Raw genomic sequence first — 113,025 nt, forward strand, 5'->3', positions numbered from 1 at the left:
CGCCTTCCTGAGGATCTCGTTGGCCTGCCGGAGCTCGCGGTTCTCCCGCTCCAGCGCCTTGATCCGCTCGCGCTCATCCGTCGTCGGTCCGGCCCGCACGCCCCGGTCGCGCTCGGCCTGACGGACCCACTTGCGCAGCGTTTCGCCAGAGCAACCGATTTTGGCCGCGATCGACTGGATCGCGGCCCATTGCGAACCGTGCTCGCTCTCATGCTCCCGGGCCAGCCGGACTGCCCGCTCGCGAACCTCAGGGGAAAAGGGTGGGGTATGCTTCGTCATGGCTCCAGTCTCTCAAGAGTTGGAGCCTCCGAAAATCCCGGGGCGATTCAGACCCTCGCACACGGAAGCTTTGAGGGCTCCTACGACCACGGTCCCGAGTTGAACGACCGCGAGCGGCGCGAGGCTCGCCGAGAGGACGAGCGTCCAGCCGATCCAATCCAGTGGAACGAGACCGAGCACGGTGCCGACGGAAGGAAGGCAGGCCGGACCGACGAGCAGCGCCGTGCACAGGAGCAGGGCGGCCCAGACCCAGGGATTGCGCGTGACCTCGTTGCGGAGGGGCCGCGAGCCCGCGGCCCGCATGTTGAACATCTGCCAGAGCTGCGCGAAGGCGAGCGTCAGGAACGTGACGGTCACGACGGTTGCCCGGTCGCGCGCGAGCCAGAACTCGGCGACGGCCAGTGCCCCGAAGGTAGCGGCCGTCATGACGGCCGCGTGCAATGCGATCCGGACCCACTGCGGGCGCGCGAGGATCGGCTCCTTCGGATCGCGCGGCGGTCGTTCGAGGATGTCGTCCCGACCTTCCCCCATCGCCAGCGCGAAGGCCGGGAACACGTCGGTGACGACGTTCAGGTAGAGGATCTGCAACGGCAGGATCGGAAGCGGCAGCGCCGACAGGACCGCGAGCCCGACGACCATGACCTCGCTGAGGTTGCAGGCCAGGAGGTAGGCGACGAACCGTCGGATGTTGTCGAAGATGACGCGTCCCTCGCGGATCGCGCCGACAATGGTCGGGAAGGCGTCGTCGAGAAGGATCATGGCGGCGGCCTCCCGCGCCACGTCCGTCCCCCGCTTGCCCATCGCGACACCGATGTCCGCCTGCTTCAGGGCCGGCGCGTCGTTGACGCCATCGCCCGTCATGGCGACGACCGCGCCTCGCTGCTGGTACGCCCGGACCAGCGATAGCTTTTCGGCCGGACTCACCCGCGCGAACACGGCGACGTCCTCCAGCCCGTCCAGCGGGCCAGCGCCGGGAACGCCCTCGACGACGCGGTCGCCCGGACCGGCGAGCCCGACGGCGCGGGCGATGCTGCGGGCCGTGACGGCATGGTCGCCGGTGACCATGACCACGCGGATACCGGCCTGGCGACAGGCCGCCATCGCTTGCGGCACGTCCTCCCGGGCCGGGTCCTCCAGCCCGACCAGACCGAGGAACGTGAGTTCCTCAAAGGGAGGGGCGTCCGCCTCGTCCACCGTCCCCTCGGCGCAGGCGATGACCCGCAAGCCGCTGGCGCCCAGATCCTCGACGCGGCGTCGCCACAGGTCTCGGGTGACATCGTCGAGCGGCTGGTCGCGCTCGCCGCCGACAGTGCGCCGCGAAGCCGCGAGCACCGCCTCCGGGGCGCCCTTCACCGCGACCACGAAGCGCCCTCCGGAGGCGTGAAACGTGGCCATCATGCGGGTGGATGCATCGAAGGCGTGCTTGCGCACGGGCGGCAGGTCGCGCACGAGCGCCTCGCGGTCCAGCCCGGCGGACCGGCCCGCCTGCAGCAGCGCCCGTTCCATCGGGTCGCCGCTGCCCTCGCCACGCCCTTGCCCGAGCGAGGCGTCGTTGCAGAGCACTGCGACGCGAAGCAGCCGTTCGGCTTCCGGGGAACCGCCGCAGCCTTGCTCGATCAGTTCCAGTTCGCCCGCGGGCAAGGCCAGTCGCCGCACCGTCATCCGGTTCTCGGTGAGCGTGCCGGTCTTGTCGGTCAGGATGACGGTCGTGGCACCCAGGGTTTCGACGGCCGACAGGCGCTCGATCAGCGCGTTACTCCGCGCCATCCGCCACATCCCGCGCGCGAGCGTCAGCGTCGCGACGACCGGCAGGCCTTCCGGGATAGCCGCGACGGCCAGCGCGATGCTAGCCTCGGTCATCAAGCGGAGTTCCTTCCCGGTCGCCACGCCAAGGGCCGCGAGAAGCACCGCCAGGGTGAGGACCCCCCAAACCATCTGGCCGGATAGGCGTTCCAGGCTGCGTTCCAAAGGCGAAGCGTCGGGCTCGGCCTGCTCCACGAGCCGCGACACCCCGCCGAGCTCGGTTGCCGCGCCGGTCGCGACGACGACGCCGGCGGCGCTCCCGCGCGTGACCAGCGTGCCCCGGAACAGCATCGACGAGCGCTCCGCGAGGCCTGCGTCGGCGGCGGCCGCGTCCGCCGACTTGTCGACCGGCACGGACTCGCCCGTGAGGGTCGACTCGTCCGCCCCCAGGCTGGACGCCTCGACCAGACGGATGTCGGCAGGGACGGCATCGCCGCCCTCGACCAGCACGATGTCGCCCGGAACAAGATCCTCGGCGGCGAGAACCTGCCTGTGGCCGCCACGCCGAACGCGGGCCGAGCGCGTCCCGAGCGCGCGCAAGCCCTCTACGGATCGCGCCGCCCTCAACTCGGTGACGAAGCCGAGGCCGGTGTTGACGGCCAGGACGACGATGACGGCGGCCGCCTCTCGCCAATCGCCGAAGTAGAGCGAGAGCCCACCGGCCGCCGCGAGCAGGTAGACGACAGGGCTTGCAAGCTGGTGCAGGAGCAGGGTGAACGCGCCGGCACGCTCCTTCGCGGGGATCATGTTCGGCCCGAACCGCGCGCGCCGCCGCTGGGCCTCCGCATTGGTCAGACCCTCGTGCAGCGACGTCCCGAAACGCGTCAGGACTTCCGCGGCCGGCAGTGCGTGGGCAGGCTTCGTTCCTGTCGCTTGGCACTCGGCCATGGCCCGCGGTTCGGCCAACTCAGGATCCTTGGCGAGATCCGGCTCAAGCACGGCGCAAGCCGTCGATGCGGTCGGCGTTCGGGCAGAATTCCGGGTAGGCGTCGGCAGCCGTCCCGGCCCACAGCTCGCGCGTGCATCGGCTTCGCTCCGCGCAGCTCAGGCAGGCCGCCTCAATCGCCCGCATGGCCTCGGGCTCACGCCGCCGGATGTCCTCGGGGTCGAGGTCCAGGCTCCGCATCATCCTCGCCACGCTGCGGACCTTCGTGACGGCCTCCGGGGACAGGGTGGCGTGGGCCGAGACGTCGGCCTCCATCATCGTCCCCATCATCTCCGCGTCGATGTCCCTGAGTTCCCGGGCCGCCCGCAGCAGGCAGCACCACTCGTCCATCGAGGCGGAGAGGCCGAACGGGTCGAACGGATCGGGTTTGTCGGCTGGTGCAGACATTGCGGCCTCCTCAAAGACCCTGCGTGCCCCACCCCGTCCGCGACACCCTTGATCCAGCTCAAAGCCCGTAACGCGGCCACGGCGCACGTATCGGTCGGCGGCTCCGGTCTCCGGGCCTGGGCGGCACGCCGGCCGCCGTTGAGGTCCGAGCGCCCAGCCATGCCGATTTCGGCCTGTGCCGCTTCCAAGGTCGAGCCGCCCGAGGATCAACCTACATGCCGCCCCACGACCAGGATGGTGTCGTCGAGTTACTGACGCGCTCCTTGTCGTGCGCGGGTAAGGTGGACACCGCGACCACGCACATCTCCAGGCTCTTCCTGGCAGGGGACCGCGTGTTCAAGCTCAAGCGCGCGGTCCGCTTCCCCTATCTCGACTTCTCGACGCCCGGACAGCGCCTCGCCGCCTGCGAGGCCGAGCTGGCACTCAACCGGCGCACGGCGCCCACCCTCTATCTCGGCGCCCGGCGGATCACGCGCGAACCGGGCGGGACACTGGCCTTCGACGGGGCCGGAGATCTCGTCGACGCCGTCGTGGAGATGCGTCGCTTCCCGGAGGCGGACCTGTTCGACGCCATGGCGCGCGACGGCCGCCTCGGGCCCAGCCACGTCGCGGAGCTCGCGCAGGTCATCGCGACCTTCCATGCCGCCGCAGAGATCCACCGCGATGAAGGCGGGGCCGCCGCCATCGGGGCGATCGTCGAAATGAACGGGGCCGCGCTCCAAGCGACGGGGCTCGTTCCCGCCGAGGCGGCTGAGGCTGTCACGGAGCGGTTCCGCGCGGCACTGGCGCGGCATGCCCCACTGCTCGACGCCCGCCGCGCCGCAGGAAAGGTCCGCCGCTGTCACGGCGACCTAACCTTGCGCAATATCTGCCTGTTCGAGGGAAGACCGACGCCGTTCGACTGCATCGAGTTCAGCGACACCATTGCGACGACCGACGTCCTGTACGACCTCGCATTCATCCTCATGGATCTCTGGCATCGCGAGCGCTTCGACCTCGCCAACCTCCTCCTCAACCGCTACCTCGACGTGGCGGACGAGACCGACGGTATCGGCATGTTGCCGTTCCTGATGGCACTGCGCGCGGTGATCCGCGCCCACGTCACGGCGGCGCAGGCGGCGGACGAGACCGGTGATGTCGCCGCCGCGAAGACCGTCGAGGCGCGAGCCTATCTGGCGCTCGGCGAAAGCCTGCTGACCGGGAAGCCCGTCCTCCTCCTGGCGGTCGGCGGCTTCAGCGGTTCCGGCAAGTCGAGCGTCGCGGCCGCAGTTGCCCCTTGGATCGGGGCGGCCCCGGGTGCTCGCATCCTGTCGAGCGACCGCATCCGCAAGCGCATGCACGGGGTCGACGCCCTCAAGCGGCTGCCGGTGTCGGCCTACGCTCCCACCGTGTCGCATCGCGTCTACGCAGCCCTAAGGATTGAAGCCGCTCGGGTCCTGGCCGCAGGCCACTGCGCCATCGCCGATGCGGCCTTCGACCGACCTTCGGAACGGAAGGAGATCGAGGCGGTCGCCCGGGACGAGGGCGCCGATTTCCGCGGCGTATGGCTGGCGGCACCGGCAGCGATGCTCGCGAGACGCATCGAGGCGCGCGTCGATGACCCATCGGACGCGACGCCCGCCGTCCTGGCCGCTCAGGTCGCGCGAGGTTGCGGCGCGATCTCGTGGCATCGTCTCCCGGCCGACCGGTCCCTGGACGTCCTGCGCGCGAACGTCCTGTCCCTCACCGGGCAAGCCTCTGGGCCCTCCGACCACGAAGGTTTGGAAGGGCCGTGCACCGCGATGGCTTGATCCACCTCAACGCCCCTGCCTTCGACCGGTGATGTCGTGCATCGATACGCTGGCGAACGACGGGCCTGACCCATGGAGATGACGGCGGTTCCGACGCTCGCCTACGACACCGCCCCGCCGCCGGACGTGCCGGCGTCCGGGCCGACCGGGGCATTCTGGACGCGCGGACTTGAGACCCTTTGCGCGGAACTCGAATGCGGGCTCGACGGGCTCGGCTCGGTCGACGCCGCGCGACGGCTCGAACGCTACGGGTCGAACAGCGATGCCGGGGTGCGGGCCGGTGGGGCCCTGCGGGCAGTGCTACGCCGCCTGCTCGAACCGCTCGCCCTGATCCTGCTCGCGGCCGGGCTCGTCTCGGTCGCGACCGGAGAGGTGGTCGGCGGCGCCATCATCGTCGCCATCCTCGGCCTGTCCGTCGGTCTCGACACCGTACAGGAGGGCCACGCCACGCGGGCGGCCGAGGCCTTGCGCCACGCGGTCGCGCTGAAGGCGGAGGTCCGGCGCGACGGCCGCTTCGTCACCGTCCCGGTGGAGCAGGTCGTTCCGGGCGACATCCTGCGGGTGCGCGCCGGCGACATCGTCCCGGCCGACGCCCTCGTCATTGAGAGTGTCGCCTTTACCGCCGCCGAGGCCGCACTCACCGGCGAACCCTATCCGGTCGAGAAGCGAGCGGGTCCGGTGACCTCCGCCGAGCCGGCCGGGGCCTCGAACACCCTGTTCCGCGGCGCCGTCGCGCGGACGGGAGAGGCGACCGCCCTGGTCGTCGCGACAGGTCCCGCCACGATGTTCGGCGCGGCGGCCTCGGCGCTCGCCGAGGCTCAGGCCCCCTCGCCGTTCCAGCGCGACCTGCATGCGTTCGGCCTGGTCGTCGCGCGGCTCACCCTCGGCTTGGTGGTCGCCGTCCTAGCGGTCCGCGTGGTCCTCGGCCGGCCGGTGCTCGACTCGCTCCTGTTCGCCGTCGCGCTCGCGGTCGGGCTGACGCCGGAGCTGCTGCCGATGGTCACGACGGTGACGCTCTCGCGCGGCGCGATGCGGATGGCGGCGCGCAAGGTCATCGTGAAGCGGCTCGCCGCCATCCACGACCTCGGCGCGATGACCGTGCTGTGCACCGACAAGACCGGTACGCTGACCTCGGCCGAGATCGCGCTGGCACGCAGCCTCGACCCGACAGGTTGCGAGGATGCGCGGCCGGCGAACCTCGCGGCGGTCGCGGCGGACCTCGGCGGGGACCGCAGCTCGCTCGACGCCGCGCTGTCCCACGCCAATCCGGACGCCGGGCGGGACTGGGAGCTTGCCGGCCAGCGGGCGTTCGACTACGGCCGCCGCACCGGTTCGGTCCTCGCGCGGGGACCGGAGGGAACGCTGCTGATCCTGAAGGGCGCGCCCGAGGCAGTCCTGGCCCTCTGCACCGCGCGACGCGTCGGAGGGCGGATCGAACCGATGGGCCCGGAGGGGCGCGACAAGGCCCTCGGGCAGGTCCGGACTTTTGCCGAGGAGGGCCTACGCAGCATCGCGGTGGCCTCTTGCCCATGGGCCGGTCCCCCGCGCATGCCCGGGGAAGCGGACGAGGCCGACCTCGACTTCGAGGGCTTCTGCGCCTTCGAAGACCCGCCCAAGACCACGGCCGCCTCCGCCATCGCCCGGCTCGCCCGGGCCGGCGTGCGCCTTAAGATCCTCTCCGGCGACGACCCGGTGGTGGTACGTCGGCTCGCGGGCCTCGTCGGGCTGCGCGCCAGCACGGTCCTGTCCGGTCCCGAAGTCGCGGCTTTGGGCGACGCGGCCCTCGCTGTCCGTGTCAGGAAGGTCGACGCGTTCGGACGGCTGACGCCCGACCAGAAGGCGCGCGTCGTCCGGGCGCTGCAGGCCAGGGGCGCGGTCGTGGGCTTCCTCGGGGACGGCATCAACGACGCGCCCGGCCTCGCCCAGGCCGACGTCGGCCTCTCGGTCGAGGGAGCGACCGGGGTGGCTCAGGCGGCCGCCGACATGATCCTGCTCGCATCGGACCTAGAAGTCGTCGCCGACGGCGTCGACGAAGGGCGGCGGACGTTCGCAAACATCCTGAAGTACGTCCGCATGGGCGCGAGCTCGAACTTCGGCAACATGCTCTCCATGGCTGTCGCCTCGGTGGCGCTGCCTTTCCTGCCGATGCTGCCGACGCAGATCCTGCTCAATAACCTGCTGTACGACCTGTCGGAGGTCGGCATCCCCTTCGACCGGGTCGCCCCGTCCGCGACCGCCCAGCCACAGGTCTGGAACATGACGGCGGTCCTTCGGTTCGCGGGCGTGATGGGCCCGCTCTCCTCACTGTTCGACCTCCTCACCTTCGGCGCGCTGCTCCTCGTCTTCGGCGCCTCGGCCGAGGAGTTCCGCACGGCTTGGTTCCTCGAATCCATGGCGACGCAGATCCTGGTGATCTTCGTCATCCGGACGAGCGGGCGCTCGTGGCAGGACCACCCGAGCGCGGCACTGACCGGCTCCTCGCTCGTCGCACTCGCGGTCGCGCTGGCCCTTCCTTTCTCGCCGGCGGGAGCTTGGTTCGGCTTCAAGGCGCCTTCGCCGTCAGCCCTGCTCGGCATCGGGCTGATCACCGTAGCCTACCTTGCGGCGGTCGAGACCGTGAAGTCTTGGGTCATGCGCCCGCGGCATCAATCCCCACGACGTCCGAGAGCTTGATCTGCCTCAAGGACGGCAGCCGCGGTCGGTCGAAGGTTGGCCGGATCCGCGGACGGCAGGGTCCGGTGCCGCACCAAGACGGAGGCTTCCATGACCACGACGTTCGACGAGCGCGAGCGGGCCGCAGAGCGCCGCTTCGTCCAGGAGGAGGAGGCGCGCTTCCACAGCCGCAATCGGCGAAACCGCCTCCTGGCCACCTGGGCCTGCGAGCGGATGAGGCTGACCGGACTGGCGGCGGAGGGCTACGTCACCTCCTTCACCGAGTGCGCCGTCGTGACCGACGACGAGACGCTGATTGCGAGGCTTCATTCGGACCTGAAGACGGCCGGCGTCGAGGCGACGGTCGCTCGCCTGCGCACGGAGATGAGCCGGTGCGCCGCGCGGGAACACGCAGAGCGGCGCGTCGGCGTTGCGCTGGATCAAGGCTCCTCCGTCTAGGCCGCGCAAGATCATCCAGCCAGTCACTCCAGCCGGGACGGGGGGATGAGCCATGAGGAGGAACGCCATGACCGACAAGGACCTGCGCCGCGACGTGCTCGACGAGCTCGACTTCGACCCCAGCCTCGACGCGGGCGACATCGGCGTCGCCGTCTCGGAAGGCGTGGTGACCCTCACCGGCCACGTCGGCAGCTACGCCGAGAAGGTCGAGGCCGAACGCGCGGTGCGCCGCGTCCGGGGCGTGCACGCCATCGCGCAGGAGATCGAGGTCCGCTACGCTGACGAGAAGAAGATCGCCGACGACCAGATCGCCGCGCGGGCGCTCGCGATCATCGACTGGTCCGTGCACCTCCCGAAGCAGGCCATCCAGGTCAAGGTCGCCGGTGGCTGGGTCACGCTGACCGGCACCGTGGACTGGCAGTACCAGATGGCTGGCGCCGAGGCGGCGGTGCGTAAGCTGTCCGGCGTGCATGGGGTGACCAATCTCGTCGAGGTCAAGCCGCGGGTGCCGCCGACGGCGGTCAAGGACAAGATCCTGGAGGCGTTCAGGCGCAGCGTCATGTTCGAGGCGGACGGGATCAAGGTCACCGTCTCAGGCGACAAGGTCACGCTGGAGGGTGCCGTATCGGCGTGGGCGGAGCGCGACGCCGCCGAGCGCGCGGCCTGGTCGGTGCCGGGCGTCCGCGCCGTCGAGGATCGCATCGTCGCCCTGAGCTGAGGAGAGCCGCCATGCCCGTCGAGACGCACACGACCGACGCCGTCTCCCCGTCGCTTGCGCCGCGCCCGGAGGCGCCGGGCGCGCAGGCCGGGATGTTCCGCGTGACCCTGACGCTGGCGCGCTGCCCGGAGCATCCGGACGGCAGCGGTGGGCGCGGATACGAGATCGTGGCGCCGCTTGGGCCGGACGGCCGCCTCGACGCGGCGCTTTGGCGCGAAACCCGGGACCATTGCCGCGTGCGACGCTTCTGGATCGGCGAGCTCGACCGCCATGGCCGTCTCGTGCACCGCGCCGGCGGCGAGGGCGGGGCGACCTGGCTGATCGACTATGCGGACTGGACGAACGAGGACGACGAGCCCGGCTATCACCTCGGCACGCATGCCTTCGTCGAGGGCGAGTACATCTCGATCCGCGATGCCGGCGACAAGACCTACCGCACCTTCCGGGTCGCTCACGTCTGCGGGGCGAGCGTGGAAGATCATGCATGACCTCGACGTCTTTCGCATAAGCGGTCCGAGCGAGGAGCGAATGGCTCAGGACCGAGAACGCTTCACGGCTGCGAAGCGATTGGCACACGCCGGCGAGATCTCGGCCGTGGATCGTCCAACACGCTGCCTTCGGATGACGACCTCGAAGACCTGACGGCCATGATCCGAACAACGTTCCCGATACTCGCCGCGGTGATCGGCCTGTCCACGGCTCACGCGCAGGGGCCGGCACGTTCGCCGGACGCTGCCCCGACCTTCGTCGAGCCCACGAACGCCGCTCATCGGCACTGTTCGGGTTCATGCCTGAAGAACGGCGCGCTGCAGTGGTTCTGCCGACCCGACCAGACCTGCTCGCTCGAATGCGGGACCGCACCGCCGAAGAGGCGCTGCCACGACCCGCAGCGGTAGTCAGACGGCCTTGCCGACGAGGCTTCCGATTCCGGCCGTGACGGCCATGGCCAGCACACCCCAGAAGGTCACGCGCGCCGTGGCGCGGGCAATCGGTGCGCCGCCGGCCGAGGCGCCGAGTGCCCCGAGCATCGCCAGGAACACCAGCGACGCACCCGACACGGTGTAGACCGCGAGGTTGCCGGGCGAGAGCGCCGCCGTCACCAGTGGCAACGCCGCACCGGCCGAGAAGGTCGCCGCCGAGGTCAGTGCCGCCTGCACCGGGCGGGCCGTCGTGACTTCCGAGATGCCGAGCTCGTCCCGGGCGTGGGCGCCCAGCGCATCCTTGGCCATCAGTTGCTCGGCGACCTGCAGGGCGAGCGCATGGTCGAGGCCTCGGCCGACATAGATACGCGCCAGTTCCTCCCGCTCGGCGGTCGGGTCGTCGGCGAGCTCGCGCCGCTCGCGGGCGAGGTCGGCCTGCTCGGTGTCGCCCTGGGAGCTCACCGAGACGTACTCGCCGGCCGCCATCGACATCGCGCCCGCGACAAGGCCCGCGCTGCCGGCAACCAGGATCTCGCCGGTATTGGCTGCGGACGCAGCCACGCCCACGATCAGGCTGGCGGTGGAGACGAGGCCGTCGTTTGCGCCGAGAACGGCGGCGCGCAGCCAGCCGATGCGGTCGATCAGGTGCCGTTCCTGGTGGACGGGTCGCATGGTCGTCAGGATCTCCGGGGTAGCATGCGCAACAGGACCGCGTCGTGCCAGAGGTAGTGGTGCACGAGCGCGGCAACCGCGTGGAACAGCGCGACGGCCATCAGCATGTTGGCGGCGAGACCATGCCAGTGCGTCAGCGACCGCCGCCATTCCGGGTCGCCGACCTGCGGCAGACTGATCGGGCCGAGCGAGACGCCGCGCACGAAGGCGTTGGCGACGCCAAGGCCGACGATGACCAGCAGCAGGACGTACAGCGCGGCGTGGGTGGCTTTCGCCAGGCGGTGGAGCGGACCCGGGTCTTCCACCGGCAGGTTGCGGCCTCCGGCTCGCCGCCAGATGAGGAAGGCGACGACGAGGCCGGTGAGGACGAAGCCCAGGTCGAAATGGGCCGACCAGATGCCGGAGCGCAGCGTGCCCTTGGGGACGAGATCTTCGAGGAAGGTCCCGACCAGCCACAAGCCGAGGGCGAGCGTCGCGTTCAGCCAATGGAGTGAGATGGTACCGCCATCGTACCTAACGGCCTGGCGCATCGTGTCGTCAGGTCCCGACATGTCTGAACTCCCACCTATGGCGGCGATGCAGCCGGAGGATGCCGGGCATCGGCGGCGTGACCCGCCTGGGCGAGTGCTCGCCTGCCCTTGGCGCTGATGAACCAGAGCCCTTCGGGGTCCCGGCTCGACACCCTCGGGCGGATCAGCCCGCGCTCCCGCAGCGAACGGACCGTGCGCATTTCCCAAGGCTTGGGGCAGAGAAGCGGCCCCCGCGCGGTCGAGCCGGACCAGCATGGCCCGCTGTCCAGGCGTGAGGGGAGGCGCAGCGGTCGTCCGGTCTCGCGTGTGCATCGCCTGTTTGGAACTAATATAAACTAGCGGGAGGTCAAGGGAGGCGTCCTGTTGGAAGGTGCGGGGGCGGATCCCGTCCGGCCGGGCGGGATGCAGGCTGGGGGACTACCGGCCTTGCAGGGCGACCGGCCTATCGCCGTCTAGGTCCCACCCTGGCCGAAACGGCCGCCTGAAGACCCGTCGTGCAACGCGCTCATCGCCGGCTCTAGAAGGGCTCAAGAAGTTCGGTCGTCGACGACGCGATCTCACGCTCCTCATCCGCGGGGACGATGCGAACCATAACCGACGCACCGGCGGCTTCGATGCTCGATGCGCCGCAAGCGTTGGCGGTGGCATCGATGGCAACGCCGGCGAAGGCCAAGCCTCGACAAACCGCGGCCCGCACCTGCGCGGCGTGCTCCCCGATGCCGCCCGTGAAGACGAGGGTGTCGAGGCCTCCGAGCGCCGCGATGAGCGAGCCCGCTTCGCGCATGATGCGGTAAGTGAAAAGATCGATAGCCTCGCGCGCCTCCCATTCCCCGCTGGCTTCCAGGGTCCTAAGGTCGTCGCTGATGCCGGAGACGCCGAGAAGGCCTGACCGCTCGTTCAGGAGATCGGCTACCGCGTCGGGCGACAGGCCACGTTCCCGGATCAGGTACAGCACGAGGCCTGGGTCGACGGCGCCGCTGCGGGTGCCCATCATCAGCCCGTCGAGTGTCGTGAAGCCCATCGTCGTGGCGACACTGCGCCCGTCCTGGATCGAGCACAGGCTCGAACCGTGCCCGAGATGAGCGGCCAGGATCCGCCCTTTCGGGTAAGCCCGGGCGAGATGCGCGTAGGACAGCCCGTGGAAGCCGAAGCGTACGAGGCCCTCGTCAATGAGGGCGCGCGGCAGCGGGTAGAGTTGGGCCAGCCGATCCTGCGTCCTGTGGAAGGCCGTGTCGAAGCAGGCGACCTGCGGCAGGTCCGGCCAGGTCTCTCCGACCGCCCTGATGCAGGCGAGCGCCTGCGGCTGGTGCGCCGGTGCCAGCGGCACGAGACCCTCCAGCGCCAGCATGACGTCCGCATCGAGGCGGACCGGCGTCGCGTGGCGCGTGCCGCCATGGACAACGCGGTGCCCGGCCGCGGTCGGCGCCGCGGGAAGTCGCGCGAACAGCCAGCGGGCGACGGTCGCGTGGTCGCCCGCCGGCGGTCGTCCGCCGGCTGACGGCTTGCCATCGACCGATAGCTTCGGGTCCGTCCCAATCTCGGCGACGTGGGCACGCCAGACCGGTTCGCTCGTACCCGGCCGGAACAGGGCGCAGCGCAGGCTGGACGAGCCGGCATTGAGGACGAGGATCATCGCCCCGCCTCAGGTGACGACCGTCGAACCGTCCACGGTCCCGGCCCGACGGGGCTCGTCCGCCTCGGTCGGGCCGCACTGCATGATGTCGCCCTCGATCCGGCGGTCGTGGTCCTCGGTGGCGAACCGTTCCGGCCAAGTCCAATCCCGCACCTCCGGCAGGTCGTCGCCGGTCCGGCGGACGTGCTCGCGATGGGCGGCGAGCGCGTCCCGGAGCGCCTCCTCGGCGTGCCCGGCCCGGGAGCCCAGTCGCGGGACAGCCCGGATCGCGGCCTGGGCGAGATGATAGCGGTCAAGGCGGTTCAACACGCACATGTCGAAGGGCGTCGTCGTCGTGCCCTCCTCGATGAAGCCGTGGACGTGGAAGTTGACGTGGTTCGTCCGCTTGTAGGTCAGGCGGTGGATGAGCCACGGATAGCCGTGGTAGGCGAACACCACCGGTCGGTCGCGCGTGAACAGGCTGTCGAAGGTCGGGTCGTCGAGCCCGTGCGGGTGGGTTTCAGGCGCCGGCAGCGTCATCAGGTCGACCACGTTCACGACCCGGATCTTGAGTTCCGGGACGTTCCGGCGCAGCCAGTCCACCGCGGCGAGCGTTTCCATCGTCGGCACGTCGCCAGCGCAGGCCATCACCACGTCGGGTTCGGCCTCGCCCTCGTTCGAGGCCCAGTCCCAGATGTCGATGCCGGCCGTGCAGTGGCGCACAGCCGCGTCCAGACCGAGCCACTGCAGGGCCGGCTGCTTGCCGGCCACGACGACGTTGATGCGGTCATAGGTTCGGAGGCAGTGATCCACGACACACAGAAGGGTGTTGGCGTCCGGCGGTAGGTAGATTCGCGCCGTGTCGCCGCGCTTGTTCGCCACGAAGTCGATGAAGCCGGGGTCCTGGTGGCTGAAGCCGTTATGGTCCTGCCGCCAGACGTGGGACGACAGCAGAATATTGAGCGAGGGCACCGGGCGTCGCCAGGGCAGGTCGCGCGAGGACTTCAGCCACTTGGCGTGCTGGTTCACCATGGAATCGACGACGTGGGCGAAGGCCTCGTAGGTCGCGAACAGTCCGTGGCGTCCGGTGAGCACGTACCCTTCGAGCCAGCCCTCGCAGAGGTGTTCGCTCAGCACCTCCATGACCCGCCCATCTCGGGCGAGGTGGTCGTCGCCCGGCAGGGTCTCCTCCTGCCAGGCCCGGCCGGTCACCTCGAAGACCGCGTCGAGGCGGTTCGAGGCAGTCTCGTCCGGCCCCATGATGCGGAAGTTTCGCGCCTCCGCGTTCAGGGTCAGCACCTCCCGGAGGCACCTCCCGAGCGCGCGGGTGGCTTCCGCCGTCGTGCGGCCGGGCTCAGGCACCGGGACGGCGAAGTCCCGTAGGTCCGGCAGCCGCAAGGGCGCGCTCTTGTGCGCGTTGGCGTGCGGGTTGGCCGAGAGGCGCCGCGGTCCCTTGGGAGCCAGCGCGGCGAGCTCGGGGACGAGCGAGCCGCCCTCCGCGAACAGCTCCTCCGGTCGGTAGGAGCGCATCCAGGCTTCCAGGATCCCGCGGTGCTCCGAGTTTTCCCGCGTGGCCGCGACAGGAACCTGATGCGAGCGCCAGGTTCCCTCGACCGGCTTGCCGTCAACGGCCTTCGGTCCCGTCCAGCCCTTGGGGCTGCGCAGCACGATCATGGGCCAGCGCCGTCGGCGGACCTCGCCGCAGCTCGCGGAGTGCCGGATGGCTGCGATCTCGTCGAGGACCGCGTCAAGGGCCGTCGCCATGGCCTGATGCATGGCGGCCGGTTCGTCGCCCTCGACAAAGGTCGGCTCGTAGCCGCACCCGACGAGGAGGCTGCGAAGCTCGTCGGCGGGCAACCGGGCGAGGAGCGTCGGGTTGGCGATCTTATAGCCGTTGAGGTGCAGGATCGGCAGGACTGCGCCGTCGGTCGTCGGGTTCAGGAATTTGTTGGAGTGCCACGAGGCGGCGAGTGGCCCTGTCTCCGCCTCGCCGTCCCCGACCACGCAGGCGACGATCAGGCCGGGGTTGTCCAGGGCCGCGCCGAAAGCGTGCGCCAGGGAATAGCCGAGCTCGCCGCCCTCGTGGATGGAGCCGGGCAGCTCCGGCGAGGCGTGGCTCGGGATGCCCCCGGGAAACGAGAACTGCCTGAACAGGCGCTCCATCCCCTCCGCGTCTCGCGCAACGTCGGGGTAGACCTCGCTGTAGGTGCCCTCCAGGTAGGCGTTGGCGACGAGCCCGGGCGCGCCGTGACCTGGCCCCCAGACCGCGATCATGTCGAGTTTGCGCTGGCGGATGGCCCGGTTCAGGTGCGCGTAGATGAAGTTCAACCCTGGTGTGGTGCCCCAGTGGCCGAGGAGTCGCGGCTTGACGTGCTCCGGCCTGAGAGGCTCGCGCAGGAGCGGGTTGGCCATGAGGTAGATCTGGCCCACCGACAGATAATTGGCCGCTCGCCAGTAGGCATCGATCTGCCGAAGGTTCTCGGGCCCGAGCGGCCCGGGCACGAATGCCAGGTCGTGAGCCTCGTCCGCACGGCCGCCGTCGCGGCGTTCCTCGTGGGTCTTCGTCGGCTCGCGCCTCGCGTCCATGTCGGCCTCCCGGTTGCGGATCCCGGGCGACCGTGCAGGCAGCCGAGGCCGGCGGCGTTGAGGTGGATCAAGGCGGCTCCCCGGCAGGTCGGCAGGATGCCTTCCGTTAGCAGGACGGGAGCGAACGATGGCCCTGGTGCTTCGAACCACCTTCATCACGACGGTACGCCGCGCGCGGGTGCCGGTCATGCTGGCACCGACGAACGACGCCGAACCCCGGGTCGTCACGGACGCGGCGCGCTACCGGTCCATCGGCAGCCTGCAGGCGCTGGCGCTCGCCGTCGCGGCCTCGGTGGCGACGCCGGCGCTACTTTGGCTGGCTCTCTGACAAGCCACGGCGAAACGAGGAGACCCGCGATGAACGACATCACCGTGCGTCGGCACGTGCTCGACGAGCTGGAATACGCCCCCATGGTCGACGCGGCGCAGATCGGCGTCGCAGTCGACGACGGCGTCGTGACGCTTACCGGCCACGTTCGGAACTACGCCGAGAAGGGCATCGCCGAGCGCGTCACGCTCCGGGTCCGCGGCGTGCGCGGCGTGGTGGAGCGGATCGAGATCCGCTATCCGGAGACCCCGCTCATCGGCGACGAGGCCCTGGCCGAACGCTGCGCCCGGGTTCTGGAATGGGACGTACAGATCCCGGAGCGGTCGGTCTCGCTAAAGGTCGAGAAGGGCTGCGTCACGCTCGAAGGATGCGTGCCGCACTACCACCAGAAGGCGGCGGTAGATAAGGCGCTGCGGCGGCTCGCCGGGGTCACCGACATCGTCAACCTCATCGCGGTGAAGCCTCCGGTCCAACCCACCGAGGTCAAGGACAGGATCCTCGCCGCGCTGAGGCGCAACGCCCGGGACCCTGACACTATCCGCGTCCACGTGGACGGGGACAAGGTGATCCTGGACGGATGCGTCGACGTCTGGAGCGAGCGCAAGCTCGCCGAGCGGGCCGCATGGTCGGCGCCTGGCGTTCGCGCCGTCGAGGACCGCCTGACGCTCGCATAAGGGGAGTGGCCGATGCTGGCGATGGTCCTGCAGGAGATCGGCGGTCCCCTCGTGCCGGAGGAGAGGCCGGACCCGATCCCCGGCCCCGGCGAGGTCCGCATCCGGGTCGAGGCCTGCGCCGTCTGCCGGACCGACCTCCACGTCATTGACGGTGAGCTTCCGCAAGCCGTCTACCCAATCGTGCCCGGCCACGAGGTCGTCGGCGTCGTCGAGGCTGTTGGCGAAGGCGTGACCGATCCGGCGCCCGGCACGCGGGTCGGCGTGCCCTGGCTCGGGTACGCCTGCGGCCACTGCCGCTACTGTAAGACCGACCGGGAGAATTTGTGCGATGCACCCGGCTTCACCGGCTGCACCCGCGACGGCGGGTTCGCGACCCATCTCTCGGCCGAGGCCGCCTTCACCATCCCGCTCGAAACAAGCCTGGACCCGGTCGCGACAGCGCCGCTCCTCTGCGCCGGGCTGATCGGCTGGCGCACGCTGCGGATGGCGGGAGACGCCGACACCGTGGGCCTGTATGGCTTCGGGGCGGCCGCGCACATCATCGCCCAGGTCTGCCGATGGCAGGGCCGCCGCGTGTTCGCGTTCACCCGGCCCGGCGACCGGAGAGCACAGGACTTCGCCCGCTCCCTTGGAGCGGAATGGGCCGGCGGGTCGGACGAAGCGCCGCCCGAGCCGCTGGACGCAGCCTTGATCTTCGCACCCGACGGCCGGCTGGTGCCGACCGCGCTCGCTGAGTTGCGCAAAGGCGGATGCGTGGTCTGTGGCGGCATCCACATGAGCGACATTCCGCGCTTCCCCTACGAGTTGCTGTGGGAGGAGCGGTCGGTGCTCTCGGTGGCGAACCTCACCCGCGCGGATGCGCGCGGCTTCTTCGAGATCGTGCCTCGCGCCGGCATCGTCACGCGCACGCGCCCATACCCACTGGCTCAAGCCAACAAGGCGGTCGCGGCGCATCGGTCCGGCACCTTGCAGGGTGCGGCCATTCTCGTGCCCTGAACCCGGTCGTCCGTTGCATTTGGACTGCCCATCGAGTGCCCTTGCGATGGATCAAGGTCGTCCCCGCGAACCGGGGCCAGGGTACCTCCAGCCCGCCGGCAGCCCGGCCACGGGAGGTGAACATGAAGATCTCCAACATCATGGTCTCGGTCGACCTCGGGGCCGCGGCGGCGGACCGGATCCAACTGGCGGCCGGCCTCGCGGAGCGGTTCGGGTCCAAGCTGACCGGCGTCGCCGCACGCCCGGTCCTCGGACCCATGCCGGTCGGCGACATGCTGGAGGTCGAGCGTGTCTGGGCCCTTGAGGAACGCCTGACCGACGAGCAGCTCGCGGAGGCCAAAGCCCTTTTCGAGCGCGAGGCTTGGCAGGCACGCAAGACGGGCTGGCACTCGGCACCCACCGATCCGTTGGCTTACCTTGGTGCGCATGCGCGCACCGCCGACCTCGTGGTCGTCGGCCGGCGCGGGCCTGCGGACGGTGACCCTGGTCCGATGGCGGTGCCTACCGGAGGCCTGCTGATGGAGGTGGGACGTCCCGTGCTGGTCGTCCCGCCGAGCATCGAGCACCTCGCGATCAAGCGGGTCGTGGTGGCTTGGAAGGATACGCCCGAGGCCCGTCGGGCCCTTCATGACGCTTTACCGTTCTTGAAACAGCCCGAGCAGGTTTGCGTGGTGGCGGTGGGACCGGACGCGCAGCACGTGGGCGCCGAGGGCGCGGCCGAGTACCTGTCCGGGCACGGGATCAAAGCCACGACCCACCTGCTGCGCAAGCCGGAGATCGGCCCCGCGGACGAGATCCTTCGGTTCGCCCGACAGGAGGACGCGGACCTGATCGTGATGGGCGCCTACGGGCATAGCCGGCTGCGCGAGTGGGTCTTCGGCGGCGCCACCCGAGAGATCCTGCAGACGACCCCCGTCTGCTGCCTGATGAGCCACTGATGCGCGCGGCAACCACCGTTCACGCGGGCGCTCTGGCGCTGCTGTCCATCCTTATCGGCACCGGTTCCGCTCAGGCCTGGGACCGACAAGTCAAGCAGGGCGAGACCCTCGCCAGGACCAATTGTGCCCGCTGCCATGCCGTCGGGCGTGTCGGGACGAGCCCGCTTCGTGAGGCACCCCCCTTCCGCGAGTTGCACACACGCTACCCGGTCGAGGACCTCGGCGAAGCCCTGGCCGAGGGCATCCGCACGGGACATCCGAGCATGCCGGAGTTCCGTTTCGATCCTGACCAAGCCGAAGCCCTTATTGCCTACCTGAAATCGCTGGAACGCTGAGGGAGAGCCCCAATGTACCTCCGTTGCCTCCTCGTCCCCACCGCCCCCGGCATCGATGCCACCCGACAGCTGGACGCGGCCCTGCGCCTCGGGCGGCGCCTGCACGCGCACATCGGCGTCGCCTTCATGGCGCCGGACCCGGAGTATGTCATGGTCTCCATGGCCGGCATGGCCAGTCTGGCCAGCGTCATGCCGATGGACTGCGCGACCATCGAGGCCATCGAGCGGGGCGTGCGCGAGGCCGCGACCGAGGGCAAGGCGGCCCTGGAAGCCTGGTGCGGACGCGAGGGCGTGCCGCTGGTCGACAAGGCCGAGCGCCTGGACGCCACCTTCGCGACCTGGACGGAGCTGTCGGGCGAGGTCGAGCCGCTCCTGACGCTGGCCGGGCGAGTGAACGACCTGGTCATCGTCGACCGACCCGATCCGGCGCGGTCCTTCACCGGGCGGGCGCTCGACACGGCCCTGTTCTCGGTCGGACGACCGACGCTGATGGTTGGCGAGGTGGTCCCGTACGACCTTCTCGACCACGTCGTGATCGCCTGGAACGGCAGTCTCGAAGCGGCACGCCTGATCGGGCAATCCATCACGCTGCTGCACGAGGCCGCCCGCGTCACGATCGTGCATGCGAGGACGGAACGCTTCGAGGAGACGCGGGCCGCGGACCTGTGCGCCTACCTGCGCTGGCACGGCATCGTGGCCGAGGCCGTCACCCTGCCGGTCGGGGACGGGACCTCGGTCGGCGCGGCCATCCTGGACGAGGCCGGGCGCCGGAACGCCTCCATGCTGGCGATGGGTGCCTACACCCACAGCCGCGTGCGCGAGTTCCTGCTCGGTGGCGTCACCCGGCATGTGGTCGAGAACACGCGCATCCCGGTACTCATGGCCCACTGACGTATCGCGATTGCAGGACGGCCTTGCCGGGGTTGTCCCGTCCCGAGACCTTGGCGGCCCCGCTCTCAACGCCTCGGGTCGTGGCAGTGCATGCGAGGAGGCGCCATGCCGCAATCCAGGCTGCAAGTCTGGTGGGGCTTGCAGAACCACTGCAGGGCCCCGCTTCTCAGGCAGGACCCCGCGCAATGCCGATGGGGCGCGTTTGCAGGCTCGACGAACGTCCCTTTCGCATCAGGCGAGCCGGCCGTCGGTCGCGCCTGAGTTGGCAACGCGCTTACCACGACCGCGGCGAGAACCAGGAGGGCTGCGCATGCCGTGGTGCTCCGCATGATGCCGGGCATCAATGGCTCATCAGGCAGCAGAGAGGGGCATAGGACAGCAACTCCCGAGTGACGCCGCCGAACGCCCACTCGCGGAGGCGCCCGTGCCCGTAGGCGCCCGCGACGATCAGGTCGGCCCCGTGCTCGGCGGCCGCTTCAACGAGTGCCTGGGAGGCCGAGGCACCCAGGGCATCGTGTCTGACGCGGATGGCTGAGACGCCGTGCGCCTGGAGGAGACGAAGGGTGTCTTGACCCTCGGAGCCGGCGCCATCATCGACGGAGACGACGAGCACTTCGGACGCCCGCTTCAGGAACGGCAGCGCGTCCAGCACCGCGCGGCGCGCCTCGCGGGTGTTCTTCCAGCCGACCACGACGCGCTTTGCGTCGAGATGGTCGATGCCCGGCGGCACCACCAGCACCGGGCGCCCGAGATGCATGACCGCGTCGGCCGGATCGACCGCTAACAGCGCGGGCCCGGGGTCCGTCCCTCGGCCGACCACCACGAGGTCGGCGGCCGCCGCCTGGGCGACCAGGAACGCCAGCGGGAAGTCGAGGTTGGAGCGCCACTCGACGCGGCTGCGTCCGCCGGCGGCTTCCTCGAAGGCCTCGTGGGCCACCCGGAGGTCGTTCAGGACCACCCCCTGAATCGAGGGGATGCCGAACGATCCTCCCGGCGTCGGGCCGGCCGGAGCCCAGCTATAATCCGGCATCTCCGCCGCGACGCCGGTCAGGCGGGCGTGGAAGTCGTCGGCGAGGTGCGCGGCCAGGCGCACGCGGCTTCGTGCCCCGTCCGTCAGGTCCACGGCGACCATGATGCTCGCGTAGGTCATGGAACGTCTCCGGGTCGGCAGGCGATGGACTGGCTTCGGGCGGGCCTTGCGGCCTCGCCCACTCCGATGGTCTCAGCCAAGCGTGAGGTGGTCCTCGACGGCGCGCACGCCCGGGACCGACCACGCGGCGGTCTCGGCGAGGCGTCGCTCGTGCCAGGCGTTGACCGTGCCCTCCAGGACGACCCTGGCATCCTTGACTGTCACCTTGATCGCGTCGGCCTCAAGTTCGGCGTTGCGTTTGAGTGCCGCCAGGATCTTCGCGCGAACGTCAGGCGCGCTCGCCTTCGGCGCCACCTCGATGGTGTTGATGATGCCGGTCACGCCGGCGAGCCGCTTGATCGACCGGTAGGCCTCTTCCTTCTGGTACTGCTAGTCGACCTTGCCGGAGAGCGTCACCCAGCCGGTCTGGACCTTCACCTGCACGGCATCCTTGGGCACCGTCGCGGACCAATCGAGCATCTGCACCGCGCGTTGCGCCAGGTCCTCGTCGCGCGGCGGGGTCTCGCCGGCGAAGCGCACCGTGATCTCCTCGACGACGCCGCGGACGCCGCGCACCTTCTGCGCGGCCTTCTCTGCGGCCACACGTTCCGCATAGTTGGCGACGTGACCGGTGAGGGTGACGATGCCCTTCTCCACGGCGACGCCGATGTGGGCGGCGTCGATGCTCGGGTCGAAGTCGAGCTCGTCGATGACGTTCTGGCGGATCAGCTTGTCGCCCATCTCGGTCTCCATGGTTATGCCCAGGCCATGCCTGGCCGATGCCGACGCTAGGCCCGGCAGGCGGTCGGGCATTGATCCAGCGCAAGGGGCTCGCCCGCCGCGATCCGGCCGAACATCGGACAGGCCCGGGGGCAGTTCGGGACCGCGCAGGAGGAAGCCACGGCGGAGACCATGTCCCGGGCATCGAACAGCCGGTCGAACAGGGGTACGTCGGCGAAGGCCTTCGGAACCTCGGCGTTCCCCGCGATGAGGGCGAAGGGGATGCCCCGGCGGCGCAGCGTGCAAGCCAGCGGGAAGCACGGACCCTCATTCAGGTCGACGCTGACCACGGCGAAGTCCGGCGGCGACCCGTCGAGGCTTGCGGTGGCGTCGCCGCTGGTGCCGAAGGGGCCGCTGACGGCGCACCCAGCGCCCGCCAGGACGTCCTCCAGCCACATGCCCGGCAGCGCCTGAGGCTCGGCGATGAGCACGACGGGGTGCCCCTCCCTTTCACTCGCCTGCATCGCTGGATCCCTATTTCCGGTTGCGATTTGAGCAGGATGGGCAGGTGAGGCCGGCTGGCGTTGCGCTAGATCAAGGGAAGCGCGGCCGTCGCCAGCATGGCGAGGACCGCGAGCAGCATGCAAACCGTGGCGGTCCAGCCGAGCAGCCTGAGCGGCCCGCGCACCGCGAACGCGCTCATGATGTCGTGGCGTGCCGCCGCCAGCATCATCACGGCCATCACGGGCGCCGCGATGACCCCGTTGACGACCGCGCTCCAATAGAGCGCCCGGATCGGGTCGACCGCGCCCAGGCTGATGGCCATGCCGACCAGCGTGGCAATCGCCACCGTCCCGTAGAAGGCGCGCGCCTCCAGGATGCGCCGGCCGAAGCCCACCGGCCAGCGTCGGGCCTCCCCGACCGCGTAGGCCGCGGAGCCCGCGAGAACCGGTACCGCCAGCAGCCCAGTGCCGATGATGCCGAGTGCGAACACCGTCGCGGAGAATGGGCCGGCCAGCGGCCGCAAAGCCTCCGCAGCCTGGGCGGAAGTCTGGATGTCGGTGATGCCGTTCGGGTGCAGCACCGCGGCGGTGGTGACCATGATGGCGAGCGCCGCGAGGTTGGAGAAGGTCATGCCCACGAGCGTGTCGACCTCGATCCTGTGCAGGGCGCTCCGGCCCTGCTCCGGTGCGTGCAGGAGGTCGCGACGCTGGGGGAAGGCGTGCAGGTCCTCGGCCTCCTCGGCCGCCTGCCAGAAGAATAGGTACGGGCTGATCGTAGTCCCGAACAGCGCTACCAGCGTGGTCAGGCCGCCGCCGCTGAGGTCGATGCGCGGCACGGCGAGCGCCACGCCGAGGTCCCACCAGGAGACCCGGGCGAAGATCACCACCCCGAGATAGGCGAACAGGCTAAGCGTCAGCCACTTCAGCACCGCGAAATAGCGGGCGTATTGCAGCACGAGCTGCATGTAGACGCAGATGCCGGAGAACAGCGCGACGTAGAGCCAGCGCGGGCTCGGCAGCAGCAGGGCGAGGGCGTCCGCCATGGCGCCGAGATCGGCCCCGAGGTTCAGGACGTTGGTGGCCAAGAGGAGGAGGACGACGGCCTGGAGCAGGCCATTCGGATAGTGCTCGCGCAGCACGCCGGCGATGCCGTGGCCGGTGGTGCGCCCGATCCGGGCTGAGACCATCTGCACCGCCGCCATGAGCGGCAAGGTGTAGAGCATGGTCCAGCACAGGCCGTAGCCAAGCTGGGCCCCCGCCTGACTGTAGGTGGCGATGCCGCTGGGGTCGTTGTCGGAGGCGCCGGTGATCAAACCGGGCCCGAGCACCCCTAGTAGACGCGGCTTTGCCGGGCCTACTATGGGGCTCTGCACCTCCGGGTCGTCGACCTCTTCGGGCGTGGCGACGGACGGCGTGCTCATGCCGCCGACTTCGTTGGTCCGTTCGCCGTCTCTGCCTGGATCGAGCGCGCCACCTTCAGGGCTGCGGCCAAGTCATCCCGGTCCGTGCCGTAGCGCCGCCATAGGCCGTCCAGCCATTCCGGACGTCCGCCATTGACGTCCGGGATGTCCGCGTACGGAACGTGATACATGCCGTCGAGTGCCTCGATGCCGTAGCCGGTGACGGCCCATTGCCGGCCCTGCCAATGCACGGGTTCGGTGAGTTCGTGGTTCATCCCTTCCTCCTCAGGCGACCTAACCGTCGAGCTCGGCGACCTCGCAGGTGTCGGCCCGCATGCGCCAGTCGACGATCCCGGCCGCTTGACAGAACAGCGCCTGGGCCGCGCAGGCGGCGGCGCCCTCCGTGCGAGCGGAGACGACGGTCTGCCGCTGCAGGGCGCGGTGGTCGTGGCCGCTGTCGTCGGGCACGACCTTGTGGAAGGTGACGAGGTACTGGCGCATGGAGCGCCTCCGATAGGGATGTTGCCGATTGCGACCTTGCGTTGACCGTGGACGCCTCCGAGGCCGGCGGCCTTGATCCAGCGCAAGGATGTCGGCGCGATCAGCCGCCCGGTGCCGGCGGGAACAGGTGTTCGCGGCTCGGTCCCGAGACCAAGGCCGGCCTGGGCGGCCCGATGGGCATGCGCCTTCCCGTGCAGCGGCCAGTAGCGCTCCATGGCAAGGTAGGTGAACGAGGCCGACCAGCCGATCAGGAGCAGCCCGTTGAGAGCCTCGACCCCGGCGAGCAGCCGGGTGTGGGAGGTCGGGAAGTGGTCGCCGAAGCCGAGGGAAGTGTAGGCCACCACTGAGAAGTACAGGCAGTCCTCGAAGGACGTCACCGGCGCGCCCGCGAAGGCGCCGATGCCGAGCCGGAGCACGAGCAACCAGTAGGCGCCGGCGTAGATCCAGACCGCAACGGTGTGCCCGACGAAGGTCATCAGGACCACGGCCAGGATGCGCACGCGCGGCGGCACCGGCAGCTCGGCGAGGTGCTCGGAGGTCAGCCGCAGCGTCTCGTAGAGTACCAGGATCGTGGTCGTGACGAGGACGACGCTGGCCGTCATGGCGAGGAGCATGGCGCTTGCCCCGGGTGAGCGTGGCGGCCCGAGCCTGCCCGGCGGGGCGAGCGCGTCCTTGGCGTAGCGCTAGTCGGCAGGCGTCGGGGCGCCTTTGACCGAGATCAACGCGGTCCTCCACGGAACGGCATCTCCTCTCCGAAGCGCCACGAACCGGGCGCCGGGATGCGGGAGGTCACCATGGCCGACGTGCACGTTGCCGAGGAGCTTTGGTCCACGGGCATGCTGCCCGAGGGCATCCTGGAGCGGTGGTTCGTGGCGGACGGAGCGCGTGTGCGGGCCGGCGAGGCCGTGGCCGCCGTGCGCATCGGCGAGGCCCTGCACGACATCGCCTCGCCCGCCGAGGGCCTACTGATGGTTCTCGCACCCGTCAACGAGGTCGTCGACCCCGGCTGCATCATCGCCGAGGTCCACGCCTGACATCCCGGAGGCAGATCATGGCCCGCGACATCACGGCCAACCGCTCGCAGACGACTTGGCGAACGGACGAAATCCTGCTCGGCGGCCTGCAATACGCGGCAGGAGTTGCGCTGGTCATGATGGCGTGGGTGATGGTCTTCACCGATCATGCCCGCGCGGCCGGGTCCGCGCTCCTGCCGGGCTTGCTCATCGTCACGCTCTACGGCGCCAACCAGATCCGCTTCCGGGCGGTGCTCGAAAGGGCGGTGCTGATCGTCGGGGCCTGGACGCTCGTCGCGCCCTGGGCGCTCGGGTTCGCCGCGAACGACGGCGCGACCTGGGCACACGTCGCGCTCGGTGGCGTGGCCATCGCGACCGCGGTGGCATTGCTGCGGATCGCGAGGCGGCCATGACGTTCCCGCCGCCCGTCGTCCGCGCCGCCGTTCTAGCCGTCGTTCTGGCGACTTGCACAGGAGTTTCGGCCGCCGGTGCCGAGGAGGACCACCGTGTCCGGGGCTGGACCATCGCCGCGCAGCTCTGCAGCGAGTGCCACGTCATCGGCCGCGCCTCGCAGCCGGGCGTGTTCGCCGGCCCGGCCTTCCTCCGGGTCGCCCACATGCCTTCGACGACCGGACCGGCGCTCTCGGTCTTCCTTCAGAGCCACCACCGGAGGATGCCGAGCCTGCGGCTGGACCGGGACGAGATGGATGCGGTCATCGACTACATCCTCAGCCTCAGGGCCCAAAAGGCGGCGACGCCTCCGGGCATCACCTCGGAGGATTGAGTGTGACGCTGCCGCATCCCGTGCTCCTGGCCGACATCGGCGGCACCTACGCCCGCTTCTCCGTCCTTCCGGAGCCGGGAGGACCTCCAGGCCCGATCCGGAAGGTGCCGACGGCCGGCTTCCCCAGCCCGGTCGACGCAATCCGGGCCTTCCTCGACCGACAGGACGCGGTCCGCCCGCGCTCGGCCTTCCTCGCAGTCGCGGGTCGTATCGCCCACGGGATCACGCGCATGACCAACGCGCCGTGGCGGTTCGACCCTGGCGAAATCGGCGTCGCGTTCGGCCTGGAAGCCGTGCGGCTGGTCAACGACTACGTGCCGCTCGCCGCAGCCGTGATGGTGCTCGACGCGGAGGACCAGGCCGACCTGGCACGGCTCGGGCCTGCGGTCGAAGGGATCGGGCCGCGACTCGTTCTGGGGCCGGGCACCGGCCTGGGCGCGGCCGCTCTGATCCCCGCGGGCGACCGCCACGTGATCCAGACGACCGAGGCCGGTCACATCGGGTTCGGCCCCTGCGAGCCCGATGACGGGCTGCCGTGGTCGGCCCTGATGGCGGCCGAGGGCAGGCTCACGGCCGAGACCCTGCTGTCGGGTCCGGGGCTCGTCAGGCTCGTACGGGTCATCGCAGCGGCACGCGGGGCGGCCGCAGGCTGGAACTCGCCTCCCGATGTCCTCGACGGGGCGAAATCAGACCCCATCGCCCGGGAGGCGGTCCATCAGTTCGCACGCCTCCTCGGACGGTTCGCGGGCGACATGGCGCTCGTGTTCTCCGCCTCGGGCGGCGTCTTCCTGGCCGGCGGGCTCGCGCCGCGCATCGCCGAGGACTTGCGGGGCGAAGCGTTCGGTGCCGCCTTCGAGGACAAGCACCCGTTCCGCGAGGCCATGCGCGCCATCCCGCGCTTCCTAATCACGCGTCCGGAGCCGGCCATCGATGGCCTGGCCGCGATCCTCGCCCATGAGGACCGGTTCCTGTTTCCCGGCCAGGACTGGCGGCCTTGAGGCAGATCAACGCCGCTCCCTCGGGGAGCCCGCAACGTGGCTTCCGGGGATTGCGGTTCTTGGGAGGTCACCATGTCCTACGCCAGCATCATGGTCGCGGTCGATGACGGGCGCCACGCACCGGCACGGGTGCAACTCGCCGCGGAACTGGCGCACCGGCTCGGCGCGCGCCTCGTCGGCGCCGCCGCCTGCATGCCGGACTACCCTCGGGGCTACGGCGAGACCGCCGTGCCGATGGGCATGGTCATCGAGGAGATCCGACAGGCGGCGCTGGACCGGCTCGCGGGCGTCGAGCAGGTCTTCCGCCATGCCTCCTGCCTGAACGACCGGGTCGAGTGGCGCTCGGACCTCGCGTCCCCGGTGCCGTTCCTTGAGGGGCAGTCGCGCGCCGCCGACCTCGTCGTCGTCGGCCGCTACGCGGATGAAGAGGGCGTGACGGTCGGCATGGCCGTCGACGCCGGCGACGTTTTGATGGGACTGGGGAAGCCCGTCCTCGTGGTGCCGGCCGGCGTCGAGCACGTGACGGCCAGGCGCGTGCTCGTCGGCTGGAAGAACACCGCTCAGACACGCCGAGCGGTGTCGGACGCTCTGCCACTGCTCAGGCGGGCCGAGGCGGTGCAGGTGTTCCGCGTTTCGGACGGCGAAGACCGCACCGAGGTCGAGGACGTGGTCCGGTACCTGGCGCTGCACGACGTCGACGCGACGGCGCATCTGGCCAAGCCCTCGGGTTGGACCGTCGCCGACGACGTCCGGAGGGCGGCACGTGACTTCGATGCCGACCTCATCGTGACGGGCGCATACGGCTACAGTCGCCTGCGCGAGTGGTTCTTCGGCGGGGTTACGCGGGATCTGCTGGAGCAGGCGTCCGTCTGCTGCCTGCTGTCCCACTGATCCTCGTTATCAAGCTTCGGCGGCGAGACGGCTAGCGCTTGCCCAGGACCTTGTCGGCCTTCGCGTTGACCTTCTTCCTGTCCGCCGCGGAGAGGTTGCCTGCCTTCTCCTGCTGGGCGGCGCGTGCCTTGGCGTTCCGGGCATGCGTCTTGTCATCGACAGGGTACTTCCGGTCCTCGGGAAGTGCGAACTTGCTATTGGACAGATCCTCGCGGTCCTCAGTCTTTAGCTTCGACATCACGGCCTCCCGGGTTTTGGAAAGGGAAACGCGCGGCGGGGGGGGCGTGGTGCCCGAGGTTCGAGGGCCGGAGATCGCGTGGGTCCATAAAATCGCGCGGGAAGGCATCTTCGCTCAATGCATTGCTTGATGTGGACGGTCCCGGTGTTGCCCCATCAGTGCGTCCGGGCGATCACTCTCTCTAGCTCTGGAGATCCTTCATCGTGAAACGCATGGCCCTGCACCCGTCCGATTGATCCTGGAGTACCGCGTGGCGTGTCGAGCCTCAGGGTGACATTCCCGAGCTAAAAAGTCTTGAAAAGCGGGAGCAGAGGCTTGCGATTCTTAGTCTTTGGCACGCAGAGCCCGTTGGGGCGATCGAACGATGCGAAGCTACTGAAAAGACTGAAACCTTGATGTCCGCTTCGGAGACGATGTTTTCCATCCTTGGATGGCCGAGTCGGGCGCAGAGCAGACTGTCGGCTTTCCGGCGGCAGCTCAATGACAGACCACCCGCCCGCGGGCTCAGGCCTCCATCGGCGAGGCTCGCCAGAACGCCATTCGCGGCGACGCCCGGTCGCCCCTCACGGACGCAGCCACCGGCTTCGCTACTGCCAGCAGCCACGGCACGTCCGCGGCGAGCGCTTTCAGCAGAGCCCTTTTCTGAAGCGGGTGTAAGATCATCGGCGGCGCGATCGACGCCCTGATCAGGAGCGCCTTTATATCCTGCGGCGGCCTTTTGGGCCGCCTCTTCCCTTCTCCGAGTGCGGCTACACCGGGCCCGGCGGCTGCCTTCAGCCGGCCGGACCCGTGCATGCCGGCGAGATAGTGTTCAGCCAGACCGATGCGGCGCGCTGGGGCGGCCCGCACGTGGTTGATCAGATGCGGCGCGGCTATCCCAGCTACGCATGCGGCGGCTTCGTCGCAATGCCTAAGCTCGCAGCGCCAGTTCTGCCGGTGCCGATGGCCAACGTGAATGCGCCCTCGGATCAAAAGGCCGGCGACACCTGAAATCCCGATCTGCGCGGATCGTCTCTGACCGAAGGCCAGGTACGTGGCGCGATCATCCAGGCGATTCAGACCAACAGCGAGAACCGGGATAGGACGTTGGCTCCCCGGCAGGAGATGTGGCGGCGGAGGTACGGATGATCGGAATTACCTGCTGAAAGAACCGGCAGGTGACACTCGGTCCCTATCGCGACCATTTGGGAACTGTCAGCCTACGCTGCCACCGCCGGACGCGCGTGCTGTGCGAAGACCCCATTCCTAAAGCGGTCGGTGGAGACAATATCGGAGTTCATGAGGTCAAGTAGAGCCTTTTTCCGACGCTCTTTATGAAGTCGGTCCGAAGCTATGCCCATGATGTCAGCATGATTTCGACGTTTTTTCACCGAGGTATCATAGACGGCCGCTATCGGCTGACCATCCTTTTTTCGGATCTGACCAGCGGGAGCAGTGGCAACGGAATGCCAGAAACGTTCCTTTCCCTTGGCTAGAGAATTCCGTTTCAGGATAGAAAAAGTTATTTCAAATTCATCATCAGATGCTCGTTGCCGAAGAACGCTTATACCCTTCTTGTCAATCTGGCTTAAGACACCAGGAAGCAACTTTCCGCTTCGCGGATCAAATGCTTGATCCTGCGGCTCCGTTACAAGGTAGTGAAGGTTCTCTTCATCAGAGACGCGTCCCGGAGAAAGCAGGCTGGCTCTAAAGAGCTCGCAACCACCAGGCGTTCCGGCTGCAGAATTTACTTCGGCAACACGGGTATCAGCGTCGGAAGCAAAAGCACGCCGGCAAGCCCTACAAGCATCAGGCTCACGCAGGAGATAGCTGAAAAAGATCCCGCAGCGGCTCCGGAAGGCGACGCCCACTGAATGACGCACCTTCTCCGAAGTGCTCTTTGTCGTTGACGACGGCATACCACGTGATCTTGCCAGGTGAGTCGATGGTCAAATTGAGATAAAACCCATCGATCGATGTGCCATAGCTTGCATTGCCATCCTCATCGACCATCAATTGAGGTCGAACGGCTGGATCAATCTCGACCAAGAACGCGGCAAGCATCTCAGCAGTGCCGATCAGTTCTTGATGCTGGGCAGCATCTAGCTCGCTCGGCACTCGAGCGTCAGCTAGAATCCCCATGGTTCGCGAGAACCATGGATCGAAAAACGCGGAGCCATCATGGAGCGTTGAGAGCCCCGCAGCGATCATATCGCTCTGCTCAGACGCAGCATCGGTAGCAGCCTTGTTTGGGGCAAGGAACTGCTCTGGGGCGGACCTCCCCTGATTGCTTACAAAAGGGAATGGCCGGTCCGTAGCGGTCCGCACCTCAGCGGCCACCGGGTTCAGCATCCGCTCCCAAACTGCGTGTGCGTCATATGCCGTGCCGTCGAGGGCCTGCATCTCACCGAGCCTTAGGGTCCAAGGCGATTCGCTCCGCCATTTGCGGGACAATTACCTCAGCGAGGACGCCTTTCAAGACGTGATGCTGCTTATCAAGCTGCGAAATTGGATCTTTGAAAACCCCCTCCTGTCCGAACCTGGCACCGTTTTCACCACGAACCATCTGATCCTGCAGAAGGGTGAGTATTCCGACCGACGGCACTGCTCCATTCTCGCCGGGCCTGGCCGCACTGACAACATCGACGTTGATATTGATCAGCGATCGAACGCTATGCGAAACATAATCAAACCACCCTGAATGGGAATGCCATTCTCGTTTCGCACGCTTAGCAGTCTCCGCCCACATGCCCCTGTCATTTCTCAAAAGTTTCTGACTATCGAAGTTACTCCAATCTCCAGACCAGTAAAATCTGTCTAGATACTCAAGTTTTATACTCGCGATATCAACTGCATCGATAATGATATCTAAGACCGGCGGCAAAACTTGCTCAATCTGCCCAATGAACGGCTGCCAACGCACATATCTGACGTTGTTCCAAATAATAGCCCCAGGGGTGATGATGCAATTCAGGGTCTGCTCTGCGTTTGAATAGATGAACGAGCCAAGCCCCATCTGCTTGGGCGTGACGGCACCCGTCTGAGGATTAATCTCGATCCCATACTGGGGCTGGACCTGGGCAAACATCTGCAGATGGGCGAACAGAGGATTTGCCTTGGCCTTGACCTTCTGCATTAGCTTATCAGTGAGCGGCTCCCCAAATGCCAGCGTGGCTGAGCAGCGCTCAATCGCGTGGGCTGGGTAGATGGGATCGAAGCGCAGGGTCTCGGACATCTGAGCCGGTCCAAATAAAAAGCATCGTGCGCTCGCTCGGTTAAGCGACCGCCAATGAGATAGAGATTTGGGATCCCGCAGCGCAAGCGGGAATAGAACGCCCGTTACCCTGATCGTTACCCTGAAGGGCGGGCTTGGTGTCCATCCCGTCAACAAACTGCTGGGTTTGTTGGTGAGCGCGCTGGGACTCGAACCCAGGACCTACAGATTAAAAGTCCGTTGCTCTACCAGCTGAGCTACGCGCTCGCGTCCCGGGCCGCGCGGCGGCCCGTCGGGGACGGCGCGTCCGCAATAGGTGAGCGGGACCGGGGGGTCAACACGACGGAGGTGGACAACCCTCAGGCCGCGTCGCCGCGGGTGCGCTCCACGATGTCCCGGGCCTCGTCGAAGGCCGCGTCCGCGTCGAGCTCGGTGGTGTCGAGCCGGACCGCGTCGTCGGCCATGCGCAGGGGCGCGGCGCTGCGCGACGCGTCCCGGGCGTCGCGGGCCTCGATGTCGGCCAGGATCGCCGCGAAGGTCGCCGCCTCGCCGCGGCCGGCCAGCTCGCGGTGGCGGCGGCGGGCACGCTCCTCGGACGAGGCGGTGATGAACAGCTTCACCGCGGCCTCGGGGCACACGACCGTGCCGATGTCGCGCCCGTCGAGCACCGCCCCCTGCGGGTCGGCGGCGAAGCGGCGCTGCCACGCGAGCAGTCCGGCGCGGACCTCCGGCACCGACGAGACGCGGGAGGCCGCCTCGCCCATCGCCCGCTCGCGCAGGCGCGGATCGTCGAGCCGACCGGCGTCGAGGGCCTGGGCCGCCCGCGCCGCGGCGGCGGGATCGTCCAGCGACAGACCGGCGTCGATCAGGGCGAGCGCCACCGCCCGGTAGAGGAGCCCGGTGTCGAGATGCGGCAGGCCGTAATGGTCGGCCAGACGCTTGGCGAGGGTACCCTTGCCGGACGCGGCCGGTCCGTCGATCGCGATGACGAGCGGCATGGCGGTCACGCCCCGATCTGGCCGCCGAGGGCCTGCATGGTCGGAAGGAAGCTCGGGAAGCTCGTGGCGATCATCGCGCCGTCATCCACTGTGACCGGGTTCCGCGCCGCGAGGCCCATCACCAGGAACGCCATGGCGATGCGGTGGTCGAGGTGGGTCGCCACCGTCCCGCCGCCCGGCGCCGCGGTGCCGTCGCCCTCGACCACGAGATCGTCGCCCTCGACCGCGTGGCGGACGCCGTTCGCGGCGAGCCCGGCCGCCACGGCTGCGAGGCGGTCCGATTCCTTCACCCGCAGCTCGTGCAAGCCGTTCATCCGGGTCCGGCCCTCGGCGAAGCTCGCCGCCACCGCCAGCACCGGGTACTCGTCGATCATCGCGGGCGCCCGCTCGGCCGGGACGTCGACGCCGGTCAGGCGGCTCGCGCGCACGCGCAGGTCGGCTACGGTCTCGCCGCCCTCCTCCCGCTCGGCCACGCGCTCGATCTGCGCGCCCATCTCCAGGAGCGTCGTGATCAGCCCGATGCGCAGCGGGTTCATCATCACGCCCTCGATCACCACGTCGGAGCCGGGCACGATCAGCGCCGCCACCAGCGGGAACGCCGCCGAGGAGGGGTCGGCCGGCACCACCACGTCGGTGCCGCGCAGGGTCGGCTGGCCCGTCAGCGCGACCTTGCGGCCGTGGCCGCCCGGACCGTGCGGCTCGACGCTGACCGCGGCGCCGAACAGGCGCAGCATCCGCTCGGTGTGGTCGCGGGTCGCGGCCGCCTCGATCACGGTCGTGACGCCGGGGGCGTTGAGGCCGGCCAGTAGGACCGCCGACTTGATCTGCGCGGAGGCCGCCGGGGTCTCGTAGGTGATCGGGATCGCCTCCCTGGGACCCCGCAGGGTCAGGGGCACGCGTCCGCCCTCGGCCTCGGCCAGGACCTGCGTGCCCATCCGGGTGAGAGGGTCGAGGATGCGGCGCATCGGCCGCGAGCGCAGGGAGGCGTCGCCGTCGAAGGTCGCGGTCACCGGCTGCCCGCCGACCACGCCCATCATCAGCCGCGAACCGGTGCCGGCATTGCCGAAATCGAGAACCTCGGCCGGGTCGCCGAGGCCGCCGATCCCGACGCCCCGGACCCGCCAGCTCCCGGCCCCGAGGCGCTCGACCCCTGCCCCGAGCGCCTTCGCGGCGGCGGCGGTGCGCAGGACGTCGTCGCCCTCCAGCAGGCCCTCGACCCGCGTCTCGCCCTGGCTGAGCAGGCCGAGGATCATCGACCGGTGCGAGATCGACTTGTCGCCGGGCGGGCGCAGGCGTCCGCGCAGCGGGGCGCCCGGCGCGGCGGTGAGGGGCTGGGGGGTCGAATCGTGCGACACGGGACGTCCGTTCGGGCTCTGAGACGTGGGCCTGGATCCGGCGCGTCGCGCGGCCCTGCCGCGGCGCTGCAATCGGACGGTGAAATCGCCGCGCCGTTAACACGGGCACCGCCCGCCGTCATCCATCCGCTGCCCGCGCCGATCCCGGGCGCCGCACGCGGGGGCGCGCCGCCCGAAACGCCCTGCGCGGGCTCGATTGACAGGCGCTTTCACCGCGACTAACGGGGCGCCTCCCCCGAGACAGTACTGACGACGAGGTGTCCGCCCGTGGCCCGACCGGAACTTGGCTTGAAGCGCCAGTGCATGAGCTGCGGCGCGAAGTTCTACGACCTCGCCCGCGATCCCGCGGTCTGCCCGAAATGCGGCGCGGTCTATCAGGCGGTGGCCACCTCCAGCCGTGCGGCCCCCCCGGCGCTGTCGCGGGGCCCGGCCAACACCGACGATGAGGACGAGACGGACGAGAAGGGCCCGGAGATGGTCTCCCTCGACGAGGTCGAGGCCGCCGAGGACGACGCCGATCCCACGCCCGAGGACGACTCGGTCGAGGACGGGGAATCCTCCGACGACGATACCTTCCTGGAGGAAGAGGATTCCGGCGACGACGACGTCTCCGACCTGATCGACGGCGATATCGAGAACGACGAGGAGGGCTGAGGCGGCCTCCGTCTCTCCCGACCAAAAACCCCCGGCGGCAGCGAAAAAGGGGGTTGAGTCCGCGATGCGAGCCGCCTATAGAACCGGCCTCGCCGACCGCGACCCGGACCGGCGAGACCCCGCGGTACCCAAACCGCGGTGGATGTAAAAAGTGGGGCCTTAGCTCAGCTGGGAGAGCGCTTCCATGGCATGGAAGAGGTCATCGGTTCGATCCCGTTAGGCTCCACCATCCCACCCTCGCGCGACGCGGCCCTGTCGGGGACGCGGACCGCGTTTAAAAATATGGGGCCTTAGCTCAGCTGGGAGAGCGCTTCCATGGCATGGAAGAGGTCATCGGTTCGATCCCGTTAGGCTCCACCATTCCTCGCGTGCGCGACGCGGCCGTCCCGGCCTTCCGCGCTATCAGGCAGATCCCCACAGCACCGTCCCTGCGCGCAGCGAAGCGATCCCGTAGGCGCGACGACTGAGGTCGCGCGGTCCTGAGTCACCACGCGTTGCTCGTGATGGCGGAGAGGACATCGCCCGAGGGTTTCAGGCGGAACCCGTCCCGGCCGACCAGGCCCGCATCGGGACTCCTCGCTGTATCAATCCGGCTCAGCGGGTCAGGTGACCGAGCGGCAGCGCGGTCGTGTACTTCACCTGCCCCAGGGCGAAGCTCGAGCGGATGTTGGCCACGCCGGGGATCCGCGTGAGGTGGTCGAGGACGAGCTTCTGGTACTGGCCCAGATCCTCGACGACGACGCGCAGCATGTAGTCGGCCTCGCCGCTCATCAGGTAGCACTCCATCACCTCCGGGCGGCTGCGCACCGCCTCGTCGAAGGCCTGGAGCGCGGCCTGGGTCTGCTTCTCAAGCGACACGTGGACGAAGACGTTGACCGCGAGCCCGAGGCTCAGCGGGTCGACCACCGCCACGCAGCCGCGGATCACCCCCGCCTCCTTCAGGTCGTTGACGCGTCGCCAGCACGGCGACGTCGACAGGCCGACCCGCTCCGCGAGATCCGCGATGCTGATCTCGCTGTCCTGCTGCAGGCAATCGAGGATGCGCAGGCTCGCGGCGTCGAGGGCGGCCGGTCGGGCGGGCATGCGATCGGTCTCCGGTCGGGAGCCGCGTGCGCGGTCCGGGGCGCAGGATGCGGCATGTTTTGCCGCCTACAGCCCGCATCTCGGAATATCAATCCGCGAGCCCCGGCATCGCGGCAAATATCCGGCATGTCCCGCCGCCGCGATCCTCGTATGATCGCGCCGACCAGGGAGGCCGCGCCGATGAACGCCATACCGCCGAAAGCCACGATCGCGCGGTCCGCCGAGGTGGATCACGATCCGGCCGAGACCCAGGACTGGCTCGCCGCGCTGGAATCCGTCTTCCGCACCGAGGGTGCGGCCCGGGCGCGCTTCATCCTCGATCGCCTGGAGCGGCGCTCGAAGGAGATCGGCATCCTCGACGAGGCCCTGCCCTACTCGCCCTACCGGAACACGATCGCGCTGGAGAAGCAGCCGCGCTACCCCGGCGACCTCGACATCGAGGAGCGCCTGACCTCGATCATGCGCTGGAACGCGCTGGCCATGGTGGTGCGTGCCAACATGGCCTACGGCGAGCTCGGCGGCCACGTGGCGAGCTACGCCTCGGCGGCGGAGCTGTTCGAGGTCGGCTTCAATCACTTCTTCAAGGGCGGCACGGACGGCGACCTCGTCTATTTCCAGCCGCACTCCGCGCCGGGCGTCTACGCGCGGGCCTTCCTCGAGGGCCGGCTGTCCGAGGAGCAGCTGAAGCACTACCGCCAGGAGATCGCCGGCGACGGGCTGTGCTCCTACCCGCATCCCTGGCTGATGCCGGATTTCTGGCAGGTCCCCACCGGCTCCATGGGCATCGGCCCGATCCACGCGGTCTACCAAGCGCGGTTCATGCGCTACCTCGGCGACCGGGGCCTCGCCGACACCACCGGCCGGCACGTCTGGGGCGTGTTCGGCGACGGCGAGATGGACGAGCCCGAGTCGATCGGCGGCCTGGCGCTCGCCGCGCGCGAGAATCTCGACAACCTAACCTTCGTCATCAACTGCAACCTGCAGCGGCTCGACGGGCCGGTGCGCGGCAACGGCCAGATCATCCAGGAGTTGGAGAGCCTGTTCCGCGGCGCCGGCTGGAACGTCATCAAGGTGCTGTGGGGCTCGGAGTGGGACGGGATCTTCGCCCGCGACACCAACCACGCCCTGCTGCGCCGCTTCGCCGAGACGGTGGACGGCAAGTACCAGACGCTCGGTGCCAAGGACGGCGCCTACAACCTCGCCCACTTCTTCGGCGAGGATCCGGAGGTGCGCGAGCTCGTCGCCCACATGTCGGATGCCGACGTCGACCGGCTGAAACGCGGCGGCCACGACTTCCGCAAGCTCTACGCGGCCTTCGCGGCCGCCAAGGCCACCAAGGGCCGGCCGACGGTGATCCTGGCCAAGACCAAGAAGGGCTACGGCATGGGCGGCGCGGGCGAGTCGCGCATGACCGCCCACCAGGCCAAGAAGCTCGACGTCGACGCGCTGCGCGCCTTCCGCGACCGCTTCGCCCTGCCGCTGTCGGACGCGCAGGTGGAGGGCCTGGCCTTCTACAAGCCGGCCGAGGACGGCGCCGAGATGCGCTACCTGCGGGAGCGGCGCGAGATGCTCGGCGGCGTCCTGCCGGCCCGCCGCCGCACGGCGCCGACGGTCCCGGTTCCGGAGCTCTCCACCTACGCGGGCTTCGCCCTCGAGGCTGGCGGCAAGGAGATGTCGACCACCACCGCGGTGGTGCGCCTGTTCGGCAACCTCCTGAAGCACAAGGATCTCGGGCCGCGCATCGTGCCGATCGTCGCCGACGAGGCGCGGACCTTCGGCATGGCCAACCTGTTCCGGCAAGTCGGGATCTACGCGCCGCAGGGGCAGCTCTACGAGCCGGAGGATGCCGGCTCCATGCTCTACTACCGCGAGGCCCGGGACGGGCAGCTCCTCGAGGAGGGCATCACCGAGGCCGGGGCGATCTCGTCCTGGACGGCGGCGGCCACGTCCTACAGCGTCCACGGCCTGTCGATGCTGCCGTTCTACATCTACTACTCGATGTTCGGCTTCCAGCGGGTCGGCGACCTGATCTGGGCGGCGGCCGACCAGCGGGCCCGCGGCTTCCTGATCGGCGCCACGGCGGGCCGCACGACGCTCGGCGGCGAGGGCCTGCAGCACCAGGACGGTTCGAGCCACATGCAGGCGGCCGCGATCCCGAACTGCCGGGCCTACGATCCGGCCTTCGCGTACGAGATGGCGGTGATCGTCGACCGGGGCGCCCGGGCGATGATGGAGGAAGGCGAGGACGCCTTCTACTACCTCACGGCGATGAACGAGAACTACGCCCAGCCGTCCATGCCGCAGGGGGCGGAGGCCGGGATCCTGAAGGGCATGTACCGCCTGTCGGGGCCGGAGGCCGGACAAGGGACGGGCGCCGCTGTGCGGCTCCTGGGCTCCGGGGCGATCCTGCCGGAGGTGATCGCAGCGGCGACGATGCTCGCGCAGGATTTCGGCGTCGCGGCCGAGGTGTTCAGCGTGACGAGTTTCAGCGAGCTGGCCCGCGACGCCCGCGAGGCCGAGCGGCAGGCGATGCTCAACCCGGAGGCCGAGGCGCCGGTCAGCCACGTGGCGGCGCTGCTGCCGGGCACGGCGCCTATCGTCGCGGCGAGCGACTACGTCCGGGCCTACCCGCAGCTGATCGCCTCCTATGTCGGCGCGCGCTTCGTCACCCTCGGCACCGACGGGTTCGGGCGCAGCGACACCCGCAACGCGCTCCGCCGGTTCTTCGAGGTCGACCGGCAGCACGTGGTCATCGCCGCCCTGCACGCTCTGGCCGAGGCCGGCACGGTGCCGCGCGCCGCGGTGGCGGACGCGATCCGCCGCTACGGCGTCGCGGCCGACGCGCCCGCGCCCTGGACGATCTGAGGCCGGGCGCCCCGTCGAGGGGCGCCATCCGTCCCACCCCTTCTCCGAACGCCCGAGCCACGGAATTCGCCCGCATGAGCGCCGCGCTGCAGATCGCCCTTCCGGATATCGGCGATTACCGGGACGTGCCGGTCATCGAGCTTTTGGTGAAGCCCGGCGACCGCCTCGCGGTGGACGACCTGATCCTCAGCATCGAGTCCGACAAGGCCACCATGGAGGTCCCCTCCCCGGTCGCCGGCATCGTGCGCGAGTTGCTGGTGTCGGTGGGGACGAAAGTGTCCGAGGGCACGCCGATCCTCACGGTGGAGCCTGCCGAGGGCGGCGGAGTCGAGACCGCGGCGGCACCGCCTGCCGCGGCCGCAGCGCCGTTGGCTTCCGGGCATGGCGCGGGTCCCCGCTCCCGTGCGGGAGAGGGACAGGGTGAGGGATCCGGGTTGTCCGGAGACGGCATCCCCCTCACCCCAGCCCTCGCCCGCACGGGAGAGGGAGCCGGTCGCGCCTCGCTGGAGCCGATGCGGGCCGACCCGATCCAGGCGACAAGCGGCGACGTGCATGCCAGCCCGTCGGTCCGCCAGCTCGCCCGCGAGCTGGGCGTCGGGCTCGACCGCGTCGCCGCCACCGGGCCGAAGGGGCGGATCCTGCGCGAGGACGTGCACGCCTTCGTCAAGGCGGCCCTCAACGCGCCGGCCCAGGCGCCCGCCGCCGCGTCCGGCATCGGCGCCGGCCTGCCGCCCTGGCCGGAGGTCGACTTCGCCAAGTACGGGCCGGTGCGGCGCGAGCCGCTGTCGCGCATCCAGAGCCTCTCGGGGGCCAATCTCAGCCGCAACTGGCTGACGATCCCGCACGTGACCAACTTCGACCGGGCCGACGTCACCGAGATCGAGTCGTTCCGGGTCGGCCTCAACACGGAGACGCGCACGCCGCCCGCCCGGGTCACCATGGTGGCCTTCCTGATCAAGGCGGCGGCCTCGGCGCTGCGCGCCTATCCGCGCTTCAATTCCTCCCTGGAGGGCAGCGACCTCGTCCTGAAGGACTACGTCCATGTCGGCTTCGCGGTGGACACGCCGAAGGGCCTGATGGTGCCGGTGGTGCGCGACTGCGACCGCAAGGGCCTCATCGAGATCGCCACCGAGATGGCCGCGATGGCCGAGAAGGCCCGGGCCGGAACCCTCCCGGGTTCCGACATGCAGGGCGGCTGCTTCTCGGTCTCGTCGCTCGGCGGCATCGGCGGCGACGGCTTCACCCCGATCATCAACGCCCCCGAGGTCGCGATCCTGGGCGCGGCGCGCTCGCGCACCGAGGCGGTCTGGGACGGCAAGGCCTTCCAGCCGCGCCTGATCCTGCCGCTCAGCCTGTCCTGGGACCACCGCGTCGTGGACGGCGTCGCCGCCGCCCGCTTCCTCGGCCACGTGGCCTCGGTCCTGTCGGACCTGCGCCGCGCCCTCCTGTGACCGCCGCCATGCCCGAGACCCTCGACATCCGCGTCCCCGATCTCGGGGACTACGCCGACGTGCCCGTCATCGAGATCCCGGTGGCGCCCGGCCAGCCGGTCGCCAAGGACCAGACTCTGCTGGTGGTCGAATCCGACAAGGCGACGCTGGACATCCCCTCCCCCGCGGCGGGCCGCCTCGTGGAGATGCTGGTCGGCCTCGGCGACACGGTGTCGGCCGGCACCCTCGTCGCCCGCCTCGCGATCGAATCGACCGACGCGCGCGGCGAACCGACCCCTGCGCCGGCCTCGGCTCCGACCCCCGCGCCCACGCCCGCCGCGCCGCCACCGAAGCCGCAGGCCGGCGCGGGCTGCGATCTCCTGGTAATCGGCGGAGGACCGGGCGGCTACTCGGCCGCCTTCCGGGCCGCCGATCTCGGGCAGCGGGTCATCCTGGTCGAGCGCCACGCGACCCTCGGCGGCGTCTGCCTCAACGTGGGCTGCATCCCCTCGAAGGCGCTGCTCCACGTGGCCGCGGTCACCGAGGAGGCCGTCCGGCTGGCCGCGCACGGGATCAGCTTCGGCGCGCCGACGGTCGATCTGGAGAAGCTGCGGACCTTCAAGGCCGGCACCGTCCGCCGCCTCACCGACGGGCTCGCCCAGATGGCGCGCCAGCGCAAGGTCGAGGTGGTCCGCGGGAGAGCCCGCTTCACCGGGCCCGACACGGTCTCGGTGACGCTGCATGACGGCGGCACGCGCGACGTCACCTTCACGGGCGCCGTCGTGGCGGCGGGCTCGGCGCCGGTGGCCCTGCCGATGCTCCCGGACGATCCGCGGGTCGTGAATTCCACCGGGGCGCTGGAACTTCCCGCTGTGCCGCGCCGGCTCCTGGTGATCGGCGGCGGCATCATCGGCCTGGAGATGGCGACCGTCTACAGCGCCCTCGGCGCGCGGGTCGACGTGGTCGAGCGCCTGCCCGGCCTGCTCGAGGGCGTCGACCGGGATCTCGTCAGCGTCTGGACGAAGCGCAACGCCCACCGTTTCGACCGCGTCCTGACAGGGATCGAGGTCGTCTCCGCCGAGGCGAAACCGGACGGGATCGCCGTGACCTTCTCGGGCGGGGCCGAGCCCGGAACCTACGACCTCGTTCTCCAGGCCGCCGGCCGCCGGCCCAACGCGGCGACGCTCGGCCTCGACGCGGCCGGCGTGGCGCTGGACGGCGGCTTCGTGCCGGTGGACGCCCAGATGCGCACGAACGTGCCGCACATCTTCGCCATCGGCGATTGCGTCGGCCAGCCGATGCTCGCCCACAAGGCGGTGCATCAGGGCCACGTCGCCGCCGAGGCGGCCGCCGGCCACAAGGCCGGGTTCGACGCCGCCGTGATCCCGTCGGTCGCCTACACCGACCCGGAGATCGCCTGGGCCGGCCTCACCGAGATGGCCGCGAAGGCGGCCGGGCGGGCCGTCGAGGTGGCGCGCTTCCCCTGGGCCGCCTCGGGCCGGGCCATCGCCAACGGCGCCGATTACGGCCTGACCAAGCTGCTGTTCGACGCGCAGACCAGGCGCGTCGTCGGCGGCGCCATCGTCGGCCCGAGCGCCGGCGACATGATCGGCGAGGTCGCGCTGGCGATCGAGATGGGCGCCGACGCCACCGACATCGGCCGGACGATCCACCCCCACCCGACCCTCGGCGAGACGATCGGTCTCGCGGCGGAGGCCGGGCTCGGCCTCTGCACCGACCTGCCGCCAGTCGCCCGTCGGTAGACACGGCGTCGGCGCCGGGCACGTCCGCCCGGCGGCTCGACGGATCGCCGCGTCTTGTATAGATCTCGGCCCGCGTCGCCGGCTCGGCCGGGAAGCCGTCCGGTCGGAGCGTTCTGCCGGGCCTCGATGCGGCGGCACGTGGCGAAGATCTGGTGGTTCAGCTAGGAGGATATGATCCGAGATGCTGTGGCACACCGGAAAGTCTTTCCGCCATGCCGTCCGCATTTTGCCATTACTGGCACGGGATCGATCGGCGCGCGGGGCCCCGCGGCCCGCAACGGCCGCACCGGCGCTCCGGGTGCCGCCCCTGGCCCTCGCGGTGCTGCTGGGGTCGGTCGCGGTGACCGGGTCGCCGAGTTGGGCGCGCGACGCCGCCGAGGCGCCGAAGCCGGCCGATACGCCGTCCGCCGCCGACGGGCCGCAGGCGCTCATCGCCTCGCTGCGGAGCCGTATCCTCGCGGCGCACAGCGCGACCTTCGCCCTCGAGAGCTGGTGTGCCGACTACAAGCTCGCCGGGGACCCGCACCTCGTGGCGGAACGCGTGCCCGTGGCCGACAAGCCCCTGACGGCCGCGCAGCGCGCCCGTCTCGCGATCGGCCCGGACGAGCCGGTGCGCTACCGCCGCGTCCGTCTCGCCTGCGGGGACCGCGTCCTGTCCGAGGCGGATAACTGGTACGTGCCGGCCCGGCTCACGCCGGAGATGAACGCGACGCTGGACACCACCCGCACGCCCTTCGGCCGGGTCGTGCGTCCCCTCGCCCCGGTGCGCAGCACCGTCGAGGTGCGCGCGCCGGTCCGGAGCGCCGCCCCCGGACCGGACGATCCGCTCTTCGAGATCGACGCCCTGCTGTCGACCGGGGCCGGGCAGCCGTTCTGCGAGGTCGTCGAAACGTATCTGGGCGGTGCGCTGCCGCAGGCATCGCGGTAGAACCCAGCCGCGTTCTCGGTTGGGAGGAACAGGTATGGGTTCGAGGTTTCGTCGCGCGGTTCTGGCCCTGCTCGCGACGGGCGCGGCGTGCGCGCCGGCCCTGGCGGCCGATCCGGCCGGCGTATGGCTGACGGAAACCGGCAGTTCGAAGGTCCGCATCGCGCCCTGCGGCGGCGGCTTCTGCGGCACGATCATCAGCGCACCCGGGAAGGGGCTCGACGCGAAGAACCCGGATCCGGCCCTGCGCGGCCGCAGCGTCGTCGGCGTCCAGATCCTCGACGCGCGACAGCCCGAAGGCGGCGGCTTCTCAGGGTCGCTCTACAACCCGAACGACGGCAAGACCTATTCCGGTTCGCTGAAGCTTACGGGACCCGACTCGCTCGAGGTCTCCGGCTGCGTCATGAGCGTGTTCTGCAAGCGGCAGACCTGGACGCGCGTGAAGTGATCGCGCGCGGCGGGCGCCGGGGCGAGGCGGTGCCGCGTCGCAACAACGCGGGATCGATCGCGCGCGACTGAGGTTGCCTGGGTCTGGAACCAGCAAGGATTCTCATGACCCGGACATGTCTCGCCGCTCTTCTCGCCCTCGCCACCGTCGCGCCGGCCAGCGCCCAGGTCGAGGCCCGGCCCGTCGCGCCCGCTCCCGGCGCGCCGGGCGTGGTGAGCCAGCAGATCGACGCCACCGGGAACGAAGCCGCCGTGAGCTACTCGCCCACCGGCCGGCCTGCCGACACGATCTCCAACAACTCGGCGGCGGCGGGCAATGCCAACCAGCCGTCGCGGGTCGCGCCGCAGGGCGGTGGCGGCGGCGGTAGCCGGTGATCTCGCCTGATCCCCGGTGACCCGAGCGGCGCAGGACCCGCGAGGGGGGCCGCGATGTTCGCCCGGGGCCAGAACGGACGCGGGAGCCTCTCGGGGCGACCGCGCCGGTCTCGCCGAGGACGATCGGGCCGCACCCGTGACGGTGCGGCCGCTCCGCGGCCCGTCGCGGCTCAGGCGGCCTCGGTGAGGGCCTGCGCGACGGCGTCGAGGGCGGCCTCGGCCCCCGCCCCGTTCGGGCCGCCGGCCTGCGCCATGTCGCGGCGGCCGCCGCCGCCCTTCCCGCCGAGCGCTCCGGCCCCGGCCCGGACCAGCCCGACCGCGTCGTAGCGCGCGGTCAGATCGTCGGTGACGCCGACCACCAGCCCGGCCTTGCCGTCCGGTCCGACGCCGACCACCGCCACGATGCCGGAGCCCAGGCGCTTCTTCTCCTCGTCGACGATCGGCTTGAGGTCGCGCATGTCGAGCCCCTCGATGACGGAGCGGCGGAAGGCCACCCCGCCGATCTCGGTCTGCTGCGCGCCCGAGCCCGGGCCGCCCTCGCCGCCCATGGCGAGCTTGCGACGGGTCTCGGCCAGCTCGCGCTCCAGGCGGCGCCGGTCCTCCATCAGCGCGGTCAGGCGGTCAGGCGCCTCCGAGACCGGCGCCTTGAGGATGCCGGCGAGCGCCGCCAGCGTCCGGGCCTCCTCGGCCCGGTGACGGCGCGCCGCGTCGGCCGTCAGCGCCTCGATCCGGCGCACGCCCGCGCCCACCGCGCTCTCGGCCACGATGGTGATCGCCCCGATATCGCCGGTGCGCGCGGCGTGAGTGCCGCCGCAGAGCTCCACGGAGAAGTTTCTGGCGCGCGGTTGCGCGGCTTCGCCGTCGACCGGCAGCCCCATCGAGACCACCCGCACCTCGTCGCCGTACTTCTCGCCGAACAGCGCGCGGGCGCCCGACGCGATCGCGTCGTCCACGGCCATCAGCTTCGTGACGACGGGCGCGTTCTGCAGCAGCACCGCGTTGGCGATGTCCTCGACGCGGCCGAGCTCGTCGGCCTCGATCGGCTTCGGGTGGCTGATGTCGAAGCGCAGCCGGTCGGGGCTGACCAGCGAGCCCTTCTGGGCGACGTGGTCGCCCAGCACCTGCCGCAGGGCCTCGTGGAGCAGGTGGGTGGCCGAGTGGTTGGCCCGGATCGCCCTGCGGCGGGCGTTGTCGACCTTCAACTCGACCGGCTGGTCGAGGCTCACCGACCCCTCCTCCACGGTGACGTGATGGACGAACACGTCGCCGAGCTTCTTCTGGGTGTCGGTCACCCGCGCCCGCACGCCCGGCGCCAGGATCAGGCCGGTATCGCCGACCTGACCGCCCGACTCCCCGTAGAACGGCGTCTGGTTGACGAGGACGAGGCCGGTCTGACCAGCCTCGAGGGCCTTCACCTCGGCGCCGTCGCGCAGGAGCGCGGTCACGATGCCCTCGGCGGTCTCGGTCTCGTAGCCCAGGAATTCGGTGGCGCCGACGCGCTCGCGCAGTCCGAACCACACCGTCTCGGTCGCCGCCTCGCCCGAGCCCTTCCAGGCCTCGCGGGCCGCCTGCTTCTGGCGCTGCATCGCGGCCGCGAAGGCGTCGGTGTCCACGCCAATGCCGCGGGCCTTGAGGGCGTCCTGCGTCAGGTCGAGGGGGAAGCCGTAGGTGTCGTAGAGGGTGAAGGCGGTCTCGCCGGAGAGCTTGTCGCCCTCCCGGAGGTCGCGGCTCTCGGCGTCGAGGATCGACAGGCCCCGCTCGAGGGTGCGGCGGAAGCGGGTCTCCTCCAGCTTCAGGGTCTCGGCGATCAGGCTCTCGGCCCGCATCAGCTCCGGGTAGGCCTGGCCCATCTCGCGCACGAGGGTCGGCACGAGGCGGAACATGGTGGGCTCGCGGGCCCCCAGGATCTCGGCGTGGCGCATGGCGCGGCGCATGATCCGGCGCAGCACGTAGCCGCGGCCCTCGTTGCCCGGCAGCACACCGTCGGCCACCAGGAAGGAGGCCGCCCGCAGGTGGTCGGCGATCACCCGGTAGGACGCCATCGTGGCCGCCTCCGGCGCCCGCGAGACCGCGTGGGCCACGGCGTCGATCAGGGCGCGGAACAGGTCGGTGTCGTAGTTCGAGTGGACGCCCTGGAGGATCGCCGCCATGCGCTCCAGGCCCATGCCCGTGTCGATCGACGGCCGCGGCAGCGGGTTCCGGACGCCCGGCTCCAGTTGCTCGTACTGCATGAACACGAGGTTCCAGAACTCGAGGAAGCGGTCTCCGTCCTCGTCCGGCGAGCCGGGCGGGCCGCCCTGCAGCGCCGGGCCCTGGTCGATGAAGATCTCCGAGCAGGGGCCGCAGGGGCCGGTATCGCCCATCTGCCAGAAATTGTCGGAGGTCCCGATCCGGATGATCTTGTCGTCGGAGAAGCCGGCGATCTTCTTCCACAGGCCGGCGGCCTCGTCGTCGTCGGCGTAGACGGTGACGAGGAGCTTGTCGGGCTTGAGGCCGAACTCCTTGGTGATCAGCGTCCAGGCCAGCTCGATCGCGCGGTCCTTGAAGTAGTCGCCGAACGAGAAGTTGCCGAGCATCTCGAAGAAGGTGTGGTGGCGCGCGGTGTACCCGACATTGTCGAGGTCGTTGTGCTTGCCGCCGGCCCGCACGCATTTCTGCGCCGTCGTCGCCCGGTCGTAGGCGCGCTTCTCCATCCCGGTGAAGACGTTCTTGAACTGCACCATGCCGGCGTTCGTGAACATCAGCGTCGGGTCGTTCTTCGGCACGAGGCTCGAGGACGGCACGACCTCGTGGCCCGCCTTGGCGAAGTAGTCGAGGAAGGTCGACCGGATCTCGTTGACGCCGCTCATCGGGGCTGACTCTGGCAGTACGGACGGGAAAGGGCGGCCGCGCGTCATCCGCCCGGCGCCCGCATGGCGCCCTCTTAAGGAGGGATGCCGCGCGAGTCACGGGCGGCCTGCCCCGAAATCTCCACGGGACGCCGCAACTCGGCCACAAGCGCGGCCGTGTTGTCGCCACATCTGTCAAGCGATGGTGAGTCCGTAGCGCCACAGCGGCGTGTGGAGAGTCGGGATAACGATGCAGGGCCGCACGGTCGGATCGCCGAGGACCATCACCGGCAAGCAGGGCCATTTCGGCTCGGGCCGCGCCGACGTGATCGCCGCACAGCCCATGCTGGGCCGTGCCCATGGCAGCCGCCCCGCGCTGTTCCGCTCCCTGCTCACCGTCTCGATGATCGCCGGCGGCCTCAGCGCCGCGCTGATCGGGTCGGGCGTGGACCTCGCCAAGGTCGGCCTGTCGCCGGCCGTGTCGGTCGCGGAGGCCGCCACCGAGCTCCCGATGCCGCGCCCGCGCATCCACACCGTCGCCCTCACCACCCCGCTGGAGCAGACGCCGCTGCGCGCCGCCGCGAGCTTCGCCCCGGTGCACGACCTCGACACCGAACTCGGCTCCAACACGGTCGACCGCGTGTCGTACGACTTCCTGCTCTCCGAGAGCGCCGTCGGCGATCCGAACGACATCCTCGAGTTCGGCCCGATGAAGATCCGGCGCCACCTCGTGCAGACGATCGTCCGGGCGGCCCAGGCGGTCCAGACCGATCCGGTGCTGCTGATGGCGGTAGCCGACAAGGAATCGAGCTTCGTCACGGCGGTCCAGGCCAAGACGTCCTCGGCGACGGGCCTCTACCAGTTCATCGAGCGGACCTGGCTCGGCGTGGTTCGCGACTTCGGCGCCAAGTACGGGCTGGAGAAGGACGCGGCGCTGATCACCTCCGACGCCAACGACCGGCCGGTGATCACCGATCCGGCGGAGCGCGCCCGGGTGCTGGAACTGCGCCGCGACCCGTACCTCTCGGCGCTGATGGCCGGCGAGATGCTGAAGCGCGACGCGGCCCGCATCGCCCTGCGCATCGGCCGCGAGCTGACCCTCGGCGAGGTCTACCTCGCCCACTTCCTCGGACCGGACGACGCCGAGGAGTTCCTCGCCAACGTCGTGAACAAGCCGGCCGCCGCCGCGGCGGCCCTGCTCCCGGGGCCGGCCCGGGCCAACCGCTCGATCTTCTTCGCCGCCGGGCGCTTCGTCGGGCGCGGCCGCCACCGCAAGCCCCTGAGCCTGTCGGTCGCACAGGTGCACGAGAAGTTCGAGGCGATGATGAGCACCCGCGGGACGCGCTACCAGAACGTCCGCCAAGTCTCTGGAATCATGGCGTATGCCGACGCCGACGCCGGGCTCGCCACGCAGTAACGGCTCTGTGACGCCGGGCGGGATTCCGAACGCCCGGCGCAACCAGCGGCGGATTGCCGACTTTCCTCCTTCGAGCGCCGCATCCTCGGGCGGCGCGGAAGTCGACTTCGGGGGGAGTCCTTGAAAAAGCACCAGACGAGCGCACCCCTGCCGCTCACCGATACGCTGTCACCGGGTATTCCGCTCGATCAGATCGGTCAGAAACTGGCGTCGTTCTACGATGATCTGGTCACCGAGGGTGTGCCCGAACACCTCGCGGCCCTGGTCCGCCGCGTTCGGCAGAACGAGGGCGACGAGGCCGCCCTGGGCGCGCCGAGCGTCGTGGCGGCCGAGGCCGGTCCGCCGCGTCTCGCGCTCGTCGTGGAGGACGATCCCGAGATCCGCGCGCTCGCCGAGACCCTCTTGGAGGAAACCGAACTCGACGTGGTCGGGTGCGACAGCGCCGAGGCCGCCCTGTCGGTCCTCCAGGCGCGCGGGGGCGACGTCGCCCTCGTCTTCGCCGACGTCCGGCTGGCCGGCGAGATGGACGGCCTCCAGCTCGCCCGCGCGGTGGCGACCCTGTGGCCCCGGGCCCGTCTGGTGATCACCTCGGGCCACGGCATTCCCCGCCCCGAGCTGCCGGCCGAGGCCGTCTTCATCGCCAAGCCGTGGCGCCCCCTCGACGTGCTGGTCGAGGCCGAGCGCGCCGCCGCCGACCCGGCCCCGCCGGTGGTCTGAGGCGTTCCGCGCGGCCGGGCCCGGCCCTTGCATCGCCGGTGACCGCGTCGGCGCGAGCCCGGAGCCTGCGACTTGCCGATCCTCTCCGTCCGCCACCGCACGGTCTACCGGTACCGGCGTCCGGTCGCCTTCGGCGAGCACCGGATCATGTTCCGGCCGCGCGACAGCTACGATCAGCGGCTGATCGCGGCGACCCTCGACATTGCCCCGGAGCCGGCCGCCCTGCGCTGGCTGTTCGACGTGTTCGGCAACTGCGTGGCGGTCGCGACCTTCGACACCCGCGCCGAGACCCTGACCTTCGACTGCGGCATCACCCTCGACCACACCCCGGAGCACGCGCCGGTCTTCCCCCTGGCGCCGCACGCGACCCACTACCCGTTCGGCTACGGCGCCGAGGACATGCCGGACCTCGCCCGCTCCATCGAGCGGCAATGGCCGGACCCGCGGCACGAGGTCGATGCCTGGGCGCGGAGCTTCCTGCCGCCGCAGGGCCGTATCCCGACGCAAGAGCTGCTGGCCGCGATGACGCGCAGCGTGCGGGCGAACTTCACCTACCTCGCCCGCTCCGAGAAGGGCGTGCAGGACCCGCTCACGACCCTGCGCACGAAGCTCGGTTCGTGCCGGGACTTCGCGGTGCTGATGATGGAGGGCGTCCGGGCGCTCGGCATGGCCGCCCGCTTCGTCTCCGGATACCTCTACAACCCGCGCAACGACCGGGCGCGCCACGTCGGCGGCGGCTCCACCCACGCCTGGCTGCAGGTCTACCTGCCGGGCGCCGGCTGGGTCGAGTTCGACCCGACCAACGGCATCGTGGGCAACCGCGACCTGATCCGCGTGGCGGTGACCCGCGATCCGGCCCAGGCCGTGCCGCTGCACGGCTCATTCTTCGGCCTCGCCAGCGACGATCTCGGCATGCGCGTCGACGTCGACGTGGTGGAACTGCCTGCCGACGGGCCGGCGGCCCGAACCGTGCAGGGGCCGGAGACGTCCCTGGCGCGTTGAGTTCGCGCGCACCCGGACTCGGAACGAGCGTGCGTGGCGACTCCGCGCGGACGGCGACAGAGCAAGGTGGCCCCGATGAAGATCAGGACCGGTTTCGATATCGCTTTCACGCTGTCGCAGCCGACACCGATGATCCTGATGCTGAGCGTCCATCCCTCGCGGATCGACGACGTGCTGACCCCGCACGCGATCGGGTTCGATCCGCCGCTCGAGGCGCGGACGTACCGGGACGGCTTCGACAACATCTGCCACCGCATCGTCGCGCCGCCCGGTCAGCTGACCATCGCGGCCGACTTCACGGTCGAGGATTCGGGCGAGCCCGATCCGGTCGTGCCGGACGCCCGGCAGATCCCGGTCCAGGACCTGCCCGACGACGTCCTGATCTTCCTCCTGGGCTCGCGCTACTGCGACACCGACAAGCTCTCGCAGACCGCGTGGTCCCTGTTCGGCGGCACGCCGGAGGGCTGGGCCCGCGTCCAGGCGATCGTCGACTACACGCACGAGCGGATCCGCTTCGACTATCAGCGCGCCGACGCGACCCGGAGCGCGCACGACGCCTTCATGCAGCGCGAGGGCGTGTGCCGGGACTTCGCGCACCTGGCGATCACCCTGTGCCGGTGCATGAACATCCCGGCGCGCTACGCCACCGGATACCTCGGCGATATCGGCGTGCCGAAGGACCCGGCGCCGATGGACTTCTCCGCGTGGTTCGAGGTCTTCCTCGAAGGGCCCGAGGGGCCGCGCTGGTACACGTTCGACGCCCGCCACAACCGGCCCCGCATCGGCCGCATCGTCATGGCCCGCGGCCGCGACGCCACCGACTGCGCCATCTCGACGAACTTCGGCTACGCCCACCTCGCGCGCTTCGACGTCCACACGGACGAGGCCCCCTGAGCCGCGCACGCGTTCGTGATATCGCGCACCGCACGGCCAAGCCGGCCTGCGTATTCCGCCGGACAGCAAATTCCGGGCGGAAGTATGGAACTGCCAGCCTATGCTCACGCTTGTAATGGCAAAGGTTATTGCACAGGTAGGCCACTCATGAAGACCACGGTCACCGCACTCGCCGCGCTCCTCGGCGTGTCTGTTCTTGCCGCCACGCCCGTCCTCGCCGCTTCGTCGTACGATCCCTTCGGCACGGATAATGCCGACGAGTACTACTCCGATCAGGGACAGTACGGTTACCAGGGCTCTTACGCCCCGGGCTACGGCCAGGGCGTGCAGGCCGCGCCGCAGGCGCAGGTCCAGCCGATCCCCCGCGAGATCGTCGCGTTCAACGCGCCCTACGCGCCCGGCACGATCGTGGTCTCCACCGCCGAGCGGCGCCTGTACTACGTGCTCGGCAACGGTGAGGCGATCCGCTACGGCGTCGGCGTCGGCCGTCCGGGCTTCAGCTGGAGCGGCACCAACAAGATCACCGCCAAGCGCGAGTGGCCGTCGTGGACGCCCCCGAAGGCCATGATCGCCCGTCGTCCCGACCTGCCGCGCTACATGGCGGGCGGCATCGAGAACCCCCTCGGCGCCCGGGCCATGTATATCGGCAGCACCGAGTACCGCATCCACGGCTCCAACGAGCCGGACACGATCGGTCAGGCGGTCTCGTCGGGCTGCATCCGCATGACCAACGACGACGTCACCGACCTGTACGAGCGCGTGAAGGTCGGCGCCAAGGTCGTCGTCCTGAACTGAGCGCGCGGCGCGGGATCACCCGCGCCCCTAGCCCGCCTGTGCCGCACGGGCCGCGTCATCCCACCCGGGGGCGCGGCCCGTCGCGTGTGCGGTCGCCTGCGCGGGGCTGTGCCTCAGGGAACGACGCGGCCGACGGCCGTCTGCGGCGGGCTGAACGAGGCGATCGGCATGTCGCAGAAGCAGCGCACGCCGAGGGGCCGCGGCCCCGGCAGCGGGCAGGAGTACGGCTTCGGGCCGGTGATTCCCTGCTGGACGGCGTCGCAATTGTAACCGACCGGGGCGCGCTGCGCCCGGCGCGGGACCGGCCGGTAACCGCCGTCGTAGCCCGGATCGTCGTAGTACTGGGCGAAGGCCGCGCTACTCGGAGCGACGGCGGCGAGCGCCAGAGCGGCGACCGCCAGACGGAGAGGTCCACGCAGGCCGGATCGGCCAGTAACAGTGAGGCGCATCCCTGAACCCTTCACTCGGCGCGGACCCAACGCGTCCGCCCGGCGGCTCTCGGCGGCAATACCGGCGAAAACGAGACGGCCCGCCCCCGGATCGGGAGCGGGCCGCGGCCCCGTTCGTCGGTGCGAGCGTCAGTGCGACGCGCGCTCGGCGGCGTCCTGGGCGTTCTGGGCCGTCTGCTTCGCGGCGTCCTGGCCCTGCTCCATGGCCTTGCGGGCCTCGTCGGCACCCTGCTGCATCGCCGACTTGGCGCGCTCGGCGCCCTGCTGCATCGCGCTCTGCGCGAGGCCGCTGAACTCCTTCGCCTGGGCCTGAATGGCGGCGAACTGGCTGCGGACGAACTCGGCCTGGTGCTGCATCGCCTCCTGCATGTCCCTGGAGCGGACGAGCTTCTGGGCGAGGTCGAAGGCCGCGTTCACGTTCTGCTCGGCATACTCGAAGCCGCGCGAGGACGCGTCCAGCGCGTTGGAGCGCGCCAGCTCGGCCGAGCCCTGCACGGTGTCGGCGGTGCGGCGAGCCGCGCCGATGAAGCTGTCGAACGCCTTCCGGGCCTGCTCGACGCTCTTCTCGGCGAAGTCGCGCATCTCGGCCGGAACTTCGTAGTTCGGGGGGTTGCTCATACGTCGTCTCCTCTCTTCATTGGCCTGTGGATGGCGCTTTGTGCGGTGCACAATAACTGATTCGCCGCCATATGCCACCCGCGCTCACGGCGTTAAGGTTGACATAACGTAAACGTGTGACGGTCGCGCCGAGAGTCCAGCGCCGCGGCGCGGGGGAGTTTACAATAGGGCTACGGTCGCGCGCGTTTCTCGGGCAAAGCGGGACCGTTGAGCGTCAGGATCGCGTTAGGGTTCGAGGTCGCGGGCTTTGGAGACGACAGTGACACCGACGGCCGCTGCAGCCCCGCCCGGGCTGGGGACTGCCTTCGCGACCTGGGAGCGCCTGCCCGCGCTGGCGGCCGCTCTGGGTGCGCGCGACGCCGTGCATCTCGTGATCGATCCGTCGGAGGCCCGGATCCTGTCCGCGTCCGAAGCGGCGGCGGGTCTCGCCGCGGTTCTGGACGGCCCGGCCGTCGCCGACCTGACCCGGCAGATCGCGACCGCGGTGGCGGGCGACGCCGCGCCCCGCCTCGCGCGCCTGCGCCTCGATGTCCGCCGGATCGCGCCGCCGGTCCTGTGCTGGCTGGCGCGCGGCGCGCAGGCCGACGGCCGGCCCGCGATCCTCGTCGTCCCGACCGCGCCGGTGGCGTCTGGCCGCGCGCGTCCGATCCGCCCGGTCGATCCACCGGTCGACGCGCCCGCCGGGCATCCCGTGGCGGCGCGGGCGCTTCCCCAGGAGCCGCAATCGCCTCCGGCGACGCCGCTCCGGCGCGACGACCGCTTCCTCTGGCGCCTCGATGCCGCGGGTGTCCTGACGACCCTCACAGGGCCTGAGGCGCTCGCCGGGCTGGTCGGGCAGCGCTGGCAGGATCTGGCCGAGAGCGGGCGCCTCTCCGGCGCCGACGCCGTGCTGGCGGCCCTGCGCGACCGGCGCACCTTCCGCGGGGAACCGGCGGTCCTCGATGCCGGCACCGGGGCGTTCCGGGTCGACCTGTCCGGAGCCCCGCTCGGGCGGGGCGACGCGGCCTTCTCGGGCTTCGGCGGCTTCGGCCTGATCCGCAGCGCCCCGGCCGGCAGCCCGAGACCGGTCGCGACGCCGGAGCCGACCCCGGAGCCCATGCCCGAGCGCGTTCCCGAGCCCGTGCCCTCCGCGACGCCGGAGCCGGCAACGTCCGAGGTTGCCAAGCCCGCTGCCGTCCCGACCGGGACCGGCGACGCCGCGATCCCTGTCGCGATTCCTGTCGCGGTCGACGCGGATCCCGTCGCCGCGCCGCTGTCGAACGACGAGCACGCCGCGTTCCGCGAGATCGCCCGCGCGCTGGGCGCCCGCTACGCCGGTGACGAGGCCGGATCGGGGTCGCCCCGGACCGCGGGTGGGGCGGTCATGCCGTTCCCGGCGCCGCAGGCCGGCCCGACGGAGACCGGCGCGACCGCCGCGGATCCCGATGTCGAGACCGGGAGGGCGGAGGCCGAGCCGGTCGCCGACGCGCCGCCGGCCCCGGAATCCGATCTCCTCGGCGGATTGCCGGTGCCGGTGCTGGTCCATCGCGACGGAGCGATCGTCGCGGCGAACCGCGCCTTCCTCGATCTGACCGGCCATCCCGACCTGCCGAGCCTCGCGCGCCTCGGTCTTCCGGGATTGCTGCCCGGCCTCCCCCCGGCGGAGACGGTCGACCCGTCCGCGCGCCGGACGACCGTCGCGACGGCCGACGGCGGCGCCCGTCCCGTCGAAATCCGGGCCGGCGCCCTCCCCTGGTCGGGCGCGACCGCGACGTGCCTGGTCGTGCGCCCGGTCGAGGACGCCGACGTCGCCGACGCCCTCACGGCCGAGCGCCTCGCCCGCGCCGCTGAGACCGAGCGGACGGCCAGCGCCGAGGCGACTTTGGACGCGCTGGAGACGGGCGTCGTCACGGTCGACGGGGCCGGGCGCATCGTCGCGCTGAACCGCGCGGCGGCCGGCCTGTTCGGCTGCGATCCGCGCGAGATCGTCGGCAGCAGCTTCGTCACGCTCTTCGACCGGGAGAGCGTCCTGACGGTCGCCGATGCCCTGAGGGGCACCGCCCCGGGGCGGCGGATCGTGCGCATCGACGGCGCTCCGATGTCGTTGACCGTAGCGGCGACGGCGAGCCGGCGCGTGGCCCAGATCGCCCGAGCCGAGGACGAGGCCCTCGCGCGGAGCGCGGAGGGCGGCCCGGAGCCCGCGCCGGGCCGCGCCGATGCCCTCGACCGGCTCGGCTGCGCCGTCCGCGAGCCCGTGTCCGGGATCGTCGACCTGGCCGGCGCGATGCTGAAGGAACCGTTCGGCCCCCTCGGCGACGCGCGCTACCGGGGCTGCCTCGCCGAGATCAAGGCCTCGGGCGAGGCGATGCTGGAGCGCGTCGGGAAACTCCTGGACCTCGCCGCCGTCGAGGCCGGCGCGCTCCACTTGGAGCCGCGCGCCCTCGACCTCAACGACGTCGTGGCGAGCTGTGTCGCCCAGCTCCAGGCGGAGGCGGCGCGGGGGCGCATCGTGATGCGGACGAGCTTCTCGACCGATATCGGCGACCTGGAGGCCGACGAGCGCTCGGTCAGCCGCGCGGCCAGCTTGGTGATCGAGAACGCGATCCGACGCTCCACGGCCGGCAGCCAGATCATCGTGTCCACCGGGTCCGCCGAGCGGGCGGGGATCGCCGTGCGGGTGCGCGAGACCGGCGCCGGCCACGCGCCGCGGGCGGCAGCGCCGCAGGGCGATGTCGAGGACGGGCTGGCGCTGCCGCGGGCGCTCGTGGAGGCCAATGGCGGGCGCCTGCAGCTCTCCGCCCGACCGGAAGACGGCACGCTCGTGGAGATCATCATGCCCGCGCGGCGGGCGGCCAACGGCTAGGGGTGAGCGCCCCCCACCCCCGCGGGGCGGAAACAGAGGGCCGCCGGTGACAGCGGGCTCGGGCGCGCGCGCTTGACAGCGCAGCATCGAAGCCCCAATCAGCCCTTACATTGCGCCCAATCTATTCACGGGAATTGAGCTGCGCAGGAGCGCGCCAAACTGCGATGATATCGTCATCGTAGATTGGCGGCTACGTTACTTTGGAAGTCCTGGCTGCGCGGCGGAGACCGCGATACGATCGGGCGCCAAAACAGGGATGGGACGCCATGGTAGGCAAGGTGATCGAGGTTCAATCCGCGTGGCGCGAGGGTGCGCACGTGGACGATGCCAAGTACCGGGAGATGTACGCGGCTTCGGTCGCCGATCCCAACGCGTTCTGGGCCGAGCACGGCAAGCGCATCGACTGGATGAAGCCGTTCTCGACGGTGAAGAACACCAGCTTCGAGCCCGGCAAGGTCTCGATCAAGTGGTTCGAGGACGGCAAGACCAACGTCGCCCATAACTGTATCGATCGCCATCTCGAGACCCGCGGCGACCAGACCGCGATCATCTGGGAAGGCGACAACCCCGACGAATCCAAGCACATCACCTACCGCGAGCTGCACGCGCAGGTCTGCCGGATGGCCAACGTCCTGCGCAACCGCGGCGTCGGCAAGGGCGACCGCGTCACGCTCTACATGCCGATGGTCCCGGAGGCCGCCTACGCGATGCTCGCCTGCGCGCGGCTCGGGGCGATCCACGCCATCGTGTTCGGCGGCTTCTCGCCGGATTCCCTCGCCTCGCGCATCCAGGGTTGCGGCTCCAAGGTGGTGATCACCGCCGACGAGGGCCTGCGCGGAGGCCGCAAGGTGCCGCTGAAGGCCAATGTCGACGAGGCGATCAAGCGTCTCGGGACCGACCTCGTCGACCACGTGATCGTCGTGCGCCGCACCGGCGGCAGCGTCGCCATGGAGGCGGGCCGGGACGTCTACTACGACGAGGCCGCCGAGCAGGTGACGGACGAGTGCCCCGCCGTGGCGGTGGAGGCCGAGCACCCGCTCTTCATCCTCTACACCTCCGGCTCGACCGGGCAGCCGAAGGGCGTGGTGCACACCACCGGCGGTTACCTCGTCTACGCGTCGATGACGCACGAGTACGTCTTCGATTACCGCGAAGGCGACGTGTACTGGTGCACCGCCGATGTCGGCTGGGTGACGGGCCACAGCTACATCGTGTACGGGCCGCTCGCGAACGGCGCCACGACGCTGATGTTCGAGGGTATCCCGACCTACCCGTCGACCTCCCGGTTCTGGGAAGTGGTCGACAAGCACAAGGTCAACATCTTCTACACGGCGCCGACCGCGATCCGCTCGCTGATGGGCGGCGGCGAGGGACCGGTGAAGAAGACCTCGCGGCAATCGCTCCGCGTGCTGGGCTCCGTGGGCGAGCCGATCAACCCGGAAGCCTGGGAGTGGTACTACAACGTCGTCGGCGACCAGCGCTGCTCGATCGTCGACACGTGGTGGCAGACCGAGACCGGCGGCATCCTGATCACCCCGCTGCCGGGCGCCACCGCCCTGAAGCCGGGCTCGGCGACCCGGCCGTTCTTCGGCGTGAAGCCCGAGATGGTCGACGCCGAGGGCAAGGTCCTGGAGGGCGCCTGCGAGGGCAATCTCTGCATCGCCGATTCCTGGCCGGGCCAGATGCGCACGGTCTACGGCGACCACGAGCGCTTCGAGCAGACCTACTTCTCGACCTACCCGGGCAAGTACTTCACCGGCGACGGCGCCCGCCGCGATGCGGACGGCTACTACTGGATCACCGGCCGGGTCGACGACGTCATCAACGTCTCGGGCCACCGGATGGGCACCGCCGAAGTCGAGTCGTCTCTGGTCGCCCACCCGAAGGTGGCCGAGGCCGCGGTGGTGGGCTACCCGCACAACGTGAAGGGCCAGGGCATCTACGCCTACGTGACCCTGAACGACGGCGAGGAGGGCGACGACGCCCTGCGCAAGGAGCTCGTGACCTGGGTCCGCAAGGATATCGGGCCGATCGCCTCGCCGGACCTGATCCAGTTCGCGCCCGGCCTGCCCAAGACTCGCTCGGGCAAGATCATGCGCCGGATCCTGCGCAAGATCGCCGAGGACGATTTCAGCTCGCTCGGCGACACCTCGACGCTCGCCGAGCCGGCCGTCGTCGACGACCTGATCGAGAACCGGCAGAACCGGGGCTGATCGCACCCGCGCCGCCCCGGCGGCGCGGGTTCGGACCGGGGCGGGTGCCGGGGCGGCGCCCGCTCCCAACAAGAACCACGAGTCTCAACGCGAAGAACCGGGGGGCCAGAGCAGGCCCTCGCGGGAGGAACACCCATGAGCGGCACGACACTGAACAGCCGAGGGCGCACGGCGCCCCCGGGACCACGCCCACGCGAGACCGCCGCCGATCCGCAGGTCGAGCGGATCGCCCGAACCCCCGAGTTCCAGCAGCTCGTTCACGAGCGCACCCGCTTCGCCTGGATCCTGACGATCCTGATGCTGGTCGTCTATTTCGGCTTCATCGGCCTGATCGCCTTCGACAAGTCGCTCCTCGCCGTGAAGGTCGGCGGCACCGCCTCCCTCGGCCTGTTCGCGGGCGTGTTCGTGATCCTGTTCGCCTTCGCGCTCACGGGGGTCTACGTCGCCCGGGCCAACACGCGCTTCGACGCGCTGAGCGAAGCCCTGAAGCGGAGCGTGGCCCGATGAACCGCCTCCTCCTCGGCCTCACGCTCGCCACCATCGTCGCGAGCGCCGCCTACGCGGCCGGCCCGGATCTCGGTGCCGTCGCGCAATCGGCCACGAACTGGCCGGCCATCCTGATGTTCCTGTTCTTCGTGCTGCTGACGCTCGGCATAACCTACAAGGCCGCCAAGGGCACCAAGTCGGCCGCCGACTTCTACGCGGCGGGCGGCGGCATCTCGGCCGGGACGAACTCGCTCGCGATCGCCGGCGACTACATGTCGGCGGCCTCGTTCCTCGGCATCTCCGGCCTCGTCTACACCTCGGGCTTCGACGGGCTGATCTACTCGACGGGCTTCCTGGTCGGCTGGCCGATCGTGCTGTTCCTGATCGCCGAGCGCCTGCGCAACCTCGGCAAGTTCACCTTCGCCGACGTGGCGAGCTTCCGCCTCGACCAGACCGCCATCCGCATCATCTCGGCGGTGGGCACCCTGGTGGTGGTGGCCTTCTACCTGATCGCCCAGATGGTCGGCGCGGGGAAGCTGATCCAGCTCCTGTTCGGCCTGCCCTACCTCTACGCGGTGATCATCGTCGGCGTCCTGATGATCGTCTACGTCGCCTTCGGCGGCATGAAGGCGACCACCTGGGTGCAGGTGATCAAGGCCTGCCTGCTGCTCGGCGGCGCGACCTTCATGGCCGGCGCGGTTCTGTACAAGTACGGCTTCAACCCGGAATCGCTGTTCGCCAACGCCGTTCAGGTCCACCCGAAGGGCGACGCCATCATGGCGCCGGGCGGCCTCGTGTCGAACCCGGTCGAGGCGATCTCGCTCGGCGTCGGCCTGATGTTCGGCACCGCCGGCCTGCCGCACATCCTCATGCGGTTCTTCACGGTCTCGGACGCCCAGGCCGCGCGCAAGTCGGTGTTCTACGCCACCGGCCTGATCGGCTACTTCTACATCCTGACCTTCATCATCGGCTTCGGCGGCATCGCGCTGCTGATGTCGGACCCGGTCTACTTCAAGCTCGGGCCGGCCGGCGCCTTCGACAAGCTGAAGGACATGATCGGCGGCACCAACATGGTGGCGGTGAACCTCGCCAACGCGGTGGGCGGGCCGTACTTCCTCGGCTTCATCTCCGCGGTGGCCTTCGCGACGATCCTCGCGGTCGTCGCCGGGCTCACGCTCGCCGGGGCCTCGGCGATCAGCCACGACCTCTACGCCCAGGTGATCGCCCGCGGGCGCACCACCGAGAAGCACGAGGTCAACCTGTCGAAGATCTCGGCCGTGGTGATCGGGATCGTGGCGATCTACCTCGGCTACGTGTTCGAGAACCAGAACGTCGCCTTCATGGTCGGCCTCGCCTTCGCGGTGGCGGCGAGCTGCAACTTCCCGGTGCTGGCCATGTCGATCCTGTGGCGCGGCACCACCACCTGGGGCGCGCTCGCCGGCGGCCTCGTCGGCCTGCTCGCGGCGGTCATCATGGTGGTGCTGTCGAAGGCCGTGTGGGTGACCACGCTGGGCAACCCCGCCCCGCTCTTCCCCTACGACAACCCGGCGCTGTTCTCGATGCCGCTGGCCTTCGCGACGATCTGGGTCGTCTCCCTCGTGGACAAGTCCCGCCGGGCCCAGCGCGAGCGGGCCGCCTTCGAGGCGCAGTACGTGCGCTCCGAGACCGGCATCGGAGCGGCCGGCGCGCACGCGCACTGACGGCCTTCCGAAACATCGAACGGGCGGAGGGCGCGGCGCGAGCCGCGCCCTTCGTCGTTCGTGTGACAACTGCGTACGCGCCCATGTTGATGGGGGTCTTCACGATCGCTTTACCGGTTGACCGTTCCGATCGGTGCGATAACGCATAGGTGATCTGCGCCGTGCGCAGAACCGCCCGGGAATCGGGCCGGTGAGCGGGCGATCCGTGTCGCGGGCCGCCCAAATGCGTCTGGGAGGACCTGTTTCATGGCTGTGGCAACCGCGAGTGCGCGGACAGGGGACGCCGCGAGGCCGATGACGTCGGCCGAGAAGCGGGTGATCTTCGCGTCCTCGCTCGGCACCGTGTTCGAGTGGTACGATTTCTATCTCTACGGCTCTCTGGCGGCGATCATCGGCGCGCAATTCTTCTCGGCCTACCCGCCGGCCACGCGCGACATCTTCGCCCTGCTGGCCTTCGCGGCCGGCTTCATCGTTCGCCCGTTCGGCGCCCTCGTGTTCGGCCGCGTCGGCGACCTCGTCGGCCGCAAGTACACCTTCCTCGTCACGATCCTGATCATGGGTCTGTCGACCTTCATCGTCGGCATCCTGCCCAACGCGGCGACCATCGGCATCGCGGCCCCGATCATCCTGATCGTCCTGCGCCTCGCCCAGGGCCTCGCCCTCGGCGGCGAGTACGGCGGCGCAGCGACCTACGTGGCCGAGCACGCCCCGAACGGCCGGCGCGGCTTCTACACGAGCTGGATCCAGACGACCGCGACCCTGGGCCTGTTCCTGTCGCTGATGGTGATCCTGGCGACCCGGACCATCACCGGTGAGGCCGCCTTCGCCGAGTGGGGCTGGCGCATCCCGTTCCTGGTCTCGGTGCTGCTGCTCGGCATCTCGGTCTGGATCCGCCTCCAGCTCTCCGAATCGCCGGCCTTCCAGAAGATGAAGGAGGAGGGCAAGACCTCGAAGGCGCCGCTCACGGAGGCGTTCGGCCAGTGGCGGAACGCGAAATTCGCGATCATCGCCCTGTTCGGGCTCGTCGCCGGCCAGGGCGTGGTCTGGTACACGGGCCAGTTCTACGCGCTGTTCTTCCTGCAATCGATCCTGAAGGTCGACGGCTACACGGCCAACCTGCTGATCGCGTGGTCGCTGCTCTTCGGCACCGGCTTCTTCGTGGTCTTCGGCTGGCTGTCCGACAAGATCGGCCGCAAGGTCATCATCCTGGCGGGCTGCGCGATCGCGGCGGCGACGTTCTTCCCGATCTTCAAGGGGATCACCTCGACGGCCAACCCGAAGCTCGAGGCGGCGATCGAGAACGTGAAGGTGACGGTGACGGCCGATCCGGCCGCCTGCGGAACCCTGTTCAACCCGGTCGGGACCCGGGTGTTCACCCAGCCCTGCGACCTCGCCCGCGACTTCCTGTCGAAGTCGTCGGTCCGCTACTCGACCGCCCCCGGCGCGGCCGGCCAGCCCACCACGATCCGGGTCAACGACACCGAGATCCCGTACCCGCAGGGCGGCAACGTCGAGGCCAACAAGGCCACGACCGCCGCGCTGCAGGCCGCGGGCTACCCGAAGGCCGGCGACCCCGAGATCGTCAAGATGTCGAACCCGTTCGACATCTTCCGGCCGCAGGTCGCGCAGGTGATCGGCCTGCTGTTCATCCTCGTGCTCTTCGTCACGATGGTCTACGGCCCGATCGCCGCCATGCTGGTGGAGCTGTTCCCGACCCGGATCCGCTACACCTCGATGTCGCTGCCCTACCATATCGGCAACGGCTGGTTCGGCGGCCTCCTGCCGGCGACCGCCTTCGCCATGGTGGCCCAGACCGGCGACATCTATTTCGGCCTCTGGTACCCGATCGTCATCGCGGTCGCGACAGTGATCATCGGCGTGTTCTTCGTGCCGGAGACCAAGGATCGCGACATCTTCGCCGACACCTGATCGGCGCGAGCCGGCCGGACCGAGGTCCGGCGCGTGTCAAAGACGCCCAGGCAGCTCACGCTGCCTGGGCGTTCTCGTTCGTACGGCACGACGCGGCCGTCCCCCTTGTGTCGAGCCTGCAACGCGGCGGCGAAATAGCGACCCGTGCGGTTCCTCACGGATTGCGTTTCGTCTGATCCTATACGGATGTGTCAAGTATCGAGGCCCGGCGGAAACAGGCCTCCACCGACCGGATCCGGAGCGTCAATTGTCCTGGTTCAAACTTTTGATGTTGCGAGAGGCGACTTATTGCAACTGCAAGTAATCTGACCGGCGCCCCTAAGCTCATCGAGGGCGCGCCCGTCACCCGAGCCTGGACAAGATTTAACCTGCCGACAATCGGCCCGGTGGAACCCGATGCGGTACGAGCCCGTATCGGCTTTCCCGCCGCACCGGGCCCCTGGGATATCGAACGTGAACACCGTCCTGACACTTCTGCGCAGTCAGCCCGGCACGAAGCCACCGCTTCTCCTTGTGATTACCTGGTCCCTCGTCGCCGCTGGGCTCTGGATCCTGATCAACGGGTACGCCGGACGGCTGGTCTGGTGGTGGTGATGCGCCTCACCGCCCACGATCGCTCTCGGGATACCCGGTGAGATAGGCGCCGAGGAGATACCCCGCCTGATGCGCGGTGAGATATCCCAACACGATCAGGACGCGCAGCAGGTCGATCCCGTAGACCGACACGAAGATCGTCGTGGCGGTGAACAGGATCACCGACGAGGTCAGGGCGAGGATGATCACCGAGTAGGATCGGCCGAGAAGCCATCCCACGAGAAACAACAGCGCTGCGACCACCATCTCGTCACTCGACCCGGAGCTGTTCCAGGAAGTTCTCCACGCGAGCTTCCGGCGCATTTCCCCGCGATGATGGCGTGCGGCCGAGAAAATTTCAACCCGCGGCGCAGACACCGCGCCTATTCGACAAGTTTGGAATATTACACCCGTAATGTTGCACCAAAGATAGTTTTCCCGAACGCCGACCATTCATTGCCGAGCTTGGTCGGGCACCGCGTCTGTTCACGGCAATGCTGGGCGGAAGCGCCCGCTCGGCAAACAATCGACCCGGCCGATCCGATCGCGGCGTATCGTTAACGCGGCGCGGCGGCGCGACCGCGGGCGTTCCGGGGCGTCCGGACCGGTGCGGACGCCCCTGAGGTGGCGCGCCGTCCCGGGGGGCGGGAGACGGCCCGCCGGCTCAGTGCCGGAAGTGGCGGTGCCCCGTCAGGACCATGGCGAGACCGGCCTCGTCGGCCGCCGCGACCACGTCCGCGTCGCGCATCGAGCCACCGGGCTGGATCACCGCGGTGGCGCCCGCCTCGGCGGCCGCCATGAGCCCGTCCGCGAACGGGAAGAACGCGTCCGATGCCACCACCGACCCGACAGCGAGGCTCTCGGACAGCCCGAGACGCTTCGCCCCCTCGGCGGCCTTCCAGGCGGCGATGCGCGAGGAATCGACCCGGGACATCTGGCCTGCGCCGATGCCGACCGTGGCGCCGGCCTTCGCGTACACGATGGCGTTCGACTTCACGTGCTTGGCCACCCGGTAGGCGAACCGGAGATCGGCCAGCTCGGCCTCGCTCGGCGCGCGCTTGGTCACGACCGTGAGCGGCATGTCGTCGACGACCGCCGCGTCCCGGCTCTGGACCAGCAGCCCGCCCGCGAGGGTCCGCACGGTCTCCCCGCCGGCCCGCGGGTCGGGCACGCCGCCGGCCAGCAGCAGGCGCAGGTTCTTCTTGCCGGCCACGATGGCCGCCGCCTCGGGCGTGGCGTCGGGGGCGATGATCACCTCGGTGAAGATCTCGACGATCCGGCGCGCCGCCTCGGCGTCGAGGGTCCGGTTCAGGGCGACGATGCCGCCGAAGGCGGAGGTCGGGTCGCAGCTCAGAGCCCGCTCGTAGGCCTCGAGCAGGCTCGCCCCCTCGGCGACGCCGCAGGGGTTGGCGTGCTTGATGATGGCCACGGCGGCGGTCCGGGCCGGGTCGAACTCCGCCACGCACTCGTAGGCGGCGTCCGTGTCGTTGAAGTTGTTGTAGGACAGCTCCTTGCCCTGGAGCTGGCGCGCGGTGGCCACGCCCGCCCGGACCTTGCCGGGCGCGCGGTAGAAGGCGGCCGACTGGTGAGGGTTCTCGCCGTAGCGCAGCTCCTGCCCCAGGGAACCGCCGAAGGCCCGGAACCGGGCCGGCGCCTCGGCGCCGAAGCGGCCCGCCATCCAGTTGGCGATGGCGGCATCGTAGGACGCGGTGCGGGCGAAGGCCTTCTGCGCCAGGCTCCGGCGCAGATCCGCGCCGAGCGCGCCGTCCTGCGCCTCGAGGGCGGCGAGGACGCCAGCATAGTCCGACACGTCAGTGACGACGGCGACGTCCGCGTGGTTCTTGGCCGCCGCGCGGATCATCGCCGGGCCGCCGATATCGATGTTCTCGATGCAGTCGGCGTCAGACCGGTCGGCCGCGATGGTCGCCTCGAACGGGTAGAGGTTGACCACGAGGAGATCGATGGCGCCGATCCCGTGGGCGGCGAGCGCCGCTTGGTGCTCTGGGTTGTCGCGGATGGCGAGCAGGCCGCCGTGGACCGCCGGGTGCAGCGTCTTCACCCGGCCGTCCATCATCTCCGGGAACCCCGTCAGGTCGGCGACCTCGGTGACCGGCAGGCCGGCCTCCTGCAGGGTCCGGTGGGTTCCCCCGGTCGAGACCAGCGCGATGCCGCGGGCGTGGAGCGCCCGGGCGAAGTCGACGAGGCCGGTCTTGTCCGAGACCGAGAGGAGCGCGCGGGAGACCCGCACCTGATCGTGCGCCATAGCTTCGTGCCGAAAGTTCGAGATTTTCCGGCGCGGTAGCATGGAAACGGTGAGCCCGGCCAGCCGGCCCTGTCCGGAGACCTGTCCGAAGACCCGTCAGGGCGCCACGCCGCGCAGGGGCGCGGAGGCCCGACGCTCGAAGCTCCACCGGACTTCCACATCGTCGGATACCCGCAGATGGAGGACGATCTGGTCGGTCCGGCGCGGCCCGGTCAGGCCCGAGAAGTAGACGCTCTCCTCGATGGCGATCTCGGCGTTCTCGGCGCTGAACACCCAGACCTCCCCGAGCGCCGAGGCGAGTTCCAGCCCCTCCGGGACGCTGCGCACCGCGATGCCGGGATGCAGGTGGAAACGGATCGCCACGTCCTGCGGGCGCAGCCGCCGCCCGCGGCTGAGCCCCTTGCCCTGGCGCAGGAAGGCGTCGCGGCCCTCCAGGCGCGCCGTCGCGTGGAAGAGCTGCCAGCGGCGCTCGTGCACGATGCCGAATTCGGGGGCGTAGCCGTTGTGCCGGGCCGCGAGGACGACGCTGTCGGCCTCCTCGGCCCGCTCGGCCGCCACCGCCGACGGACCGCTCAGGACCACAGGCCCGCGCCGACCGATCAGCCAGTCCGCCAGCAGCCGCTCGCCCCACCACCCGGTGCGGGTGAGGAACCGGCAGGATGAGGCGTGGGCCACCGAAGCCGTCGAATGGGCCGGCGTCGAGCGGGCAAGGAGGCGCAGATCCGCGCCGCTGGCCGGCAGGCCGCAATTGACCACGATCCGCTGCGGCCCGCTCGACATCTCGAAGGCGAGGCAGCCCGCACCGGCATTCACCGCGAAGGGCAGCGGCGGGCTGGCACCGACATCGGCGACGATGACCACCCGGCCGCCCTCCAGGCGCTCGTAGCCCGAGTTCGGCGCGTGCATCAGCGGGCGGGCGAGCGCGCCGTCATAGACCAGCAGGGTCGCGAGATGGTCCGCGTCCGTGGCGCCCATGCCGTTGAAGTGGCTCAGCGAGGCGTCCGGGTGGCGGAGCAGTCGCAGCAGCGGCAGCATCCGGTCGACCGCGCGCAGGAGCGCCAGCGGCGGCTCGACGCTGCGGCTCAGGTAGCTCTGCCGCAGCGGCAGGAGGTCGAGGAGCAGCTCCATGGCGTAGCGCGGGTCGCGGGAGCGGTGGCCGCCGTCGGTCAGGATCTGCCGGTCGAGCTCCCGCGTCAGGATGCGGGTCGCCCGGCGCAGGATCGGCTGGATGCCGTCGCAGCACAGGCCGGCGTAGCAGAGCGCCACCGCGGCGTTCAGGCGCCATTGCGGCGGCACACCGCGCCGGAGGTCGCGCTCGAGCTGCTGGGCGTTGCGGCCGATCGCCTTGAGGAAGTTCTGGTAGAAGCCGTGGTCGGCCCCCTCCAGCACGAGGGGCGACTGACACAGGAACGAGATCAGCCGGCGCGCCGCCACCGGCGTCTGGCGGGCGAGCGCCGCGTCGCCGCGGCCGGCGATGAAATCGGCCACGAAGGCGCGAGCATTGGCGCGGGCCAGCGCGGTGTCGGCGGCGCGCAGGTGGCGCAGCCAGCCGAAGCCGTAGAGCTCGTCGGCCCATTCCGGCGACGGTGCCGCGTAGTCGAAGGGCGAGCCGCCGCTCGCCGCGAGCGATCGGCCGGCGAAGACGAACAACCCGGCATAGATGTCGTCCGCGAAGGTCGCGTCGGAGGTGCGCAGGTCCTGCGGCGCGATCACCAGGCCGGCGACCCGCATCCGGGCGAGGATGTCGGGCGGGGCTGTGACGCTGGCGCCGGCGGCGCGGACCGCGCGCGCGGTCTCGCGCGCGACGAGCCGATAGAAGCGCCAGCGGTCAGGCCCCCAAGCCACGCGATCTCCGAGCTACGCGTTCTGAAGGCCCCAAGGCCTTGAGCCCTCGCGCACGAGGATCGGCTGGCACCCGTTTCGTAAGGCTAGTGGGGGCCTCTTAACCGGCGGTTTACGCTATGTCATGTCCGACGCCGTGAAGGCGAAGGATCGCGGCGGCGCGCCCTCCCGGCGGACTAGCCCGGCATCAGCGCGGCGTCGAACGCCTTCAGGTTCGACCGCATCAGGTCGAGATACGTCGCGGCCGGGCCGTCCGGCGCCGAGAGCGCGTCGGAATAGACCTTGCCGCCGACGCGGGCGCCGCTCTCGCGGGCGATCTGCTGCATCTGGCGCGGGTCGCTGATGTTCTCGAGGAACACCGCCGGCACGCGCTCCTTCCGGATCTGGCGGATGATCGCGGCCACGTCCCGCGGGCTCGCCTCGCTGTCCGTCGACACGCCCTGCGGCGCGATGAAGCGCAGGCCGTAGGCCGCCGCGAAGTAGCCGAAGGCGTCGTGGGTCGTGATGATCCGCCGCCGCTCCGGCGGGATGCGGGCGATCGCCGCCCGGACGTCCCGCTCCAGCGCGTCGAGGTCGACGAGGTAGGCGGCGGCCGCCGCCCGGTAGGCGTCGGCATGGGCCGGATCGACCTTGGCGAGGCCGTCCCGGATGTTCGCCACGTAGGTCCGCACGTTGGCGACGTCCTGCCAGGCATGCGGGTCGACGGCTTGGTCGCTGTGTCCGTGTCCGTGTCCGCGGTCGCCGTCCTCGTGGGCGTGCTCGTCCTGCGCGGGGATCGGCTTCACGCCCGCGGAGGCCACCACGACGGGGGCGCGCGTGCCCGAGGCCCGGATCAGCCGGTCGAACCAGCCTTCCAGCCCGAGGCCGTTGACGAACACGATGTCGGCTTCGGCGAGCTTGCGCGCGTCGGCCGGAGACGGGCTCAGGCCGTGCGCGTCGGAGTCCGGACCGACCAGAGTCGCCACCGTCACGTGCGATCCGCCGACCTGCCGGACGAGGTCGCCCAGGATCGAGAAGGTCGCCACCGCCCGCACCGGCCGGTCCCGCGGTGCGGCCGAGACCGGCCCCGCCGATCCGAACCACAGGGACAGGATCGCGAGCGCCGCGATCCGGAATGTTCTCGCCACGCGCCGCACCGCTCCACCTGCCGCAATCCCGTCGCGCCTGCCACTAATGTAACATTGTTACATACACAAGCGGGATACATGGCGGGTGCCCTATGCGCGGCGTTGGGCGCCGCCGCGGGCCGCGGCGACGTCCCGAGCGTGAGACGGAGATTTCCATGACCCGACCTTTGACGGCGGCCATCCTGGTGACCGGGGCGCTCGGCCTCGGGCTCGCCGGCGCGGCGGTCGCGCGCGATCACGGACCTGAGGGCTTCCGCGGGCACGGCCGCTGGAGCGCGCTGACCCCCGAGGACCGCGCGGCCTTCACGGATGCCCGCATCGCCGCCCTGCATGCCGGTCTGAAGCTCAACGCCGACCAGGAGAAGCTGTGGCCGCCGGTGGAGACGGCGATCCGCGACATGGCCAAGCTGCGCCAGCAGCGCCGCGAGGCGATGCGCGACCGGCCGAAATTCAGCGACGACGCCCCGGCGGCGCTGCGGGCGATGGCGGACGCGGCGAGCGCGCGGGGCGACGCCCTGCGCAAGCTCGCCGACGCGTCCCAGCCGCTCTACGCCAGCCTCGACCAGGACCAGAAGCGGCGCGCCATGATCCTCGCCCGACCGATGGGCCCGATGGGCGGTCACGGCATGCGGGGCGGCTGGCACCGGGACCGCGGTGACGATCGCGGCGACGATCACGGGCCGCGCGGCGACGGCCGCTGAGCAAAAGCCTTGATCCGCGGCGGCGGCGGCGGCAAACCGCAGCCGCCGCGCATCCTGCCCCGGGGCGGCACTGATCCGACCCGGTAGGTCTCATGGCGCGCCTTCCCGGCGACACGGCTCCCCTCCTCGCCCGGCTCTGGCGCACGTGGTTGTACCCGCACCGGGCCACCCTGGCGGTGGTGCTGGTGCTGATCGCCCTGGTCGGCGGCTCGACCGGGCTCTACCCGGCGCTGATCAAGGCCGCCTTCGACGCCTTCGACCGCAAGGACGCTGCCGCCATCGCGTACGGACCGCTGGTGGTGATCGTCGTCACGGCCACGCGCGGCTTCGCCCTCTACGGCCAGACGGTGCTGACCAACCGGGTGGTGACCCGGGTCGAGGCCGACATGCAGGCGGCGCTCTACGGGCATCTCATCGATTCGGACCTCGCCCAGCTCAACCGCGAGAGCCCGGCGGCGCTCACCCAGCGCTTCACCACCGACTTCGCCTTCATCAAGGAGGCGCTGACCCGCATCTCGACGGTCCTGCTCCGAGACATCGCGATGCTGATCGGGCTCGTGGCGGCGCTGATCTGGATGGATCCGGTGCTGACCCTCGTGGCCGGCGTCACGGTCCCGTTCGTGGCGGGACCGATCGGGCGGATCGGCCGGAAGCTCCGGCGGGTCTCGACCTCGACCCAGGAACAGATGGGCGCCACCGCCAGCCTGATCTCCGAGAGCCTGCAGGGGGCCCGGGTCGCCAAGGCCTACGCGATGGAGACATACCTCAAGGGCCGCGCCGCCGAGGCCCTCGACGAGGTGCGGCGCCTCAAGATGAAGGCCGCCAATGCCCGCGGCCGCCTCGACCCGCTGCTGGAGATCGGCGGCGGCATCGCGGTGGCGGGCGTCCTGGTGCTGGTCGGCCAGCGGGTCCTGGCCGGCGAGAAGACCGTCGGCGACTTCACCGGCTACGTGGCGGCCCTGCTCCTCGCCGCCCAGCCGGCCCGGGCGCTGGGCAACCTCAACGCCATCCTGCAGGAGGCCGCCGCCGCGCTGCGGCGCTACTTCGACGTCATGGACGAGAGTGCCACGATCCGCGAGGCGCCGGAGGCCCGGCCGCTGGCGGTGACCGGCGGCGCGATCCGCTTCGCCGACGTCCGGTTCCGCTACCGGCCGGACGCGCCGGCGCTGGAGGGCATCGACCTCGGGGTCCCGGCCGGATCGGTGACGGCGCTCGTCGGGCGCTCGGGCTCGGGCAAGTCCTCGCTGCTCAACCTCGTTCCGCGCCTCTACGACGTCACCGGCGGCGCCGTGACCATCGACGGCCAGGATGTCCGGGACGTGACGCTGGCTTCCCTGCGCGCCGCGGTGGCGGTCGTCTCGCAGGAGGTCGTGCTGTTCGACGACACGATCGCCGCCAATATCGGCTTCGGCCGACCCGGGGCGACGCCCGCGGAGATCGAGGCGGCGGCCGAGGCCGCCGCGGCCCACACCTTCGTCTCGGCCCTACCGGAAGGCTACGGGTTCCGGGTCGGCCCGGGCGGCGGCCGGCTCTCGGGCGGCGAGCGGCAGCGGGTGGCGCTGGCCCGCGCCTTCCTCAAGGACGCGCCGATCCTGCTCCTCGACGAGGCGACCTCGGCCCTCGATTCCGAATCGGAGCGGCTCGTCCAGGAGGCGCTGACCCGGCTGATGCGCGGCCGCACCACCCTGGTGATCGCCCACCGGCTCTCGACCGTGCGCGACGCCGATCAGATCGCCGTGATGGAGGCGGGCCGTGTGATCGAGACCGGGCGCCACGACGACCTGCTCGCCGCCGGCGGCGCCTACGCGCGCCTGCACCGTCTGCAGCTGTCGGAGCCCGCGACCGCCGAGTGAGGCGCCGAGTGACTCGCCGAGTGACTCGCATGTGCGGCGACGCCGTCATGCGCCGGCTCCGTAGATTCGCGCGCCGGAGCGCGCCATAAGGGCCTCAGTCGATGAGGACCACACCGTGAGCGACCTGACGTTCGAGATCCAAAGTCATCCGGCCCCGCGGACCGCCGAGGAGCGGGCCGCGCTGATGGCGAATCCTGGCTTCGGCAAGGTGTTCACAGACCACATGGTGGTGGCGCGCTACACCGCCGGCCGCGGCTGGCACGACGCGCGGATTCAGGCGCGCGAGGCCATCCCCCTCGATCCCGCCGCCGCGGTGCTGCACTACGCGCAGGAGATCTTCGAGGGCCTGAAGGCCTACCGTACCGCGGACGGCGGCGCCGCCCTGTTCCGGCCGGAGGCCAACGCCCTGCGCTTCCGCCGCTCCGCCGAGCGGATGGCGATGGCGCCCTTCCCGGAGGACGCCTTCGTCGAGGCGATGCGCAGGCTCGTCGAGATCGACCGCGCCTGGATCCCCGACACGCCGGACGGCAGCCTCTACCTGCGCCCGTTCATGATCGCCAGCGAGGCCTTCCTCGGGGTCAAGCCGGCCTCGGAATACCTGTTCGTGACGATCGCCTCGGCCGTCGGCTCCTACTTCAAGGATCCGACCGGCACCGTGACGGTGTGGGTCTCGGAGCACTTCACCCGCGCGGCCCCGGGCGGCACGGGCGCGGCCAAGTGCGGCGGCAACTACGCGGCGAGCCTCGCGGCGCAGTCGGAGGCGGCGTCCCAGGGCTGCGAGCAGGTGGTGTTCCTCGACGCGGCCGAGCGCCGCTACGTCGAGGAGCTCGGCGGCATGAACGTCTTCTTCGTCTTCGAGGACGGCACGCTGGTGACGCCGCCGCTCTCGGACAGCATCCTGCCCGGCATCACCCGCGACTCGGTGATCACGCTGGCGCGGGAGGCGGGCCTGACCGTGAAGGAGGAGCCCTACACGATCGACGCGTGGCGCGCCGACGTGCGGGAGGGGCGCCTGACCGAGGCCTTCGCCTGCGGTACCGCCGCGGTGATCACGCCGATCGGCACCGTGAAGGGCCGGGAGGAGAGCTTCACCATCGGGAACGGCAAGGCCGGCCCCGTGGCCCAGCGGCTGCGGAGCCTGCTGGTGGACATCCAGCGGGGCAATTCCAATGACGCCCACGGCTGGTTCCAGAAGATCTTCTGAGAACCGGCGTCCGCCCGCGGCCGTGTGGTCGGGGTCGGGACTGCCGGGTTCGCCGCGAGGACCGGGCAGGCGTCTGCCCGGTCCACGCCCTCGTCCCGAGGTCGCGGCGGGCGTTGCGGACGTTTCGGGCGGTCTTCAGCGGGGCGCGCGGTGACGGATACGGCTGCCGCGCGCGTGACGGACGCGTCGGTCCACTCTCCCGAGCCGCCCATCGGCCCCTGGAACCCGGGCGTCCGGTCCGATCTGCCGTCCGCCTTCCTGCCCCTCGTGACCGTCTACCGGCCGGAGCACGTCGAGACGCCGCTCCGCGACGCCCTGGACCTGAGCGACCTCTGCGGGCTGCCCGCCCGCCAGCTCACCCGGTTCCGGGCCGGGCGCCTCGTCGTCCACGAGGTCCTGATCCGGGTGATGTCGGATCTCTCCGTGCCGGTGGGCGAAGTCTACGCCGATCTCGGCGTGAACTTCCGCGCCATCGTCGCGACCATCCTGCGCGAGGGCATCGAGCCCCGCCTCGCCGAGGTCGGGTCCGCCCTCGACCGAATCCGCGCCGAGGCCGACGCGGTGCTCGCCCGCGAGATCGCCGCCATCCTGCAGGAGAGACCTCCCCCGCCGCCGCCAGAGCCGCGCTGGCTCGACCGCCTGCTCGGGCGCCGCCCGCCGACGGTCCAGGCGCCGCGCGAGGATCTCGCGACCCGGGCCCTGCGCCATCTCGAGAGCTGGCAGCGACGCGCTGCCGAAGCCGGCGACGCCCTGGAGATGGCCGCCTGCGAGGCCCTGCGCGCCGTGGTGTCGGGCCTCATCGCGCGGCAGAATGCGGTCATCCGCGACGCCGCGCTGCTGCGGACCATCGCGGGGACGCTGGTCTCGAACGGCTACGGCAGCCGGCGCGTCGGCGAGCAGATCGAGCCCTGGATCGACGCCGTCGTCGAGGCGCAGCGCTACCGGCGGCTGGCGCCGCAGGATCATCCGGTGGTGATGAACGTGAAGGGCGCCTCGGCGTCCGGAAAGAGCACGATCCGCCCCTACCAGCTCGGCCTCGCCAGGCGGCTGGGCATGGCGTGGTCGGACTTCGCGGTGATCACCCCCGACGTCTGGCGCAAGTACCTCCTCGACTACGACAGCCTGGGCGAAGCTTCGCGGTACGCCGGGACGCTGACCGGCTACGAGGTCGAGATCATCGACATGAAGCTCGACCGCTACGTCACCCGCAAGGCGGCGGAGCGGCGGATCTCGAACCTGCTGATCGACCGGTTCCGGTTCGACAGCTTCCAGGCCGACGCGGGCTCGGACGGCGGCGGCCAGTTGCTCACCCGGTTCGGCGACCGCGTCTACATGCAGTTCATGGTCACGCCTCCGGCCGACACCGTGGAGCGCGCCTGGAAGCGCGGCGAGCTGTTCGGCCGCTACAAGGCCGTCGAGGACCTGCTGGCCCACAACGTCGAGGCCTATACCGGCATGCCGCGCCTGTTCTTCAACTGGGCGCTTGCACGAGACAAGCAGGTGGTCTGCGAGTTCCTCGATAACAGCGTGCCGCTGGGCGAGCGCCCGCGCACCATCGCGTTCTGGGCGGACGGAACTCTCAACATCCTCGACGTGAAGGGGCTGATCGACATCGACCGCTTCCGCAAGGTCGACATCTTCGCCCCCGGGCCCGACGCGGTGTTCGACGGCGCCGACCTCTCGGCCTCCGCCAACACCAGCTTCCTGCGCGAATGCCTGCGCCGGATGGCGGTCGTCCGCTTCGTTCAGGCCGAGACCGGCCGGGCCTTCATGCGTCTCGACCGCGGTCGGATCACGGCGCTGGATCCGGGAACCCTGGCGGCGGTGAAGTCGGGGCCCGATTGGGAGGCCGCCTGCGCCCTCATCGGCTTCCCGGCCGACCCGGCCTCGATCCCCGCCCTCGACGAGATTCTGAGCCCCGCGGAGGCACCGACGCTCGGTGCCTGGGGACCGATTCCTCCGGCCGGGCAAACGGAATAATATCGCCGTCCTGACACTTCACCCGGTCCGTCTCACCCTGGTATATTGCATACCTAGAACGGATGTGCATGATCGTCGGGGCACGAGAGACGCCGCCAGAGCAAGGCCGCGCCGCCCAAGAGAGAGGCTCAGGGATGGAACGCCAGGATTCGCCTTCGGCGAAATGGTGGCAGCTCGCCTTCGGCGTGATCTGCATGGCCATGATCGCCAACCTTCAATACGGTTGGACCCTGTTCGTGGACCCGATCGACCAGCGCTACCATTGGGGCCGCGCGGCGATCCAGCTCGCGTTCACGCTGTTCGTCGCCACGGAGACCTGGCTGGTGCCGGTCGAAGCGTGGTTCGTCGACCGCTACGGTCCGAAGATCGTCGTCGCCTTCGGCGGCGTGATGATCGCCCTCGCCTGGACCATCAACGCCTACGCCGACAGCCTGGCGATGCTCTATCTCGGCGCCGTCGTCGCCGGCATCGGTGCGGGCTCGGTCTACGGCACCTGCGTGGGCAACGCGCTCAAGTGGTTCCCGGATCGCCGCGGCCTCGCCGCCGGCGCCACCGCGGCCGGCTTCGGCGCGGGTGCCGCCATCACGGTGGTGCCGATCGCCCGCATGATCGCGTCGAGCGGCTACCAGGACGCGTTCCTGTACTTCGGCATCGGCCAGGGCGCCGTGGTGCTGGCCCTCGCCTTCCTGCTGCGCAAGCCGTCGACCAACACGCCGGTCCAGCGCAAGAAGACCCGCCTGCCGCAGACCAAGGTCGACCGCAGCCCCCGCGAGGCGGTGCGCACCCCGGTCTTCTGGGTCATGTACGTGATGTTCGTGATGGTCGCCTCCGGCGGCCTGATGGCGGCGGCGCAGATCGCCCCGATCGCCCACGACTTCCAGGTGGCCGGCGTGCCGGTGAGCCTGTTCGGCCTGCAGATGGCGGCGCTGACGCTGGCGATCTCGCTCGACCGGGTCTTCGACGGGTTCGGCCGGCCGTTCTTCGGCTACGTCTCCGACAACATCGGCCGCGAGAACACGATGTTCATCGCCTTCTCGACGGCGGCGCTCGCGGTGATCGTGCTGCTGACCTACGGTCACGTCCCGATGGTCTTCGTCCTGGCCACCGCGGTGTATTTCGGGGTCTTCGGCGAGATCTACTCGCTGTTCCCGGCGACCTGCGGCGACACGTTCGGCTCCAAGTACGCCGCCAGCAACGCCGGTCTGCTCTACACCGCCAAGGGCACCGCGGCCTTCCTCGTCCCCTTCGCCAGCATCCTGTCGGCGGCCTACGGCTGGTCGGCGGTGTTCACGCTGATCATCGTCCTCAACGTGACGGCGGCGGCGCTGGCGATGTTCGTCTTGCGCCCGATGCGGGCCCGTTACCTCGCCTCGGAGGACCAGCCCGCGGCGCTCGGCGCCCAGCCGATCCGGGCGGCCTGATAGGCCCCCCGCCCCACGACGTCGCGCAAGCGACGCCCGACCTTCGCGGATCTCCCGCCCTCCCCCTCCTCGGGAGTGTGGGGGATCCTCCAGCTAGCCGGCGCCGAGAGCCGCCCGTACAAACCGATCCTCCGGGAGATACCGTGATGACCGCAGTCGCCAAGATCGTCCACACCACCCCCGAGGTCGAGGCCGAGCCCGATCTGACCGACGGCTTCCACCTCGTCATCGACGCGCTCAAGCTGAACGGCATCGACACCATCTACGGTGTCCCGGGCATCCCGATCACCGATCTCGGGCGCATGGCCCAGGCCGAGGGGATGCGGGTGATCTCGTTCCGCCACGAGCAGCACGCCGGCAACGCCGCGGCGATCGCGGGCTTCCTCACCCAGAAGCCGGGCATCTGCCTCACCGTCTCGGCGCCGGGCTTCCTCAACGGCCTGACCGCCCTCGCCAACGCCACCACCAACTGCTTCCCGATGATCCTGATCTCGGGCTCCTCCGAGCGCGAGATCGTCGACCTGCAGCAGGGCGACTACGAGGAGATGGACCAGCTCGCCATCGCCAAGCCCCTGTGCAAGGCGGCCTTCCGGGTGCTGCACGCCGCCGATATCGGCATCGGCGTCGCCCGCGCCATCCGCGCGGCCTGCTCGGGCCGGCCGGGCGGCGTCTACCTCGACCTGCCCGCCAAGCTGTTCTCCCAGGTGATGGACGCCGAGGCCGGCCAGAAGTCGCTGGTCAAGGTGATCGATCCGGCGCCTGCCCAGCACCCCGCCCCCGAGGCGATCGCCCGGGCGCTCGAGGTCCTGAAATCCGCCAAGCGGCCGCTGATCGTGCTCGGCAAGGGCGCCGCCTACGCCCAGGCCGATGACGCCATCCGCGCCCTCGTGGAGACCAGCGGCATCCCCTACGTGCCGATGAGCATGGCCAAGGGCCTCTTGCCCGACACCCACCCGCTCTCGGCCGGCGCGGCGCGCTCGACGGCGCTGAAGGACTCGGACGTGGTGCTGCTGGTCGGCGCCCGGCTGAACTGGCTGCTGTCGCACGGCAAGGGCAAGAGCTGGGGCGAGCCGGGCTCGACCAAGTTCATCCAGATCGACATCGAGCCCCGCGAGATGGACTCGAACGTCGAGATCATGGCGCCGGTGGTCGGCGACATCGCCTCCTGCGTGCAGGCGCTGCTCGACGGCATGGGCCAGGGCTGGCAGCAGCCCCCGTCCGACTGGATCGAGACGCTCAAGTCGAAGCGCGAGGCGAACGTCGCCAAGATGGCGCCGAAGCTCATGAGCAACGCCTCGCCCATGAACTTCCACGCGGCGCTCGGCGCGCTGCGCACCATCGTCAAGGAGCGGCCGGACGCGATCCTCGTCAACGAGGGCGCCAACACCCTCGACCTCGCCCGCGGCATCATCGACATGTACCAGCCGCGCAAGCGCCTGGACGTCGGCACCTGGGGCATCATGGGCATCGGCATGGGCTTCGCCGTCGCGGCCGCCGTCGAGACCGGCAAGCCGGTGCTCTGCGTCGAGGGTGACAGCGCCTTCGGCTTCTCCGGCATGGAGGTCGAGACGATCTGCCGGTACGGCCTGCCGGTCTGCATCGTGGTGTTCAACAACAACGGCATCTACCGCGGCACCGACACGGATCCGACCGGCCGCGACCCGGCCACCACCGTGTTCGTGCCGGATTCCCGCTACGACAAGATGATGGAGGCCTTCGGCGGCGTCGGCTACCACGTCACCACGCCGGACGAGCTGACCCGCGCGGTCAACGAGGCGATGAACTCGGGCCGCCCGGCCCTCGTCAACGCCGTCATCGACCCGGCGGCCGGCAGCGAGAGCGGCAACATCGGCAGCCTCAACCCGCAGAGCGGGATCAAGAAGAAGAAGTGAGGGCGAGCCCCTCGCGAGATCTCTGATCCCACACCATCGAAGCTGGGCTCGCGTGTCGAGCCCGGCTCTTTGCCTTGACGAGAACGGCGTCGCGGATCCGCGCGGGACGGTGTTCCGCTGAAGCTCCCGGCCCCCGGGAGACCTTCCCCGCACCGTCATCGCGAGCGAAGCGAAGCGGCCCGGGCCGGCGCGGTCCAGTTCCGCGCGGAGCGCGGGGATGGCTTCGCCGCGCCCGCAGTGACGGCGCCGGATCCGTCATCCGTTCGGTGACGGTGCATCCATGATCGATCCCGACCTCGCCGGCCGCCTGCACTTCCGCCACCGGCTCCCCACCGAGGAGCCCCTCCCCCCGGGCCGGCACGACCTCGGCCTCTTCGCCGAGCGCGACGCGGTGCTGGTGGTCCCCGAGGGCCTCGATCCGCGCCGGCCCTGCCCGCTCGTGGTGCTGTTCCACGGCGGCGGCGGCAGCGCCGAGCGCATCCTGCCGATGCTGGAGGCGCACGCCCGGACCGAGCGCTTCCTGCTCCTCGCGCCGCAATCCCTGTTCCCGACCTGGGACATCGTCATCGCCGGCCACGGGCCCGACCGGGAGCGCGTCGCGGCGGCGCTGGGTCACGTCGCCGACCGGTTCCTGCTCGATCCGCAGCGGCTCTGCTTCGCCGGCCATTCCGACGGCGGCAGCTACACGCTCTCGTCGGGGCTCGCGAACGGCGACGTGGCGAGCCACCTGATCGTCTCGTCGGCGGGGTTCCTGTCGGTGCACCTGCAGGTCGGCGCCCCGCGCATCTTCCTGTCGCACGGGACCCAGGACGAGCAGATCCCGATTGACCGGAGCGCCCGGGTCCACGTGCCGGCCCTGCGCGAAGCCGGCTATCCCGTGACCTACGTCGAGTATGACGGACCGCACGCCCACCAGCCGGCCGTGGTGGCGCAGGCGGTCAGGTTCTTCCTGGCGGATCCGCCCGCCGAGCGCTGAGGGTCAGGCCAGCGCGGCCCGGGCCGGCGCGCGGGCGCGGATCGGCGCCTCGGGCGCGTCGGCCTCGGACAGGAGCGCCGGGATCAGGTCGGTCTGCGAGACGATCCCGACCAGGCGGCCGTCGTCGTTGACCACCGGCAGGTGGTGAAGCCCCGCCTCCGACATCCGCGGCACCAGGGCGGCCACGGGCGTGTCGGGACCGACCGGCTCGACCGCGCTCATGATGTCGGCCGCGCAGCCGTGGGGGGCGCGGCCGCGCTCGGCGGTGAGGCGCAGGCGGCGGCCGAGACCGAGGCGCGGCCCATTCCGGTCCCAGGCGGCCTTGTCGAGCAGGTCGGTCTGCGTGACGATGCCGAGGACGCGCGCGCCCTCGTCGGTGACCGGAAGCGCCTTGATGCGGTGACGGCGCAGCAGCCGCATGGCCTCGGAGAGCGGCGCGTCCGGCGCCACCGCGATCACGTCGCGCGACATGATCGCCGCGCAGGTGATCGGGCCCGAGCGGCGGCCGTAGACCCGCATCTGCACGCGCCGCAGGATCTGCTCCAGGTCGCCCCGATCGACGTCCAGGAGCTGGTCGAAATCCTCCAGCGCGGCGTCGAGGTCCGAGGCCCGGAAGCCGACGCGGGCGTCCGAGGGCGGATCGGCGGTCCGGGGCCCGGCCGGGCGCAGGTGCGGGTAGGCGCGCCCGGTGAGGTTGTTGAACAGCAGGGCGGTGGTCAGCAGCAGCAGCGAGTTGACGGCCACCGGCCACAGCACGAAGCCGTAGCCCAGCTCCCGGATCGCCGGGCCGCCGAGCACCGCCGTCAGCGCCACGGCCCCGCTCGGCGGGTGCAGGCAGCGCAGGGCCATCATCAGCGCGATCGCCACCCCGATGGCGCAGGACGCCGCCACGAACGGGTCGCCGATCCAGGCCGCCGCCGTGACGCCGACGAGCGCCGCCACGATGTTGCCGCCGAGGATCGACCAGGGCTGCGCCAGGGGGCTCGCCGGCACCGCGAAGAGCAGCACCGCCGAGGCGCCCATCGGGGCGATCAGCACCGGCAGGGCCTCGGCCGGGACGGAGACCCGGCAGACGAAGCCGGTCGCCAGGATGCCCACGAGGGCACCGGCCGCCGAGCGCAGGCGCTCGCGCTTGCTGACCGGGGTCAGCTCCGGCAGGAAACGGCTGAGGAATGCGCGCATCGGATCCGGGGCTCGCACGTGAAAAGGACGGCGCCCCGGGGAGCGCCGTCCTGTCTCAGGGTCGCTGAAGTCGGGCGGTCCTTATCAGACCGCGCGGGCCTCGTGCATCGCCCGGATCTGCTCCTGGGTGTAACCCAGGTCTGCGAGCACCTCATCGGTGTGCTCGCCGAGCAGCGGCGACGCCTTCACCTCGACCTGCATGTCGGAGAACTTGATCGGGCTTCCGACGGTCAGGTACTTGCCGAGCTTCGGGTGCGCCACCTCGACGACGGTGCCGCTCTCGCGCAGGGACTTGTCCTCGGCGATCTCCTTCATCGACAGCACCGGCGCGCAGGGGATGTCGTAGGTGCGCAGGATGTCGACCGCCTCGAACTTGGTCTTGTCGGCGAGCCACTCCTCGATCGTCTTGAAGATGTCGAAGATCTTGTCCTGGCGGGCCCGCGGCGTGTTGTAGCCCGGGTCGGTGATCCACTCCTCCTTGCCGAGCGCCTTGCAGATCGGCGCCCAGGCGTGGCCCTGGATCGTGAAGTAGATGTAGGCGTTCGGGTCGGTCTCCCAGCCCTTGCACTTCAGCACCCAGCCCGGCTGGCCGCCGCCGCCCGCGTTGCCGCCGCGCGGCACCACGTCGGAGAACTCGCCGTGGGGGTACTGCGGGTACTCCTCGAGGTAGCCGAGCGCGTCGAGGCGCTGCTGGTCGCGCAGCTTCACGCGGCAGAGGTTGATCACCGAGTCCTGCATCGACACGGCGACCTTCTGGCCCTTGCCGGTCTTGTTCTTCTGGTGGAGCGCCGTGAGGATGCCGATGGCGAGGTGCATGCCGGTGTTGGAGTCACCGAGCGCGGCGGCGCTGACGGTGGGCGGCCCGTCCCAGAAACCCGTGGTCGAGGCGGCACCGCCCGCGCACTGGGCGACGTTCTCGTAGACCTTCAGGTCCTCGTAGTGGTGGCCGTCCGAGAAGCCCTTCACCGAGGCGAGGATCATGCCCGGGTTCAGCTCCTGGATGCGGGCCCAGGAGAAGCCCATCCGGTCGAGGGCGCCGGGTCCGAAGTTCTCGACCATGACGTCGGAGTCCTGGATGAGCTTCTCGAGGACTTCCTTGCCGGCCTGGGTCTTGGTGTCGAGGGTGAGCGAGCGCTTGTTGGAGTTGAGCATCGTGAAGTAGAGCGCGTCCGCGTCCTCAACGTGGCGCAGCTGCGTGCGGGTCACGTCGCCGGCGCCGGGGCGCTCGACCTTGATCACGTCGGCGCCGAACCAGGCGAGGAGCTGCGTGCAGGCCGGGCCGGCCTGGACGTGGGTGAAGTCGATGATCTTGATGCCTTCCAGCGGCTTGCTCATTGGGCGTTCTCCCTGTGCGGTTCGGTGATCGGGTCCTTCGGATCGTCCTGCGGGCTCAAGGCGCCCGACGGGCCGGATCCCGAGGAAGCTTCGAGTTCGGCGACGCGCTGGCGCAGGCGCTTCTCCTCGGCCCAGCGCTCGGTCTCGTCGCGGATCACGGCGACGATCCCGGTCACCCGGTCGGAGGCGTCCCGCACCATCCCCACCGTGAAGGCGATGGAGAGCTGGCGGCCGTCCTTGTGGAGCGCCGGCACCCTCAGGGTCTCTGCCCCGTAGCGGGTGACGCCGGTGCGCATGGTCTTGGCGTAGCCGTCCCAGTGGCGGCGTCGGTGCCGCTCGGGTGTGATCAGATCGAGGGTCTGGCCCAGAGCCTCGGCGGCGGTGAAGCCGAAGATGCGCTCCGCGGCCGGGTTCCAGACCGTGATGGCGCCGTCCGGATCGGACACCACCACCGCGTCGCCGATCGCCTCGGCCAGACCGTGGATTTCGAGGGAACCGGGCGCGGCCAGGGTCGGCCCGGTCGCCGTCATGGGCGCCACCCGGTCGGCAGCGCGGATGAGAGGTGGATCGCGGCAGTCCGGCGCCTTGTCATGGGGCGGCCCTTCCTGAACGTCACGCGCGGAAACGGCGGTAAAATTCCGGTCCCGCATCCTTGAAGGGCTGTCACCCGCCCTCTTCGGTTGGTATTTGGTATGCCAAATGGAGAATGGCGTCAACCGACGGGGTGACAGGTGGCACTTTTCTTCAAGCGACCGGTGGAGCTTTCCGGGCGAGGCCGTCTGCCGACGCGCGCCGTTCGACCGCCGCCGCGCGACGCGGCAAGGCGCTCATGTCCTTCTCAGATTTGCCGCTTTCGGCGAGCAGGACTCCGCCCGTCAGGCAGCTCGGACCGGCGGTTCGGCACACCGCCCGGGAGACCATTTCGGTGATCCGTTTCGAGAAAGTCAGCAAGGTCTACCGGACGGAAGGCCACCGGCGGACCATCCTGGAACAGGTGTCGTTCACCCTGAAGCCGGGCGTGTCCTACGGCATCCTCGGCATAAACGGCGCCGGAAAATCCACCACGATGCGGCTGATCGCCGGCACCGAGGACGCGACGCGCGGCCGGATCCACCGCGGCCTCAGGGTCTCGTGGCCCCTCGGCTTCGCCGGCGGCTTCCATCCCAAGATGACCGGGCGCGACAACGTCACCTTCGTGGCGCGCATCTACGGCGAGGACCCGCGGAAGGTGCTCGATTTCGTCGAGGACTTCTCCGAACTCGGAAGCTACCTCGACGTGCCGATCTACACGTACTCGTCGGGCATGGGCGCGCGGCTCGCCTTCGGCATGAGCATGGCGATCCCGTTCGACTGCTACCTGATCGACGAGATCACCTCGGTCGGCGACGCGCGGTTCTCGAAGCGCTGCGACGAGGTCTTCTCGCAGCGCCGGAAGAACGCCGACATCATCATGGTCTCGCACTCCATGGAGACCATCCGGCAGTGGTGCACGCAGGGGTTGGTCCTGCTGAACGGTCGCGCGATCATCTACGAGGACGTGAACGACGCCATCGAGGTGTACCGGCGCCTCAACGCCTGACCGCGCCGGCGGCGGCCGGACCGCGACGACATGCTTTTGCCGCCTCGCCGTGCGAGAGACGGTCGCGGCGCCGGGTGCGGCGCGCGCGGGATCCCGGTAACGGGTCGACCTTCGAGGCCGGGGAGGCCGGGAATCAGGCCATGAACATGGAGATCCGGAAGGCCGAGGGGCAGCCGGTCACGCCCGCGGACCGCCAGCAGGCGGTGAGCGAGTCGCTGCGGCAGATCGCGCGCATGTCGCGCTTCGCCGACCGCAAGAAGGGCATCCGGTCCTTTCAGGCCGACGCCAAGAACGATCCCTGGATCCCGATCCTGTTCGTCGTCTGCTTCCTGCTGCCGACGCTCGCCGGGGCGGCCTATTACGGCCTGATCGCCTCGGACCGCTACGTCAGCGAGGCGCGATTCGCGATCCGGCCGGCCATCGGCTCCGCCGAGAAGACGTCCTCGGAGACCGGCGGGACGAATTCCGGCATGGCGAACCAGATGGTGGCGCAGGACACGCTGATCACGCGCGAGTTCATCCTCAGCCGTCCGATGCTGGAGCTCCTCGAGGCGCAGCTTCCGCTGCGCCAGTGGTTCAGCAACGAGTCCATCGACTACTTCTCGCGGTTCGATCCGGAGAAGCCGATCGAGAAGTTCGTCCGCTACTGGAAGCGGCGCGTCGGCGTCGAGGTCGAGGCCGGATCCGGCATCTTGTCGGTGGAGGTCGAGGCCTTCGATCCCCAGGAATCCCTCGCCATCGCCAAGGCCATCATGAAGGAGGCCGAGCGCAAGGTGAACGACCTCAGCGTCAAGTCGCGCGAGGATGCCGTCGCCGAGAGCACGCGGGAGCTGCGGCTCGCCGAGGAGCGCATGACCAAGATCCGCCTCGCGACGCGCGACCTGCGCAACCGCGAGGGCGTGCTCGACGCGCAGAAGACGAACGACATCAACGTCAAGATGATCGCCGAGATGCGGGCCTCGCGGATCAACCTCGCGCTCCAGCTCGCGATCGGGCAGCGGGACCTCGGTCCCGACGCCCGCCGGATCATCGACATCAAGCAGCAGATGAAGGACCTCGACGACAACATCGCGCGGATCGAGCGGCAATCCGCCAGCCAGGATCCGGAGCAGAAGCGCCTGCTCTCCGACGCGTTGACCAAATTCGAGGTCCTGGAGAACGACCGCAAGAACGCCGAGAAGTACTATCAGCAGGTACTGACTGCCCACGAGCGCGCGCGCATCATCGCGGCCCGGCAGATCGAGTTCTTCAGCCCGATCGTCGAGCCGGTGAAGGCCGAATCCTCCACCGAACCGCGGCGGCTCCTGATGATCGCGTTGATCACCGCGGGCGCCGGCGTCCTGTTCGGCGCCGCGATGTTCGCCCGGAAGATGATGACCTGACGCGCGTCCCGCCGGGTTCGCCCGGGACGGTCCGGTATCCTCAGCGGCCGGTCCCGGTGCCCCGGTCGACCGCCGCCGGGCCGATGGTGCCGCCGGTCCAGCCCTGGGCGCGCCAGCCTTCGGCGCGCTGGTCGAGATCGATCGATCCCGCTTGGTCGAGAATGGACAGGACGCGCTCGGCCCGGGACTCGTCGGCGCGCACCGTCACCAGGGTACCGCCGCGACGCACGCCCTCGGCGTAGGTCTCGGCCTCGTCGGCGCTGAGGCCCGCGGCGGTCAGGCCGCCGATCAGGCCGCCGGCCGCGGCGCCCACGCCGGCGCCCGTCACGGTGGCGACGAGCCAGCCCGCCGCCGCCACCGGCCCGAGCCCCGGGATCGCCAGGAGGCCCAGCCCAGCGAGCAGGCCGGCGCCGCCGCCCAGGACCGTGCCGACCGTGGCTCCGGTGCCGGCGGAATCCGCCGCGTCCACCGGTCGGGGAACGGCGGTCCCGGGCGCCCGCGGCGGGACCGCGGGCTCGTTGCGATTCGCGATGATGCTGATGTCCGCGTGGGGGATGCCGGCGGCCTCCAGCCGGTCCACCGCCCCCGCGGCGGCGTCGTAATCGTCGAACAGGGCGGTCAGGGCGCGCAGGGCCATCGAGCTCTCCCGGTATGTCCGGGCCTGGGCCCGGAGACGTGGCGGCGGCGCGGGCGGCCCGGACGCGGGCGCGGTCGGATGCCGGATCGACGCTCTCGCCGACCGATCAAGCGATCGCGGCGGCCCGGGTTCCCGCGAGCGCCGGCCCCATCTTAACGCCGCGCTAACCATCCGCTCGGCAGATCTTGCCGGGTACGTCCCGGGCCTGTCCCGGGCGAACGGCAGCGGATGGCAGCGATGGCAGAGACGGCGAGCGTGCCGGCACAGACAGGAGCGGCGGCCGTCCTCGGCCAGCTCGCGCTGCCGACGCGCGGCGATCTCCAGGCGCTGTCGAAGCGGTCGGACCTGCTGTTCGCGACCGGCGTGCTGGGGATCCTGGCGGTCCTCATCTTCCCGTTGCCGGCGATCCTGCTCGACCTGCTGCTGGCCGTGTCGATCATCCTGTCGGTCCTGATCATGATGACCGGCCTGTCGATCGACAACCCGCTGGAATTCACCGTCTTCCCGACGCTGCTGCTCATCGCCACGATGTTGCGGCTCGCCCTCAACCTCGCCTCGACGCGCCTGATCCTCGGGCACGGGCACGAGGGCACGGCGGCGGCCGGGCACGTCATCGAGGCCTTCGGCCACTTCGTGATGGGCGGCAACTTCGTCATCGGGATCATCGTGTTCGCGATCCTGATCATCGTGAACTTCGTGGTGATCACGAAGGGCTCGGGCCGCATCGCCGAGGTCGCGGCCCGCTTCACCCTCGACGCGATGCCCGGCAAGCAGATGGCCATCGACGCCGACCTGTCGGCCGGCCTGATCGACGAGAAGACCGCGAAGGCGCGGCGCGCGGCGCTCGAGGAAGAATCCTCCTTCTTCGGCGCCATGGACGGTGCCTCGAAGTTCGTGCGCGGCGACGCGGTGGCGGCCCTGCTGATCACCTTCATCAACGTGGTCGGCGGCATCATCATCGGGGTGGCGCAGCAGGGCTTGAGCTTCGGCGAGGCCGCCAAGAGCTACACCCTGCTGACCATCGGCGACGGCCTCGCGAGTCAGGTCCCGGCGCTGATCGTGTCGACGGCGGCGGGCCTGCTGGTCTCGAAGGCCGGCGTGCGCGGCGCCGCCGACAAGGCGCTCGGCAAGCAGCTCGCGCACTATCCCAAGGCGCTGGGCATGTCGGCCGCGGTGATGCTGCTGATCGCCCTCCTGCCCGGCATGCCGATGCTGCCCTTCGTCCTGCTGGGCGGCGGGGCCGGCTACGCGGCGTGGCGCATCAACAAGACCGCCAAGCTCGCGCCGCCGCTCGACGCCCTGGGCGCCCCGATGGATGCGGCCGCGGTCGCCGCGGCGAGCGCCGCCAAGGAGGAGACGGTCACCGACCTGCTGAAGCTCGACGACCTCAAGCTCGAGATGGGCTACGCGCTCCTCGCCCTGGTCAACGGCGAGGGCCAGGACCGGCTCACCGACCAGATCAAGGCCCTGCGCCGCCAGCTCGCCGCGGAACTCGGCTTCGTGATGCCGTCGGTGCGCATCCTCGACAACGTCCAGCTCGACGCCAACGCCTACGTGGTGCGGGTCAAGGAGATCGAGGCGGGCACCGGCCGGATCTTCCCGGGCCAGTTCATGGCGATGGATCCGATGGGCGGTCAGGTCCAGCTGCCCGGACAGCACATGCTAGAGCCGACTTTCGGCCTGCCGGCAACCTGGATCGACGCGGCCCTGCGCGACCAAGCGCAGCTCAAGGGCTACACGGTGGTCGATGCCGCCACCGTCGTGTCGACGCACCTGACCGAGATCATCAAGGCCCACGTCTCCGAACTCCTCAACCACGTCGAGGTGTCGAAGCTGCTCCGCGAGCTGCCCAAGGAGCACGCCGAGCTGCTCAAGGAGATCGTGCCGTCGCAGATCTCCACCACCGGCATCCAGCGCGTGCTGCAGTTCCTGCTCGCCGAGCGGGTCTCGATCCGCGATCTCGGGGCGATCGTGGAGGCGATCGCCGAGGTGGCGGGCGCCGTGAAGAATCCCCGCGACGTGGTCGAGCACGTCCGGGCGCGCCTCGGTCGGCAGATCTGCGCGCAGTACCAGGACCCGAACGGCATGCTGCCGATCATCACCCTGTCGCCGGCCTGGGAGCAGGCGTTCATGGAGTCGATCGTCGGCGAGCGCGAGGAGCGCTACCTCGCGATGCAGCCCTCGAAGCTCAGCGAGTTCGTCAACACCGTGCGCGACCGCTTCGAGACGGCGGCGCGCCAGGGCGAGATGCCGGTGCTCGTCACCTCCGCCCAGACGCGGCCTTTCGTGCGCTCGATCATCGAGCGCTTCCGCCGCGAGACGCCGGTGATGAGCCAGGCGGAGATCCACCCGCGGGCGCGGCTGCGGACGGTGAACTCGATCTGAGGACCCAGGGGCCGCGACACCGGCGTGGGCAGACTCGTGCCGGCGCACGGGCCGAGGGAGCAATTACGGGATCGGCGCGCGCCGCGCGCAGACGAAGCGCGCGGGCGAAGCGATCCCGGGTTTCGCGGTGTGGCGCGCGGGGGCCGAGGCGGCGGCGTCACCCCCGCGTCGAGACGGCGGTCAGGCCCTCAGATCGCTTTCTGCTTGAGCTCCCGCTCCAACTCGTGCGCGTCGAGACCGGGAACGACGACGGGCGGTTCCGGCACGGCGGCCGCCTTGGGCCCGTGCGCGGCCGAGCCGATCGCCGCGGCCAGCCGCGAGCGCTCGAAGGCGATCACCACGATCACCGAGACCAGGGCCGGAAGCCAGAAGTAGAAGATCCGGAAGATGATCACCGCCGCGATGATCGCGTCCTTCTGCGCCTCGTCGGTGATGTGCATCGCGGTGATGAACACGATCTCGAACACGCCGAGGCCGCCCGGCGCGTGCGAGGCCAGCGCCACCGAGAAGGAGGCCAGGAAGATCGCCAGGACCGGGATGAAGCCCGGGTTCATCGCCTCCGGCAGGGCGAAGTAGATGATGCCCGCCGCGCCCAGGAGCTCCAGCGGCGCCGCGAGCAGCTGGCGCCCCATGATGCCGGGCCGGGGATATTCGAGCTTGAACGACCGAATGTGCAGCGGCCGCAGGTGCAGGATCGAGCCGATCACGTACAGCCCGACGAAGCCCAGCATGCCGATGCCGACGATCAGCGCGGTCTTGGAATCGGTGAGGAAGCCCGGGAGCTTGCCCTCGAGGCGCGTCAGCAGGTTCGGATCGACCACCAGCGTGAAGCCGCCGAGGAGGACGGTCCCGAGGAAGAACGTGAACGAGCAGAGCGCCACCAGCACGGCGACCTGCGCCGCCGTCAGGCCCTTGGCCGTGTAGGCCCGGTAGCGGACCAGGGCGCCCGAGAAGACCGAGGCGCCGATATTGTGCGAGAGCGCGTAGGTCGTGAACGAGCAGAGCGAGACGAAGAGCCACGAGATGTGGCGCACGCCCAGATGCAGCAGGGCGATCCGGTCGTACCAGGCGAGCGCCGCGTAGGCGACCAGGGTCGACAGGGCCGCCAGCAGGATCCGGTGGGGCGGGATCGCGAGGATCGCGGCCCAGATCGCCGCGAGCGAGGTCGTCTTCAATTCCTGGTAGAGGAAGTAGCCCGATATCACGACGGCCGCGAGGCCGATCAAGGGCCAGATGAACTCGCTGATCTTCTTCATGAACACCGACGCCCTGGGGAGAGCCCCTGATGCGCCGGCACGCGACGCGCTGCAAGCGGCATGGCGCCGCCGCGATCCCCCTTGTCAGGTGATCGTGACGGTTTCGTGCCGCGGAAGCCGGCCGAGCGGTCCGACGGGCCGCGTCAGCCCCGGGCGCGGTTGAGGCCGATCCCGTCCATGGCGGCCTGATCGCGGGCCGATTCGGCAGCGCGCTCGGCGGTCCGCTCGCGGTCGTTCAGGATCTCGACCTTCTTGAGCTCCTCGAACGCCTCGCCCAGCTCGGCCTTCGCCTCGGCGAGCTGACCCTCGAGCGCCTGGGCGGACTGGATCATGTTGTCCCGGCGCGTCGCCGCGGCCCGGGCGTAGGTCGGGTAGGCGAAGTGACCGACGTCGGTGATTCCGGCCCGGGCCTCCTCGACGGCGACCTCGCGATCGAGCTCCACCGCCATGCGCTGGAAGTCGGCCATCATCATCTCGATCTGGGTCACGCGCCGGCGCTTCTCGTCGACCTGGAAGCGGCGCAGGCGGATCAGCGTGTCACGCGATTTCATCAGGACGCTCACTCCACGCAACGCTTGAGGCCGCGCCCGGGATCGTGCCCGGACCGAGCCTGTGTGCGAGCCTGCCCACGGCAAACCCGCCCGGATCCCCCACGTGCACCATGATCGCGCCGAAGCGTTAACGCCCCGGCCCATGGTGCCTAGGCCCTGCCGACGATCTCGGTGAGCCGTGCGTAACCATCGCCGATGGACGTTGCTTCTTCCTTACCCTGCCCCAGAAAAGCCTCAAGATCGGGCATGAGCGCGACCGCCTCGTCGACCTCCTGGGAGGAGCCCGCCCGGTAGGCGCCGAGCCGGATCAGCTCCTCCATGTCGGCGTAGGTCGACAGCAGCCGCCGCGCCCGCCGCACGACCGGGAGGTAGGCCGGGTCGCAGGAGCGCGGCATGGTGCGCGAGACCGAGCGCAGAACGTTGATCGCCGGGTAGCGCCCGCGCTCCGCGATGGCGCGCTCCATGACGATGTGACCGTCGAGGATGCCCCGCACCGCGTCGGCCACGGGCTCGTTGTGGTCGTCGCCCTCGACCAGGACGGTGAACAGGGCCGAGATCGTGCCCTGCCCCACCCCTGGACCGGCGCGCTCGAGCAGGCGCGGCAGCTCCGAGAAGACGGTCGGCGTGTAGCCCTTGGCGGTGGGCGGCTCGCCGGCGGCGAGGCCGATATCGCGCTGGGCCATGGCGAAGCGCGTGATCGAGTCGATCATGCACAGGACCTTGGCGCCCTGATCGCGGAAGTGCTCAGCGACCGACAGGGTCACGTAGGCCGCGTTCCGGCGCATCAGGGCCGGCTCGTCGGAGGTCGCCACCACGACCACCGAGCGCGCGAGCCCCGCGGCGCCCAGATCGTCCTGGAGGAATTCCTGCACCTCGCGGCCGCGCTCGCCCACGAGGCCGATCACCGCCACATCGGCGGCCGTGTAGCGGGCCAGCATCGACAGCAACACGGACTTGCCGACGCCGGACCCGGCGAAGATGCCCATCCGCTGGCCCGCGCACATGGTCAGGAAGGTGTTGATGCACCGGACGCCCAGATCGAGCGGTCCGCCGACGCGTGTGCGGGCGTGGGCGGGGGGCGGGTCCGCGCGCAGGGGGTAGACGTCGGGCCCCTGCACAAGGGGGCCCAGCCCGTCGACCGGCCGCCCGAGGGCGTCGATCACCCGGCCGAGCCAAGCGCCGGAGGGCCGGATCGCGCCGGCCGATTCGTCGCGGACATAGGCGGGGCAGCCGCGCCGCACGCCCTCGAGCGAGCCGAACGGCATCGCGAGCGCCCGATCGCCCTGGAACCCGATGACCTCGCAGGGCACCAGCCCGTGGCCGTTAGCACCCTCGACGTCGACCCGGCCACCGAGTCGCATCGCGGCCACAGGTCCGGCGACCTCCACCAGCAGGCCGCGGATCGCCACGACCCGCCCGAACGTCTCCAGCACCTCGATCCGCTCGAGGGCGGCCTGCGCCGACGCGAGCGAAGCAACGGATCTTGCCGGATCCTGTGTCATCGGCCTGGCTCTCAACGCTTCGTTTACCGGCCTCCTTAACACTGCGGGTCACGGGCTCGTAGCGGCTCGATCCGGGGCGCGACCACAATCGCGCCCGACGAAGTCGTACCGGTGTGTCCGACGGACAACACCGGGGATCGAACCGTTGCGCAGGAAGTACTTACGCCGAAGGGGGCGAGCGGCCTGGACGGGGGCGGATCGGAATCGGGGCCGAGGGCGAGGCCGGAGGAACGGTGTTTCTCCTGTCAAGCTCGCGGAACTTCGAACGAGACGCTTGCGGGCAGGAATCAGGTTTTGTTAACGATTAATCCATAGCGTTCCACGTCAAGAGCGACGGAGCGCCCGTCCACAGGCCGGTGGCGGGCGAAGGCTGGGACGTGTCTGCGCGCTGATGCGGCCGGCGGGGCTGGGGACCGACGATGCGGGTACTTTTGATCGAGGACGACAGCGCGACCGCGCAGAGCATCGAGCTGATGCTCAAGTCCGAGAACTTCAACACCTACACCACCGACCTCGGGGAAGAGGGTGTCGATCTCGGTAAGCTGTACGATTACGACATCATCCTCCTCGATCTGAACCTGCCCGACATGTCGGGCTACGAGGTGCTCCGCTCGCTGCGCGTGGCGAAGGTGAAGACCCCGATCCTGATCCTCTCCGGCATGGCCGGCATCGAGGACAAGGTGAAGGGCCTCGGCTTCGGCGCCGACGACTACCTCACCAAGCCGTTCCACAAGGACGAGCTGGTGGCGCGCATCCACGCCATCGTGCGCCGCTCGAAGGGCCACGCCCAGTCGGTCATCACCACCGGCGACCTGATCGTGAACCTCGATCAGAAGACCGTCGAGGTCGGCGGCGCCCGAGTGCACCTCACCGGCAAGGAGTACCAGATGCTGGAGCTCCTCTCGCTCCGGAAGGGCACGACGCTCACCAAGGAGATGTTCCTGAACCATCTCTACGGCGGCATGGACGAGCCCGAGCTGAAGATCATCGACGTCTTCATCTGCAAGCTGCGCAAGAAGCTCGCCAACGCCAGCCAGGGCAAGAACTACATCGAGACCGTCTGGGGCCGCGGCTACGTGCTGCGCGAGCCGATGGACGGCGAGGAGCGCATGGCGGTCTGATCCGCCGGTCGCACCGTCTCGTGAAAAACCCCGCGCGGTCCGGCCGCGCGGGGTTTTCGCGTTCCGGCGGTGTCCGCAGCCCTCACCGCGTCCCGGTGGCCGAGAAGACCTGCGCGGCGGGCGCGATCACCACGTAGCCGCCGCAGGGCGCGGCCCGGCTGATCACCGCGCTGGCGACACCCCAGATGTACGTGCCGCGGCGATCCTGCGCGACGACCGGGCCGCCGGAATCGCCGAAGCAGACCCGGGCACCGTTGGCCCGCGCGATGGTCAGCCCGGTGCTGCTCGCCGCCACCGGCGTCAGCGTGGCGGTGCGCAGGCGCCCGACCGTTCGGCCGGAGAGGCCGGCGCCGGCGATGCGCAGGCTCTTGGGGACCCGGCCGGGATCCGCCGCCAACGGAACCGGCCGCCGGTCGCGCACCGGCTCGGTCAGGCGCAGGACCGCGAGGTCGAGGGAGAGGTCGGAGAGGCTGACGCCCGACGCCTCATTCGGCAGCATCTCACCAGGATCGGGACTGTAGCGGGCCGCGACCCGCGCCCCGTAGACCGGCCGCGCCGGCTCGCTGCCCCGGAAGAACACCACGAGCGCGCCCAGCGGATCGCCGTTCACGCAATGGGCCGCGGTGAGCACGAGATCCGGCGCGATGAGCACGCCGGTGCAGCGGGTCAGCTTCAGCGCCTCCTCGGGCTGGGTGATCGTGCCGATCGCCACGGTGGCCTGCGCCAGGGCATCCCGGCCGGCGGCCGAGCCGCCGTCGATCGCGGCGGCCGGGCCCGACAGGCCCAGACCGAGGGTGAGCGCCGACGCGGCGGCGGCGCGTCGCGCCCCGATGGTCCGGAAGGTCGTCCCGAAGCTGGTCCCGAAGCTGATCACGTGCTGCTCATCCCCGCCGCGAGCCCCCGGACCACAGATGCCGCCCGCGCGGCGCCGCGCAAGCCGGCGCGAGGACGCGGCCGCCGTCACGTCCGTGTCATCGGCGGCCGGCTCGGCGATCAGCGCGCCACCGTCCAGGTCGTGGTGCCGTCCTTGTTGTCCTTCACGGCGACGCCCATCGCCGCGAGAGCGTCGCGCGCCCGGTCCGAGGCGGGCCAGTCCTTGGCGGCCCGCGCCGCCCGCCGCTCGGCGATCAGCGCCTCGACCGCCGCGACGTCGACCCCGGACGCCGCGACCTGATCCTGCTCGCGGTCGCTGCGGGTGCGCGCGAGGAAGCCCAGCAGGTTCGCGCCGGCGCGGAGCGCCCCGGGCTGCGCCTCCGCACCGCTCCCGAGCCGGTGCAGCTCGTTGATCGCGGCCGGCGTGTTGAGGTCGTCGCAGAGCGCCTCGACGACCCCGGCGGGGATGTCGGGCGCCGAGGGCGCGTCCCCGGCGGCGTTGTACCAGCGATCGAGCACGCGGGCCGATTCCTCGAGGCCGCGCAGGGTCCAGTCGATCGGCTGCCGGTACTGGGTCTTGAGCATGGTGAGGCGCACGACCTCGCCCGGCCAGTCCTTCAGCACGTCGCGGATGGTGATGAAGTTGCCGAGCGACTTCGACATCTTCTCCCCCTCCACCTGGAGGAAGCCGTTGTGCAGCCAGACGTTGGCCATCACCGGCGTGCCGAAGCAGCAGCGGGACTGCGCCACCTCGTTCTCGTGGTGCGGGAAGATCAGGTCGATGCCGCCCGCGTGGATGTCGAAGGTCCGGCCGAGATGCTTGGCCGACATGGCCGAGCACTCGATGTGCCAGCCCGGGCGGCCGGCGGCGGCGATGCCGGCCGGCGACGGCCAGGACGGCTCGCCGGGCTTCGCCGGCTTCCACAGGACGAAGTCGAGGGGCGAGCGCTTGTAGGGAGCGACCTCGACCCGGGCCCCCGCCTCCATCTCATCGAGGGGCCGCTTTGACAGGCCGCCGTAATCCGGCATCGAGGGGACGTCGAACAGCACGTGGTCCTCCGCCACATAGGCGTGGCCGGCCCGGACCAGGGCCTCGATCATCGTCACCATCTCGGCGATGTGGTCGGTGGCGCGGGGCTCGACGAAGCGGGCTCGCGCGCCCGGCACGTTCACGTCTTCCGGCATGAGCACGCCGAGGTCACGCACGTCGCGGTGGAACTGCGCCAGCGTCCCGTCGGTGAGTTCGCGGATGGTGATGCCGCGCTCTGCCGCCCGGGCGTTGATCTTGTCGTCCACGTCCGTGACGTTGCGCGCGTAGGTGACGTGCTCCGGCCCGTAGAGGTGGCGCAGCAGGCGGAACAGCAGGTCGAAGACGATGATCGGCCGGGCGTTGCCGATATGGGCGGCGTCGTAGACCGTCGGGCCGCAGGCGTAGACGCGGACATGCTGCGGGTCGATCGGCGCGAACGCCTCCTTGGCGCCGGTGAGCGTGTTGTAGAGCCGCAACATCGGCGCCATGAAACCCATCCCTTCTCCGGCGCCGGGGATGACGTCCGGCCCGGAGCCGTGGCCGGAAATCCGGCCCTGCCTTCAACGACCTGAGGGCCCCGCGCGGCGAAGAGCGGCCGAAACGTGGCGGATCGGCCAGCCCCGGCGCGGCACCCTGTTGCATCGCGGCGACGGCGCGGCCCGCGCGATGGGGCTAACCCAAAAGCGTGAGGAATTCGAGATGGCTTGCGCGCCACGCGGGTAAGGCTTCCTTAACCGCGCCGTCGGACCGTCCGGGCCACGATCCTCACGCCACAGATCCTGTGCCCAAGGACAATCCATGCGACGCTCGGCCGTTGGTTCCCTCGCTCTCGCCACCGTTCTCGCCTGCGCGGGCCTGACCCACGCCGCGCTGGCCGGCACCGACGGCGAGACGCCCGCGAAGGCGCCGGCCCGTGTCGAGAAGACCTTCCTGATCCCGTCGAGCGACGGCTACGGCGTCGGCGAGTGCCTGACGACGCCGGGCAGCGCCTGCGGCCAGGTGGTCGCCAACGCGTGGTGCGAGGCCCAGGGCTACGCCGCGGCGAACTCCTACGGCGTCGCCGCCGCCGACGAGTATACCGGCGCGATCAGCCAGCCGGTCCCGGCGCCGTCCGAGCGCCCGATCCGGATCACCTGCCAGGACTGAGCCGGCCGCGGACGGCCCGTCGCCGGGCCGCCGCGCGGAAAGCTCGCGTCACCGGGTGCCGCTCACTTCATGAAGTCGGCGCATTTCTGCGCCGGTTCGGTGCCCCAGGGCGCCAGCGGCACCGCCGAGGTCGAGTTCTTCGGCGAGCCCTGAATGACCTTGTCCGAGTAGACCATGTAGATCAGCGTGTTGCGCTTCGCGTCGCAGCCGCGGACGATCTGCATCGACTTGAAGATCAGCGACCGGCGCTCGCTGAACACCACCTCGCCCTGGCTGAGCTTGCCCTTGAAGGCGATCGGCCCGGTCTGCCGGCAGGCCAGCGAGATGTCCGAGACATCCTCGGCCAGGCCCAGTGTGCCCTTGATCCCGCCCTTCTCGGGCTGGGTGTACCAGCACGACACGCCCGAGACCGCCGGATCGTCGACGCCGTAGACCACGAGCTTGTCGTTGGGCGTCAGCGGGCGCCAGACCGTCGACTTGTCGAAGATCCGGTCCGGCTCCTGCGCCGCGGCCGGACCGGCCGCTGCCAGGCCCAGTGCGAGAAGCCCAACATAGGTGAGACTCCGAAACAACATCGCCGGTCAATTCCCCCTCACGCTTGCGGGCCGGATGTAGGAGGGGTGTCGCGGTCTTGCGAGGGGGCGTAGAATGGCCCCGCTTCCGTCCCGAAGCGCGGATGCGCGCGGGCTCCGGATACTCCGGATCGCCGCGCACCCGATCAACGCGATGCAGCCTATGCCTCACCGCCCGATCGTCCGTACGCTCGGCCGCCTCATCCTGAGCGCGGCCATAGCCCTCGGACTGTCCTCTCCGCTCGCGACCTCCGCCAGCGCGCAGGAGGCCGCGCCCGCCCCGGCGCCCGCCGAGGCGCGGCCGGCGCCGCAGCTGCCGTCGCCGCAGTGCCGGCGCTACCGGGCTGAACTGGCCTCGCTCCAGAGCGGCGCCAGCACGACGCGCGCGCTTAACGACGAGATCGGTCGGCTCGAAGCCTATTTCCGCGGCCTGAACTGCGAGGGCGGCAAGTTCCTGTTCTTCGACACCCGGCCGCCCCAGTGCGGCGCGGTGGAGCAGCGCATCCGCGCGCTCAAGGCCACCTACGGCGGCGCCGTGATCGACGACAGCGGCGCCCGGAAGCGGGAGCTTCAGGGGCTGGTCGCCTCCACCTGCCCGCCGCGCGAGGCCTATGCCGGCTCCGGTGAGGCCTACGGCCGGGGCGGCCCGCAGATGGTCTGCGTGCGGACCTGCGACGGCGGCTACTTCCCGATGAAGAACCTGCCAGAGGGCCGCGGCGGCGCCGACGAGATGTGTCAGGCGCTCTGCCCGGGGACCGAGGCGCAGGCCTATTCCATGCCGTACGGCGACGACGCCCTGAAGCACGCCGCCACGGTGAAGGGCAGCCGGGCCTACACGAACCTCGCCAACGCCTTCAAATTCCGCAAGGAATTCGTGCCGAACTGCTCCTGCAAGCCGGAGGGCAAGTCCTGGGCGCAGTCTCTGGTGAAGGCCGAGAGCATGCTGGTCCGGCACAAGGGCGACATCTTCGTCACGCCGATGCAGGCCGAGGCCCTGTCCCGGCCGAAGGTGCGCCTGACCCTCGTCGGCCGAGCCGACCGGACCGCGGCGGAGCTCGCCGCCGACGCCGCAGGCCGCGCGGGCGTCGACACGAAGGGCGGCGCGGGACCCGGCCGCGACGATGCGGCGAAAGTCCAGCCTGCCGCGGCCGACGGCACGAAGGCCGCGGAGGCCGCGGAGGCCAAGCCGGATCACGTTGCCGTGCGCATCATCGCGCCCGACGTCATCGCGGTGCCCCAGCGCCTCACCCCCTGAGACCGGTTTCGCGCCGACGGGCGCGGAACCATACGCGACGTCCGGTGTTCGGCTCGGCCTGAACCGACACGAGACCGCGATGCGCCTGCTCCGCCTGATCCTCCTCACCGGCACGGTGCTGCCGGGCCTGACGCTCGTGCAGCTCGCAGACGCCGCGCCGGGCCGGATCCAGGTGGCGCAGGGCGGACCGGAGGAGCGCGGCCCCCGCGGCGGCGAACCCCCGCACGGCGGCCCGCGCCCCGAGCGGCCGCCGCAGGAGCGTCCCGGCCCGCCGCCGGGCCCACCGGCCGCGCGCGAGCGGCCAGAACCCCGGCCGGAGCGGGCGCCGCCGCCCCCGCGCGAGCGGCCCGAACCGCCCGCCCAGCGCCAGCCGCAGGCCGAACCGCCTCCGCGGGAGCGCGCGCCCGAGCGCCGGCCGGAGCCGCCGGCGGCCCGTCCCCCGGCGCCGGACCGGCAGGACCGCCAACCGGAGCGGCAGCAGGACCGGCAGCAAGACCGGCGGGATCAGCAGCCGGACCGTCCGGACCGCGGGCCGCAGGATCGGCCCGGCCCGGGACGGTCCGAGCGTCAGCCGGCGCCGGATCGCGATCAGGCTCCGCCGCCCCAGGGGCGGCCCGCGCCGGAGCGTCCGCCGGCCCCGCCGCAGCAGCGCCAGGCGCCCGACCGGGATCGCCCCGGTGCCGACGACCAGCCGAACCGTCCCGCGCAGCGCGACGCGGCCCCCGACCGGTCCGCGCCGGATCGCGGACCGCCGGGTCAGCGTCCGGGCGGTCCGGGTGCGCCCGGCGACCGGCCTCAGCCCCCGAACGCGCCTCCCGGCGCACCCGGTCGGCCGGCCCAGCGCCCAGACGCGCAGCCCGACAATCGCCAGCCCGACAATCGCCAGCCCGACAACCGCCAACCCGAGAACCGCGCCCAGCCGAATGGCGGTCCCGGCGCCGAGCCCGGCCGGCCGCAGGCGCCCAACGCCGCTCCGGGCGTTCCGGGACGGCCGTTCCAGCCGCAGGGAGCCCAGCCCGAGGGACGGGCGCCGGCCCAGCCCAACGGTGCTCCCGGCGCCGAGCCCGGACGGCCGGTGCCGCCCAACATGGCCCCCGGGATTCCGGGACGGCCGTTCGTGCCGCCGGGCCAGGCGCCCGCCCCCGGACAGGCCCCACCGCCCGGCGGACCGCAGCCCGGGACGGCCCCGGCACAGCCGGGACAGCCGCCCGCGGGCGGCCCGGGCGGTCCGGCCGACCCGAACGCCTTCAACCGGCCGGGACAGCCCGGCTACGTCCCCGGCGGTTTCCGCCAGAACGACGGCGTGCGCGACTTCGATCAGGTCCGCACAGACCGGCGCGAGTTCCGGGAGGATGGCCGGACCTATTACCGGGAGCCGGGCCGCATCATCGTGCAGGACCGCGACGGCTACCTGATCCGCCACGACGAGAACGAGCGCTTCCGCACCCTCGACCCGCGCGGCTACCGGTTCGAGCGGCAGGGCGCGGACTTCTACAGCTACGTCGACCGGCCCGGCGGCGAGCAGATCGTCACCGTCACGAACGATGACGGTCGGATGCTGCGCCGCTACCTCCGCTACCGCGACGGTCGCGAGCTCGTCCTGATCGACAACAGCTACGCCGGCCCGCTCCGCCCGATCTACGAGGACGTGGTGGTGCTGCCGCCGCCGGAGATCCGCATCCCGCGGGACCGCTACATCGTGGATTACGCCCAGGCCGACGAGGCGGAGGTCTACGAGGCGCTGACGGCGCCGCCCGTGGTGCAGGTCGACCGCCGGTACACGCTGGACCAGATCCGCTACAGCCCGGACCTCCGCGCCCGCCTGCGCTCGGTCGACATCAACACGATCACCTTCGACACCGGCTCGTTCACCGTCACGCCCGATCAGGCGGCCAAGCTGTCGGTGATCGCCGGCGCGATGAACCGCGCCATCCAGGCCAACCCGCGGGAGGTGTTTCTGATCGAGGGCTTCACCGACGCCGTCGGCTCCGCGCTTGACAACCTGTCGCTGTCCGACCGGCGCGCCCAGTCGGTGGCGACCGTGCTGACCGAGCAGTTCCGCGTGCCGCCGGAGAACCTGACCACCCAGGGCTACGGCGAGCAGTACCTGAAAGTGAACACGCAGGGCCCGTCGCGGGAGAATCGCCGCGTCGTCGTCCAGCGGATCACGCCGCTGCTGCAGCAGGGGCAAGGTCAGGGGCAGGGCCAGGCAGCGCCTCCGCCGCCTCCGCCGCCGCGCTAGGGCGGTCGCCGCGCGGGCCTGTCCTGCGCGGCAGTTGACCGTGCGGCCACAGCGCCTCACCACCGGTTGAGGACAGCGGCGCGGGACGGTCATGAACAGCGAGGCGGAGGACGGGCTCATCCGGTCGGGCACACCGGTCTTCCGCCGCACGGCTCTGGCCCTGGCGGCGGCCGGCTTCTCGACCTTCGCGGTGCTCTACGCGGTCCAGCCGCTCCTGCCCATCTACGCGGAGGATTTCGGCGTCTCGCCGGCCGCGAGCAGCCTCGCCCTGTCGCTGCCCTGCGGGCTGCTGGCGGTGGCGCTGCTCGTCGTCAGCCCGCTCTCGGAGATCTGGGGGCGCAAGCCGGTGATGCTGGCCTCGCTGGTCGCTTCGGCGGTGCTCACGGTCGTGGCCGCCCTGGTCCCCGGCTGGTACGGCTTCCTGGCGCTACGCGCGCTCACCGGGCTGACGGCCAGCGGACTCCCGGCCGTCGCCATGGCCTATCTCGCCGAGGAGATGGACGCCAAGGCCATCGGCCTGTCGATGGGCCTGCTCGTCGGCGGCAACGCGCTGGGCGGCATGTCGGGCCGCCTGATCAGCGGCGTGATGGCGGACTTCGTCAGCTGGCGCGCCGGGCTCGCGGTCATCGGCGGCCTCGCGCTCGCCGCCGCGCTGGCGTTCTGGCGCTGGCTGCCGCCCTCGCGCCGCTTCGTGCCGCGCCGGCTCGCCTGGGCGGAAGTCCCGGGCAGCTTCGCCCATCATTTCCGCGACGCCGGCCTGCCCTGGCTCTTCGCCGAGGCGTTCCTGCTGATGGGCGGCTTCGTCTGCATCTACAACTACATCGGCTTTCGCCTGCTCGAGCCGCCCTACGCGCTGAGCCAGGCGGTGATCGGGATGATCTTCTCGGTCTACCTCGCCGGTATGGTCAGCAGCCCTGTCACCGGCGAGCTGGCGAGCCGCTTCGGCCGCCGCCGTGTCCTCTGGGTCGCCACAGCCGTCGGCCTGGCCGGCATCGTGATGACGCTCTCGGACCGCCTGCTGCTGATCCTGGCCGGCATCGTAGTGACGACGGTAGGTTTCTTCGGCGCCCACGCGGTCGCGAGCAGCTGGGTCGGGCGGCGGGCGCTGCGCGACAGGGCCCAGGCCTCGGCGATCTATCTCGGCCTCTACTATCTGGGCTCGTCGGTCCTCGGGACCGCGGGCGGCTGGTTCTTCGCCCATTCCGGGTGGAACGGCGTGGTGCTGTTCGTGGGCGGGCTGTACGGTCTGGCGCTGATGATCGCCCTGCGGCTGTCCCGCCTGAAGCCGCTCGCGACCTGATCCGGGAGATCCGCCGATGAACGCCCGCAGCCACGCCCGACACGTCGTCGACCAGTTCGGCGCGCAGGCCTCCGCCTACGTGACCAGCGCCGTGCACGCCGCCGGCGCCGATCTCGACCGGATCGGCGAGCGGGTCCGCGCGCGACCGGGCCTGCGGGTGCTCGACCTGGGCTGCGGCGGCGGCCACGTCGCCTTCGCGGCGGCCGCCGCTGGCGCCGCCGTCACGGCCTACGACCTGTCGGCCGAGATGCTGGCGGCGGTCGCGGCCGAGGCGGCCCGGCGGGGGCTCGACCGGATCGAGACCCGGCAGGGCGGCGCCGAGGCCCTGCCATTCCCCGACGCGAGCTTCGACGCCGTCCTGACCCGCTACAGCGCCCACCACTGGCGCGACGTGCCGGCGGCCCTGGCGGAGGCGCGACGGGTGCTGCGGGCGGACGGGTTCCTCATCGTCAGCGACATCGTCGCGCCCGAGGATCCGCTGCTGGACACGCACCTGCAGGCGCTGGAGCTGCTGCGCGACCCCTCGCACGTGCGCGACTACCGGGCGTCGGAATGGCGGGCCCTGCTGGAGGCGGCCGGATTCGCGCCCGGCGACGCGACGCCGAGCCGGCCGCGCATGGAGTTCGCGAGCTGGATCGCCCGGATGCGGACGCCGGAGACCCACGTCGCGGCGATCCGGGCGCTGCAGGTCACCGCGCCCGCGGAAGTCGCGGCGCATTTCGCCATCGAGGCCGACGGCAGCTTCCTGCTCGACGCCGCGCTGATCGAGGCGCGCCCGAAGCCCGGCCGCTGATCGCTCAGGCGGCCGCGCCGGAGAGCCGGCGCGCCGCCCGCTCCCGCCCGATCAGCGGCAGCAGGCCGGCGAGGTCCGGCCCGTGCTCCAGGCCGGTCAGCGCGAGCCGGAGCGGCATGAACAGGCCGCGGCCCTTGGCCCCGGTGCGGGTCCGGATCTCGGTCGTCCACGCCTTCCAAGTCTCCGGGCCGAACGGCTCGGGCGGCAGGGTCTCGCGGGCGGCCGCGATCACGGCGGGCTCGGTGAGCACCGGCTCGACGGGACCGGCCACGACCCGCCACCAGTCGGCCGCCTCCGCGACGCGCCCGAGATTGGCCCGCACCGCGACCCAGAACGCCTCGGCCCGGTCCTCGGGGATCCCCAGAGCCGCGAGGCGCGCGGCCGCCTCCGCGTACGGCATGGCGTGGACCAAGCGGGCGTTGAGGCCGTCGAGCTCCGCCGGGTCGAACCGGGCCGGCGCCCGCGAGATCTCGCCGAGATCGACGAGGCCCGCGAGGGTGTCGAGGTCGGGCACCGCCCGCACCGATTCGGCCGAGCCGGTGAGCACCGCCAGCGAGCGCACCGCCGCGGGCTCGTAGCCGGCCTCGCGCAGGCCGCGCAGCGACAGGTGGCCGAGGCGCTTCGACAGCCCCTCCCCGTCGGCCGTCGTCAGCAGGTTGTGGTGGCCGAAGACCGGGATGGGCGCGCCCAGGGCCTCGAAGATCTGCACCTGCACGCCGGTGTTGGTGACGTGGTCCTCGCCGCGGATGACGTGGGTGATCCCGAGATCGGCGTCGTCCACCACCGACGGCAGCGTGTAGAGGTAGCTGCCGTCGGCGCGGATCAGCACCGGGTCCGACAGGGACGCGCAGTCGACATGGGCCGGCCCGCGGACGAGGTCGTCCCAGCCGACGGTCCGCGCCTCGAGCAGGAACCGCCAGTGCGGCCGGCGGCCCTCGGCCTCCAGCGCCGCCCGCTCCTCGGCGGTCAGCCGCAGCGCCGCCCGGTCGTAGATCGGCGGCTGGCCGCGGCCGAGCTGGCGCCTGCGGCGGCGCTCCAGCTCCTCCGGCGTCTCGTAGCAGGGGTAGAGCCTCCCCGCTGCGCGCAGGCGGTCGGCGGCGGCGTCGTGCTGCGCCGTGCGGTCGCTCTGCCGGGCGAACAGGTCGGGCACGATGCCGAGCCACGCGAGATCCTCGCCGATCGCCTGGGCGAAGGCCTCCGTGGAGCGCTCCGCGTCGGTATCGTCGAGGCGCAGCAGGAAGCGGCCGCCGGTCCGGCGGGCGAACAGGGCGTTGAGCAGGGCCGGCCGGGCATTGCCGATATGGAGATACCCGGTCGGCGAGGGTGCGAAGCGGACGAGAGTCATGGCCCGCTCTCTAGCCGATCTGCGCGGGAATGTGCGCGGGACTTCGCGATCACACCGGCCGGATGCGCCGCCCCGCGGCGCCCGCTACCCAGGACGCGGGAAACCCGGCAGAAGGGCGCGCGTGGTGCGGTGCAGGATGTGAGCGGCATGGCGACGGACGAGACGGCCGACATCGTGGTGGTCGGCGGTGGGATGGTCGGCCTCGCCAGCGCCATCGCGCTGAGGGACCGCGGGCTCGACGTGGTGCTGCTGGATCCCGGCGAGGCGCGGGCCCGGACCTCCTACGGCAATGCCGGCGTGGTCAGCCGCGGCTCGATCCTGCCGATGTCGAGCCCGGCCCTGTGGGGCAAGCTCCCGGCCTACCTGCGCAACGCCGATCGCGGCCTGCGGCTGCACTACGGGCATCTCCCGCGGATCGTGCCCTACACGGCGCACTTCCTCGCCGCCGCGCGCGCCTCGCGCTGGCGCCGCGCCGCGGAGGCGCTGCTGCCGCTGACCAGCGCCGCCTATCCGGCCCACGAGCGGCTGGCGGCCCGGGCCGGGACCGGCGACCGGCTACAGCGGACGGGTTGGATCAAGGCCTACCGCACCGAAGCGGCCTTCGCGTCCGCCGCCCTCGAGCGCGAGATCCTGGCCGGGCACGGGGTCGCCTTCGACATCCTCGACACCGCGGCGCTGCGCGCGCTCGAGCCGGCGCTGGTGCGGCCCTACGCGCGGGCCATGCTGCTCACCGAGACGGGGTCGGTCCGCGAGCCCGGCCGGCTCATCGAGGCGTGCGAGGCCCTGTTCACCGGTCTCGGCGGCCGCCGCCTGCGGGGCAGCGTCGCCCGGCTGGAGCCCCAGGCGGACGGCTGGCGCGTCGATCACGACGGCGGCGCGGTGCGGGCCCGACAGGTGGTCCTCGCGGCCGGCGCCGCGTCCGGGGCGATCGCCCGGACCCTGGGCTACCGTTTCGCCGTTGCGGCCGAACGCGGCTACCACCGCCACTACGCCCTGCATCCGGACAGCCCGCCGCTGACCCGGCCGATCCTCGACACGGGCGCGGGCTCGATCCTGTCGCCGATGGGCGAGCACCGGGTCCGGGTCCTGTCCGGTGTCGAGCTCAACGCGCGCGCCGCCGCGCCCGACCACACCCAGATCGATGCGGCGTCCCGGGAGGCGGCCTCCACCCTTCGGCTCGGCGGCCCGCTGGACAACGCGCCGTGGCTCGGCTCCCGGCCGTCGACCCCCGACGGGATGCCGGTGATCGGCCGCGCCCCCCGGCACGACGGCCTGCTCTTCGCCTTCGGCCACGGCCATATCGGCCTGTCCACCGGCCCGATCACCGGCGAGATCGTCGCCGACCTCGCCACCGGCCGGGAACCGGCCGTGCCGGTCGCTGCCTTCGCGCCGGAGCGGCTCCTGCGCTGGCCGCGGCTGCTCTGAGAGCCGCGTCCCTCAGCGCCAGTCGTAGGGGTTGTAGGGCTCGAGCGCGGCCTCGACCTTCCGCAGGACGTCCGGCTGGCGCTGGAGATCGGTCTCCCGGGCGAGTGCCCGGAGGAAGGCCTGCGGGCCGTGCTCCAGGTCGCGCGTCAGCCCATTGTAGCGGTCGGCCGGCTCGACATGGGCGGGATTGACCGCGACGCGGTAAGCGAGGCCGCAGGTCGGCGGGTCGATCCCCAGGCGATAGCAGATCCGCACCCGGGCGAAGGGGACGTCCGGGCGGTAATCGACCCGGTAGCCGCCGAGACGGAAGGCGCCGCCGGTCGCGCGCTCGGCCCAGGCCAGCGTCCGCGCCACCGTGGTGAAGCCGGCGGTGCGCCGGTCGCGCACGAGGTCGATCGCCGCCCGTTCCGTGGGCACGAAGGATTGCGCGCAGGCCGGGCCGGACACCAGCGCGACCAGAAGAGCGGGGACGGCGAGTCTCATGGCTTCTTCATGCAGACCGCGACGGGCTGGGCATCCTTCGGCCTTGGCGGTCATGTCGAGGCAGCCGACCGTGGACACGCCGTCCGTGACGGTCACCGACGGCACAACCGCCATGCCTCGGCAGTAAGCGCCAATCAATTCCTCGTCACGGCGGCACGCCACGTCGAGGCGCACCTGGCTGTTCAGGGACGGTCCCGGTGGCCCGGCTGGTCCGGCCGGGCCCCGGTCGCCCGCGGGGCCGCGGGCGCCGGTGGCGCCGTTCACCCCCGCCGGCCCGGCCGGCCCCGCCGGTCCCCGATCACCCTTCGCCCCTGGAGGTCCGGCCGGTCCGGGCTTCGTGGCATCGCAGGCGGCGAGCGCGAGCGCCACCGCGCCGACCACGAGCGCGATCAGGGGGGATCTCATGGGGTTCTCCGGCAGGCCTGCGCGCGGGGAACTGGCGCGCGCAGGCGGTGCGTCAACAGCGCGTCGCCGACACGACGGCGCTATTACAACCAAAAGTAGCGGCTGTTTGATAACCCTGGTCTAGTCGATCGGATTAAGAGTTTCGCAAAAGCTTGGCGTCACATCGGATGAGATGGCTACTTCCGACTGATCTGCTCGCATATGAACAGCCGAGGACTTGTAGGAACGCAGGTCAGAGTGACGCCAGGTTGCCTCCTCGCGCGCCTCGGGCGCGACACCGGGGGCGCGGCCGCGGTGGAGTTCGCCCTGGTGGCCCTGCCCTTCCTGGCGCTGTGCGGCGCGATCATCCAGATCGTGTTCCAGATGTGGGCGACGCAGAATTTCGATCGCGCGCTCCAGAACGCGGTCCGGACGATCTTCACCGGCCAGTTCCAGCTCGACACCGCCGGCCAGACCAATCCGGCGACCGTGCTCGCGACCCTGAAGGCTAGGATGTGCGGATCGGCCGTCAGCCCCGTGCCCACCGTCTTCAACTGCCAGAACGTCAAGATCGACGTCGCGACCTCGAGCAGCTTCGCGAGCGCGACTGCGACCAAGCCGATCGACACCGCCACGGGCACGTGGAGCACGAGTTTCGGCTCCAACTACAAATGCGCTTCGCCCGGGACGATCGTGATCGTCACAGCGGCCGTGCCGTTCCCGACCTTCTTCAATCTGATGGGCCTCAATACGAAGCAGTTCACCAGCGGCTCCGCGGAGGGATCGAGCCTGCTGACCTCCACGGCGGTGTTCCGCACCGAGCCCTATCAGATCGTCGGAGCGAGCCCGTGCCCGTCCTCGCCGTCCTGACCCGGCGGGCGGCGCGGCTCCGGCACGACAGGCGCGGCGGCGCGGCCGTCGAGTTCGCCGTCATCCTGCCGATCCTGCTCGCGATCTGGGCGGGCATGACCGAGGTGACGCACGCCATCGACGAGTGGCGCAAGCTGACGCAGCTCGGCCGCACCGTGGCGGACCTGACGGCGCAGGGCGACACACAGAACCCGATCAGCACCACCGTGATGAACGACATCCTCGCCTCCGCCACGGCGGTGATGCGCCCGTTCGACACGTCGAAGGTCAAGATCGTGGTCAGCGCGATGGGCACCGACGCGAAGGACCCGAGCGGTCCTCCGGTGGTCTGCTCGAGCGTCGCCAACACCAACGGGACCGCGCGGAGCCCGGGCCCCGCGCCCAGCCTGACCGTGCCGGACGGCTACCGGATGCCGGGCATGCGCTACGTCCTGGCTGAGGTCAGCATCAGCTACACGCCGATGATCGGGAGCGCGCTGGTCAAGCTCGCCAAGGGCGTGAGCAACACGATCACGTTCACCAGCAGCGCGCCGTGGCCGACCCGCGGCGGCCAGGCCTACGGCACCAGCACCTACACGGAAGTCGTCCTGCCGGACGACAAACAATCGAACTGCGATGGCACGAAGATCGTTCGCAAAACCTGACGGCCGCCCCGAGCGGCGCCGCGACATCCTGCGCGACCGCGGCGGCAACGTCGCCCTGCTGTTCGCGTTCCTGAGCGTGCCGATGGTAATGGTCGGCGGCGCGGCGATCGATTACGGCTTCGCCACGCGGCTGGAGACGAAGCTCCAGGCCGCGGCCGACGCCACGGCGCTGCTGCTCTGCCAGACGCCGCTGACGACGTCCGAGACCGAACTCAACGCCCTGGCGCAGACGACAATGACCGGTGCCATGGGGGCGGCGAGCCTCGTGGTCGACCGGCTGGCCATCACCAGCAGCCCGCGCAAGATCACGCTGACCGCTCACAAGCAGTCGACGACCTTCTTCGGCGGCCTGACCGGGACCCAGCGCATCAACCCGGGCGCCGTCTCGCAATGCGCCACGCCGCTGCCGAAGACTTTCGAGATCGCGCTCGTGCTCGACAACACGGGCTCGATGGCCGCCTCGAGCGGGGGACAGTCGAAGCTTCAGGCCGTCCAGACGGCCGCGACCGACTTCGTCAACTACGTCTACACCAGCCCAGCCTTCTCCAGCGCGAGCAAGATCTCCATCGTGCCGTTCGCCGCGTCTGTGGCTGTCAATCCAGCCACCTATCGTTACGCGACCTGGATCGATCAAGCTGCGCAATCCAGCTATCACTGGCTCAACGTCAACGGCCTTCAGGGCACGGGCATCACCAATCGCTTCGACATCTTCTCGAAGTTGCAGGCGGCCAACTCCGGCTGGGCCTGGGCGGGATGCCTCGAAACACTGCCCTATCCCCTGAACGTTCAAGATGGCGCACCGACCGCGAGCAACAAAGATTCTTATTATCTCCCGCTCTTCGCCCCCGACGAGCCGGGTGACGGCTCGTCGGAATATAGCGAATACTCGACCAAAAACTCATCGAGTATCAGCTTCAACAGCTATATCGACGATTATACGAACAGCCCCGATTGCCCCAAGCCGACCCGGGACACGTCATTCTCGACGGCCGAGGCGCGTGCATGCAAGTATCTCAGCCCCCGCGATCCGTCGCCCACCTCGCGAAACCGCTACACGGGTATTCCCAACGGGCCGAATTTCGGCTGCACGACCCAGCCGCTTCAGCGACTGACCAGTGATACCACGACGCTCAAGAACCTGATCAACCTGATGGTAGCCTCAGGCTCGACCAATATTCATGAAGGTTTCATGTGGGGATGGCGCACGCTTTCCCCGAACAGCGTGTTCGCAGACGGCGCGCGCTACTCCTCGAACAGCGCCAATTCCGACCTCAGCACGATCAACAAGATCATGATCCTCATGACAGACGGGGAAAATACCTGGCCCGTAAATTCGAACCCGTCCTACAATAAATCCATGTACTTTCCCTTCGGATATTTTACGAACGCCGATGGATCGAACCCGAATTCGCGGCTTCCGCCCAGCAATCAAAATATTTCGAATGCCCGCACAGCGCGGGATGCGCTCGACAAACTGACAGCCCTCGCGTGCAGCAACGCGAAGACAAATAATATCTCGATCTACACGATCGGCTTCAGCGTCCCGGCGGATCCGATCGACTCGGCCGGCCAGACGCTGCTGCGGAACTGCGCCTCGTCACCGGACCAGTTCTACCTCGCCAACTCGTCCGACGACCTGATCAAGGCCTTCAAGTCGATCCAGGCCAGCATCGGCGCGCTGAGGCTGACTCAGTAGGCGCCGCGCCGGCGCTGCGCGGGATCCGGCGCGCGGGCCGGACCCGGTCAGTCGTCGCGGTAGACCCGCTCGCGGCGCTCGTGCCGCTCCTGCGCCTCGAGGGACAGGGTGGCGATCGGGCGCGCGTCGAGGCGGCGCAGGGAGATCGGCTCGCCGGTCTCCTCGCAGAACCCGTAGGATCCGTCCTCGATTCGGGCCAGCGCCGCGTCGATCTTGCCGGTGAGCTTGCGCTGGCGGTCCCGGGCCCGCAGCTCGATCGCCCGGTCCGTCTCGGAGGACGCGCGGTCGGCGAGGTCGGGGTGGTTCTCGTTCTCGCTCTGCAGAGCCACCAGCGTATCCTGCGCCTCGCGCAGGATGTCGTTCTTCCAGCTCAGCAGCTTGCGCCGAAAATATTCGCGCTGCCGGTCGTTCATGAAGGGCTCGTCGTCGGACGGGACGTAGCCGTCCTCCAGCTGCACCTTCGCCATGCGTCACCCTCGCTGGATGGTAAACCGCCCACCAGGGGATGGCCGGTGTGCGGCGATAACGTGAGGTGCCGTATAGTCGAGGTGCCTCATCGCCACAACGCACACGGATGCAGGGGCTGTAACTGGCTGTCACTGCATCGCCGCGTGCGGCAAACAGGCCACGGTACAGATGTTTTACGCTGTCATCTGGTCCGCAACCGTACGATCGCCTCGGCGATCTCGGTCGTCAGGCTCCGGGCGATCGGCAGCCTGTAATGGGTCTGGTCGAAGAACTGGTCGGGATCGGCCGCCGCGGGGCGGCCGTCGCGCCAGTCGACCACCGTGCTGAGCGCGTGGGTCGCCAGCACCGTGTGCACCTCGGCCCGGCAGGCCGCCTCGGCCCGCGCCCGAGGGCTGCCGGGCGGCGGCTCGCCGCGGGCGTAGACCGGCGGGAACACCACCACGACCGGCGTCTCCGCCGGGATCCGGGTCAGTTCGGCGCGCAGGCGCGCCGCGATCGGAAACGGGCCGCCGTGCCGCGGCTCCGGCTCGGGCCCGACCGGCTTCTCCAGCGCCGCCTTCTTGGCGGGATCGACGCCGAAGCCCTGGCTCAGGTAGTTGCGCTCGTAATCCCACCAGCCGTCGGCCGCGGCGGTCTTGCGGCGCGGGTTCAGGAGCCAGCCGATGCGGTTGACCGTCTCCTGCGCGGCCGAGAAGCGGATCAGCCCGCGCAGGTAGGCGGGCCAGTCCCCCACGAGCCAGTAGGGAAAGCCGTGCTCGCTCGGGAAGGACGGGTCGTCCGCGCACCAGAACGCGTCAGCCGAGAGCACGATCGCGGCGGGGCGGGCGTGGTGCTGCAGGTACCATCCCAGCAAGGCGAACTGCTCGGACGGGCCGGTGGCCGGCACCGAGAGCTGGAGGAACGGGATGCCGGTGAGCCGGGTCAGTGCCGCCGGCTCGATGAGCTGGATGTGCGAGTTGCCGATCACCACGCCCGCGTAGGCCGGATCGCGGCCGCGGACGGCCGAGGCCGTGCGGGGCCCCTGCGGCCGCACGGCCCCCCGGGACAGCAGCGTCGAGCGGCCGGTATCGTAGGGGTCGACCAGCACCGCGAGGGCCAGGTAGCCCGCGAAGAGGCCGACCATCGACAGGGCCAGGGCGCGGGCGAAGCCGCGCCAGTCCCTGTCGGTCGTGGGGGGTGCGGGCGCCATCCTCAGAACTGGAAGTAGATGAACTCGTAGTTCGCATCGTCGCCGATCTTCAGCAGGACGAGCACGAACAGCAGCGCGAAGCCGAAGGCGAGGAGCCGGCGCGGCGGCAGCCGGTGCACCGCGTTCCAGGCGGTGGGCCCGACCGTCGCGACCAGGGCGGCGATGGCGATGGTGCGCCACTTGAAGCCGGAGCCCCTCGGCGCGAGCCCGAAGAGTCCTTTGAAAATCGCGAGGGCCGCTTCGAAGCTCGTCGCGCGGAAAAGAACCCAGGTCAGCACGACGAACAGGCTGGTGAGCGCCCAGCCGAGCGGCGCGGGGATCGCGATCCGGGCCCGGCGCGCCAGGACACCGGCCCCGAGGCCGATCCCGTGCAGCGCCCCCCAGGCGAGGAAGGTCAGGCCGGCCCCGTGCCAGAGGCCGCCGAGCGTCATCGTGGCGACGAGCGCCCCGACCTGCCGCGGCAGCCCGCGGCGGTTCCCGCCCATCGGGATGTAGAGGTAGTCGCGCAGGAAGCGCGACAGGGTCATGTGCCAGCGCCGCCAGAAGTCGCGGAGCGACGTGGCCCGGTAGGGCGCGTCGAAGTTCTGCGGCAGGACGAGGCCGAACAGCAGCGCGATGCCCAGCGCCATGTCGGTGTAGCCGGAGAAGTCGAAGTAGATCTGGAACATGAAGCCGAGCGTCGCCTGCCACGCCTCGACCACCGTGACGGCCTTGCCGGCAGCGGCGGCCTGGAACACCGGGTTCACGTATTCCGCGAGCGGATCGCCGAGAAACACCTTCTTGGCGAGGCCGACGGTCAGCAGCATCAACCCGCGGGCGAAGCGCTCGGCGGCGTCGGGCCGCGCGTAGGGCGCCTCGTCGAACTGGTGCATGATCTCGCTCCAGCGCACGAGCGGGCCGGCGAGAACCTGCGGGAAGAACGCGATGTAGAGGGCGTATTTCACGAGCCCGAAGCCCGGCGCCCGGCCGGCCCGCAGGTCGGCGAGATACATGATGTGGTGGAAGGTGAAGAACGAGATGCCGAGCGGCAGGGCGAGACCGAGCCGCTGCGCTTCCAGGCCGGGGATCAGGTTGGCGAGGTCGGCCGCGAAGTCGAGGTACTTGAACACGCCGAGCAGCGCGAGGTTGGCGGCGATCGCCGCCGGGATCAGCCAGCGGCCGGGCCACCGGCGATAGGCGCGCGCCACGCACCAGTTCGCCAGGATCGAGCCGGCCAGCAGCGGCACGAACCGGACGTCCCACCAGCCATAGAACACGAAGGACAGGGCGACGAGGAGCGGCAGCCGCCACGCGGGCGCGGCGCGCGCCACCAGCCCGTGCAGGATCAGCGCGGCCGGCAGGAAGGCGAGGAGGAAGACGAAGGAGTTGAACAGCATCGGGCGAGGCGGCGCGGAGGAGCCCGGATGGGCCGCCGTTGTCTCCGAGCGGGAGGGACCGCCTTGTCGAGGATCAAGGCCGGCCCGTCAATCGCCGCAGAGGCGGCGCGCCCGGCCGGGCGCGGCCTCACGCTCCGCGGCTGGCCGCCTCGATGGTCAGGCCCAGTCCCACCGAGCCGAACGTGTCGCCCTCCACCACCCGGGCGGCCGGCAGCGCGGCCCTCAGCGCGGCGCGCAGGTGCGGCAGGCCGGTGGAGCCGCCGGTGAGGAACAGGGCGTCGACCCGGTCGGCCGTCAGCTCCGCCTGCGCGAGGCAGCGCGCGATCCGGGCCGCGACGGCGCGGGCGAGGTCCCCCGTCTGGGCGGACAGGGTCGCGCGATCCACCGGGACCGCGAGCCCGGGCTCCAGGAGGCCGAGGTCGAGCAGGGTCGCGTCCTGTTCGGACGCCGCGATCTTGGCGCTCTCCACTGCCCCGGCCAGGGCGTGACCGCGCTCGCCCTCCACCGCCTCGCGCAGCCGCGCGAGCAGGTCGGGCCGGGCGCCGTCGCGGATGACCTCGTCGATCTCGCGCAGGGTCTTCTGATTGTAGAGGCGGTTGATCGCCGACCACGTGGCGAGGTCGTGGTAGTAGGCGTTCGGCACCGCGAGGTCGCCGCGGCGCATCGGGCTTCCGAGGCCCAGGAGCGGCATCACCGTTCCGAGGCTGAGCTGTCGGTCGAAATCGGTGCCGCCGATCCGCACCCCGTCGTTGGCCAGGATGTCGCCGGCCCGGTCCGGCCGCCCCCGCCGCTCCGGCGCGAGGCGCACGATGGAGAAGTCCGAGGTGCCGCCGCCGATGTCGGCGACGAGGGCGATCTCCTCCGCGCGGACCTGGCGCTCGTAGTCGAGTGCCGCGGCGATTGGCTCGTACTGGAACGAGACCTCCCGGAAGCCGACGTCGCGGGCGATGTCGCGCAGCGTGTCCTCCGCGCGGCGATCCGCCTCCGGGTCGCCGTCGACGAAGTGGACCGGGCGGCCGTGGACCACCGTGTCGAGGCTCTGGCCGCTGGCGGCCTCCGCCCGCGCCTTCACGGCGGTGAGGTAGCGGGCGATGACGTCGCGCAGGCGCAGCCGCTGGCGGCCGACCGGGGTCGCCTCATCCATGAGCGGCGTGCCGAGCACGGATTTCAGCCCGCGCATCAGCCGGCCGGACCGGCCCTCGACATAGGCCGCCGTGGCGGCCCGGCCGATGATCGGCTCCCGTCCGAGCTCGAAGAAGATCGCGCTCGGGATTGTCCGGTGCGCGCCCTCCAAGGGCAGCAGCGTCGGGCCGTCCGGGCCAAGATGCCCGAGCGTGGTGTTCGACGTGCCGAAATCGAGGCCGCAGGCCGCCATCGTGTTGTGGATCCGGGACTGGAGAGAAGGGCCGTGGGCCTACAGGGCCGCCATGTCGGGGTCCAGGGCGGAAGAGCGGAGCCCGGGGCTCCCGCAAGGGGGTTGACGGCCCGATCGCGCACCGGCGGCGGAGCCACGCCGCGGACCGACGCCCGCATGCGGCCCACACGCGGCCCACATGCGGGAAGCGTGGACAGTGCCGCGGCGGCACACCCGGACCCGCCGGGCCGTGCTATGAGGCCCCATGCGTTCCGACATCGATCTCGGCCTGACCGGCGAGCGCCCCGCGCTCCTCGACCTCACCGAACTGCTCGCCACGCGGCTCCTGGTTCAGGGCAATTCCGGGTCCGGCAAATCGCACCTGCTGCGGCGGCTGCTCGAGCAGAGCGCCGGCCTCGTGCAGCAGGCGATCATCGATCCGGAGGGCGACTTCGCCAGCCTCGCCGACCGCTACGGCCACGTCGTGGTGGAGGCCGACGGCGACGACGTCGCCCTGCAGCGGATCGCCGCCCGGGTGCGGACCCACCGGGTCTCGGTGGTGCTGTCGCTGGAGAATCTCGACGCCGACGGCCAGATGCGGGCCGCCGCCGCCTTCCTGGGCGGCCTGTTCGACGCCGACCGCGACCATTGGTACCCGATGCTGGTGGCCGTGGACGAGGCGCAGCTCTTCGCGCCCGCGGCCGCCGGCGAGGTCTCAGACGAGGCCAGGCGCCTGTCGCTCGGCGCGATGACCAACCTCATGTGCCGCGGCCGCAAGCGCGGGCTCGCCGGCATCATCGCCACGCAGCGCCTCGCCAAGCTCGCCAAGAACGTCGCGGCCGAGGCCTCGAACTTCCTGATGGGCCGGACCTTCCTCGACATCGACATGGCACGCGCCGCCGACCTCCTCGGGCTGGAGCGCCGGCAGGCCGAGACGTTCCGTGACCTACCGCGCGGGCATTTCGTGGCCCTGGGACCGGCCCTGTCCCGGCGCCCGCTCACCATCGCGGTCGGGCCGACCCAGACCGTGAGCCGGAGTTCCTCGCCGGTCCTCGTGCCGCTGCCCGACGCCCTGGAGGATGCCCGCGCGCTGATCCTCACAGCGAGCCCCGCCGAGACCGTCGCGCCGCTGGCGCCGCGGCCGAAGCCGCGCCCCGCGCCGGCGCCAGACGTGCTCGTCCAGCTCGCCAATTACCGTCCGCCGGCTCCGGCGGAGGAGCCGGAGGAGGAACCCATGGACCCGGAGGCCCGCGAGGCGGCGCTCGCCGAGGTGCTGGCCTCCGTGCTGGCGGATGCCGACGCCGCCGCCTGCACTCCCGCCACGCTCTACCAGGACTTCACGGTCCGCTGCCGGATCCGGCGCCTGCGCGGCGACACGATGGGTCTGCCCGAGTTCAAGCGGCGCCTCGCGGTCGCGCGGGCCGAGGCCGGCGGCGCGGTCGCGGACAATTCCGGCTGGGAGCAGGCCCAGGCGATCGCGGCCGGCCTGCCGGACGACCTCGCCGGCCTGTTCCTCGTGGTCGCGCGGGCCGCCATCGAGGGCGCCCCCTGCCCCACCGACACCGTGCTGGCCGAGGCCTACGGCACCAGCTCGGGCGGCCGGGCGCGGCGGATGCTGGCCTATCTCGAGGAGCGCGGCGCCATCGTCACCCGCAAGGACCTGCGCGGCGCACCGATCATCGCGGTGCCGGATCTCGGCGTCGAGACCGGACCGGGCGAGCCGCAGATGCTGCCGACGGGCCCGAAGCGGCGGGCGGGGTAGCGGGATCGGGCGCTCGCCGGGCGCGGTACCGGGATGCGCCCAGGGTCAGGGGCGGAAGCCCGGTCAGACGCGCCGGGCCATCTCCAACTTGGCGAGTTCCACCGCGGCGCGCAGTTCGATCTCGGCCATCAGGCCGTCGAGCCGGGGATCCCCCGAGAGGCCGGCACGCTCGTTCAGGCGGCCGGCGATGGCGCGCAGATCCTGCGGCGCGACGCGGCCGCCGAGCAGTGCCGCCTTCAGCCGGTCGAGGCCGTCGAGGAGGTCCTGGCCGCGCTGGGCGGAGCGCCGCCGCCGCTCCTGGGGCGTGTCGGCCTCGGCCTGGAGAAGCAGGACCGCGTCGAGCCCGGCGAGCGTCGCGGCGGCGGCCGGCGCGCCGGCAGACGTCGTCGACGACGGGGCCGCGCCGAGGCTGAAGGCTGCGCCGCCCTCGGGCTTCCGGGCGGACGCGACACCGCCGGCGCTCTGGATCGGCTGGCGAGTCTCGACACGCATGATCCGGTTCGCGTTGCTCCAAGCGCCCCCGCGCAGAACCGGAAATTCGGCCGCCAGGGTTAAGCGCGGGTAAACAAGCCGGCAGAAGCTGCCGGGTCGGCAGGTTCGGTGCCGGCACCGCGAGGCGCGAGGCCAGACCTGGCCCGGAAAAACTTTGTTTTCTTCAATGGCTTGCACAGATCTGGCGGCTGGCACGACCCTGGCAGGATGGGGGCAGGTCCGTCACGGTCGAAACACGGCATGCGCCCGCGTCACGCGTTCAGTCCTCTCCGGTCTCTCTCGGTCGCCCTCGCGGGCGCCCTGCTTCTCGCCGCGCTGTCCGTGCCGGCGCTCGCCCTGTCGCGCGTCAAGGATCTCGCCTCCATCGAGGGCGTTCGCCAGAACCAGCTCGTCGGCTACGGCATCGTGGTCGGCCTCAACGGAACCGGCGACACGCTGAACAACATCCCGTTCACCAAGCAGTCGCTTCAGGCCATGCTGGAGCGCCTCGGCGTCAACACCCGCGGCGCCACGATGCGCACGCAGAACCTCGCCGCCGTGATGGTGACCGCGAGCCTGCCGCCCTTCGCCGCGCAGGGCACCCGGATCGACGTGACGGTCTCGTCGCTGGGCGACGCCAAGTCCCTCCAGGGCGGCACCCTGCTGGTGACGCCGCTGCTCGGCGCCGACGGCGAGGTCTACGCCCTGGCGCAGGGCTCGGTGGCGATCGCCGGCTTCGCCGCCGAGGGCGATGCCGCGAAGATCACCCGGGGCGTGCCGACCAACGGCCGGATTTCCAACGGCGCCAATATCGAGCGCGAGATCGCCTTCAAGCTGAACGACGCCCGCTCGCTGCGTCTGTCGCTGCGCAACCCGGATTTCACCACCTCGAAGCGGATCGCCGCGGCGATCAA

Annotated in this window: 100 protein-coding genes, 3 tRNA genes and 2 pseudogenes (1 of these 105 only partly in view); 59 read left to right on the forward strand and 46 right to left on the reverse strand. The window is 70.7% G+C overall.

What is annotated here, in order from left to right; translation table 11 throughout:
* The 3 genes from C4T42_RS05655 to C4T42_RS05665 all read right to left on the reverse strand — a co-directional run.
* On the reverse strand, positions 1 to 279 hold a 279-nt coding region (locus C4T42_RS05655), incomplete at its 3' end, for a transposase (protein ID WP_043713773.1).
* Between the two features lie 12 nt (positions 280 to 291).
* Positions 292 to 2,970, reverse strand: a complete 2,679-nt coding sequence (locus tag C4T42_RS05660) for an HAD-IC family P-type ATPase (RefSeq protein ID WP_103984837.1) — start codon at positions 2,968 to 2,970, stop codon at positions 292 to 294.
* A gap of 43 nt (positions 2,971 to 3,013) precedes the next feature.
* A complete protein-coding gene (locus tag C4T42_RS05665) occupies positions 3,014 to 3,415 on the reverse strand; it encodes a DUF6455 family protein (protein ID WP_103984838.1) in 402 nt (133 codons plus the stop codon).
* A gap of 215 nt (positions 3,416 to 3,630) precedes the next feature.
* On the opposite strand from C4T42_RS05665, the gene C4T42_RS05670 reads away from it, so the two are divergent.
* The 6 genes from C4T42_RS05670 (at position 3,631) to C4T42_RS32325 (ending at position 9,930) form a co-directional block, all read left to right on the forward strand.
* Complete coding sequence (locus tag C4T42_RS05670) at positions 3,631 to 5,205, forward strand: AAA family ATPase (RefSeq protein WP_103984839.1); 1,575 nt, start codon at positions 3,631 to 3,633, stop codon at positions 5,203 to 5,205.
* 72 nt (positions 5,206 to 5,277) lie between these two features.
* Positions 5,278 to 7,878, forward strand: coding sequence for a magnesium-translocating P-type ATPase (gene mgtA / locus C4T42_RS05675; RefSeq protein WP_103984840.1), 2,601 nt, complete (start codon positions 5,278 to 5,280; stop codon positions 7,876 to 7,878).
* A 90-nt stretch (positions 7,879 to 7,968) separates the two neighbouring features.
* Positions 7,969 to 8,316: a DUF1476 domain-containing protein gene (locus tag C4T42_RS05680; protein ID WP_103984841.1), complete on the forward strand. Its 348-nt coding sequence runs from the start codon at positions 7,969 to 7,971 to the stop codon at positions 8,314 to 8,316.
* A 67-nt stretch (positions 8,317 to 8,383) separates the two neighbouring features.
* Positions 8,384 to 9,034 carry a BON domain-containing protein gene (locus C4T42_RS05685; protein WP_103984842.1) on the forward strand — a complete coding sequence of 217 codons (651 nt, stop codon included), beginning with the start codon at positions 8,384 to 8,386 and terminating at the stop codon, positions 9,032 to 9,034.
* Positions 9,035 to 9,045: 11 nt separating this feature from the next.
* Positions 9,046 to 9,522 (forward strand): hypothetical protein, encoded by a 477-nt coding sequence (locus C4T42_RS05690; protein ID WP_103984843.1) that lies wholly within the window; start codon positions 9,046 to 9,048, stop codon positions 9,520 to 9,522.
* A gap of 159 nt (positions 9,523 to 9,681) precedes the next feature.
* Positions 9,682 to 9,930 (forward strand): hypothetical protein, encoded by a 249-nt coding sequence (locus C4T42_RS32325; protein ID WP_081636543.1) that lies wholly within the window; start codon positions 9,682 to 9,684, stop codon positions 9,928 to 9,930.
* Here C4T42_RS32325 and C4T42_RS05700 read toward each other — a convergent pair whose 3' ends face one another.
* From C4T42_RS05700 to C4T42_RS05720, 4 genes are all read right to left on the reverse strand, one after another.
* Positions 9,931 to 10,626, reverse strand: coding sequence for a VIT family protein (locus C4T42_RS05700; RefSeq protein WP_020095466.1), 696 nt, complete (start codon positions 10,624 to 10,626; stop codon positions 9,931 to 9,933).
* A gap of 5 nt (positions 10,627 to 10,631) precedes the next feature.
* Positions 10,632 to 11,177 carry a cytochrome b/b6 domain-containing protein gene (locus tag C4T42_RS05705; protein WP_103984844.1) on the reverse strand — a complete coding sequence of 182 codons (546 nt, stop codon included), beginning with the start codon at positions 11,175 to 11,177 and terminating at the stop codon, positions 10,632 to 10,634.
* Between the two features lie 496 nt (positions 11,178 to 11,673).
* The gene (locus C4T42_RS05715; RefSeq protein WP_103984845.1) at positions 11,674 to 12,789 is read right to left on the reverse strand and encodes an acetate/propionate family kinase; all 1,116 of its coding nucleotides are present in this window, start codon (positions 12,787 to 12,789) and stop codon (positions 11,674 to 11,676) included.
* Positions 12,790 to 12,798: 9 nt separating this feature from the next.
* Positions 12,799 to 15,354, reverse strand: coding sequence for a phosphoketolase family protein (locus C4T42_RS05720; protein ID WP_103984846.1), 2,556 nt, complete (start codon positions 15,352 to 15,354; stop codon positions 12,799 to 12,801).
* A gap of 127 nt (positions 15,355 to 15,481) precedes the next feature.
* Between C4T42_RS05720 and C4T42_RS05725 the strand changes: the two genes are divergently transcribed.
* The 6 genes from C4T42_RS05725 (at position 15,482) to C4T42_RS05750 (ending at position 19,516) form a co-directional block, all read left to right on the forward strand.
* A complete protein-coding gene (locus C4T42_RS05725) occupies positions 15,482 to 15,682 on the forward strand; it encodes a hypothetical protein (protein WP_020095462.1) in 201 nt (66 codons plus the stop codon).
* A gap of 29 nt (positions 15,683 to 15,711) precedes the next feature.
* Positions 15,712 to 16,356 (forward strand): BON domain-containing protein, encoded by a 645-nt coding sequence (locus C4T42_RS05730; RefSeq protein WP_103984847.1) that lies wholly within the window; start codon positions 15,712 to 15,714, stop codon positions 16,354 to 16,356.
* Between the two features lie 12 nt (positions 16,357 to 16,368).
* The gene (locus C4T42_RS05735; RefSeq protein WP_103984848.1) at positions 16,369 to 17,352 is read left to right on the forward strand and encodes a zinc-dependent alcohol dehydrogenase family protein; all 984 of its coding nucleotides are present in this window, start codon (positions 16,369 to 16,371) and stop codon (positions 17,350 to 17,352) included.
* A 122-nt stretch (positions 17,353 to 17,474) separates the two neighbouring features.
* Positions 17,475 to 18,290, forward strand: coding sequence for a universal stress protein (locus C4T42_RS05740; RefSeq protein WP_103984849.1), 816 nt, complete (start codon positions 17,475 to 17,477; stop codon positions 18,288 to 18,290).
* On the forward strand, positions 18,290 to 18,625 hold the full coding sequence (locus C4T42_RS05745; protein WP_103984850.1) for a cytochrome c: 336 nt from the start codon (positions 18,290 to 18,292) through the stop codon (positions 18,623 to 18,625). The genes C4T42_RS05740 and C4T42_RS05745 overlap by 1 nt, the downstream gene beginning before the upstream one ends.
* 12 nt (positions 18,626 to 18,637) lie before the next feature.
* Entirely contained in the window at positions 18,638 to 19,516 is an 879-nt protein-coding gene (locus tag C4T42_RS05750) for a universal stress protein (RefSeq protein ID WP_103984851.1), read from the forward strand.
* Positions 19,517 to 19,856: 340 nt separating this feature from the next.
* Here C4T42_RS05750 and C4T42_RS05760 read toward each other — a convergent pair whose 3' ends face one another.
* From C4T42_RS05760 to C4T42_RS32850, 7 genes and pseudogenes are all read right to left on the reverse strand, one after another.
* The gene (locus C4T42_RS05760; RefSeq protein ID WP_020095456.1) at positions 19,857 to 20,666 is read right to left on the reverse strand and encodes a universal stress protein; all 810 of its coding nucleotides are present in this window, start codon (positions 20,664 to 20,666) and stop codon (positions 19,857 to 19,859) included.
* Positions 20,667 to 20,738: 72 nt separating this feature from the next.
* Positions 20,739 to 21,386 (reverse strand): annotated as a pseudogene (locus tag C4T42_RS05765) (BON domain-containing protein).
* Positions 21,387 to 21,433: 47 nt separating this feature from the next.
* Positions 21,434 to 21,889: a histidine kinase gene (locus C4T42_RS05770; protein ID WP_103984852.1), complete on the reverse strand. Its 456-nt coding sequence runs from the start codon at positions 21,887 to 21,889 to the stop codon at positions 21,434 to 21,436.
* A 65-nt stretch (positions 21,890 to 21,954) separates the two neighbouring features.
* Entirely contained in the window at positions 21,955 to 23,289 is a 1,335-nt protein-coding gene (locus tag C4T42_RS05775) for a divalent metal cation transporter (protein WP_103984853.1), read from the reverse strand.
* Positions 23,286 to 23,543, reverse strand: a complete 258-nt coding sequence (locus tag C4T42_RS32330; RefSeq protein ID WP_244603183.1) for a hypothetical protein — start codon at positions 23,541 to 23,543, stop codon at positions 23,286 to 23,288. Before C4T42_RS32330 ends, C4T42_RS05775 begins: the two co-directional genes overlap by 4 nt.
* A 19-nt stretch (positions 23,544 to 23,562) precedes the next feature.
* Positions 23,563 to 23,769: a hypothetical protein gene (locus C4T42_RS32335; RefSeq protein WP_244603184.1), complete on the reverse strand. Its 207-nt coding sequence runs from the start codon at positions 23,767 to 23,769 to the stop codon at positions 23,563 to 23,565.
* Between the two features lie 290 nt (positions 23,770 to 24,059).
* A pseudogene (locus C4T42_RS32850) lies at positions 24,060 to 24,383 on the reverse strand (ion channel); the annotation flags it as partial.
* 180 nt (positions 24,384 to 24,563) lie between these two features.
* Here C4T42_RS32850 and C4T42_RS05785 point away from each other — a divergent pair.
* The 5 genes from C4T42_RS05785 to C4T42_RS05805 all read left to right on the forward strand — a co-directional run bounded on the left by C4T42_RS05785 (position 24,564) and on the right by C4T42_RS05805 (position 27,455).
* Positions 24,564 to 24,803 (forward strand): biotin/lipoyl-containing protein, encoded by a 240-nt coding sequence (locus tag C4T42_RS05785; RefSeq protein ID WP_026605295.1) that lies wholly within the window; start codon positions 24,564 to 24,566, stop codon positions 24,801 to 24,803.
* 17 nt (positions 24,804 to 24,820) lie between these two features.
* Positions 24,821 to 25,195, forward strand: coding sequence for an SPW repeat protein (locus C4T42_RS05790; RefSeq protein ID WP_020095450.1), 375 nt, complete (start codon positions 24,821 to 24,823; stop codon positions 25,193 to 25,195).
* Positions 25,192 to 25,566, forward strand: a complete 375-nt coding sequence (locus tag C4T42_RS05795) for a cytochrome C552 (protein ID WP_103984855.1) — start codon at positions 25,192 to 25,194, stop codon at positions 25,564 to 25,566. Before C4T42_RS05790 ends, C4T42_RS05795 begins: the two co-directional genes overlap by 4 nt.
* A gap of 20 nt (positions 25,567 to 25,586) precedes the next feature.
* On the forward strand, positions 25,587 to 26,564 hold the full coding sequence (locus C4T42_RS05800) for a glucokinase (RefSeq protein ID WP_244603185.1): 978 nt from the start codon (positions 25,587 to 25,589) through the stop codon (positions 26,562 to 26,564).
* A 72-nt stretch (positions 26,565 to 26,636) separates the two neighbouring features.
* Positions 26,637 to 27,455 carry a universal stress protein gene (locus tag C4T42_RS05805; protein WP_103984857.1) on the forward strand — a complete coding sequence of 273 codons (819 nt, stop codon included), beginning with the start codon at positions 26,637 to 26,639 and terminating at the stop codon, positions 27,453 to 27,455.
* 31 nt (positions 27,456 to 27,486) lie between these two features.
* On the opposite strand, the gene C4T42_RS05810 is transcribed toward C4T42_RS05805, so the two are convergent.
* Positions 27,487 to 27,693: a DUF6582 domain-containing protein gene (locus C4T42_RS05810; protein ID WP_020095446.1), complete on the reverse strand. Its 207-nt coding sequence runs from the start codon at positions 27,691 to 27,693 to the stop codon at positions 27,487 to 27,489.
* An 807-nt stretch (positions 27,694 to 28,500) separates the two neighbouring features.
* On the opposite strand from C4T42_RS05810, the gene C4T42_RS31450 reads away from it, so the two are divergent.
* Positions 28,501 to 28,683: a hypothetical protein gene (locus C4T42_RS31450; RefSeq protein ID WP_146073989.1), complete on the forward strand. Its 183-nt coding sequence runs from the start codon at positions 28,501 to 28,503 to the stop codon at positions 28,681 to 28,683.
* Positions 28,684 to 28,892: 209 nt separating this feature from the next.
* On the opposite strand, the gene C4T42_RS31455 is transcribed toward C4T42_RS31450, so the two are convergent.
* The 6 genes from C4T42_RS31455 to aroA all read right to left on the reverse strand — a co-directional run bounded on the left by C4T42_RS31455 (position 28,893) and on the right by aroA (position 33,239).
* A complete protein-coding gene (locus C4T42_RS31455) occupies positions 28,893 to 29,543 on the reverse strand; it encodes a hypothetical protein (protein WP_146073990.1) in 651 nt (216 codons plus the stop codon).
* Positions 29,488 to 30,075 carry a hypothetical protein gene (locus C4T42_RS31460; protein WP_146073991.1) on the reverse strand — a complete coding sequence of 196 codons (588 nt, stop codon included), beginning with the start codon at positions 30,073 to 30,075 and terminating at the stop codon, positions 29,488 to 29,490. The genes C4T42_RS31455 and C4T42_RS31460 overlap by 56 nt, the downstream gene beginning before the upstream one ends.
* A 1-nt stretch (position 30,076) precedes the next feature.
* Positions 30,077 to 30,907 (reverse strand): TIGR04255 family protein, encoded by an 831-nt coding sequence (locus C4T42_RS05815; RefSeq protein ID WP_103984858.1) that lies wholly within the window; start codon positions 30,905 to 30,907, stop codon positions 30,077 to 30,079.
* Positions 30,908 to 31,077: 170 nt separating this feature from the next.
* Positions 31,078 to 31,153, reverse strand: a tRNA-Lys gene (locus tag C4T42_RS05820).
* Positions 31,154 to 31,245: 92 nt separating this feature from the next.
* Entirely contained in the window at positions 31,246 to 31,884 is a 639-nt protein-coding gene (cmk, locus tag C4T42_RS05825) for a (d)CMP kinase (RefSeq protein ID WP_103984944.1), read from the reverse strand.
* A 5-nt stretch (positions 31,885 to 31,889) separates the two neighbouring features.
* Positions 31,890 to 33,239, reverse strand: coding sequence for a 3-phosphoshikimate 1-carboxyvinyltransferase (gene aroA / locus C4T42_RS05830; protein WP_091682004.1), 1,350 nt, complete (start codon positions 33,237 to 33,239; stop codon positions 31,890 to 31,892).
* A gap of 267 nt (positions 33,240 to 33,506) precedes the next feature.
* On the opposite strand from aroA, the gene C4T42_RS05835 reads away from it, so the two are divergent.
* The 3 genes from C4T42_RS05835 to C4T42_RS05845 all read left to right on the forward strand — a co-directional run bounded on the left by C4T42_RS05835 (position 33,507) and on the right by C4T42_RS05845 (position 34,253).
* The gene (locus C4T42_RS05835) at positions 33,507 to 33,893 is read left to right on the forward strand and encodes a TIGR02300 family protein (RefSeq protein ID WP_026604880.1); all 387 of its coding nucleotides are present in this window, start codon (positions 33,507 to 33,509) and stop codon (positions 33,891 to 33,893) included.
* 153 nt (positions 33,894 to 34,046) lie between these two features.
* A tRNA-Ala gene (locus tag C4T42_RS05840) sits at positions 34,047 to 34,122 on the forward strand.
* A gap of 55 nt (positions 34,123 to 34,177) precedes the next feature.
* A tRNA-Ala gene (locus C4T42_RS05845) sits at positions 34,178 to 34,253 on the forward strand.
* Positions 34,254 to 34,487: 234 nt separating this feature from the next.
* On the opposite strand, the gene C4T42_RS05850 is transcribed toward C4T42_RS05845, so the two are convergent.
* Positions 34,488 to 34,976: an Lrp/AsnC family transcriptional regulator gene (locus C4T42_RS05850; protein ID WP_103984859.1), complete on the reverse strand. Its 489-nt coding sequence runs from the start codon at positions 34,974 to 34,976 to the stop codon at positions 34,488 to 34,490.
* 180 nt (positions 34,977 to 35,156) lie between these two features.
* Between C4T42_RS05850 and mdeB the strand changes: the two genes are divergently transcribed.
* The 6 genes from mdeB to C4T42_RS05880 all read left to right on the forward strand — a co-directional run bounded on the left by mdeB (position 35,157) and on the right by C4T42_RS05880 (position 42,781).
* Entirely contained in the window at positions 35,157 to 37,841 is a 2,685-nt protein-coding gene (gene mdeB, locus C4T42_RS05855) for an alpha-ketoglutarate dehydrogenase (RefSeq protein WP_026604881.1), read from the forward strand.
* Positions 37,842 to 37,915: 74 nt separating this feature from the next.
* Complete coding sequence (locus C4T42_RS05860; RefSeq protein WP_103984860.1) at positions 37,916 to 39,292, forward strand: 2-oxo acid dehydrogenase subunit E2; 1,377 nt, start codon at positions 37,916 to 37,918, stop codon at positions 39,290 to 39,292.
* A gap of 8 nt (positions 39,293 to 39,300) precedes the next feature.
* A complete protein-coding gene (lpdA, locus tag C4T42_RS05865; RefSeq protein WP_103984945.1) occupies positions 39,301 to 41,034 on the forward strand; it encodes a dihydrolipoyl dehydrogenase in 1,734 nt (577 codons plus the stop codon).
* Between the two features lie 298 nt (positions 41,035 to 41,332).
* A complete protein-coding gene (locus C4T42_RS05870) occupies positions 41,333 to 41,962 on the forward strand; it encodes a hypothetical protein (protein ID WP_244603173.1) in 630 nt (209 codons plus the stop codon).
* Positions 41,963 to 41,996: 34 nt separating this feature from the next.
* Entirely contained in the window at positions 41,997 to 42,407 is a 411-nt protein-coding gene (locus C4T42_RS05875) for a DUF2147 domain-containing protein (protein WP_020092873.1), read from the forward strand.
* 104 nt (positions 42,408 to 42,511) lie between these two features.
* Entirely contained in the window at positions 42,512 to 42,781 is a 270-nt protein-coding gene (locus tag C4T42_RS05880) for a hypothetical protein (protein ID WP_012322495.1), read from the forward strand.
* A 170-nt stretch (positions 42,782 to 42,951) separates the two neighbouring features.
* Here C4T42_RS05880 and alaS read toward each other — a convergent pair whose 3' ends face one another.
* Positions 42,952 to 45,630, reverse strand: coding sequence for an alanine--tRNA ligase (gene alaS / locus C4T42_RS05885; protein WP_103984861.1), 2,679 nt, complete (start codon positions 45,628 to 45,630; stop codon positions 42,952 to 42,954).
* A 229-nt stretch (positions 45,631 to 45,859) separates the two neighbouring features.
* Between alaS and C4T42_RS05890 the strand changes: the two genes are divergently transcribed.
* The 5 genes from C4T42_RS05890 (at position 45,860) to C4T42_RS05910 (ending at position 50,434) form a co-directional block, all read left to right on the forward strand.
* On the forward strand, positions 45,860 to 47,026 hold the full coding sequence (locus C4T42_RS05890) for a transglycosylase SLT domain-containing protein (protein ID WP_020092875.1): 1,167 nt from the start codon (positions 45,860 to 45,862) through the stop codon (positions 47,024 to 47,026).
* 120 nt (positions 47,027 to 47,146) lie between these two features.
* Positions 47,147 to 47,743, forward strand: coding sequence for a NepR family anti-sigma factor (locus C4T42_RS05895; protein WP_020092876.1), 597 nt, complete (start codon positions 47,147 to 47,149; stop codon positions 47,741 to 47,743).
* A gap of 72 nt (positions 47,744 to 47,815) precedes the next feature.
* On the forward strand, positions 47,816 to 48,745 hold the full coding sequence (locus C4T42_RS05900) for a transglutaminase family protein (protein ID WP_042672246.1): 930 nt from the start codon (positions 47,816 to 47,818) through the stop codon (positions 48,743 to 48,745).
* 75 nt (positions 48,746 to 48,820) lie between these two features.
* Positions 48,821 to 49,639: a transglutaminase family protein gene (locus C4T42_RS05905; RefSeq protein WP_042672245.1), complete on the forward strand. Its 819-nt coding sequence runs from the start codon at positions 48,821 to 48,823 to the stop codon at positions 49,637 to 49,639.
* Between the two features lie 147 nt (positions 49,640 to 49,786).
* Positions 49,787 to 50,434 carry a L,D-transpeptidase gene (locus C4T42_RS05910; RefSeq protein WP_091925084.1) on the forward strand — a complete coding sequence of 216 codons (648 nt, stop codon included), beginning with the start codon at positions 49,787 to 49,789 and terminating at the stop codon, positions 50,432 to 50,434.
* Between the two features lie 113 nt (positions 50,435 to 50,547).
* Here the strand turns inward: C4T42_RS05910 and C4T42_RS05915 are convergent, their stop codons facing one another.
* Positions 50,548 to 50,883, reverse strand: a complete 336-nt coding sequence (locus C4T42_RS05915) for a hypothetical protein (RefSeq protein WP_181049148.1) — start codon at positions 50,881 to 50,883, stop codon at positions 50,548 to 50,550.
* A 129-nt stretch (positions 50,884 to 51,012) separates the two neighbouring features.
* Complete coding sequence (locus C4T42_RS05920) at positions 51,013 to 51,501, reverse strand: phasin (protein WP_012322487.1); 489 nt, start codon at positions 51,499 to 51,501, stop codon at positions 51,013 to 51,015.
* A 259-nt stretch (positions 51,502 to 51,760) separates the two neighbouring features.
* Between C4T42_RS05920 and C4T42_RS05925 the strand changes: the two genes are divergently transcribed.
* The 5 genes from C4T42_RS05925 to C4T42_RS05945 all read left to right on the forward strand — a co-directional run bounded on the left by C4T42_RS05925 (position 51,761) and on the right by C4T42_RS05945 (position 60,671).
* Positions 51,761 to 54,343, forward strand: coding sequence for a PAS domain-containing protein (locus C4T42_RS05925; RefSeq protein ID WP_244603174.1), 2,583 nt, complete (start codon positions 51,761 to 51,763; stop codon positions 54,341 to 54,343).
* Positions 54,344 to 54,609: 266 nt separating this feature from the next.
* The gene (acs, locus tag C4T42_RS05930; protein ID WP_020092882.1) at positions 54,610 to 56,556 is read left to right on the forward strand and encodes an acetate--CoA ligase; all 1,947 of its coding nucleotides are present in this window, start codon (positions 54,610 to 54,612) and stop codon (positions 56,554 to 56,556) included.
* Positions 56,557 to 56,691: 135 nt separating this feature from the next.
* Positions 56,692 to 57,063 carry a DUF485 domain-containing protein gene (locus C4T42_RS05935; RefSeq protein WP_091980124.1) on the forward strand — a complete coding sequence of 124 codons (372 nt, stop codon included), beginning with the start codon at positions 56,692 to 56,694 and terminating at the stop codon, positions 57,061 to 57,063.
* Complete coding sequence (locus C4T42_RS05940; protein WP_103984863.1) at positions 57,060 to 58,742, forward strand: cation acetate symporter; 1,683 nt, start codon at positions 57,060 to 57,062, stop codon at positions 58,740 to 58,742. The genes C4T42_RS05935 and C4T42_RS05940 overlap by 4 nt, the downstream gene beginning before the upstream one ends.
* A gap of 294 nt (positions 58,743 to 59,036) precedes the next feature.
* Positions 59,037 to 60,671 (forward strand): MFS transporter, encoded by a 1,635-nt coding sequence (locus C4T42_RS05945; protein WP_020092885.1) that lies wholly within the window; start codon positions 59,037 to 59,039, stop codon positions 60,669 to 60,671.
* 600 nt (positions 60,672 to 61,271) lie between these two features.
* Here the strand turns inward: C4T42_RS05945 and C4T42_RS05950 are convergent.
* The 4 genes from C4T42_RS05950 to C4T42_RS05965 all read right to left on the reverse strand — a co-directional run bounded on the left by C4T42_RS05950 (position 61,272) and on the right by C4T42_RS05965 (position 66,476).
* A complete protein-coding gene (locus C4T42_RS05950) occupies positions 61,272 to 61,511 on the reverse strand; it encodes a hypothetical protein (RefSeq protein ID WP_020092886.1) in 240 nt (79 codons plus the stop codon).
* A gap of 397 nt (positions 61,512 to 61,908) precedes the next feature.
* Positions 61,909 to 63,507, reverse strand: a complete 1,599-nt coding sequence (gene purH / locus C4T42_RS05955) for a bifunctional phosphoribosylaminoimidazolecarboxamide formyltransferase/IMP cyclohydrolase (protein ID WP_103984864.1) — start codon at positions 63,505 to 63,507, stop codon at positions 61,909 to 61,911.
* Positions 63,508 to 63,603: 96 nt separating this feature from the next.
* Complete coding sequence (locus C4T42_RS05960) at positions 63,604 to 65,352, reverse strand: heparinase II/III family protein (RefSeq protein WP_103984865.1); 1,749 nt, start codon at positions 65,350 to 65,352, stop codon at positions 63,604 to 63,606.
* A 173-nt stretch (positions 65,353 to 65,525) separates the two neighbouring features.
* Complete coding sequence (locus C4T42_RS05965; RefSeq protein ID WP_103984866.1) at positions 65,526 to 66,476, reverse strand: metal ABC transporter substrate-binding protein; 951 nt, start codon at positions 66,474 to 66,476, stop codon at positions 65,526 to 65,528.
* A 155-nt stretch (positions 66,477 to 66,631) separates the two neighbouring features.
* Between C4T42_RS05965 and C4T42_RS05970 the strand changes: the two genes are divergently transcribed.
* The 7 genes from C4T42_RS05970 (at position 66,632) to C4T42_RS06000 (ending at position 76,503) form a co-directional block, all read left to right on the forward strand.
* Complete coding sequence (locus C4T42_RS05970; protein WP_042673169.1) at positions 66,632 to 67,177, forward strand: Spy/CpxP family protein refolding chaperone; 546 nt, start codon at positions 66,632 to 66,634, stop codon at positions 67,175 to 67,177.
* A gap of 92 nt (positions 67,178 to 67,269) precedes the next feature.
* Positions 67,270 to 69,030: an ABC transporter ATP-binding protein gene (locus C4T42_RS05975; RefSeq protein WP_103984867.1), complete on the forward strand. Its 1,761-nt coding sequence runs from the start codon at positions 67,270 to 67,272 to the stop codon at positions 69,028 to 69,030.
* 115 nt (positions 69,031 to 69,145) lie between these two features.
* Entirely contained in the window at positions 69,146 to 70,234 is a 1,089-nt protein-coding gene (locus C4T42_RS05980; RefSeq protein ID WP_020092892.1) for a branched-chain amino acid aminotransferase, read from the forward strand.
* Positions 70,235 to 70,408: 174 nt separating this feature from the next.
* Positions 70,409 to 72,214 carry a hypothetical protein gene (locus tag C4T42_RS05985; RefSeq protein ID WP_103984868.1) on the forward strand — a complete coding sequence of 602 codons (1,806 nt, stop codon included), beginning with the start codon at positions 70,409 to 70,411 and terminating at the stop codon, positions 72,212 to 72,214.
* A 134-nt stretch (positions 72,215 to 72,348) separates the two neighbouring features.
* Positions 72,349 to 73,635 (forward strand): oxalate/formate MFS antiporter, encoded by a 1,287-nt coding sequence (gene oxlT, locus C4T42_RS05990; RefSeq protein ID WP_020092894.1) that lies wholly within the window; start codon positions 72,349 to 72,351, stop codon positions 73,633 to 73,635.
* A gap of 146 nt (positions 73,636 to 73,781) precedes the next feature.
* Complete coding sequence (gene oxc, locus C4T42_RS05995; protein ID WP_020092895.1) at positions 73,782 to 75,527, forward strand: oxalyl-CoA decarboxylase; 1,746 nt, start codon at positions 73,782 to 73,784, stop codon at positions 75,525 to 75,527.
* Between the two features lie 280 nt (positions 75,528 to 75,807).
* Positions 75,808 to 76,503, forward strand: a complete 696-nt coding sequence (locus C4T42_RS06000; protein ID WP_042675230.1) for a hypothetical protein — start codon at positions 75,808 to 75,810, stop codon at positions 76,501 to 76,503.
* A 3-nt stretch (positions 76,504 to 76,506) separates the two neighbouring features.
* Here C4T42_RS06000 and C4T42_RS06005 read toward each other — a convergent pair whose 3' ends face one another.
* The 3 genes from C4T42_RS06005 to C4T42_RS06015 all read right to left on the reverse strand — a co-directional run bounded on the left by C4T42_RS06005 (position 76,507) and on the right by C4T42_RS06015 (position 79,550).
* On the reverse strand, positions 76,507 to 77,685 hold the full coding sequence (locus C4T42_RS06005) for an HPP family protein (protein WP_103984869.1): 1,179 nt from the start codon (positions 77,683 to 77,685) through the stop codon (positions 76,507 to 76,509).
* A gap of 84 nt (positions 77,686 to 77,769) precedes the next feature.
* Positions 77,770 to 79,020 (reverse strand): formyl-CoA transferase, encoded by a 1,251-nt coding sequence (gene frc, locus C4T42_RS06010; RefSeq protein ID WP_020092898.1) that lies wholly within the window; start codon positions 79,018 to 79,020, stop codon positions 77,770 to 77,772.
* Positions 79,017 to 79,550: a PAS domain S-box protein gene (locus C4T42_RS06015; protein WP_244603175.1), complete on the reverse strand. Its 534-nt coding sequence runs from the start codon at positions 79,548 to 79,550 to the stop codon at positions 79,017 to 79,019. Before C4T42_RS06015 ends, frc begins: the two co-directional genes overlap by 4 nt.
* A gap of 395 nt (positions 79,551 to 79,945) precedes the next feature.
* Between C4T42_RS06015 and C4T42_RS06020 the strand changes: the two genes are divergently transcribed.
* Complete coding sequence (locus C4T42_RS06020) at positions 79,946 to 80,599, forward strand: ABC transporter ATP-binding protein (RefSeq protein ID WP_012322467.1); 654 nt, start codon at positions 79,946 to 79,948, stop codon at positions 80,597 to 80,599.
* A gap of 140 nt (positions 80,600 to 80,739) precedes the next feature.
* Positions 80,740 to 81,981, forward strand: coding sequence for a capsule biosynthesis protein (locus tag C4T42_RS06025; RefSeq protein ID WP_042675235.1), 1,242 nt, complete (start codon positions 80,740 to 80,742; stop codon positions 81,979 to 81,981).
* A 40-nt stretch (positions 81,982 to 82,021) separates the two neighbouring features.
* Here C4T42_RS06025 and C4T42_RS06030 read toward each other — a convergent pair whose 3' ends face one another.
* On the reverse strand, positions 82,022 to 82,618 hold the full coding sequence (locus C4T42_RS06030) for a hypothetical protein (RefSeq protein ID WP_042675231.1): 597 nt from the start codon (positions 82,616 to 82,618) through the stop codon (positions 82,022 to 82,024).
* A 237-nt stretch (positions 82,619 to 82,855) separates the two neighbouring features.
* Here C4T42_RS06030 and flhA point away from each other — a divergent pair, with 237 nt between their 5' ends.
* Positions 82,856 to 85,003 carry a flagellar biosynthesis protein FlhA gene (flhA, locus tag C4T42_RS06035; RefSeq protein ID WP_020092902.1) on the forward strand — a complete coding sequence of 716 codons (2,148 nt, stop codon included), beginning with the start codon at positions 82,856 to 82,858 and terminating at the stop codon, positions 85,001 to 85,003.
* Positions 85,004 to 85,191: 188 nt separating this feature from the next.
* Here flhA and C4T42_RS06040 read toward each other — a convergent pair whose 3' ends face one another.
* The 3 genes from C4T42_RS06040 to fliI form a co-directional block, all read right to left on the reverse strand.
* Complete coding sequence (locus C4T42_RS06040) at positions 85,192 to 86,259, reverse strand: lysylphosphatidylglycerol synthase domain-containing protein (RefSeq protein WP_020092903.1); 1,068 nt, start codon at positions 86,257 to 86,259, stop codon at positions 85,192 to 85,194.
* A 143-nt stretch (positions 86,260 to 86,402) separates the two neighbouring features.
* Positions 86,403 to 86,810 carry a flagellar export protein FliJ gene (fliJ, locus tag C4T42_RS06045; protein WP_012322462.1) on the reverse strand — a complete coding sequence of 136 codons (408 nt, stop codon included), beginning with the start codon at positions 86,808 to 86,810 and terminating at the stop codon, positions 86,403 to 86,405.
* Positions 86,811 to 86,959: 149 nt separating this feature from the next.
* The gene (gene fliI, locus C4T42_RS06050; RefSeq protein WP_020092905.1) at positions 86,960 to 88,312 is read right to left on the reverse strand and encodes a flagellar protein export ATPase FliI; all 1,353 of its coding nucleotides are present in this window, start codon (positions 88,310 to 88,312) and stop codon (positions 86,960 to 86,962) included.
* Positions 88,313 to 88,731: 419 nt separating this feature from the next.
* Between fliI and C4T42_RS06055 the strand changes: the two genes are divergently transcribed.
* Positions 88,732 to 89,433, forward strand: coding sequence for a response regulator transcription factor CtrA (locus C4T42_RS06055; protein ID WP_010683835.1), 702 nt, complete (start codon positions 88,732 to 88,734; stop codon positions 89,431 to 89,433).
* 82 nt (positions 89,434 to 89,515) lie between these two features.
* Here the strand turns inward: C4T42_RS06055 and C4T42_RS06060 are convergent, their stop codons facing one another.
* Positions 89,516 to 90,307, reverse strand: a complete 792-nt coding sequence (locus C4T42_RS06060) for a trypsin-like serine protease (protein ID WP_020092907.1) — start codon at positions 90,305 to 90,307, stop codon at positions 89,516 to 89,518.
* A gap of 119 nt (positions 90,308 to 90,426) precedes the next feature.
* Positions 90,427 to 91,824 carry a cysteine--tRNA ligase gene (gene cysS, locus C4T42_RS06065; protein WP_020092908.1) on the reverse strand — a complete coding sequence of 466 codons (1,398 nt, stop codon included), beginning with the start codon at positions 91,822 to 91,824 and terminating at the stop codon, positions 90,427 to 90,429.
* Positions 91,825 to 92,134: 310 nt separating this feature from the next.
* Between cysS and C4T42_RS06070 the strand changes: the two genes are divergently transcribed.
* A complete protein-coding gene (locus C4T42_RS06070; protein ID WP_042672904.1) occupies positions 92,135 to 92,482 on the forward strand; it encodes a hypothetical protein in 348 nt (115 codons plus the stop codon).
* Between the two features lie 62 nt (positions 92,483 to 92,544).
* On the opposite strand, the gene C4T42_RS06075 is transcribed toward C4T42_RS06070, so the two are convergent.
* The gene (locus tag C4T42_RS06075; RefSeq protein ID WP_020092910.1) at positions 92,545 to 93,057 is read right to left on the reverse strand and encodes a CreA family protein; all 513 of its coding nucleotides are present in this window, start codon (positions 93,055 to 93,057) and stop codon (positions 92,545 to 92,547) included.
* Positions 93,058 to 93,217: 160 nt separating this feature from the next.
* Here C4T42_RS06075 and C4T42_RS06080 point away from each other — a divergent pair, with 160 nt between their 5' ends.
* The 4 genes from C4T42_RS06080 to C4T42_RS06095 all read left to right on the forward strand — a co-directional run bounded on the left by C4T42_RS06080 (position 93,218) and on the right by C4T42_RS06095 (position 98,644).
* Entirely contained in the window at positions 93,218 to 94,309 is a 1,092-nt protein-coding gene (locus C4T42_RS06080) for a DUF2865 domain-containing protein (RefSeq protein ID WP_042672906.1), read from the forward strand.
* Between the two features lie 79 nt (positions 94,310 to 94,388).
* Positions 94,389 to 96,551, forward strand: coding sequence for an OmpA family protein (locus tag C4T42_RS06085; RefSeq protein WP_103984870.1), 2,163 nt, complete (start codon positions 94,389 to 94,391; stop codon positions 96,549 to 96,551).
* Positions 96,552 to 96,642: 91 nt separating this feature from the next.
* On the forward strand, positions 96,643 to 97,851 hold the full coding sequence (locus C4T42_RS06090) for an MFS transporter (RefSeq protein WP_103984871.1): 1,209 nt from the start codon (positions 96,643 to 96,645) through the stop codon (positions 97,849 to 97,851).
* Positions 97,852 to 97,867: 16 nt separating this feature from the next.
* Positions 97,868 to 98,644 (forward strand): class I SAM-dependent methyltransferase, encoded by a 777-nt coding sequence (locus tag C4T42_RS06095; RefSeq protein WP_103984872.1) that lies wholly within the window; start codon positions 97,868 to 97,870, stop codon positions 98,642 to 98,644.
* A 4-nt stretch (positions 98,645 to 98,648) separates the two neighbouring features.
* Here the strand turns inward: C4T42_RS06095 and C4T42_RS06100 are convergent, their stop codons facing one another.
* Entirely contained in the window at positions 98,649 to 99,989 is a 1,341-nt protein-coding gene (locus C4T42_RS06100) for a glutamate--tRNA ligase (protein ID WP_103984873.1), read from the reverse strand.
* Between the two features lie 147 nt (positions 99,990 to 100,136).
* On the opposite strand from C4T42_RS06100, the gene C4T42_RS06105 reads away from it, so the two are divergent.
* Positions 100,137 to 101,414 (forward strand): FAD-binding oxidoreductase, encoded by a 1,278-nt coding sequence (locus C4T42_RS06105; protein WP_103984874.1) that lies wholly within the window; start codon positions 100,137 to 100,139, stop codon positions 101,412 to 101,414.
* Positions 101,415 to 101,426: 12 nt separating this feature from the next.
* Here the strand turns inward: C4T42_RS06105 and C4T42_RS32345 are convergent, their stop codons facing one another.
* The gene (locus C4T42_RS32345) at positions 101,427 to 102,302 is read right to left on the reverse strand and encodes a hypothetical protein (protein WP_244603176.1); all 876 of its coding nucleotides are present in this window, start codon (positions 102,300 to 102,302) and stop codon (positions 101,427 to 101,429) included.
* Between the two features lie 237 nt (positions 102,303 to 102,539).
* On the opposite strand from C4T42_RS32345, the gene C4T42_RS06120 reads away from it, so the two are divergent.
* Genes C4T42_RS06120 through C4T42_RS06130 form a run of 3 tightly spaced genes read left to right on the forward strand, consistent with a single transcriptional unit; the run spans position 102,540 to position 105,491 of the window.
* Positions 102,540 to 103,151 carry a TadE/TadG family type IV pilus assembly protein gene (locus C4T42_RS06120; protein WP_244603177.1) on the forward strand — a complete coding sequence of 204 codons (612 nt, stop codon included), beginning with the start codon at positions 102,540 to 102,542 and terminating at the stop codon, positions 103,149 to 103,151.
* Positions 103,130 to 103,795, forward strand: a complete 666-nt coding sequence (locus C4T42_RS06125; RefSeq protein ID WP_100250747.1) for a TadE/TadG family type IV pilus assembly protein — start codon at positions 103,130 to 103,132, stop codon at positions 103,793 to 103,795. Before C4T42_RS06120 ends, C4T42_RS06125 begins: the two co-directional genes overlap by 22 nt.
* Complete coding sequence (locus tag C4T42_RS06130; RefSeq protein ID WP_081636474.1) at positions 103,767 to 105,491, forward strand: pilus assembly protein TadG-related protein; 1,725 nt, start codon at positions 103,767 to 103,769, stop codon at positions 105,489 to 105,491. The genes C4T42_RS06125 and C4T42_RS06130 overlap by 29 nt, the downstream gene beginning before the upstream one ends.
* Positions 105,492 to 105,538: 47 nt before the next feature.
* Here the strand turns inward: C4T42_RS06130 and dksA are convergent, their stop codons facing one another.
* The 4 genes from dksA to C4T42_RS06150 form a co-directional block, all read right to left on the reverse strand.
* Positions 105,539 to 105,958 (reverse strand): RNA polymerase-binding protein DksA, encoded by a 420-nt coding sequence (gene dksA, locus C4T42_RS06135; protein WP_012322444.1) that lies wholly within the window; start codon positions 105,956 to 105,958, stop codon positions 105,539 to 105,541.
* Positions 105,959 to 106,140: 182 nt separating this feature from the next.
* Positions 106,141 to 107,148, reverse strand: a complete 1,008-nt coding sequence (locus tag C4T42_RS06140; RefSeq protein ID WP_020092922.1) for a hypothetical protein — start codon at positions 107,146 to 107,148, stop codon at positions 106,141 to 106,143.
* A gap of 2 nt (positions 107,149 to 107,150) precedes the next feature.
* A complete protein-coding gene (locus tag C4T42_RS06145; protein ID WP_020092923.1) occupies positions 107,151 to 108,524 on the reverse strand; it encodes an MBOAT family O-acyltransferase in 1,374 nt (457 codons plus the stop codon).
* A gap of 127 nt (positions 108,525 to 108,651) precedes the next feature.
* The gene (locus C4T42_RS06150) at positions 108,652 to 109,899 is read right to left on the reverse strand and encodes an Hsp70 family protein (protein WP_020092924.1); all 1,248 of its coding nucleotides are present in this window, start codon (positions 109,897 to 109,899) and stop codon (positions 108,652 to 108,654) included.
* Between the two features lie 244 nt (positions 109,900 to 110,143).
* On the opposite strand from C4T42_RS06150, the gene C4T42_RS06155 reads away from it, so the two are divergent.
* Positions 110,144 to 111,640: an ATP-binding protein gene (locus tag C4T42_RS06155; RefSeq protein WP_103984877.1), complete on the forward strand. Its 1,497-nt coding sequence runs from the start codon at positions 110,144 to 110,146 to the stop codon at positions 111,638 to 111,640.
* A gap of 63 nt (positions 111,641 to 111,703) precedes the next feature.
* Here C4T42_RS06155 and C4T42_RS06160 read toward each other — a convergent pair whose 3' ends face one another.
* Positions 111,704 to 112,132 carry a flagellar assembly protein FliX gene (locus C4T42_RS06160; protein WP_020092926.1) on the reverse strand — a complete coding sequence of 143 codons (429 nt, stop codon included), beginning with the start codon at positions 112,130 to 112,132 and terminating at the stop codon, positions 111,704 to 111,706.
* 240 nt (positions 112,133 to 112,372) lie between these two features.
* Between C4T42_RS06160 and C4T42_RS06165 the strand changes: the two genes are divergently transcribed.
* Positions 112,373 to 113,025, forward strand: partial view of a flagellar basal body P-ring protein FlgI gene (locus tag C4T42_RS06165; RefSeq protein WP_042672916.1) — the 5' portion only. Its footprint extends 484 nt past the window's final position; the window shows 653 of its 1,137 coding nt (coding positions 1–653); its start codon is at positions 112,373 to 112,375; its stop codon lies off the right edge, out of view.

The organism is Methylobacterium sp. 190mf (genome assembly GCF_900107945.1).
Taxonomy (GTDB): Bacteria; Pseudomonadota; Alphaproteobacteria; order Rhizobiales; family Beijerinckiaceae; genus Methylobacterium.

Coding starts and splice junctions, on each gene's coding strand:
- C4T42_RS05660 (WP_103984837.1), bottom strand. CDS start 2,970: ATGGCCGAGTGCCAAGCGACAGGAACGAAGCCTGCCCACGCACTGCCG.
- C4T42_RS05665 (WP_103984838.1), bottom strand. CDS start 3,415: ATGTCTGCACCAGCCGACAAACCCGATCCGTTCGACCCGTTCGGCCTC.
- C4T42_RS05670 (WP_103984839.1), top strand. CDS start 3,631: ATGCCGCCCCACGACCAGGATGGTGTCGTCGAGTTACTGACGCGCTCC.
- mgtA (WP_103984840.1), top strand. CDS start 5,278: ATGGAGATGACGGCGGTTCCGACGCTCGCCTACGACACCGCCCCGCCG.
- C4T42_RS05680 (WP_103984841.1), top strand. CDS start 7,969: ATGACCACGACGTTCGACGAGCGCGAGCGGGCCGCAGAGCGCCGCTTC.
- C4T42_RS05685 (WP_103984842.1), top strand. CDS start 8,384: ATGACCGACAAGGACCTGCGCCGCGACGTGCTCGACGAGCTCGACTTC.
- C4T42_RS05690 (WP_103984843.1), top strand. CDS start 9,046: ATGCCCGTCGAGACGCACACGACCGACGCCGTCTCCCCGTCGCTTGCG.
- C4T42_RS32325 (WP_081636543.1), top strand. CDS start 9,682: ATGATCCGAACAACGTTCCCGATACTCGCCGCGGTGATCGGCCTGTCC.
- C4T42_RS05700 (WP_020095466.1), bottom strand. CDS start 10,626: ATGCGACCCGTCCACCAGGAACGGCACCTGATCGACCGCATCGGCTGG.
- C4T42_RS05705 (WP_103984844.1), bottom strand. CDS start 11,177: ATGTCGGGACCTGACGACACGATGCGCCAGGCCGTTAGGTACGATGGC.
- C4T42_RS05715 (WP_103984845.1), bottom strand. CDS start 12,789: ATGATCCTCGTCCTCAATGCCGGCTCGTCCAGCCTGCGCTGCGCCCTG.
- C4T42_RS05720 (WP_103984846.1), bottom strand. CDS start 15,354: ATGGACGCGAGGCGCGAGCCGACGAAGACCCACGAGGAACGCCGCGAC.
- C4T42_RS05725 (WP_020095462.1), top strand. CDS start 15,482: ATGGCCCTGGTGCTTCGAACCACCTTCATCACGACGGTACGCCGCGCG.
- C4T42_RS05730 (WP_103984847.1), top strand. CDS start 15,712: ATGAACGACATCACCGTGCGTCGGCACGTGCTCGACGAGCTGGAATAC.
- C4T42_RS05735 (WP_103984848.1), top strand. CDS start 16,369: ATGCTGGCGATGGTCCTGCAGGAGATCGGCGGTCCCCTCGTGCCGGAG.
- C4T42_RS05740 (WP_103984849.1), top strand. CDS start 17,475: ATGAAGATCTCCAACATCATGGTCTCGGTCGACCTCGGGGCCGCGGCG.
- C4T42_RS05745 (WP_103984850.1), top strand. CDS start 18,290: ATGCGCGCGGCAACCACCGTTCACGCGGGCGCTCTGGCGCTGCTGTCC.
- C4T42_RS05750 (WP_103984851.1), top strand. CDS start 18,638: ATGTACCTCCGTTGCCTCCTCGTCCCCACCGCCCCCGGCATCGATGCC.
- C4T42_RS05760 (WP_020095456.1), bottom strand. CDS start 20,666: ATGACCTACGCGAGCATCATGGTCGCCGTGGACCTGACGGACGGGGCA.
- C4T42_RS05770 (WP_103984852.1), bottom strand. CDS start 21,889: ATGCAGGCGAGTGAAAGGGAGGGGCACCCCGTCGTGCTCATCGCCGAG.
- C4T42_RS05775 (WP_103984853.1), bottom strand. CDS start 23,289: ATGAGCACGCCGTCCGTCGCCACGCCCGAAGAGGTCGACGACCCGGAG.
- C4T42_RS32330 (WP_244603183.1), bottom strand. CDS start 23,543: ATGAACCACGAACTCACCGAACCCGTGCATTGGCAGGGCCGGCAATGG.
- C4T42_RS32335 (WP_244603184.1), bottom strand. CDS start 23,769: ATGCGCCAGTACCTCGTCACCTTCCACAAGGTCGTGCCCGACGACAGC.
- C4T42_RS05785 (WP_026605295.1), top strand. CDS start 24,564: ATGGCCGACGTGCACGTTGCCGAGGAGCTTTGGTCCACGGGCATGCTG.
- C4T42_RS05790 (WP_020095450.1), top strand. CDS start 24,821: ATGGCCCGCGACATCACGGCCAACCGCTCGCAGACGACTTGGCGAACG.
- C4T42_RS05795 (WP_103984855.1), top strand. CDS start 25,192: ATGACGTTCCCGCCGCCCGTCGTCCGCGCCGCCGTTCTAGCCGTCGTT.
- C4T42_RS05805 (WP_103984857.1), top strand. CDS start 26,637: ATGTCCTACGCCAGCATCATGGTCGCGGTCGATGACGGGCGCCACGCA.
- C4T42_RS05810 (WP_020095446.1), bottom strand. CDS start 27,693: ATGTCGAAGCTAAAGACTGAGGACCGCGAGGATCTGTCCAATAGCAAG.
- C4T42_RS31460 (WP_146073991.1), bottom strand. CDS start 30,075: ATGCAGGCCCTCGACGGCACGGCATATGACGCACACGCAGTTTGGGAG.
- C4T42_RS05815 (WP_103984858.1), bottom strand. CDS start 30,907: ATGTCCGAGACCCTGCGCTTCGATCCCATCTACCCAGCCCACGCGATT.
- cmk (WP_103984944.1), bottom strand. CDS start 31,884: ATGCCGCTCGTCATCGCGATCGACGGACCGGCCGCGTCCGGCAAGGGT.
- C4T42_RS05850 (WP_103984859.1), bottom strand. CDS start 34,976: ATGCCCGCCCGACCGGCCGCCCTCGACGCCGCGAGCCTGCGCATCCTC.
- mdeB (WP_026604881.1), top strand. CDS start 35,157: ATGAACGCCATACCGCCGAAAGCCACGATCGCGCGGTCCGCCGAGGTG.
- C4T42_RS05860 (WP_103984860.1), top strand. CDS start 37,916: ATGAGCGCCGCGCTGCAGATCGCCCTTCCGGATATCGGCGATTACCGG.
- lpdA (WP_103984945.1), top strand. CDS start 39,301: ATGCCCGAGACCCTCGACATCCGCGTCCCCGATCTCGGGGACTACGCC.
- C4T42_RS05875 (WP_020092873.1), top strand. CDS start 41,997: ATGGGTTCGAGGTTTCGTCGCGCGGTTCTGGCCCTGCTCGCGACGGGC.
- C4T42_RS05880 (WP_012322495.1), top strand. CDS start 42,512: ATGACCCGGACATGTCTCGCCGCTCTTCTCGCCCTCGCCACCGTCGCG.
- alaS (WP_103984861.1), bottom strand. CDS start 45,630: ATGAGCGGCGTCAACGAGATCCGGTCGACCTTCCTCGACTACTTCGCC.
- C4T42_RS05890 (WP_020092875.1), top strand. CDS start 45,860: ATGCAGGGCCGCACGGTCGGATCGCCGAGGACCATCACCGGCAAGCAG.
- C4T42_RS05905 (WP_042672245.1), top strand. CDS start 48,821: ATGAAGATCAGGACCGGTTTCGATATCGCTTTCACGCTGTCGCAGCCG.
- C4T42_RS05910 (WP_091925084.1), top strand. CDS start 49,787: ATGAAGACCACGGTCACCGCACTCGCCGCGCTCCTCGGCGTGTCTGTT.
- C4T42_RS05915 (WP_181049148.1), bottom strand. CDS start 50,883: ATGCGCCTCACTGTTACTGGCCGATCCGGCCTGCGTGGACCTCTCCGT.
- C4T42_RS05920 (WP_012322487.1), bottom strand. CDS start 51,501: ATGAGCAACCCCCCGAACTACGAAGTTCCGGCCGAGATGCGCGACTTC.
- acs (WP_020092882.1), top strand. CDS start 54,610: ATGGTAGGCAAGGTGATCGAGGTTCAATCCGCGTGGCGCGAGGGTGCG.
- C4T42_RS05935 (WP_091980124.1), top strand. CDS start 56,692: ATGAGCGGCACGACACTGAACAGCCGAGGGCGCACGGCGCCCCCGGGA.
- C4T42_RS05940 (WP_103984863.1), top strand. CDS start 57,060: ATGAACCGCCTCCTCCTCGGCCTCACGCTCGCCACCATCGTCGCGAGC.
- C4T42_RS05945 (WP_020092885.1), top strand. CDS start 59,037: ATGACGTCGGCCGAGAAGCGGGTGATCTTCGCGTCCTCGCTCGGCACC.
- C4T42_RS05950 (WP_020092886.1), bottom strand. CDS start 61,511: ATGGTGGTCGCAGCGCTGTTGTTTCTCGTGGGATGGCTTCTCGGCCGA.
- purH (WP_103984864.1), bottom strand. CDS start 63,507: ATGGCGCACGATCAGGTGCGGGTCTCCCGCGCGCTCCTCTCGGTCTCG.
- C4T42_RS05970 (WP_042673169.1), top strand. CDS start 66,632: ATGACCCGACCTTTGACGGCGGCCATCCTGGTGACCGGGGCGCTCGGC.
- C4T42_RS05975 (WP_103984867.1), top strand. CDS start 67,270: ATGGCGCGCCTTCCCGGCGACACGGCTCCCCTCCTCGCCCGGCTCTGG.
- oxlT (WP_020092894.1), top strand. CDS start 72,349: ATGGAACGCCAGGATTCGCCTTCGGCGAAATGGTGGCAGCTCGCCTTC.
- oxc (WP_020092895.1), top strand. CDS start 73,782: ATGACCGCAGTCGCCAAGATCGTCCACACCACCCCCGAGGTCGAGGCC.
- C4T42_RS06000 (WP_042675230.1), top strand. CDS start 75,808: ATGATCGATCCCGACCTCGCCGGCCGCCTGCACTTCCGCCACCGGCTC.
- C4T42_RS06005 (WP_103984869.1), bottom strand. CDS start 77,685: ATGCGCGCATTCCTCAGCCGTTTCCTGCCGGAGCTGACCCCGGTCAGC.
- frc (WP_020092898.1), bottom strand. CDS start 79,020: ATGAGCAAGCCGCTGGAAGGCATCAAGATCATCGACTTCACCCACGTC.
- C4T42_RS06015 (WP_244603175.1), bottom strand. CDS start 79,550: ATGACGGCGACCGGGCCGACCCTGGCCGCGCCCGGTTCCCTCGAAATC.
- C4T42_RS06025 (WP_042675235.1), top strand. CDS start 80,740: ATGAACATGGAGATCCGGAAGGCCGAGGGGCAGCCGGTCACGCCCGCG.
- C4T42_RS06030 (WP_042675231.1), bottom strand. CDS start 82,618: ATGGCCCTGCGCGCCCTGACCGCCCTGTTCGACGATTACGACGCCGCC.
- flhA (WP_020092902.1), top strand. CDS start 82,856: ATGGCAGAGACGGCGAGCGTGCCGGCACAGACAGGAGCGGCGGCCGTC.
- C4T42_RS06040 (WP_020092903.1), bottom strand. CDS start 86,259: ATGAAGAAGATCAGCGAGTTCATCTGGCCCTTGATCGGCCTCGCGGCC.
- fliJ (WP_012322462.1), bottom strand. CDS start 86,810: ATGAAATCGCGTGACACGCTGATCCGCCTGCGCCGCTTCCAGGTCGAC.
- fliI (WP_020092905.1), bottom strand. CDS start 88,312: ATGACACAGGATCCGGCAAGATCCGTTGCTTCGCTCGCGTCGGCGCAG.
- C4T42_RS06055 (WP_010683835.1), top strand. CDS start 88,732: ATGCGGGTACTTTTGATCGAGGACGACAGCGCGACCGCGCAGAGCATC.
- cysS (WP_020092908.1), bottom strand. CDS start 91,824: ATGGCGCCGATGTTGCGGCTCTACAACACGCTCACCGGCGCCAAGGAG.
- C4T42_RS06070 (WP_042672904.1), top strand. CDS start 92,135: ATGCGACGCTCGGCCGTTGGTTCCCTCGCTCTCGCCACCGTTCTCGCC.
- C4T42_RS06075 (WP_020092910.1), bottom strand. CDS start 93,057: ATGTTGTTTCGGAGTCTCACCTATGTTGGGCTTCTCGCACTGGGCCTG.
- C4T42_RS06080 (WP_042672906.1), top strand. CDS start 93,218: ATGCCTCACCGCCCGATCGTCCGTACGCTCGGCCGCCTCATCCTGAGC.
- C4T42_RS06085 (WP_103984870.1), top strand. CDS start 94,389: ATGCGCCTGCTCCGCCTGATCCTCCTCACCGGCACGGTGCTGCCGGGC.
- C4T42_RS06090 (WP_103984871.1), top strand. CDS start 96,643: ATGAACAGCGAGGCGGAGGACGGGCTCATCCGGTCGGGCACACCGGTC.
- C4T42_RS06095 (WP_103984872.1), top strand. CDS start 97,868: ATGAACGCCCGCAGCCACGCCCGACACGTCGTCGACCAGTTCGGCGCG.
- C4T42_RS06100 (WP_103984873.1), bottom strand. CDS start 99,989: ATGACTCTCGTCCGCTTCGCACCCTCGCCGACCGGGTATCTCCATATC.
- C4T42_RS06105 (WP_103984874.1), top strand. CDS start 100,137: ATGGCGACGGACGAGACGGCCGACATCGTGGTGGTCGGCGGTGGGATG.
- C4T42_RS32345 (WP_244603176.1), bottom strand. CDS start 102,302: ATGAGATCCCCCCTGATCGCGCTCGTGGTCGGCGCGGTGGCGCTCGCG.
- C4T42_RS06130 (WP_081636474.1), top strand. CDS start 103,767: ATGGCACGAAGATCGTTCGCAAAACCTGACGGCCGCCCCGAGCGGCGC.
- dksA (WP_012322444.1), bottom strand. CDS start 105,958: ATGGCGAAGGTGCAGCTGGAGGACGGCTACGTCCCGTCCGACGACGAG.
- C4T42_RS06140 (WP_020092922.1), bottom strand. CDS start 107,148: ATGGCGCCCGCACCCCCCACGACCGACAGGGACTGGCGCGGCTTCGCC.
- C4T42_RS06145 (WP_020092923.1), bottom strand. CDS start 108,524: ATGCTGTTCAACTCCTTCGTCTTCCTCCTCGCCTTCCTGCCGGCCGCG.
- C4T42_RS06150 (WP_020092924.1), bottom strand. CDS start 109,899: ATGGCGGCCTGCGGCCTCGATTTCGGCACGTCGAACACCACGCTCGGG.
- C4T42_RS06155 (WP_103984877.1), top strand. CDS start 110,144: ATGCGTTCCGACATCGATCTCGGCCTGACCGGCGAGCGCCCCGCGCTC.
- C4T42_RS06160 (WP_020092926.1), bottom strand. CDS start 112,132: ATGCGTGTCGAGACTCGCCAGCCGATCCAGAGCGCCGGCGGTGTCGCG.